This is a genomic window from Streptomyces sp. NPDC005898, from assembly GCF_040629635.1.
Taxonomy (GTDB): Bacteria; Actinomycetota; Actinomycetes; order Streptomycetales; family Streptomycetaceae; genus Streptomyces.
This window is the reverse complement of sequence record NZ_JBEXWC010000015.1, coordinates 41382-155566: the sequence shown is the minus strand read 5'-3', so window position 1 is coordinate 155566 and position 114185 is coordinate 41382. Positions and strand designations below refer to the sequence as shown.

The 114185-nt window shown below is 72.2% G+C and carries 104 protein-coding genes and 7 tRNA genes (1 of these 111 only partly in view); 23 read left to right on the top strand and 88 right to left on the bottom strand.

What is annotated here, in order from left to right; all coding sequences use genetic code 11:
• Both ABZ385_RS21360 and ABZ385_RS21355 read left to right on the top strand, forming a co-directional pair.
• Positions 1–530, top strand: partial view of a Cmx/CmrA family chloramphenicol efflux MFS transporter gene (locus tag ABZ385_RS21360; protein ID WP_358912609.1) — the end only. It extends 655 nt beyond the left edge of the window; only the last 530 of its 1185 coding nucleotides appear in the window; its start codon lies off the left edge, out of view; the stop codon is at positions 528–530.
• Positions 531–669: 139 nt separating this feature from the next.
• Positions 670–1377, top strand: coding sequence for a DUF5995 family protein (locus tag ABZ385_RS21355; RefSeq protein ID WP_358582312.1), 708 nt, complete (start codon positions 670–672; stop codon positions 1375–1377).
• Positions 1378–1434: 57 nt separating this feature from the next.
• On the opposite strand, the gene ABZ385_RS21350 is transcribed toward ABZ385_RS21355, so the two are convergent.
• The 11 genes from ABZ385_RS21350 to fmt all read right to left on the bottom strand — a co-directional run bounded on the left by ABZ385_RS21350 (position 1435) and on the right by fmt (position 13414).
• Positions 1435–3129 (bottom strand): NAD(P)/FAD-dependent oxidoreductase, encoded by a 1695-nt coding sequence (locus ABZ385_RS21350; protein WP_358582253.1) that lies wholly within the window; start codon positions 3127–3129, stop codon positions 1435–1437.
• Between the two features lie 49 nt (positions 3130–3178).
• Complete coding sequence (locus tag ABZ385_RS21345) at positions 3179–3976, bottom strand: carbon-nitrogen hydrolase family protein (protein ID WP_358582251.1); 798 nt, start codon at positions 3974–3976, stop codon at positions 3179–3181.
• Positions 3977–4164: 188 nt separating this feature from the next.
• A complete protein-coding gene (locus ABZ385_RS21340; RefSeq protein WP_358582249.1) occupies positions 4165–4620 on the bottom strand; it encodes an Lrp/AsnC family transcriptional regulator in 456 nt (151 codons plus the stop codon).
• A 10-nt stretch (positions 4621–4630) separates the two neighbouring features.
• Positions 4631–6100, bottom strand: coding sequence for an amino acid permease (locus tag ABZ385_RS21335; protein WP_358582247.1), 1470 nt, complete (start codon positions 6098–6100; stop codon positions 4631–4633).
• Between the two features lie 303 nt (positions 6101–6403).
• On the bottom strand, positions 6404–7846 hold the full coding sequence (locus ABZ385_RS21330) for a GuaB1 family IMP dehydrogenase-related protein (protein WP_358582245.1): 1443 nt from the start codon (positions 7844–7846) through the stop codon (positions 6404–6406).
• A 173-nt stretch (positions 7847–8019) separates the two neighbouring features.
• Positions 8020–8427, bottom strand: coding sequence for a barstar family protein (locus ABZ385_RS21325; protein WP_358582243.1), 408 nt, complete (start codon positions 8425–8427; stop codon positions 8020–8022).
• Complete coding sequence (locus tag ABZ385_RS21320; RefSeq protein ID WP_358698108.1) at positions 8424–8813, bottom strand: ribonuclease domain-containing protein; 390 nt, start codon at positions 8811–8813, stop codon at positions 8424–8426. Before ABZ385_RS21320 ends, ABZ385_RS21325 begins: the two co-directional genes overlap by 4 nt.
• A 76-nt stretch (positions 8814–8889) precedes the next feature.
• Positions 8890–9942: a sugar-binding domain-containing protein gene (locus ABZ385_RS21315; RefSeq protein ID WP_358582239.1), complete on the bottom strand. Its 1053-nt coding sequence runs from the start codon at positions 9940–9942 to the stop codon at positions 8890–8892.
• 78 nt (positions 9943–10020) lie between these two features.
• Positions 10021–10707, bottom strand: a complete 687-nt coding sequence (gene rpe / locus ABZ385_RS21310) for a ribulose-phosphate 3-epimerase (protein ID WP_358582236.1) — start codon at positions 10705–10707, stop codon at positions 10021–10023.
• A gap of 269 nt (positions 10708–10976) precedes the next feature.
• Positions 10977–12437 (bottom strand): transcription antitermination factor NusB, encoded by a 1461-nt coding sequence (locus ABZ385_RS21305; RefSeq protein WP_358582234.1) that lies wholly within the window; start codon positions 12435–12437, stop codon positions 10977–10979.
• A gap of 32 nt (positions 12438–12469) precedes the next feature.
• Complete coding sequence (fmt, locus tag ABZ385_RS21300) at positions 12470–13414, bottom strand: methionyl-tRNA formyltransferase (protein ID WP_358912607.1); 945 nt, start codon at positions 13412–13414, stop codon at positions 12470–12472.
• A 265-nt stretch (positions 13415–13679) separates the two neighbouring features.
• Here fmt and ABZ385_RS21295 point away from each other — a divergent pair, with 265 nt between their 5' ends.
• The gene (locus ABZ385_RS21295) at positions 13680–14237 is read left to right on the top strand and encodes a hypothetical protein (protein WP_358582230.1); all 558 of its coding nucleotides are present in this window, start codon (positions 13680–13682) and stop codon (positions 14235–14237) included.
• 269 nt (positions 14238–14506) lie between these two features.
• Here ABZ385_RS21295 and ABZ385_RS21290 read toward each other — a convergent pair whose 3' ends face one another.
• The 14 genes from ABZ385_RS21290 to pyrR all read right to left on the bottom strand — a co-directional run bounded on the left by ABZ385_RS21290 (position 14507) and on the right by pyrR (position 31250).
• Positions 14507–16687 (bottom strand): primosomal protein N', encoded by a 2181-nt coding sequence (locus ABZ385_RS21290; RefSeq protein ID WP_358912605.1) that lies wholly within the window; start codon positions 16685–16687, stop codon positions 14507–14509.
• Positions 16688–16793: 106 nt separating this feature from the next.
• Positions 16794–18002 carry a methionine adenosyltransferase gene (gene metK, locus ABZ385_RS21285; RefSeq protein ID WP_358583997.1) on the bottom strand — a complete coding sequence of 403 codons (1209 nt, stop codon included), beginning with the start codon at positions 18000–18002 and terminating at the stop codon, positions 16794–16796.
• A gap of 396 nt (positions 18003–18398) precedes the next feature.
• Positions 18399–19601, bottom strand: a complete 1203-nt coding sequence (gene coaBC, locus ABZ385_RS21280) for a bifunctional phosphopantothenoylcysteine decarboxylase/phosphopantothenate--cysteine ligase CoaBC (RefSeq protein WP_358583996.1) — start codon at positions 19599–19601, stop codon at positions 18399–18401.
• A 109-nt stretch (positions 19602–19710) separates the two neighbouring features.
• The gene (gene rpoZ, locus ABZ385_RS21275; RefSeq protein ID WP_005319902.1) at positions 19711–19983 is read right to left on the bottom strand and encodes a DNA-directed RNA polymerase subunit omega; all 273 of its coding nucleotides are present in this window, start codon (positions 19981–19983) and stop codon (positions 19711–19713) included.
• 52 nt (positions 19984–20035) lie between these two features.
• On the bottom strand, positions 20036–20629 hold the full coding sequence (gmk, locus tag ABZ385_RS21270; protein WP_358583994.1) for a guanylate kinase: 594 nt from the start codon (positions 20627–20629) through the stop codon (positions 20036–20038).
• Positions 20630–20667: 38 nt separating this feature from the next.
• Positions 20668–20991, bottom strand: a complete 324-nt coding sequence (locus ABZ385_RS21265) for an integration host factor (protein ID WP_005319887.1) — start codon at positions 20989–20991, stop codon at positions 20668–20670.
• 255 nt (positions 20992–21246) lie between these two features.
• Entirely contained in the window at positions 21247–22113 is an 867-nt protein-coding gene (gene pyrF / locus ABZ385_RS21260) for an orotidine-5'-phosphate decarboxylase (protein WP_358912603.1), read from the bottom strand.
• The gene (locus ABZ385_RS21255; protein WP_358912602.1) at positions 22110–23216 is read right to left on the bottom strand and encodes a quinone-dependent dihydroorotate dehydrogenase; all 1107 of its coding nucleotides are present in this window, start codon (positions 23214–23216) and stop codon (positions 22110–22112) included. Before ABZ385_RS21255 ends, pyrF begins: the two co-directional genes overlap by 4 nt.
• Before the next feature lie 90 nt (positions 23217–23306).
• Positions 23307–26615, bottom strand: coding sequence for a carbamoyl-phosphate synthase large subunit (gene carB, locus ABZ385_RS21250; protein ID WP_358697244.1), 3309 nt, complete (start codon positions 26613–26615; stop codon positions 23307–23309).
• Positions 26608–27750, bottom strand: a complete 1143-nt coding sequence (gene carA, locus ABZ385_RS21245; RefSeq protein ID WP_358583986.1) for a glutamine-hydrolyzing carbamoyl-phosphate synthase small subunit — start codon at positions 27748–27750, stop codon at positions 26608–26610. The genes carB and carA overlap by 8 nt, the downstream gene beginning before the upstream one ends.
• Positions 27747–28316: a hypothetical protein gene (locus tag ABZ385_RS21240; RefSeq protein ID WP_358583984.1), complete on the bottom strand. Its 570-nt coding sequence runs from the start codon at positions 28314–28316 to the stop codon at positions 27747–27749. Before ABZ385_RS21240 ends, carA begins: the two co-directional genes overlap by 4 nt.
• A complete protein-coding gene (locus ABZ385_RS21235) occupies positions 28313–29599 on the bottom strand; it encodes a dihydroorotase (RefSeq protein ID WP_358583982.1) in 1287 nt (428 codons plus the stop codon). Before ABZ385_RS21235 ends, ABZ385_RS21240 begins: the two co-directional genes overlap by 4 nt.
• A gap of 2 nt (positions 29600–29601) precedes the next feature.
• Positions 29602–30588, bottom strand: a complete 987-nt coding sequence (locus ABZ385_RS21230; RefSeq protein ID WP_358583999.1) for an aspartate carbamoyltransferase catalytic subunit — start codon at positions 30586–30588, stop codon at positions 29602–29604.
• An 89-nt stretch (positions 30589–30677) separates the two neighbouring features.
• Complete coding sequence (gene pyrR, locus ABZ385_RS21225; RefSeq protein ID WP_358583980.1) at positions 30678–31250, bottom strand: bifunctional pyr operon transcriptional regulator/uracil phosphoribosyltransferase PyrR; 573 nt, start codon at positions 31248–31250, stop codon at positions 30678–30680.
• 224 nt (positions 31251–31474) lie between these two features.
• On the opposite strand from pyrR, the gene bldD reads away from it, so the two are divergent.
• Positions 31475–31975: a transcriptional regulator BldD gene (bldD, locus tag ABZ385_RS21220; RefSeq protein ID WP_055698930.1), complete on the top strand. Its 501-nt coding sequence runs from the start codon at positions 31475–31477 to the stop codon at positions 31973–31975.
• 200 nt (positions 31976–32175) lie between these two features.
• Here bldD and nusB read toward each other — a convergent pair whose 3' ends face one another.
• The 13 genes from nusB to ABZ385_RS21155 form a co-directional block, all read right to left on the bottom strand.
• Positions 32176–32610, bottom strand: a complete 435-nt coding sequence (nusB, locus tag ABZ385_RS21215; RefSeq protein WP_358583978.1) for a transcription antitermination factor NusB — start codon at positions 32608–32610, stop codon at positions 32176–32178.
• Between the two features lie 2 nt (positions 32611–32612).
• Positions 32613–33179, bottom strand: a complete 567-nt coding sequence (gene efp / locus ABZ385_RS21210; RefSeq protein WP_358583976.1) for an elongation factor P — start codon at positions 33177–33179, stop codon at positions 32613–32615.
• A gap of 58 nt (positions 33180–33237) precedes the next feature.
• Positions 33238–34344 (bottom strand): aminopeptidase P family protein, encoded by a 1107-nt coding sequence (locus tag ABZ385_RS21205; RefSeq protein ID WP_358583974.1) that lies wholly within the window; start codon positions 34342–34344, stop codon positions 33238–33240.
• A 93-nt stretch (positions 34345–34437) separates the two neighbouring features.
• On the bottom strand, positions 34438–35373 hold the full coding sequence (locus ABZ385_RS21200) for a Pro-rich N-terminal domain-containing protein (protein WP_358912600.1): 936 nt from the start codon (positions 35371–35373) through the stop codon (positions 34438–34440).
• Positions 35374–35523: 150 nt separating this feature from the next.
• Entirely contained in the window at positions 35524–36621 is a 1098-nt protein-coding gene (gene aroB, locus ABZ385_RS21195) for a 3-dehydroquinate synthase (RefSeq protein WP_358697645.1), read from the bottom strand.
• A complete protein-coding gene (locus ABZ385_RS21190; RefSeq protein WP_358583969.1) occupies positions 36618–37133 on the bottom strand; it encodes a shikimate kinase in 516 nt (171 codons plus the stop codon). The genes aroB and ABZ385_RS21190 overlap by 4 nt, the downstream gene beginning before the upstream one ends.
• Positions 37130–38314, bottom strand: coding sequence for a chorismate synthase (aroC, locus tag ABZ385_RS21185; protein ID WP_358912599.1), 1185 nt, complete (start codon positions 38312–38314; stop codon positions 37130–37132). Before aroC ends, ABZ385_RS21190 begins: the two co-directional genes overlap by 4 nt.
• 170 nt (positions 38315–38484) lie before the next feature.
• Positions 38485–39315, bottom strand: a complete 831-nt coding sequence (locus ABZ385_RS21180; RefSeq protein WP_358912597.1) for a shikimate dehydrogenase — start codon at positions 39313–39315, stop codon at positions 38485–38487.
• Entirely contained in the window at positions 39312–41012 is a 1701-nt protein-coding gene (mltG, locus tag ABZ385_RS21175; protein ID WP_358697647.1) for an endolytic transglycosylase MltG, read from the bottom strand. The genes ABZ385_RS21180 and mltG overlap by 4 nt, the downstream gene beginning before the upstream one ends.
• A gap of 124 nt (positions 41013–41136) precedes the next feature.
• Complete coding sequence (gene ruvX / locus ABZ385_RS21170; protein WP_358583998.1) at positions 41137–41601, bottom strand: Holliday junction resolvase RuvX; 465 nt, start codon at positions 41599–41601, stop codon at positions 41137–41139.
• A 20-nt stretch (positions 41602–41621) separates the two neighbouring features.
• Positions 41622–44291, bottom strand: a complete 2670-nt coding sequence (alaS, locus tag ABZ385_RS21165; protein WP_358583961.1) for an alanine--tRNA ligase — start codon at positions 44289–44291, stop codon at positions 41622–41624.
• Complete coding sequence (locus ABZ385_RS21160) at positions 44291–44656, bottom strand: DUF6167 family protein (RefSeq protein WP_358912595.1); 366 nt, start codon at positions 44654–44656, stop codon at positions 44291–44293. Before ABZ385_RS21160 ends, alaS begins: the two co-directional genes overlap by 1 nt.
• A 7-nt stretch (positions 44657–44663) precedes the next feature.
• Positions 44664–45122, bottom strand: coding sequence for a DUF948 domain-containing protein (locus ABZ385_RS21155; protein WP_358583958.1), 459 nt, complete (start codon positions 45120–45122; stop codon positions 44664–44666).
• Positions 45123–45293: 171 nt separating this feature from the next.
• Between ABZ385_RS21155 and ABZ385_RS21150 the strand changes: the two genes are divergently transcribed.
• A complete protein-coding gene (locus ABZ385_RS21150; RefSeq protein ID WP_358912593.1) occupies positions 45294–47426 on the top strand; it encodes an AAA family ATPase in 2133 nt (710 codons plus the stop codon).
• On the opposite strand, the gene rpsD is transcribed toward ABZ385_RS21150, so the two are convergent.
• From rpsD to ABZ385_RS21125, 5 genes are all read right to left on the bottom strand, one after another.
• A complete protein-coding gene (rpsD, locus tag ABZ385_RS21145; protein ID WP_358583954.1) occupies positions 47414–48028 on the bottom strand; it encodes a 30S ribosomal protein S4 in 615 nt (204 codons plus the stop codon). The genes ABZ385_RS21150 and rpsD overlap by 13 nt on opposite strands.
• Before the next feature lie 348 nt (positions 48029–48376).
• On the bottom strand, positions 48377–49750 hold the full coding sequence (locus ABZ385_RS21140) for a replication-associated recombination protein A (protein ID WP_358912591.1): 1374 nt from the start codon (positions 49748–49750) through the stop codon (positions 48377–48379).
• A gap of 71 nt (positions 49751–49821) precedes the next feature.
• Positions 49822–50463 (bottom strand): vitamin K epoxide reductase family protein, encoded by a 642-nt coding sequence (locus ABZ385_RS21135; RefSeq protein WP_358583950.1) that lies wholly within the window; start codon positions 50461–50463, stop codon positions 49822–49824.
• 92 nt (positions 50464–50555) lie between these two features.
• On the bottom strand, positions 50556–51818 hold the full coding sequence (hisS, locus tag ABZ385_RS21130) for a histidine--tRNA ligase (protein ID WP_358697978.1): 1263 nt from the start codon (positions 51816–51818) through the stop codon (positions 50556–50558).
• A gap of 13 nt (positions 51819–51831) precedes the next feature.
• Positions 51832–52554 (bottom strand): MBL fold metallo-hydrolase, encoded by a 723-nt coding sequence (locus ABZ385_RS21125; protein ID WP_358912589.1) that lies wholly within the window; start codon positions 52552–52554, stop codon positions 51832–51834.
• 175 nt (positions 52555–52729) lie between these two features.
• Between ABZ385_RS21125 and ABZ385_RS21120 the strand changes: the two genes are divergently transcribed.
• Together ABZ385_RS21120 and ABZ385_RS21115 are read left to right on the top strand one after the other, a co-directional pair.
• A complete protein-coding gene (locus ABZ385_RS21120) occupies positions 52730–53554 on the top strand; it encodes a peptidylprolyl isomerase (RefSeq protein ID WP_358697975.1) in 825 nt (274 codons plus the stop codon).
• A gap of 133 nt (positions 53555–53687) precedes the next feature.
• Positions 53688–54920, top strand: a complete 1233-nt coding sequence (locus ABZ385_RS21115; protein WP_358583942.1) for a DUF349 domain-containing protein — start codon at positions 53688–53690, stop codon at positions 54918–54920.
• Between the two features lie 69 nt (positions 54921–54989).
• Here ABZ385_RS21115 and ABZ385_RS21110 read toward each other — a convergent pair whose 3' ends face one another.
• From ABZ385_RS21110 to pgsA, 15 genes are all read right to left on the bottom strand, one after another.
• Entirely contained in the window at positions 54990–57530 is a 2541-nt protein-coding gene (locus tag ABZ385_RS21110) for a bifunctional (p)ppGpp synthetase/guanosine-3',5'-bis(diphosphate) 3'-pyrophosphohydrolase (protein WP_358912587.1), read from the bottom strand.
• Between the two features lie 239 nt (positions 57531–57769).
• Entirely contained in the window at positions 57770–58318 is a 549-nt protein-coding gene (locus ABZ385_RS21105) for an adenine phosphoribosyltransferase (RefSeq protein ID WP_358699427.1), read from the bottom strand.
• On the bottom strand, positions 58315–59436 hold the full coding sequence (gene secF / locus ABZ385_RS21100; protein WP_358912585.1) for a protein translocase subunit SecF: 1122 nt from the start codon (positions 59434–59436) through the stop codon (positions 58315–58317). Before secF ends, ABZ385_RS21105 begins: the two co-directional genes overlap by 4 nt.
• A 1-nt stretch (position 59437) precedes the next feature.
• A complete protein-coding gene (gene secD / locus ABZ385_RS21095; RefSeq protein ID WP_358912583.1) occupies positions 59438–61240 on the bottom strand; it encodes a protein translocase subunit SecD in 1803 nt (600 codons plus the stop codon).
• 165 nt (positions 61241–61405) lie between these two features.
• Entirely contained in the window at positions 61406–61876 is a 471-nt protein-coding gene (gene yajC / locus ABZ385_RS21090; RefSeq protein ID WP_358699430.1) for a preprotein translocase subunit YajC, read from the bottom strand.
• A 198-nt stretch (positions 61877–62074) separates the two neighbouring features.
• Positions 62075–63148: a Holliday junction branch migration DNA helicase RuvB gene (gene ruvB / locus ABZ385_RS21085; protein ID WP_358585763.1), complete on the bottom strand. Its 1074-nt coding sequence runs from the start codon at positions 63146–63148 to the stop codon at positions 62075–62077.
• Between the two features lie 64 nt (positions 63149–63212).
• Entirely contained in the window at positions 63213–63824 is a 612-nt protein-coding gene (ruvA, locus tag ABZ385_RS21080; protein WP_358699384.1) for a Holliday junction branch migration protein RuvA, read from the bottom strand.
• Positions 63821–64396, bottom strand: a complete 576-nt coding sequence (gene ruvC / locus ABZ385_RS21075; protein ID WP_358585759.1) for a crossover junction endodeoxyribonuclease RuvC — start codon at positions 64394–64396, stop codon at positions 63821–63823. Before ruvC ends, ruvA begins: the two co-directional genes overlap by 4 nt.
• A 169-nt stretch (positions 64397–64565) precedes the next feature.
• Positions 64566–65324: a YebC/PmpR family DNA-binding transcriptional regulator gene (locus ABZ385_RS21070; protein WP_358585757.1), complete on the bottom strand. Its 759-nt coding sequence runs from the start codon at positions 65322–65324 to the stop codon at positions 64566–64568.
• A gap of 77 nt (positions 65325–65401) precedes the next feature.
• The gene (pdxT, locus tag ABZ385_RS21065) at positions 65402–66007 is read right to left on the bottom strand and encodes a pyridoxal 5'-phosphate synthase glutaminase subunit PdxT (protein ID WP_358912581.1); all 606 of its coding nucleotides are present in this window, start codon (positions 66005–66007) and stop codon (positions 65402–65404) included.
• The gene (pdxS, locus tag ABZ385_RS21060; protein ID WP_358585753.1) at positions 66007–66921 is read right to left on the bottom strand and encodes a pyridoxal 5'-phosphate synthase lyase subunit PdxS; all 915 of its coding nucleotides are present in this window, start codon (positions 66919–66921) and stop codon (positions 66007–66009) included. Before pdxS ends, pdxT begins: the two co-directional genes overlap by 1 nt.
• 141 nt (positions 66922–67062) lie before the next feature.
• Entirely contained in the window at positions 67063–67608 is a 546-nt protein-coding gene (locus ABZ385_RS21055) for a hypothetical protein (protein WP_358585751.1), read from the bottom strand.
• An 80-nt stretch (positions 67609–67688) separates the two neighbouring features.
• Positions 67689–68849 carry a glycosyltransferase family 4 protein gene (locus ABZ385_RS21050; protein WP_358585749.1) on the bottom strand — a complete coding sequence of 387 codons (1161 nt, stop codon included), beginning with the start codon at positions 68847–68849 and terminating at the stop codon, positions 67689–67691.
• Entirely contained in the window at positions 68846–69763 is a 918-nt protein-coding gene (locus tag ABZ385_RS21045; RefSeq protein ID WP_358585747.1) for a phosphatidylinositol mannoside acyltransferase, read from the bottom strand. The genes ABZ385_RS21050 and ABZ385_RS21045 overlap by 4 nt, the downstream gene beginning before the upstream one ends.
• A complete protein-coding gene (gene pgsA / locus ABZ385_RS21040) occupies positions 69760–70431 on the bottom strand; it encodes a phosphatidylinositol phosphate synthase (protein ID WP_358912579.1) in 672 nt (223 codons plus the stop codon). Before pgsA ends, ABZ385_RS21045 begins: the two co-directional genes overlap by 4 nt.
• A 258-nt stretch (positions 70432–70689) precedes the next feature.
• On the opposite strand from pgsA, the gene ABZ385_RS21035 reads away from it, so the two are divergent.
• Together ABZ385_RS21035 and ABZ385_RS21030 are read left to right on the top strand one after the other, a co-directional pair.
• Positions 70690–72906 (top strand): elongation factor G-like protein EF-G2, encoded by a 2217-nt coding sequence (locus ABZ385_RS21035; protein ID WP_358912577.1) that lies wholly within the window; start codon positions 70690–70692, stop codon positions 72904–72906.
• Positions 72907–73070: 164 nt separating this feature from the next.
• Positions 73071–74726, top strand: a complete 1656-nt coding sequence (locus tag ABZ385_RS21030; protein WP_358585741.1) for a hypothetical protein — start codon at positions 73071–73073, stop codon at positions 74724–74726.
• Between the two features lie 6 nt (positions 74727–74732).
• Here ABZ385_RS21030 and ABZ385_RS21025 read toward each other — a convergent pair whose 3' ends face one another.
• The 4 genes from ABZ385_RS21025 to ABZ385_RS21010 all read right to left on the bottom strand — a co-directional run bounded on the left by ABZ385_RS21025 (position 74733) and on the right by ABZ385_RS21010 (position 79287).
• Entirely contained in the window at positions 74733–75299 is a 567-nt protein-coding gene (locus ABZ385_RS21025; RefSeq protein WP_358585739.1) for an HIT domain-containing protein, read from the bottom strand.
• Between the two features lie 77 nt (positions 75300–75376).
• A complete protein-coding gene (gene thrS, locus ABZ385_RS21020; protein ID WP_358912575.1) occupies positions 75377–77356 on the bottom strand; it encodes a threonine--tRNA ligase in 1980 nt (659 codons plus the stop codon).
• Between the two features lie 135 nt (positions 77357–77491).
• Positions 77492–78721, bottom strand: coding sequence for a hypothetical protein (locus ABZ385_RS21015; RefSeq protein ID WP_358912573.1), 1230 nt, complete (start codon positions 78719–78721; stop codon positions 77492–77494).
• Positions 78721–79287 (bottom strand): DUF4365 domain-containing protein, encoded by a 567-nt coding sequence (locus tag ABZ385_RS21010; protein ID WP_358912571.1) that lies wholly within the window; start codon positions 79285–79287, stop codon positions 78721–78723. The genes ABZ385_RS21015 and ABZ385_RS21010 overlap by 1 nt, the downstream gene beginning before the upstream one ends.
• Positions 79288–79454: 167 nt before the next feature.
• Here ABZ385_RS21010 and ABZ385_RS21005 point away from each other — a divergent pair, with 167 nt between their 5' ends.
• Entirely contained in the window at positions 79455–80180 is a 726-nt protein-coding gene (locus ABZ385_RS21005; protein WP_358585731.1) for a 3'-5' exonuclease, read from the top strand.
• A 173-nt stretch (positions 80181–80353) separates the two neighbouring features.
• On the opposite strand, the gene ABZ385_RS21000 is transcribed toward ABZ385_RS21005, so the two are convergent.
• Positions 80354–80428, bottom strand: a tRNA-Val gene (locus ABZ385_RS21000).
• A gap of 39 nt (positions 80429–80467) precedes the next feature.
• Complete coding sequence (locus ABZ385_RS20995) at positions 80468–80914, bottom strand: SRPBCC family protein (protein WP_358912569.1); 447 nt, start codon at positions 80912–80914, stop codon at positions 80468–80470.
• 93 nt (positions 80915–81007) lie between these two features.
• Here ABZ385_RS20995 and ABZ385_RS20990 point away from each other — a divergent pair, with 93 nt between their 5' ends.
• Complete coding sequence (locus tag ABZ385_RS20990) at positions 81008–83539, top strand: hypothetical protein (protein WP_358912567.1); 2532 nt, start codon at positions 81008–81010, stop codon at positions 83537–83539.
• Between the two features lie 136 nt (positions 83540–83675).
• Here ABZ385_RS20990 and ABZ385_RS20985 read toward each other — a convergent pair.
• A tRNA-Val gene (locus ABZ385_RS20985) sits at positions 83676–83747 on the bottom strand.
• 64 nt (positions 83748–83811) lie between these two features.
• Entirely contained in the window at positions 83812–84246 is a 435-nt protein-coding gene (locus ABZ385_RS20980; RefSeq protein WP_358701132.1) for a TIGR02611 family protein, read from the bottom strand.
• A 191-nt stretch (positions 84247–84437) separates the two neighbouring features.
• Between ABZ385_RS20980 and ABZ385_RS20975 the strand changes: the two genes are divergently transcribed.
• Positions 84438–84851, top strand: coding sequence for an SsgA family sporulation/cell division regulator (locus ABZ385_RS20975; RefSeq protein ID WP_003959770.1), 414 nt, complete (start codon positions 84438–84440; stop codon positions 84849–84851).
• A gap of 244 nt (positions 84852–85095) precedes the next feature.
• Complete coding sequence (locus tag ABZ385_RS20970) at positions 85096–85653, top strand: CGNR zinc finger domain-containing protein (protein ID WP_358590648.1); 558 nt, start codon at positions 85096–85098, stop codon at positions 85651–85653.
• 64 nt (positions 85654–85717) lie between these two features.
• Here ABZ385_RS20970 and ABZ385_RS20965 read toward each other — a convergent pair whose 3' ends face one another.
• Together ABZ385_RS20965 and ABZ385_RS20960 are read right to left on the bottom strand one after the other, a co-directional pair.
• Entirely contained in the window at positions 85718–85939 is a 222-nt protein-coding gene (locus tag ABZ385_RS20965) for a hypothetical protein (RefSeq protein WP_358912565.1), read from the bottom strand.
• A gap of 290 nt (positions 85940–86229) precedes the next feature.
• Complete coding sequence (locus ABZ385_RS20960) at positions 86230–86679, bottom strand: hypothetical protein (RefSeq protein ID WP_358590644.1); 450 nt, start codon at positions 86677–86679, stop codon at positions 86230–86232.
• Positions 86680–86893: 214 nt separating this feature from the next.
• On the opposite strand from ABZ385_RS20960, the gene ABZ385_RS20955 reads away from it, so the two are divergent.
• The gene (locus ABZ385_RS20955) at positions 86894–87424 is read left to right on the top strand and encodes a DsbA family protein (RefSeq protein ID WP_358912563.1); all 531 of its coding nucleotides are present in this window, start codon (positions 86894–86896) and stop codon (positions 87422–87424) included.
• 59 nt (positions 87425–87483) lie between these two features.
• On the opposite strand, the gene ABZ385_RS20950 is transcribed toward ABZ385_RS20955, so the two are convergent.
• Genes ABZ385_RS20950 through ABZ385_RS20940 form a run of 3 tightly spaced genes read right to left on the bottom strand, consistent with a single transcriptional unit; the run spans position 87484 to position 90178 of the window.
• Positions 87484–88308, bottom strand: coding sequence for a GNAT family N-acetyltransferase (locus tag ABZ385_RS20950; RefSeq protein WP_358912561.1), 825 nt, complete (start codon positions 88306–88308; stop codon positions 87484–87486).
• A 26-nt stretch (positions 88309–88334) separates the two neighbouring features.
• Complete coding sequence (locus ABZ385_RS20945; RefSeq protein ID WP_358912560.1) at positions 88335–89156, bottom strand: aminodeoxychorismate lyase; 822 nt, start codon at positions 89154–89156, stop codon at positions 88335–88337.
• A gap of 2 nt (positions 89157–89158) precedes the next feature.
• The gene (locus ABZ385_RS20940) at positions 89159–90178 is read right to left on the bottom strand and encodes a chorismate-binding protein (protein ID WP_358577973.1); all 1020 of its coding nucleotides are present in this window, start codon (positions 90176–90178) and stop codon (positions 89159–89161) included.
• 187 nt (positions 90179–90365) lie between these two features.
• Here ABZ385_RS20940 and ABZ385_RS20935 point away from each other — a divergent pair.
• The 5 genes from ABZ385_RS20935 to ABZ385_RS20915 all read left to right on the top strand — a co-directional run bounded on the left by ABZ385_RS20935 (position 90366) and on the right by ABZ385_RS20915 (position 90852).
• A tRNA-Gly gene (locus ABZ385_RS20935) sits at positions 90366–90438 on the top strand.
• A gap of 40 nt (positions 90439–90478) precedes the next feature.
• Positions 90479–90552: transfer RNA gene (locus tag ABZ385_RS20930), tRNA-Cys, on the top strand.
• A 1-nt stretch (position 90553) separates the two neighbouring features.
• Positions 90554–90625 (top strand) — tRNA-Val (locus tag ABZ385_RS20925).
• Between the two features lie 50 nt (positions 90626–90675).
• Positions 90676–90747, top strand: a tRNA-Val gene (locus ABZ385_RS20920).
• Between the two features lie 30 nt (positions 90748–90777).
• Positions 90778–90852 (top strand) — tRNA-Val (locus ABZ385_RS20915).
• Positions 90853–90907: 55 nt separating this feature from the next.
• Here ABZ385_RS20915 and ABZ385_RS20910 read toward each other — a convergent pair.
• The 4 genes from ABZ385_RS20910 to ABZ385_RS20895 all read right to left on the bottom strand — a co-directional run bounded on the left by ABZ385_RS20910 (position 90908) and on the right by ABZ385_RS20895 (position 93427).
• On the bottom strand, positions 90908–91198 hold the full coding sequence (locus tag ABZ385_RS20910) for a zf-TFIIB domain-containing protein (RefSeq protein WP_358577952.1): 291 nt from the start codon (positions 91196–91198) through the stop codon (positions 90908–90910).
• A gap of 119 nt (positions 91199–91317) precedes the next feature.
• Positions 91318–92238, bottom strand: a complete 921-nt coding sequence (locus ABZ385_RS20905) for an aminoglycoside phosphotransferase family protein (protein ID WP_358912558.1) — start codon at positions 92236–92238, stop codon at positions 91318–91320.
• A 519-nt stretch (positions 92239–92757) separates the two neighbouring features.
• Positions 92758–92961 (bottom strand): hypothetical protein, encoded by a 204-nt coding sequence (locus ABZ385_RS20900; protein ID WP_358912556.1) that lies wholly within the window; start codon positions 92959–92961, stop codon positions 92758–92760.
• Between the two features lie 199 nt (positions 92962–93160).
• Positions 93161–93427 (bottom strand): hypothetical protein, encoded by a 267-nt coding sequence (locus ABZ385_RS20895; protein ID WP_358912554.1) that lies wholly within the window; start codon positions 93425–93427, stop codon positions 93161–93163.
• A 196-nt stretch (positions 93428–93623) separates the two neighbouring features.
• Between ABZ385_RS20895 and ABZ385_RS20890 the strand changes: the two genes are divergently transcribed.
• Positions 93624–94994 carry a serine/threonine-protein kinase gene (locus tag ABZ385_RS20890; RefSeq protein ID WP_358912633.1) on the top strand — a complete coding sequence of 457 codons (1371 nt, stop codon included), beginning with the start codon at positions 93624–93626 and terminating at the stop codon, positions 94992–94994.
• A 269-nt stretch (positions 94995–95263) separates the two neighbouring features.
• Here the strand turns inward: ABZ385_RS20890 and ABZ385_RS20885 are convergent, their stop codons facing one another.
• The 10 genes from ABZ385_RS20885 to ABZ385_RS20840 form a co-directional block, all read right to left on the bottom strand.
• Positions 95264–96082, bottom strand: a complete 819-nt coding sequence (locus tag ABZ385_RS20885) for an RNA methyltransferase (RefSeq protein WP_358912552.1) — start codon at positions 96080–96082, stop codon at positions 95264–95266.
• Between the two features lie 97 nt (positions 96083–96179).
• Positions 96180–97412 carry a uroporphyrinogen-III C-methyltransferase gene (gene cobA / locus ABZ385_RS20880; protein ID WP_358577941.1) on the bottom strand — a complete coding sequence of 411 codons (1233 nt, stop codon included), beginning with the start codon at positions 97410–97412 and terminating at the stop codon, positions 96180–96182.
• A gap of 184 nt (positions 97413–97596) precedes the next feature.
• Complete coding sequence (gene cobT, locus ABZ385_RS20875; protein WP_358912550.1) at positions 97597–102249, bottom strand: nicotinate-nucleotide--dimethylbenzimidazole phosphoribosyltransferase; 4653 nt, start codon at positions 102247–102249, stop codon at positions 97597–97599.
• A gap of 357 nt (positions 102250–102606) precedes the next feature.
• Positions 102607–103827 (bottom strand): precorrin-6y C5,15-methyltransferase (decarboxylating) subunit CbiE, encoded by a 1221-nt coding sequence (gene cbiE, locus ABZ385_RS20870; protein WP_358912548.1) that lies wholly within the window; start codon positions 103825–103827, stop codon positions 102607–102609.
• Between the two features lie 152 nt (positions 103828–103979).
• Positions 103980–104621, bottom strand: a complete 642-nt coding sequence (locus ABZ385_RS20865; RefSeq protein ID WP_358912546.1) for a GNAT family N-acetyltransferase — start codon at positions 104619–104621, stop codon at positions 103980–103982.
• Positions 104622–104754: 133 nt separating this feature from the next.
• On the bottom strand, positions 104755–105591 hold the full coding sequence (locus ABZ385_RS20860; protein WP_358912544.1) for a MetQ/NlpA family ABC transporter substrate-binding protein: 837 nt from the start codon (positions 105589–105591) through the stop codon (positions 104755–104757).
• A 2-nt stretch (positions 105592–105593) separates the two neighbouring features.
• Entirely contained in the window at positions 105594–106427 is an 834-nt protein-coding gene (locus tag ABZ385_RS20855; RefSeq protein ID WP_358577931.1) for a MetQ/NlpA family ABC transporter substrate-binding protein, read from the bottom strand.
• Positions 106428–106499: 72 nt separating this feature from the next.
• On the bottom strand, positions 106500–107354 hold the full coding sequence (locus tag ABZ385_RS20850) for a methionine ABC transporter permease (protein ID WP_358577929.1): 855 nt from the start codon (positions 107352–107354) through the stop codon (positions 106500–106502).
• A complete protein-coding gene (locus ABZ385_RS20845) occupies positions 107351–108409 on the bottom strand; it encodes an ATP-binding cassette domain-containing protein (RefSeq protein ID WP_358577927.1) in 1059 nt (352 codons plus the stop codon). The genes ABZ385_RS20850 and ABZ385_RS20845 overlap by 4 nt, the downstream gene beginning before the upstream one ends.
• Positions 108410–108815: 406 nt before the next feature.
• Positions 108816–109463, bottom strand: coding sequence for an HAD-IA family hydrolase (locus ABZ385_RS20840; protein ID WP_358912543.1), 648 nt, complete (start codon positions 109461–109463; stop codon positions 108816–108818).
• Positions 109464–109534: 71 nt separating this feature from the next.
• Here ABZ385_RS20840 and ABZ385_RS20835 point away from each other — a divergent pair, with 71 nt between their 5' ends.
• Both ABZ385_RS20835 and ABZ385_RS20830 read left to right on the top strand, forming a co-directional pair.
• Positions 109535–109894 (top strand): hypothetical protein, encoded by a 360-nt coding sequence (locus tag ABZ385_RS20835; protein WP_358698360.1) that lies wholly within the window; start codon positions 109535–109537, stop codon positions 109892–109894.
• A 1-nt stretch (position 109895) separates the two neighbouring features.
• The gene (locus ABZ385_RS20830) at positions 109896–110327 is read left to right on the top strand and encodes a hypothetical protein (RefSeq protein WP_358577919.1); all 432 of its coding nucleotides are present in this window, start codon (positions 109896–109898) and stop codon (positions 110325–110327) included.
• Between the two features lie 45 nt (positions 110328–110372).
• Here the strand turns inward: ABZ385_RS20830 and ABZ385_RS20825 are convergent, their stop codons facing one another.
• From ABZ385_RS20825 to ABZ385_RS20815, 3 genes are all read right to left on the bottom strand, one after another.
• Entirely contained in the window at positions 110373–110876 is a 504-nt protein-coding gene (locus tag ABZ385_RS20825) for a GNAT family N-acetyltransferase (protein WP_358577917.1), read from the bottom strand.
• Positions 110877–110913: 37 nt separating this feature from the next.
• Positions 110914–111441, bottom strand: coding sequence for a sigma-70 family RNA polymerase sigma factor (locus ABZ385_RS20820; protein ID WP_358577914.1), 528 nt, complete (start codon positions 111439–111441; stop codon positions 110914–110916).
• Positions 111442–111553: 112 nt separating this feature from the next.
• Positions 111554–112732, bottom strand: a complete 1179-nt coding sequence (locus ABZ385_RS20815) for a glycerophosphodiester phosphodiesterase (RefSeq protein WP_358912541.1) — start codon at positions 112730–112732, stop codon at positions 111554–111556.
• A 389-nt stretch (positions 112733–113121) separates the two neighbouring features.
• Between ABZ385_RS20815 and ABZ385_RS20810 the strand changes: the two genes are divergently transcribed.
• Positions 113122–113811, top strand: a complete 690-nt coding sequence (locus tag ABZ385_RS20810; RefSeq protein WP_358577910.1) for a lysophospholipid acyltransferase family protein — start codon at positions 113122–113124, stop codon at positions 113809–113811.
• Positions 113812–114185 lie beyond the last annotated feature (374 nt).

The window sequence follows — 114185 nt, the reverse complement described above, 5'->3', positions numbered from 1 at the left end:
CGTTCACCTATCTCGCGCCCCTGGTCACCGAGGTCACCGGGCTCGGCTCGGCCTGGGTGCCGATGGTGCTCGCGCTCTTCGGCATCGGTTCGTTCGCCGGCGTCACGCTGGCGGGCCGCGCCGCCGACGTACGGCCGGTACCGCTCCTGGTGTCGGGCATGCTCGCCCTGCTGGCGGGCTGGGTCCTGTTCGCGGTGACCGCCGCGCACCCGGTGGCCGTGGTCGTGCTGGTCCTCGTCCAGGGCGCGCTGTCCTTCGGCGTGGGCTCGACGCTGATCTCGCAGGCCCTCTACGCGGCGAGCGACGCGCCCCGGCTGTCGGGCGGCTTCGCCACCGCCGCCTTCAACGTGGGCGGCGCGTTCGGTCCGTGGGCCGGCGGTCTCGCGATCTCGGCGGGGCTCGGCCACCGCTCGCCCCTGTGCGTAAGCGCGCTGCTCGTGGCGCTGGCGCTGGCCACCGCGGGCGTTGCGCTCGTCCTGCGGCGGCGGGTCCCGGCGGGCGCCGAGGCCCCTTCCGGCGTCCGCTCGTAACCGGGGCGGCGGGGTCCCTCGTTTCGGGGAAGCGACCGGTGCGCCGAGGGCCCGGTCGGGCCGGGCCTGGGACCCTGCCCCCATGGCGCAGGTGGAGCGGTTCGCACAGACACGGGCCCCGGAGCGCGGGGGCGACGGCATGGTGGCGCAGCGGTCCGGGCCGGCCGGGCCGCCTGCGCGCACACCGGAGGTCGACAGCGTCCTGGCGCGGATGCGCGCGCTCGGCGACGACTGGCCGCCGCACGACGGGGTGGCCGTCTTCAACCGCGTCTACCTCTCGGTGACCGAGGAGATCGGCCGGAGCATCGGTCGGGGCGCCTTCCCCGACACCCGGGCCGCGGCCACGCTGGGGGGCCGGTTCGCACAGCGGTATCTGGCCGCCGTCGACGCCGCGTCCGACGGCCGCACACCGCCCGCCTGCTGGCGTCCGCTGTTCCAGTACCGGCGCCATCCCGGCGTACGCCCGCTGCAGTTCGCCCTCGCGGGCATCAACGCGCACATCGGCCACGATCTGGCGCTCGCGCTGCTGGACACCTGCCGTGCGCTGGGCTGCGAACCGGCCGATCTGGAGGACGAGTTCGACCGCGTGGGCGACATCCTCGTGGCCCTGGAGGAACACATCCGCGAGGAGCTGATGCCCGGCCCCGACCTCCTCCAGATCAGCGATCCGCTGACCCATCTGGCGGGCTCCTGGAGCCTGGAGCGGGCCCGCGACGGCGCGTGGGCGGCGGCCCGCGCCCTGTGGGCGCTGCGGGAGCTGCCCGGCGTCGCCGAGGAGTTCACGCAGCGCCTGGACGGGGCGGTGGGCCTGGTGGGGCGCATCCTGCTCACCCCGCTGCCGGACTGAGCGCGGCCGCCGCCACCGCGCCCCTCGCCACTGCTCCGGCAGCCAGGCCTTCGGCGGTCAGTCCTCCGGCAGCTCGACCGGCGCGATCTCGTCGTACACGTCGCCCGGACCGGGGTTCGTGGCGTCCGTGGCCCCGCCGAAGTGGTGCATCACGCCCCACACCGCGTTCAGCGCGGTCTGGATCGCGCCCTCGGCCCAGCCGGCCGTCCAGGAGATGTCGTCGCCCGCGAGGAAGATGCCGCGCTTGTCCTCGGGCAGGCGGTCCTGCATGAAGTGGGTGAACAGGCGCCGCTGGTAGCGGTAGTGGCCGGGCAGGTTCGCCTTGAAGGCGCCCATGAAGTAGGGCTCGTTCTCCCAGGAGACCGTCACCGGGTTGCCGATGATGTGGCTGCGGATGTCGACCTTCGGGTAGATCTCGCCGAGCGACTTGAGCATGACCTCCATGCGCTCGTTCGCCGACAGGGGCAGCCACTTCAGGCTGTCGTCGCACCAGGTGTAGGAGAGGCAGATGACGGCGGGCTTGTCCGGACCGTCGTCCAGGAGGTAGGTGCCGCGCGTCATGCGGTCGGTGAGCGTCATCGACATGACGTCCCGGCCGGTCTCCTCGTCCTTGTCCAGCCAGAACGGCCGGTCGACCGGCACGAACAGCTTGGAGGACTCCATGTAGTGGGTGCGCTCCATCGCCGTCCAGTGGTCGATGGGGAAGAGCGAGTCGTCGCACTCGATCTTGGAGAGCAGCATCCACGACTGGGCGGTGAAGATCGCCGCCCGGTAGGTGCGGATGTCGCCGGAGGCGTCGGTGACGGTGACGCGGTTCCCGGCGGTGCGGGTCAGGCGCGTCACGGCCGGCTTGGGCTCGCCGCCCTCGTGGAGCGTCTTCAGGGACGTGCCGGGCTCCCAGTGCACGATCTTCTGCGGCTCCCGCTCCCACAGGCGCAGGGGCAGCTGCTGGCTGCCGCCGACGATGCCGCGGTGGTGGTCGTCGGCCTCGGTGTAGACGACGCGCAGGATCTCCAGGATGGAGTTCGGGAAGTCGGTGTCCCAGCCGCCCGTGCCGAAGCCGACCTGGCCGAAGATCTCGCGGTGCCGGAAGGACTTGAAGGCCTCGGAGTCGCAGAGGAAGCCGTAGAAGGTCTGGTTGTCGAGCTTCTCGACCAGCTTCGACCAGATCTCGCGGATCTTGGGCACGTCGCGCTCGCGCAGGGCGCGGTTCATGTCGGAGAAGTCGGCGCCCTCTTCCAGGCAGTCCGCCCACGCCTTCGCCACGTCGCGGTAGACCTGCGGCAGGTCCGCCACCGTCTCGGCGTAGTGCGACTCGCCCTTGAGGTCCACGACCGTGGAGGGGGTCGACTCGGCGAGCGGGTTCGGGAACGCGCGGGTCTTCAGACCCACCAGGTCGATGTAGTGCTGGAGCGCCGTCGAGGACGGCGGGAAGCGCATGGCGCCCATCTCGGCCGTCAGGTCGGCGTCGCACCCCTCGAAGCCGACGGTGCGCAGCCGGCCGCCGATCTGGTCGGCCTCGTAGACGACGGGCTTGAGGCCCATCTTCATCAGCTCGTACGCGGCGACGATGCCGGACAAGCCACCGCCGATGACGGCGACCTCGGTGCCGTGCTCGGTCGCGGGTATCTGGCCGAGGCCCGCGGGGTGCGCGAGGAAGTCGTCGTACGCGTAGGGGAAGTCCGGGCCGAACATGGTGATCGGCGGCTGGGCGTCGGTGTGCTGGATGGCGGTGGGCACCGTGGACGTCATGGGGTACGGACTCCTTGCACGAACTGAAAAGTCAGGTGAGGGGGTGGGCTCAGACGAGGGACGCGTACAGGCCGGGGCGGCGGTCGCGCAGGTAGGGGTTGGTCTCGCGGGACGCGCGCAGGAAGTCCGGGTCGACGTCGCCGACGACCAGCTCGGTGCCGCGGCCGGCGCGGGCCCGTGCCACCCCGTCGGGGCCGGCCAGCGTGGACAGGCCGACGAACTCGAACTCGCCCTCGGGGCCGACGCGGTTGACGTACGCGACGTACATCTGGTTCTCGAAGGCGCGCACCGGGATGACCGACTCGGCGACGAACTGGAAGGGGTGCATCTGCGCGGTGGGGACGAGAAGCAGGTCGGTGCCCGCGAGGCCGTGCGCGCGGACGTTCTCCGGGAACTCCACGTCGTAGCAGATCATGAGGCCGACGCGGACGCCGCCCAGCTCGGCCTGGACGACGGGCTGCTCCCCCGGGGTGAAGGCGTCGCGCTCGAAGCAGCCGAAGAGGTGGGTCTTGCGGTAGTTCGCGAGGCGGGTCCCGTCCGGGCCGATGAGCTGCGCGGAGTTGAAGACGACGTCGCCCTCGCGCTCCGGGTAGCCGTAGACGACGCCGACCCGGTGGCGGACCGCGATCTCGGCGATCGCCGTCGCGGAAGGGCCGTCGGCGGCCTCGGCGAGGCGGGCGATGTCGTCGCCGATCGCGTACCCGGTGAGGAACAGCTCGGGCGCCACGAGCAGCCCGGCCCCCTGGGCGGCGGCGCGCGCGGCCGCATCGTCGAGCGCCGTGAGGTTCTCGGAGACGGATCCGAGCTGCCCGGAACTCTGGAGCAGGGCGGTGCGCAGCGCAGGCATGGCTGATCCTCATGGCGTACGAAGGGGCAGGTGGGGTCCGTTAGACGGTACGGGCGCCGACCTCGCCGGTACAAGACGCGACCGTTGCGGGCAGCCGCGCGATCTGTTGCGCGTACGGACGCCGGAACGACGATTCATTGCGCCCGCCCCTGGAAGCCGGCCCGAGGAGCGGCCCCGTCAGCGAACGACTACGCGGGTGACCCCGAGGAGAACCGCCGCATCAGCGGCGAAAGCACCAGCACGGACTTGGTCCGCTCCACGAACGGCTCCCCCGCGATCCGCTCCAGGACCCGCTCGAAATGCCGCATGTCCGCGGCGAAGACCTGAACGATCGCGTCCGCGTCCCCCGTGACGGTGGACGCGGACGCGATCTCGGTGTAGCGCTCGAGTCCTCGCTGGATCGCCTCCGGCGAGGTGTTGCGGCGACAGTAGATCTCGATGAACCCCTCGGTCTCCCAGCCGAGCGCCGCGGGGTCCACCCGCACCGTGAAGCCCGTGATGGCTCCGGTGGCCCGCAGCCGGTCCACGCGCCGCTTGACGGCGGGCGCGGAGAGTCCGACCAGCTGGCCGATGTCGGCGTAGGAACGGCGGGCGTCCTCGGCGAGGGCGTGCACGATGCGTTCGTCGAGATCGTTCAGTCGCACGGGGGGTGGATCACTTCTCTGCTGTGGCCAATCGGGAGCGGCTCATGCCGTACAGGAAGTAGAACACGAGGCCGACGGCCATCCAGACACCGAAGACGATCCAGGTGATGGAGTCGAGGCTGAACATGTTGTAGGCGCAGAATCCGAAGCCGAGCACCGGGAAGAGCCAGCCGAGCGGCACCCGGAAGGTGCGCGGCATGTCCGGGCGGGTGCGGCGCAGCACGATCACGGCGATGTTGACCAGGCCGAAGGCGAAGAGCGTGCCGATGCTGGTGGCGTCGACGAGCTTGCCGAGCGGGACGACCGAGGCGAGCGCGCCGCAGAACAGCGACACGATGACGGTGTTCACGCGGGGCGTGCCGGTCTTCTCGCTGACCCTGCCGAACGCCTTGGGGACCAGGCCGTCGCGGGACATGGCGAACAGGACGCGGGTCTGGCCGTAGAGGACGGTCAGGACGACGGACGCGATGGAGATGACCGCGCCGGCGGCGAGGATCGTGCCCCACATGTGCTGGCCGCTGACGTCGTTCATGATCGCGGCGAGCGTGGCCTCGGAGCCCTCGAAGTCCTTCCAGTTCCAGGCGCCGACGGCGACGGCCGCGACCAGGACGTACAGCGCGGTGACGATGACCAGCGACAGCATGATGGCGCGGGGCAGGTCACGCTGGGGGTTCTTGGCCTCCTCGCCGGCGGTGGAGGCGGCGTCGAAGCCGATGTACGAGAAGAACAGGCTCGCGGCGGCGGCGCTGACACCGGCCGTGCCGAGCGGCATGAAGTCGGAGTAGTTGCCGGACTTGAAGCCCATGAAGCCGATGGTGCAGAAGAGCACCAGCGCGGCGATCTTCACCATGACCATGATCGTGTTGGCGGTCGCCGACTCCTTGGCGCCGCCGAGCAGGAAGACCATGGCGAGGAGCACGACGATGAGGCCGGGCAGGTTGATGATCGCGCCGTCGACCTCGCCGGGCGCCGCGGAGAGCGCGTCGGGGATGGTGACGCCGATGGTGCCGTCGAGCAGTTCGTTGAGGTACTCGCCCCAGCCGACCGCGACCGCGGCGACCGAGACGCCGTACTCCAGGACCAGGCACCAGCCGCAGACCCAGGCGATGAGTTCACCCATCGTTGCGTACGCGTACGAGTACGAGGAGCCGGCGACCGGGATGGAGCCGGCCAGTTCCGCGTAGGAGAGGGCGGAGAAGAGGGCGGTGAGGCCGGCGATCACGAAGGAGATGGTGACGGCGGGGCCGGCCTTGGGGACGCTCTCGCCGAGGACGACGAAGATGCCGGTGCCGAGGGTGGCACCGATGCTGATCATGGTCAGCTGCCACATGCCGAGGGAGCGCCGGAGCGAGCCTCCCTCGCCCTGGCCACCCTCCGCGACCAGGGCTTCGACCGGCTTGCGGCGCATCAGACGGCGGCCGAGGCCAGGGGTGCCCGGGGGGCTGGGGCGGTTCTGCGGGGGTGCGCCTTGGTCGAGCACGCGCTGGCTCCTTCGTCGCTGCCGGTCAGGGCGGCGGGGACCCGTGGCATCCGCGTCCAGGGACGGGAGCCACCGAGCAGGCAGTCCCCGCCACACCACGTACAGCGCCTGACTCTAAGGTCCATGCCTTCCCGGCCGTAATGCAGCAACCTTGCGCACCGGCGGACGATCATTGCGCACTTGCGCCCTGGGCGTCGGATCGTTGCGCGGTCCGTTTCGTCCGTTGCGTTCCGGGGGTCGCGGGGCACGCCGAAGGCCCCCGCGGAGATCACCGCGGGGGCCTTCGTGGGGGTGCGACTGGGGCTAGCTCCAGCTGGCGTGCAGGGGCTTGCCCTCCGCGTAGCCGGCGGCGCTCTGGACGCCGACCGTGGCCTTCTCGGCGAACTCCGCGAGGGAGGCCGCGCCCGCGTACGTGCAGGAGGAGCGGACGCCCGCGATGATCGAGTCGATCAGGTCCTCGACGCCCGGACGGGTCGGGTCCAGGAACATGCGGGAGGTCGAGATGCCCTCCTCGAAGAGCGCCTTGCGGGCGCGGTCGTACGCCGACTCCTCGCTCGTGCGGTTGCGCACGGCGCGGGCCGAGGCCATGCCGAAGGACTCCTTGTAGGCGCGGCCCTGGGCGTCGTGCTGGAGGTCGCCCGGGGACTCGTACGTCCCGGCGAACCAGGAGCCGATCATGACGTTCGAGGCGCCGGCGGCCAGCGCCATGGCGACGTCGCGCGGGTGGCGGACACCGCCGTCGGCCCAGACGTGCTTGCCGAACTTCTTGGCCTCGGCGGCGCATTCGAGCACCGCGGAGAACTGCGGGCGGCCGACGCCGGTCATCATGCGCGTGGTGCACATGGCGCCGGGGCCCACGCCGACCTTGATGATGTCGGCGCCGGCCTCGATGAGGTCGCGCACGCCCTCGGCGGCGACGATGTTGCCGGCGACGATCGGGACCTGCGGGTCGAGCGAGCGCACGGCCTTCACGGCGGCGATCATCGACTCCTGGTGGCCGTGCGCGGTGTCCACGACGAGCGTGTCGACGCCCGCGTCGAGCAGCTGCTTGGCCTTGCCCGCCACGTCGCCGTTGATGCCGACGGCGGCGGCGACGCGCAGGCGGCCCTTGGCGTCGACGGCCGGGGTGTAGAGGGTGGCGCGCAGGGCGCCCGTGCGGGTCAGGATGCCCGCGAGGCGGCCGTCCTTGTCCACGGCGGGGGCGTACCTGCGGTTGGCGTGGTCCAGCTTGTTGAACGCGTCGCGCGGGTCGATGTCGGCGTCCAGGAGCACCAGGTCCTTGGACATGACCTCGGAGAGCTGCGTGAAGCGGTCCACGCCGGTCAGGTCGGTGTCGGTGACGACGCCGACGGGCTTCTGGTCGCCGTCGACCACGACGCCCGCGTTGTGCGCGCGCTTGGGCAGCAGGGCGAGCGCGTCGGCGACCGTCTGCGTGGGGGCCAGGACGATCGGGGTGTCCAGGACGTGGTGGCGCGTCTTGACCCAGGTGACGACCTCGGTGACGACCTCGATCGGAATGTCCTGGGGGATGACGACGAGGCCGCCGCGGCGGGCGACAGTCTCGGCCATGCGGCGGCCGGCGATCGCGGTCATGTTGGCGACGACCAGCGGGATCGTGGTGCCCGTGCCGTCGGGCGAGGTGAGGTCGACGCCCTGGCGGGAGCCGACGGCGGAGCGCCTCGGGACCATGAAGACGTCGTCGTACGTCAGGTCGTACGCAGGCTGGATGTCATTGAGGAAGCGCACGTGCTGCTCATCCCAGTCGATCAGAGGTGGCCCCCGGACAGTTAGGCCGAGGGAAAAGCACGTACTTCATTGTCCCATGCCATCGGGCCCGTGCCGCCTGGGACGATCACCCAGGCCGGTCGCGGGGGCGCTGGTCGGATCCTCCAAGGGCGCCGCGGGCCGGGACGTTCGGTTCAGCCCTCGCCACGCTCCGTGCGGGCCGGTCCCAGGGCGAGGACGATCTCCAGCCCGGTCTCCGCGCCCCGCCAGTGCTCGACCGCCGAGGAGAAGACCTCCTGCGCCGTCTCCCACTCCCCCGGCTCGGCCCGGGCGTACTCCTGCCAGCCGGAGACGACGAGCAGCCGCCCCCGGGCGCGGGGCGCCCAGGACAGGTCGGTGAGGCAGTCGGCGAGGGCGTCCCAGTTGTGCCCGAACCACTCGGGCAGGCCAAGGCCCCGGGCGCAGCGCTCCATGAAGGCCGCCTTGTCGCTCACCCCGGCCAGGGAGAGCGCCGCGGTGGTCCACCCGGCGCCGCGCGCGGCATCGAGCACGGGCGCGAGGGGGTCGGGTGCGGGGGTGCGGGGTTCGGGTACGTCGGTCATCGCCTCAGCACCGCCTTGAAGGACGCGTAGTGGTCATCGGTGTAGTAGATCTCGCCGCCGCTCCCGGTGACGATGCGCCGGGCACCGCGGTCGCGCTCACCGGGCGTGCGGACGGTGTACTCGTGGTAGTAGCCGCGTTTCTCGCGGGGCAGTCTCCGCTCGAAGTTGCCGAAGACGGCGCCGTCCCTCTCGTACGGGAAGGGGCCGCCGTCGTCGATGCGCCGCAGGGTCAGCCGGGCCTCGGCGGGCAGCCGGTCGGCCCGGACGGTGTCCATGCCGCGGGCCCAGTCCGGCGCGGTGGAGGCGTCCGGCCCACACCCGCTCGCCAGCACGGCGAGACACATCAGCACGATCCCCAGCACGCGGGGGACAAACCGGCTCAGCATGCGAGAGACCCTGCCACAGCGCCCCGCGCGGGGCGCGGGGAACCGTCCGACCGGTCGCCGCGGAAGCCGCGGCCGGTCAACTGCCGTCGGGGTCCGCCCGGTCCAGCGCGGGCCGCGGGGCGGGCCCGGCGACCAGCAGCTGATCGGCGGCGGCGGTGTCCGTGACCAGGCTGGTGACCAGCCCGGACCGCAGCACCGCGTCGATGGCCGCGGCCTTGCGCTGCCCGCCGGCGATGGCGACGACCTCGGGAATGCGCCGCAGCCGGTCCGCCTCGACGGTGATGCACCGCTCCCCGAGATCCCGCCCGACGCGACGCCCCTCGGCGTCGAACAGGTGCGCCGACATCTCCGCCGCCACTCCGAGGGAGGCGTAGTGCGCCCGCTCCTCGTCGCTGAGCATGTCGTGCACGGTGGAGATGCCCCGCTCCCAGGAGCCGATGGAGACCGCGGCGACCGTCACCTTGTCGAAGTACTCGAAGGCGCGGGCGATGCCGGTCTGGTTGCGCAGCGCCGCCGCGGTGGCGGGGTCGGGCAGCAGCATCGGCGCGTAGATGGGGTGGGCCTCGCCGCCGGAGACCTGGGCGGCGCGCCGTACGGCCTCCACGGAGCCGCGCTCGGCGGTCCCCGCGTCGTAGACACCGGTCAGCTGCACGACCGTGCACGGCGGCAGCTGGTCGAGCGCCGCCGCCATGTGGATCGTGGAGCGGCCCCAGGCGAGGCCGAGCACGTCGCCCTCGTTGACCAGTTCGCCGAGCAGGTCCGCCGCGACCTCGCCGAGGTTCTCGGGGTCGGGGGAGTCCTCGATCTCGTCGGTGGGCGCCGGGGACTCCACCACGACGGCGTGCCGCAGGCCGTAGCGGGCGCGCAGCGCGTCCGAGCGCTCGGCGTCCAACTCCGCCGGGACCCGGATCTCGATGCGCACGAGATCCCGCTCCAGGGCCGTCTCCAGGACCCGGGCCACCTTGAAGCGGCTGACGCCGAACTCCTCGGCGATCTGGATCTTGGACTTGCCCTCGAGGTAGAAGCGGCGGGCCATGGCCGCCGCCTGCACCAGCTCCGCGGGGCCCATCCGCATGGCTGACCGACCCGCCGACATGGCCGACACGGCGCTCTCCTCACTGCTGTTCACAAACTGGGTTCGCCGCTCATCCTTGCAGATCCGGCCTGGTCGATCAGCCCTGAGGGACTGCGTTCACGTTCCCGTGGCTCAGTGGCCGCATGCCCAGGCGCTTGACGCGGTCTTTGCCGTCGCTTGGGCACGCAGTGAACGTACCGCTTCCGCCGGGTCCGTGGCGCCGTAGACCGCGGAGCCCGCGACGAAGACGTCGGCTCCGGCCTCCGCGCAGCGCTCGATGGTGTCGGCGGAGACCCCGCCGTCGACCTGGAGCCACAGCTCCAGGCCGTGCTTGCCGATCAGTTCACGGGTGCGGCGGATCTTGGGCAGCATGATGTCGAGGAACGCCTGTCCCCCGAAGCCCGGCTCGACCGTCATGATCAGCAGCATGTCGAGCTCGCGCAGCAGGTCCTCGTACGGCTCGATGGGCGTCGCCGGCTTCAGTGCCATGGAGGCGCGGGCGCCCTTCGCGCGGATCTCGCGGGCCAGCCGCACGGGAGCGGCGGCGGCCTCCGCGTGGAAGGTGACCGATCCGGCGCCCGCCTCGACGTACTGCGGGGCCCAGCGGTCGGGGTCCTCGATCATCAGGTGGCAGTCGAGGGGCGTGTCCGTCGCGCGGGCCAGCGCCTCCACGACCGGCACGCCGAGGGTGAGGTTGGGGACGAAGTGGTTGTCCATCACGTCGACATGGAGCCAGTCGGCGCCCTCGACGGCCTTCGCCTCCTCGGCGAGGCGGGCGAAGTCCGCGGACAGGATGCTGGGGTTGATCTGCACGGCCATGCCCCAAGCCTCCCATGCCCGGCCCCCACCGCGGACCGCGGTCCGAGCCGTGGGCACGGCGCCCCGCGCGGCCGGGTGCCGCGCGCCCCACCGCGCCGTGTACGCCTGCGAAGCCGGCTCGCGCGGCGGGGGCGCCTCTCGCCGTCCGCCACGGCGGGACCGGACGCGGGATCGCTCGCTGTCGCGAAGCCTGCGCCGCCCTGCACCGCCTGCGATTCACGCGGCTCAGGCGGCGCAGGCAGCTCGGGCGGAGAGGGCGGATCTCCGGATCAGGCGGTCCGTCGGATCAGCGCCAGATACATCGCGTCCGTGCCGTGCAGATGCGGCCACAGCTGTACGTCGGGGCCCTCGCCCAGCGCCGGGACGCCGGGGAGCAGCGGGCGCGCGTCGAGCAGTTCGGCGCCGTCGCTGTGCTTGACGACGTCGTCGACGACCGCCCGGGTCTCGGCCAGGTGCGGCGAGCAGGTGGCGTACCCGACGACGCCTCCGACGCGTACGGACTCCAACGCCGTGCGCAGCAGGGAGCGTTGCAGCGGGGCGAAGCCGTCCAGGTCCTGCGGGCGGCGCCGCCAGCGGGCCTCCGGGCGCCTGCGCAGCGCGCCGAGGCCGGTGCAGGGCACGTCCATCAGGACCCGGTCGAAGGTGCCGGGCCGCCACGGCGGGCGGGTGCCGTCGGCGGCGATCACCTGGTAGGGGCCGGGGTTGCCGCGCAGGGACTGGGCGACCAGGCCGGCCCGGTGCGGCAGCTTCTCGGAGGCGAGCAGCACGGCGCCGCGTTCGGCGGCGAGCCCGGCGAGCAGGGCCGCCTTGCCGCCGGGGCCCGCGCAGCCGTCGAGCCACTTGGTGTCGGGGCCCTCCAGCGGGGCGTTCGCCAGGGCGAGCGCGACGAGCTGGCTGCCCTCGTCCTGCACACCGGCGCGGCCCTCGCGCACCGCCTCGACCAGACCGGGCTCACCGCCCTCGCTGAGCCGCACGGCATACGGCGACCAGCGGCCCGGCAGGGCCGAGTCCTCTCCGACGGAGTGCAGCAGTTCCTGCGCGGTGGCCCGGCCGGGGCGGGCGACAAGGGTGACCTCGGGGCGTTCGTTGTCGGCTTCGAGCAGGTCCTCGATGCCGGCGCGGCCGCCGCCGAGCGAGTCCCACAGCGCCGAGACGACCCAGCGGGGGTGCGAGTGCACGACGGCCAGATGGTCCTCGGGGTCCTCGTCGTAGGGCGGCGCGACCTTCTCCACCCAGCCGTCGAGGTCGTTCTGGGCTACCTTGCGCAGCACGGCGTTGACGAACTTGGCCCGCCCGTCGCCGAGCACCACGCGCGCCAGCTCCACCGAGGCGGAGACGGCGGCGTGCGTCGGGATGCGCGTACCGAGCAGCTGGTGCACGCCGAGGTTGAGCACGTCGAGGACCGGCGGGTCGACCTCGCGCAGCGGCCGGTCGACGCAGGCCGCCACGATCGCGTCGTACGTCCCCTGGCGGCGCAGTGTCCCGTAGACGAGCTCGGTGGCGAGCGCCGCGTCCCGTGCGTCGAACTTCTCCGGCCCCTCCTTCTCCCTGGCCTTGCGCAGCAGGGGCGGCAGGACGAGGTTCGCGTACGCGTCCCGCTCGTCCACAGCGCGCAGCGCCTCGAAGGCGAGGAAGCGGACGGGGTCCTTCTGGGGCCGGCGGTAGGGCTTGCCGGACTTGCCCGGCTGACCGGAGGGCTTGCGGGGGCGCCGGTTCGGCTGGTCGTTCAAAGGTGCTCCGCTGCTGGATGGGGCGAACCCACTCAGCCTACGTCGCCACCGCCGAGGCGCTCATCGGGGGCGATCCGCACCCCGCGCGCCCAGTCGGCGCCGCGCATCGGCTTCTTGCCCTGCGGCTGGACCCAGAGCAGCTCGACGGCGTGCGAGCCGGTACCGACGTACACGTTGTTCTTGGCGGCGGACAGCTCGCCGGGCGCGAGGTCCGTGCGGTCGGGCACCTGAGCGGCCTGGATGATCTTCAGACGCTCGCCGCGGAAGACGGTCCAGGCGCCGGGCGCGGGCGTGCAGCTGCGCACCACGCGGTCCACGCGCAGGGCGGGCGCGGCCCAGTCCACCTGGGCGTCCTCGACGGTGATCTTCGGGGCGAGGGTGACGCCGTCGGCCGGCTGCGGCACCGCCTTCAGGCTGCCGTCCTCGATGCCGTCCATGGTCGCGAGCAGCAGCCCCGAGCCCGCGAAGGCCAGGCGGGTGAGCAGGTCGCCGCTGGTGTCGGTGGGCCGCACCTCCTCCGTGACCGTGCCGTACACCGGCCCGGAGTCGAGTCCCTGCTCGATCAGGAACGTCGACGCGCCGGTGATCTCGTCGCCCGCCATCACGGCGTGCTGCACCGGCGCGGCGCCGCGCCAGGCGGGCAGCAGCGAGAAGTGCAGGTTGACCCAGCCGTGCGCCGGCACGTCGAGCGCGACCTTGGGCAGCAGGGCGCCATAGGCGACGACGGGGCAGCAGTCCGGGCCGATCTCCCGCAGCCGCGCCAGGAAGTCCTCGTCACGCGGCTTCGCGGGCTTCAGCACCTCGATGCCGGCTTCCAGCGCGCGCTCCGCGACCGGGCTGGCGACGAGCCTGCGCCCACGGCCCGCGGGCGCGTCGGGGCGGGTCACGACGGCGGCGACCTCGTGCCGGCCGGAGGCGATCAGGGCGTCCAGCGCGGGGACGGCGACCTCGGGAGTGCCTGCGAAGACGAGCTTCACTGGGTGGTACCTCGGATCTCTGGTGGGAGCGACGGCAGCGCACCAGTCTATGGGCCGCCCGCGGGCCCCGCCCAGGACGGCCCCGCCGGTGCCCGGCGTTGACGCTCCCGGGGGCGTACGAAGCCTCGCGCGCCCCGTGCATATGCGCATACGCCCCTGCACCGTGACCCCTCACGACCTGGCGCGTTGGTCAAGAGAGAGTTGACCACCCTGGGCCGCGGATGCGACCCGATCCTCATTCCACGCCGGTTCGAGAGGCTTGTTCATGGCCGACCACGCAACCCACGACGCCCAGGCCCGGGCCAGCCTGCACCTCCTGGTGCGGGACATCGAGCGGGTCCGCCGGCAGGTGGACGCACTGCGGACCCTCACCGCCCAGCTCGGCAACGTCTACCGCCCGCGCCGCTCCAGCCCCTCCGCGGGGTTCGTCGTCTACGGGCGGGCCCCCGCCCCGACCGTCCGACTCGCCCAGGAACTGCGGGACAGCGTCGAGACGCTGGTCACCGCCGCGGTGGACTTCGACCGCTCGCTCGGGTTCTCGTGGGACGCGGTGGGCTCGGCCCTCGGCGTCACCAAGCAGGCCGTCCACCGTCGGTACGGGGCCCGGCGGGCCACCGCGCAGGCGGCGGCCGAGGCGGAGCGTGCGACGGAGGCTCCGGCCGCGTCCACCACGACCGCCACGGTCAGCCGCCCGGTGCCGGTCGGCGCTCCTCTGCCGTCCGTCCCCGCGGCGCGTGCGATGCCGACTCAGCCGACCGCCGGCAGTCCCGCCCTCCGGGACGAGACCAGGCCGAGCGCCTTCCCCGCCCCTCGCAGCGGCTGACCCGCCCTTCCCTCGACCTCTTCCTGCCTCCTCGCCCCGTCCGGCGAGGGGGCAGTCGCCTGCGTACGGCTCCGCCGGGGGGCGGGGGGTTGCCGCGTGGCCGCCCGCTCCCCGCGCCCCTGAGGGAGTCTCGGCCGCCCCCCATCAACAGGAGCCGCGCCCCCGTCGCCCCGCCCGGCCAGCCCCTGCGGGCATGTCGTGGGTGAGCGCGCAGTTGCCCGTGTCCCTGAAAGGGCGCACCGCCCGGGGGCCGGAAGCAGTGGTCGTTCTCAGCCGATGTCCGGGGGGTCCACGCGGATGCGGATCGGCTCTGTGCCGGGCTGTTTGGTGCCCTTCGCTCCTCGGGCCATCCGCGCGGCCTGCGCCGACTTCAGTGCGGAGGCGAGCGCGGCGCCGCTCCCCGGTGGTACCCGGATCAGCACCCGCTCCCACCGCTCGCCGACCGGCGCCGCTCCCGGCCGCCGGGCGGGGCCGGGCGTCGCCTCCTGGACCGGTACCGGGCCCAACACCACGGCGTCCGGCGGCAGTTCGGCCCCCGCGAGGAAGCCCCTGAGCGCCTCCGGCGGCCCGGAGACCGCCGCCATCCGCGAGACCGGCGGGAAGTTCAGCTCGGCCCGCTCCTCCAGCTCCCGCACCGCGTGCCCGACCGGGTCCCACCGTACGAGTGCCTGCACGGGCCGCAGCGTCGGCTCGGCGACGATCACCACCGTGCCGCCCTCCCCCTGGGGACGCACGAGCGCGGCCGCCCCGATCCACCGCCGCAGCGCGTCCTCCCCCGCCCGCAGGTCGGGCCGCCCGAGCATGGCCCAGCCGTCGAGCAGCAGGGCGGCGGCATAACCGCCCTCGGCGACAGGCTCCGCCCCCGGCGTACTGACCACCAGCGCGGGCGCCCCCGGCACCGTGTCCAGCACTTGCTCCCGCCCGGAGGTCCGCACCGGCACCGCCGGGAACGCCCGGCCCAGCTCCTCGGCGGTCCGCCGCGCCCCGACGACCTGCGCCCGCAACCGGAACCCGCCGCACGAACCGCAGTGCCAGGCGGCCTCCGGCACCCCGCACCAGCCGCACCGCAGGGCCGACCCGCTCTCCTGCGCCTCCAGCGGCCCCGCGCACCGCCGGCACCGCGCGGGCTCCCGGCACCGCTCGCACGCCAGCCGCGGCACATACCCGCGGCGCGGCACCTGGACCAGGACGGGCCCGTGCTTGAGGCCATCCCGGACGGCCCGCCAGGCCAGCGTCGGCAGCCGTGCGGCCCGCGCCGCCTCGTCCCGCGCGAGGTCGCCGTCGCCCACCGTGCGCACCAGCGGCACGGCGCCGCGCACCTGCTCGCGGTCGGCGACGAGCGGCGCCGCCCAGCCGGACTCGACGAGCTGGGCGGCCTCGACCGTGCAACTCCATCCCCCCAGCAGGAAACCGCACTTGTCCCGCGCTGCCCGCAGCTCCAAAACCTCCCGCACATGCGGGAAGGGCGCGTGGTCGTCGCTGTGGCTGGAGTCGCCGTCGTCCCAGATCACCACCAGCCCCAGGTCCCGCACGGGCGCGAACATGGCGGCCCGGGTCCCGACGACGGCCCGCACCTCGCCGCGCCGCACGGACAGCCACTCCCGATAGCGGCGCTCCTGCCCGGCGTCGGCGGTCAGCAGCGCGTGCCGCCCCTCGCCGAGGAGCGCCGTGAGCGCGGCGTCCACGCGCGCGGCGGGCCGCCCGGTCGGCACGACGACCAGCGCGCCGCGCCCCGAGGCGAGGGTGGCCTGCACGGCGCGTGCGATCTCCTCGGCCCACTGCGGCCCCGGCAGCGCCGTCCACACCGCGCGGGGCGAGCCGCCCGAGGCGAGGACCCCGAGGAACTCGGCCCCATGCGCATAGCGCCGCCAGGTCCCGGCGTCGGGCGGCGGCGGGGGCGCGGCGGGGGCGGAGGCGGCCTTGGCCTCGGCCCGCGCGTGCCGGGGCGGGACGGCCAGCTGCAGCACGTCGGCGAGGCTGCCGGCGTACCGGTCGGCGACGGCGCGGGCCAGCTCCAGGAGGCCCTGGTCGAGCACCGGCTCCGGCGAGACGACCTGCGCCAGCGCGGCCAGCGGGCCGGTGTACTCGCTCTCGGCCCGCCGCTCGACGATGAACCCGTCGATCAGTCCGCCACCCTCGCGCCGCCCCTCGCGCACGTTGCGCGCCCCGGCGCCGAACCGGACCCGCACCCTGACCCCGGGCTGCGCCACGGCGTCCAGCTCCTCGGGCACGGCGTAGTCGAAGTACCGGTCGAGGTGCAACACGCCCTTGTCGACCAGGACGCGGGCCACCGGCAGCTGTTTGGCCAGCGCCGCGCCCCGCCATGTCCGCGGCTTGGCCCGCGGCACCTTGGCGCCCCGCACGCTCTCCCGGATCAACGCGAGCTGCTCGCCCTCGGGCACCCCGCCCCCGGCGCCCTCACCCACACCTGGCCCGTTCTCCCTGCTCACAGCAGCATTCCTACCAGACCGCACCGACAGCGCCGGAAAACCGCCGAGGCCCGGCATCCCACCAGGGGATACCGGGCCTCGACTAAGCGGAACCGAACGGTCGGGACTAGAGCCCCGCCGCCTTGCGCAGCGCGTCCACGCGGTCCGTGCGCTCCCACGTGAAGTCGGGGATCGCCCGGCCGAAGTGGCCGTACGCGGCGGTCTGCGAGTAGATCGGACGCAGCAGGTCGAGGTCGCGGATGATCGCGGCCGGGCGGAGGTCGAAGACCTCGCTGATGGCCGTCTCGATCTTGTCCGTGTCGATCGTGGCCGTGCCGAAGGTCTCGACGAACAGACCGACCGGCTCGGCCTTGCCGATGGCGTACGCGACCTGGACCTCGCAGCGGGCCGCGAGACCGGCCGCCACGACGTTCTTGGCGACCCAGCGCATCGCGTAGGCGGCCGAGCGGTCGACCTTGGACGGGTCCTTGCCGGAGAACGCGCCACCGCCGTGCCGGGCCATGCCGCCGTACGTGTCGATGATGATCTTGCGGCCGGTGAGGCCGGCGTCGCCCATCGGGCCGCCGATCTCGAAGCGGCCGGTGGGGTTGACCAGCAGGCGGTAGCCCTCGGTGTCCAGCTTGATGCCGTCGTCGAGGAGCGCCTTCAGCTCGGCCTCGACCACGAACTCGCGGATGTCGGGGGCGAGCAGCGAGTCCAGGTCGATGTCGCTGGCGTGCTGCGAGGAGACCACGACCGTGTCGAGACGGACGGCCTTGTCGCCGTCGTACTCGATGGTGACCTGGGTCTTGCCGTCGGGGCGCAGGTAGGGGATGGTCCCGTTCTTGCGCACCTCGGACAGGCGCCGCGAGAGGCGGTGCGCGAGGTGGATCGGGAGCGGCATCAGCTCGGGCGTCTCGTCGCAGGCGTAGCCGAACATCAGGCCCTGGTCGCCCGCGCCCTGCTTGTCCAGCTCGTCCTCGTCGCCCTCGACACGCTGCTCGTACGCCGTGTCGACGCCCTGCGCGATGTCGGGGGACTGCGAGCCGATGGACACCGAGACGCCGCAGGAGGCGCCGTCGAAGCCCTTCTTCGAGGAGTCGTAACCGATCTCGAGGATCTTGTCGCGCACGAGCTGCGCGATCGGCGCGTACGCCTTGGTCGTGACCTCGCCGGCCACGTGGACGAGGCCGGTGGTGATCAGCGTCTCCACGGCGACCCGGGACTTCGGGTCCTCCCGCAAAAGCGCGTCGAGAATGGTGTCGCTGATCTGGTCAGCGATCTTGTCGGGGTGACCTTCGGTCACAGACTCCGAGGTAAAGAGGCGCCGGGACACATCGCTCCCTGTGGTTGCAGCGGCTGCTGGCTGATCATTGATGGACGGCCGGGAGCTGCGCCCGGCGTCGTCCGAGACCAGTTTATCGGTCACACCTGTCCGCGGGACCACGTGTCTCGCCACTTGGGAGGCTGTGACCTGCGGCACTGCATTGTGCGGTACGGCGATCGATCTCCGCCAGAGGACCTCTCGCCCCATTTCCCCGGGTTTGAGGCCGCTGGTGGTACGAAGATGACATTGAGCCCCGATGAAGGAGACCCGGTCAAGTAACGCACCGCATTGTGGCCGAGTTCCGCCACAAGAGGAAAGGGAGCGAAGGAAAAGAGGCGAGGAACGCGGGGAGACGGAAGCCGCCCCAGGAGAGCCGCCCCAGGAGAGCCGCCGCGCGAGGCCGCCTCAGGAGAGGCGTTCCGCGACCAGGTCCCAGACCGTGTCGGCCAGCGCCTCCTTCGGCCCGTGGGGCACCGGCGTCTCGGAGCCGTCCGCGCCGAGCACGAGTGCCTCGTTCTCCTCGGAGCCGAAGGTCTTGCGCTCGCCGACCTCGTTGACGACGAGGAGGTCACAGCCCTTGCGGGCCAGCTTGGCCCGGCCGTTGGCGAGGACGTCGTCCGTCTCGGCGGCGAAACCGACGACCACCTGGCCGGGACGGGCCCTGTCCCCGGCGACCTCGGCGAGGACGTCGGGGTTGCGGACCAGGGCGATGGGCGCCGGCTCCTGGCCGTCCTTCTTCTTGATCTTCCCGGACGCGTAGGTCGCGGGGCGGAAGTCGGCCACGGCGGCGGCCATCACGACGGCGTCGGCGTCGGCCGCGGCCTTCAGGACGGCCTCGCGGAGCTGCACGGCGGTGCCGACCGGCACGACGTCGACGCCGGCCGGGTCCGGCAGCGCGGCGTTCGCCGCCACCAGCGTGACCCGGGCGCCCCGCGCGGCCGCGCTGCGGGCGAGCGCGTAGCCCTGCTTGCCGGAGGAGCGGTTGCCGAGGAAGCGGACGGGGTCGAGGGGCTCGCGGGTGCCGCCGGCGCTGACCACCACGTGGCGCCCGGCGAGGTCCCGTGCCCGGTCGCCGCGCGCCAGGACCCGGCGTACGACCTCGAAGAGCTCGACGGGGTCCGGGAAGCGGCCCTTGCCGGTGTCGACGCCGGTGAGCCGGCCGACCGCGGGCTCGATGACCAGGGCGCCGCGCCGCCGCAGCGTGGCGACGTTCTCCTGGGTGGCCGGGTGCTCCCACATCTCCGTGTGCATGGCCGGGGCGAAGACCACCGGACAGCGGGCGGTGAGCAGGGTGTTGGTGAGCAGGTCGTCGGCGAGGCCGTGCGCCGCCTTGGCGAGCATGTCGGCGGTGGCGGGGGCGACGATCACGAGGTCGGCGTGCTGCCCGATGCGCACGTGCGGCACCTCGTGGACGTCCGACCAGACCTCCGTCGAGACGGGGTTGCCGGACAGGGCGGACCAGGTCGCGGCGCCGACGAAGTGCAGCGCCGACGCGGTCGGCACGACGCGCACGTCATGGCCCGACTCGGTCAGCCGCCGCAGCAGCTCGCACGCCTTGTAGGCGGCGATGCCACCGCTGACCCCCAGAACGACCTTGGGCTTGCTCACCCGTGCCTCCCCGCACTTGGATCTCCGCAGTCGGAGACGTACGACTCCATGACACACCACAGGCCCGGCAGTCGCGCTGCCGGGCCTGTGGTGAGAGAACGAACAGCGCCTACTGGGCGGGGCCCTCGATGGCCTCGGAGGTCAGCAGGCCCGCGTTGATCTCGCGGAGCGCGATGGAGAGCGGCTTCTCGTGGACGTGCGTGTCCACCAGGGGGCCGACGTACTCCAGGAGGCCCTCACCGAGCTGCGAGTAGTACGCGTTGATCTGGCGCGCGCGCTTGGCGGCGTAGATCACGAGGCTGTACTTCGAGTCGGTGGCTTCGAGCAGCTCATCAATCGGCGGGTTGATGATGCCCTCGGGCGCGGTGATGGAAGAGGACACTCTTCGCCTTCCGATGGGGTCAAGACCAGAAGGGTCAAGACAGGGGTAAAGATCAGAGAACTCTCATCAAGGCTAGCAGCTCGCGGGCCACGTCCTCGACGGAGGTGTTGACGAGGGTCGTGTCGAACTCGGCCTCGGCGGCCAGCTCGATCCTGGCGGCGGCCAGCCTGCGCTCGATCACCTCGGGCGCCTCGGTCCCGCGGCCGGTGAGCCGGCGGACCAGCTCGTCCCAGCTCGGCGGGGCGAGGAAGACGAGCTGCGCCTCGGGCATCGACTCGCGCACCAGGCGCGCGCCCTGGAGATCGATCTCCAGGAGGACGGGCTCACCCGCCTCCAGGCGATCCATCACGGCGCGCCGCGGCGTGCCGTAGCGGTTGCCGGCGAACTCGGCCCACTCCAGCAGCTCGCCGTTGGCGATCAGCTTGTCCATCTCCTCGTCGGAGACGAAGAAGTACTGGACTCCGTGCTTCTCCCCGGGCCGCGGCTTCCGTGTGGTGGCGGAGACCGAGAGCCAGACCTCGGGGTGTTCTTTGCGCATATGGGCGACGACCGTGCTCTTGCCGACCCCGGAGGGGCCGGAGAGCACGGTCAGCCGCGGACGTACGTCCGGGGGTACGGGGGGTGTCCCCCGGGATGTTGCAGCCATGCAGCGATTATCCAGGTTCTCAGGAGTGCCTGAGAACGTCAGGCAGCGCCACCGCCGAACTCGCGCTCAAGAGACGCGATCTGGTTGGAGCCGAGACCGCGCACACGGCGGCTCTCGGAGATGCCAAGACGCTCCATGATCTGCTTGGCGCGGACCTTGCCCACGCCAGGCAGGGACTCCAGGAGGGCGGAGACCTTCATCTTGCCGATGACATCGTTCTCCTGGCCCTGCTTGATGACCTCGTGAAGCGAGGCCCCGGAGTGCTTGAGTCGATTCTTGACCTCGGCCCGCTCCCGGCGAGCCGCGGCGGCCTTTTCGAGCGCGGCTGCGCGCTGTTCAGGGGTAAGGGGCGGAAGAGCCACGCCTACGTCACCTCGGATGTCGAACTGTCGGATACGGACCGGTGAGGAACCTAGTCGCCCCACACCTGGGGAGCAACGTGCAACGCGCTTGCCCGTTGACTCCCTCGGAGACTAGCGGCCATGGCCGCCGGAGTCAGCGAGAACAGACGAAAAGTCCTGGTCAGCCTCTGTCGAGCCGGACATTCCCGGCATATCTCACCGGCTTTCGGCCGGTGAGTCGTCGCCGGGAGCACGACGCGCGCTCCGCCGCTCCCGTCAGGCCGCCTCGACGGCCGTCCGGATCTCGTCCGCGAAACGCTCCGCGGCCCCGCGCAGGCCGGCGGCGTCCGGCCCGTACCGCAGCACTCCCCGGCTCACGCTCGGCACCACGTTGCGCACGGCGGCGCCGAAGACGCCCGGCAGATCGGCCGGGGTCGCGCCCTGCGCGCCGATGCCGGGCGCGAGCAGCGGGCCGTTGATCCCGAGGTCGTACGAGGAGAGGTCGCCCAGCGTCGCGCCGACGACCGCGCCGAAGGAGCCGAGGGGCGTCTGGCCGGCGTTGTCGGCGGCGAGGTGGCCGAGGACGGTGGCCGCGACCGTACGGCCGTCCTCGCGCTGCGCGTGCTGGACCTCGGCGCCCTCCGGGTTGGAGGTGAGGGCCAGCACGAACAGCCCCGCGCCGTTCTCCCGGGCGAGTTCGACGGCCGGCCTCAGCGAGCCGTACCCGAGGTAGGGCGAGACCGTGAGCGCGTCGCTGAACAGCGGGGAGTCCTTGTGCAGGAAGGTCTCGGCGTACGCGGCCATGGTCGAGCCGATGTCGCCGCGCTTGGCGTCCATCACGACCAGGGCACCGGCCTCGCGCAGCTCCGCGACGGCCTTCTCCAGGACGGCGATGCCCCGCGAGCCGAAGCGCTCGAAGAACGCGCTCTGCGGCTTGAAGACGGCGACGCTCCCGGCGAGCGCCTCGACGACGGTCCGCGTGAACCGTTCCAGGCCCGCGATGTCGTCGTTCAGCCCCCACGCGGACAGCAGTGAGGCGTGCGGGTCGATGCCGACGCACAGCGGGCCCCGCTCGTCCATGGCGTGACGCAGGCGGGCGCCGAAGGGTTCGGGGGCGCCCACGCGGATCTCCTCGGCACTCATGCGGACTTCCTTGCGTCGGCGCCGACGGCCTCGGCGAGCGTGGCGTACGGGGAGGCGTTGAGGCGCGCGGCGAGACCCTTGTGGATCGCGCGGGCCCAGAAGGGCCCTTCGTAGATGAAGGCGCTGTAGCCCTGGACCAGGGTGGCGCCCGCCAGGATGCGCTGCCAGGCGTCCTCGGCGTTCTCCACGCCTCCGACGCCGACGAGGGTGATGCGGTCGCCCACGCGCGCGTAGAGGCGGCGCAGGACCTCCAGGGAGCGCTCCTTGAGGGGCGCTCCGGAGAGCCCGCCGGTCTCCCGCACCAGGGAGGGGTCGGACCGCAGACCGAGGCTCTCGCGCGCGATGGTCGTGTTCGTGGCGATGATGCCGTCCAGGCTCAGCTCGACGGCGAGGTCCGCGACGGCGTCGACGTCCTCGTCCGCGAGGTCGGGGGCGATCTTGACCAGGAGCGGCACCCGGCGGCCCTCGACGCTGCGGTCGGCGGCCTCGCGCACGGCGGTCAGCAGGGGCCGCAGCGACTCGGTGGCCTGGAGGTTGCGCAGGCCCGGGGTGTTGGGGGACGAGACGTTGACGACCAGGTAGTCGGCGTGGCGGGCGAGCCGCTCGGTCGACTTCACGTAGTCGGCGGCGGCCTCCTCCTCCGGCACGACCTTGGTCTTGCCGATGTTGACGCCGACGACGGCCTTGAAGGCAGGCCTACGGGAGGCGAGGCGCTCGGCGACGGCCGCGGAGCCCTCGTTGTTGAAGCCCATGCGGTTGATCAGCGCGCGGTCCTGGACGAGGCGGAACAGCCGCTTCTTGGGGTTGCCGGGCTGGGGCTCGCCCGTGACCGTGCCGATCTCGATGTGGTCGAAGCCGAGCATCGCCATGCCGTCGATCGCGACGGCGTTCTTGTCGAAGCCCGCCGCGAGCCCGAACGGACCGTGCATCCGCAGCCCGAGGGCCTCGGTGCGCAGTTCCTCGTGACGGGGCGCGAGGGCGGCGGCGAGGAAGGTGCGCAGCACGGGGACGCGGGCCGCGAGACGGATCCAGCGGAAGGCGAGGTGATGGGCCCGCTCCGGGTCCATGCGCTTGAAGACGAGGTTGAAGAAGAGCTTGTACATGTTCGTTGTCCTCGGAGAGAGCCTCGGAGTGAGCCGCGAATGAGCCTCATGAAGAGGGGGACACCGTTTCCGGTGTCCCCCTCGGGGCTGCTAGTCGCGGGCCGCGGTCAGGCGTTCCGCGTGCTCCTGGAGGGACCGGACGCCCACGCCCCCGTGGTTGAGCGCGTCGATGCCCTGGACGGCGGCGGCGAGCGCCTGGACCGTCGTCAGGCATGGCACGGAGCGCGCCACGGCGGCCGTGCGGATCTCGTAGCCGTCGAGGCGGCCACCGGTGCCGTAGGGGGTGTTGACGATGAGGTCGACACCGCCGTCGTGGATGAGCTGGACGATCGTCTTCTCGCCGCCCGGACCCTCGCCCTCGGACTGCTTGCGCACGACCGTGGCGTTGATGCCGTTGCGCTTGAGCACCTCGGCCGTGCCGGACGTGGCGAGCAGCTCGAAGCCGTGGGCGACCAGTTCGCGCGCCGGGAAGATCATCGAGCGCTTGTCGCGGTTGGCGACGGAGATGAAGGCGCGGCCCTTGGTGGGCAGCGGCCCGTAGGCCCCGGCCTGCGACTTGGCGTAGGCGGTGCCGAAGACCGTGTCGATGCCCATGACCTCGCCGGTGGAGCGCATCTCCGGGCCGAGGACGGTGTCGACGCCGCGTCCGTGGATGTCGCGGAAGCGCGACCACGGCATGACGGCCTCCTTGACGGAGATCGGCGCGTCCATGGGCAGCGTGCCCCCGTCGCCCTGCTTGGGCAGCATGCCCTCGGCGCGCAGCTCGGCGATGGTGGCGCCGAGCGAGATCCGGGCGGCGGCCTTGGCCAGCGGCACCGCGGTCGCCTTCGAGGTGAAGGGGACGGTGCGCGAGGCGCGCGGGTTGGCCTCCAGGACGTAGAGGATGTCGCCCGCCATGGCGAACTGGATGTTGATCAGCCCGCGGACGCCGACGCCCTTGGCGATGCCCTCCGTGGAGGCGCGCAGGCGCTTGATGTCGAAGCCGCCGAGGGTGATCGGGGGCAGCGCGCACGCCGAGTCGCCGGAGTGGATGCCGGCCTCCTCGATGTGCTCCATGACGCCGCCGAGGTACAGCTCGCTGCCGTCGTAGAGCGCGTCGACGTCGATCTCGATGGCGTCGTCCAGGAAGCGGTCGACGAGGACCGGCCGCGAGGGGCTGATCTCGGTCGACTCCTCGATGTACGAGGCGAGGCGGACCTCGTCGTACACGATCTCCATGCCGCGGCCGCCGAGCACGTACGAGGGGCGGACGAGGACGGGGTAGCCGATCTCGTCGGCGATGGCCTTGGCCTCGCTGAAGGTGGTGGCGGTGCCGTGCTTCGGCGCGGGCAGGCCGGCCTCGGCGAGGACGCGGCCGAAGGCGCCGCGGTCCTCGGCGGCGTGGATGGCCTCGGGCGAGGTGCCGACGACCGGGACGCCGTTGTCCTTCAGGGCCTGCGAGAGGCCGAGCGGGGTCTGGCCGCCGAGCTGGACGATGACGCCCGCGATCGGGCCGGCCTGCGCCTCGGCGTGGACGATCTCCAGGACGTCCTCCAGGGTGAGCGGCTCGAAGTAGAGCCGGTCGGAGGTGTCGTAGTCCGTGGAGACGGTCTCCGGGTTGCAGTTGACCATCACGGTCTCGTAGCCCGCGTCGCTCAGCGCGAAGGAGGCGTGGACGCAGGAGTAGTCGAACTCGATGCCCTGGCCGATGCGGTTCGGGCCCGAGCCCAGGATGATCACCGCGGGCTTCTCGCGCGGGGCGACCTCGCTCTCCTCGTCGTAGGAGGAGTAGAAGTACGGCGTCTTCGCGGCGAACTCGGCGGCGCAGGTGTCGACCGTCTTGTAGACCGGGCGCACGCCGAGCGCGTGCCGCACCTCGCGCACGACGTCCTCGCGCAGGCCGCGGATCTCGGCGATCTGGGCGTCGGAGAAGCCGTGCCGCTTGGCCTCGGCGAGCAGGCCGGAGTCGAGGCGCTCGGCGGCGGCCAGCTCGTCCGCGATCTCCTTGATGAGGAAGAGCTGGTCGACGAACCACGGGTCGATCTTCGTGTGGTCGAAGACCTCCTCGGGGGTGGCGCCGGCGCGGATGGCCTGCATGACGGTGTTGATGCGCCCGTCGGTCGGCCGGGCGGCCTCCTCCAGGAGGAGGGTCTTGTCGCCGGGCTCGCCCACGAAGGTGAACTGCGAGCCCTTCTTCTCCAGCGACCGCAGCGCCTTTTGGAGCGCCTCGGTGAAGTTGCGGCCGATGGCCATGGCCTCGCCGACCGACTTCATGGTGGTCGTCAGGGTCGAGTCCGCCGAGGGGAACTTCTCGAAGGCGAACCGCGGGGCCTTGACGACGACGTAGTCGAGGGTCGGCTCGAAGGAGGCCGGCGTCTTCTCCGTGATGTCGTTGGGGATCTCGTCCAGCGTGTAGCCGACGGCCAGCTTCGCGGCGATCTTCGCGATCGGGAAGCCGGTGGCCTTGGAGGCGAGCGCGGAGGACCGGGAGACGCGCGGGTTCATCTCGATGACGATGACCCGGCCGTCCTCGGGGTTGACCGCGAACTGGATGTTGCAGCCGCCGGTGTCGACGCCGACCTCGCGGATGATCGCGATGCCGACGTCGCGCAGGATCTGGTACTCGCGGTCGGTCAGCGTCATCGACGGGGCGACGGTGATCGAGTCGCCGGTGTGCACGCCCATGGGGTCGAAGTTCTCGATGGAGCAGACGACCACGACGTTGTCGTTCTTGTCGCGCATCAGCTCCAGCTCGTACTCCTTCCAGCCGAGGATGGACTCCTCCAGGAGCACCTCGGTGGTCGGCGAGAGCGTCAGGCCCTGACCCGCGATGCGGCGCAGCTCCTCCTCGTCGTGGGCGAAGCCGGAGCCGGCGCCGCCCATGGTGAAGGAGGGGCGCACGACGACGGGGTAGCCGCCGAGCTCCTCGACGCCCCTGAGGACGTCGTCCATGGAGTGGCAGATGTAGGAGCGGGCGGACTCGCCGTGCCCGATCTTCTTGCGGACCTCTTCGACGACGCCCTTGAAGAGGTCGCGGTCCTCGCCCTTGTTGATCGCCTCGACGTTGGCGCCGATGAGCTCGACGCCGTACTGCTCCAGGACGCCCTGCTCGTGCATGGAGATGGCCGTGTTGAGGGCCGTCTGGCCGCCCAGCGTCGGCAGCAGCGCGTCGGGGCGCTCCTTGGCGATGATCTTCTCGACGAACTCCGGGGTGATCGGCTCGACGTACGTGGCGTCGGCGATCTCCGGGTCGGTCATGATCGTCGCCGGGTTGGAGTTGACGAGGATGACCCGCAGGCCCTCGGCCTTCAGGACCCGGCACGCCTGGGTGCCGGAGTAGTCGAACTCGGCGGCCTGCCCGATGACGATCGGGCCGGAGCCGATGACCAGGACGGACTGGATATCGGTGCGCTTAGGCACGCTGGCCCTCCATCAGGGATACGAAGCGGTCGAAGAGGTACGCGGCGTCGTGCGGACCCGCGGCTGCTTCGGGGTGGTACTGGACGCTGAACGCCGGCTGGTCGAGGAGCTGGAGCCCCTCCACCACCTGGTCGTTCAGGCATACGTGGGAGACCTCGGCGCGGCCGTAGGGGGTGTCGGAGACCTTGTCGAGGGGGGCGTCGACGGCGAAGCCGTGGTTGTGCGCGGTGACCTCGACCTTGCCGGTCGTGCGGTCCTGCACGGGCTGGTTGATGCCGCGGTGGCCGTACTTCAGCTTGTAGGTGCCGAAGCCGAGCGCCCGGCCGAGGATCTGGTTGCCGAAGCAGATGCCGAAGAGCGGCGTCCTGCGCTTGAGGACGGCGGCCATCAGCGCGACCGGTCCCTCGGCGGTGGCCGGGTCGCCGGGGCCGTTGGAGAAGAAGACCCCGTCGGGAGCGAGCGCGTACACGTCCTCCTCGGTGGCGGTCGCGGGCAGCACGTGCACCTCGATGCCGCGCTCGGCCATGCGGTGCGGGGTCATGCCCTTGATGCCGAGGTCGATGGCGGCGACGGTGAACTTCTTCTCGCCGACGGCCGGGACCACGTAGGCCTCCTTGGTGGCGACCTCCTCGTACAGGCTGGCGCCCTTCATGGGGGGCTGCGCCTGGACGCGGGCGACCAGCTCGGCGTCGGCGGCCAGCGCCTCGCCGGAGAAGATGCCGGAGCGCATGGAGCCGCTCTCGCGCAGGTGGCGGGTGAGGGCGCGGGTGTCGATGCCGGAGATGCCGACGACGCCCTGCGCGAGGAGCGCCTCGTCGAGGGAGCGCCGGGCGCGCCAGTTGGAGGGGACGCGCGCGGGGTCGCGCACCACGTAGCCGGAGACCCAGATGCGGCCCGACTCGTCGTCCTCGTCGTTCCAGCCGGTGTTGCCGATCTGGGGGGCGGTGGCGACCACGATCTGGCGGTCGTAGGAGGGGTCGGTCAGGGTCTCCTGGTAGCCGGTCATGCCGGTGGAGAACACCGCTTCGCCGAAGGTCTCCCCCACGGCCCCGTAGGCACGGCCGCGGAAGATGCGGCCGTCCTCCAGGACGAGTACGGCGGGAGCCTTGGCGGCTCCCCGGGTGGAGGTCGTCATCGTGCGGTGCCTTCCGTCGTAGCGGTATTGATCATGGTGTTGATGGACTCGACCCATGCGGCCTGCTCGGCCGCGTGGTCCGAGCGGAAGCCCGAGTCGATGAGCTTGCCGCCGTGCTCCCAGGTGACGATCAGCAGACCGCCCTCGGCGAGCACCTTGCCCGCGATGCCCTTGTCGAGACGGGCCCCGCGCAGCTGACCGACCGGGACGAAGAAGTCGCTCGCGCCGGGGCGCGTGACGTCCAGTCCCTCGTCGGTGAGCGTCAGCTCGACGCGGCTGCGGCTGCCCAGGCCGTGCGCCACGATCCGGTCGAGCCACTGCCCCGCCGTGGTGGAGCCGTGGTAGCGGCCGCTCAGCTCCAGTCTCGCCGGGCCCGTCTCGGACGGCGCGCCGGGCAGCTCGGGCAGGTCGCCCTGGAGCGTGCCGCGCCACTTCCAGCCCTCGCGCATCAGCCAGTACACGAGCGCGATGAAGAGCAGCAGTCCGACGACCCAGCCGAGCCGTGCGGCCCAGTCGGTGACGTCCGCCGATTCCTTCTCGGCGGCCAGTTCCACAAGTGATGTCACGCGAGTTTCCCGTCGACGAGCGTGGCCCGACCCCTCAGCCACGTGTGCGTGACGCGGCCCGGCAGCTCGCGGCCCTCATAGGGAGTGTTGCGGCTGCGCGAGGCGAAGCCCGCGGGGTCCACTTCCCCACGGTAATCGGCATCGACCAGGACGAGGTTGGCGGGCTCACCTGCCGAGACGGGGCGGCCGTGGCCGGTGGCCCCGCCGATCAGGGCGGGCTTGAAGGACATCCGGTCGGCGACCGCCTCCCAGGTCAGCAGGCCCGTCTCGACCATCGTCCGCTGGACGACGGACAGCGCGGTCTCCAGGCCGACCATGCCCATGGCGGCCGCGGCCCACTCGCAGTCCTTGTCCTCGTGCGGGTGCGGGGCGTGGTCGGTGGCGACGATGTCGATGGTGCCGTCGGCGAGGGCCTCGCGCAGCGCCATGACGTCCCGCTCGGTGCGCAGCGGCGGGTTGACCTTGTAGACGGGGTTGTAGGAGCGCACCAGCTCGTCCGTGAGGAGCAGGTGGTGCGGGGTGACCTCGGCGGTGACGTCGATGCCGCGCGACTTGGCCCAGCGCACGATCTCCACGGAGCCGGCGGTCGACAGGTGGCAGATGTGCACCCGCGAGCCGACGTGCTCGGCGAGCAGCACGTCCCGGGCGATGATCGACTCCTCGGCGACGGCGGGCCAGCCGCCGAGGCCCAGCTCCGCGGAGACGACGCCCTCGTTCATCTGGGCGCCCTCGGTGAGGCGGGGCTCCTGCGCGTGCTGCGCGATGACGCCGTTGAAGGCCTTCACGTACTCCAGGGCGCGGCGCATCATGACGGCGTCGTCGACGCACTTGCCGTCGTCGGAGAAGACGGTGACCCCGGCGGCGGACTCGTGCATGGCGCCCAGCTCGGCGAGCTTCTTGCCCTCCAGGCCGACGGTGACGGCGCCGATGGGCTGCACGTCGCAGTAGCCGGACTCCTTGCCGAGGCGGTAGACCTGCTCGACCACGCCGGCGGTGTCGGCGACGGGGAAGGTGTTGGCCATGGCGAACACGGCGGTGTAGCCACCGGAGGCGGCGGCGCGGGTGCCGGTCAGGACGGTCTCGGAGTCCTCGCGGCCCGGCTCGCGCAGATGGGTGTGCAGGTCCACGAGGCCCGGCAGGAGGACCTTGCCGTCGGCCTCGACGACGTCGGCGCCCTCGGCGCTCAGAGCGGCGCCCACGGCCTCGATGGTCTCGCCGTCGATCAGGACGTCCCGCGCCTCGCCGCCCAGCACCTTCGCACCGCGGATCAGGATCTTGCTCATGGTTACTTGTTCTCCGAATCGACGGGCCGGGTGTGGGTGACGGCGGGCTCGTTGCCGCCCAGGAGCAGGTAGAGGACGGCCATGCGGATGGAGACGCCGTTGGCGACCTGTTCGACGACCGTGCAGCGCGGGGAGTCGGCGACCTCGGCGGTGATCTCCATGCCGCGGACCATCGGCCCGGGGTGCATGACGATGGCGTGCTCGGGCATCTTCGCCATGCGCTCGCCGTCCAGGCCGTAGCGCCGGGAGTACTCGCGCTCGGTGGGGAAGAACGCGGCGTTCATGCGCTCGCGCTGCACGCGCAGCATCATCACGGCGTCGGACTTCGGCAGCACGCCGTCCAGGTCGTACGAGACCTCGCAGGGCCACTGCTCGACGCCGACCGGCACCAGCGTGGGCGGGGCGACGAGGGTGACCTCGGCGCCGAGGGTGTGCAGCAGGTCGACGTTGGAGCGGGCGACGCGGCTGTGCAGCACGTCACCGACGATGGTGATGTGCTTGCCGGCCAGGTCCTGGCCGAGCCCGGCGTCGTGCCCGACGAGCCGGCGCCGCATGGTGAAGGCGTCGAGCAGCGCCTGGGTGGGGTGCTGGTGGGTGCCGTCGCCGGCGTTGATGACGGCGGCGTCGATCCAGCCGGAGGTGGCCAGGCGGTAGGGGGCGCCGGAGGCACCGTGCCGGATGACGACGGCGTCGACGCCCATCGCCTCCAGGGTCTGGGCGGTGTCCTTGAGGGATTCGCCCTTGGAGACGGAGGAGCCCTTGGCGGCGAAGTTGATGACGTCGGCGGAGAGGCGCTTCTCGGCGGCCTCGAAGGAGATCCTGGTGCGGGTGGAGTCCTCGAAGAAGAGGTTGACCACGGTGCGCCCGCGCAGGGCGGGCAGCTTCTTGATCGGCCGGTCGGCGACGCGTGCCATCTCCTCGGCCGTGTCGAGGATGAGGACGGCGTCGTCGCGGGAGAGGTCGGCGGCCGAGATGAGGTGTCGCATCATCGGGGTGTACTCCGGTGTGTGGAGGTCTGCGGGCACGCGGGCGCACAGGGGTGTGCCCCAGAAGCCCGCGAGGGAGGAAGCCGGTCTCTTCAGGCGGCGGCGGGCTTGGCGCCGAGCAGCACGGCGTCGCGGCCGTCCTCCTCGGTGAGCTGGACCTTGACCGTCTCCCGCAGCGACGTGGGGAGGTTCTTGCCCACGTAGTCGGCGCGGATGGGCAGTTCGCGGTGGCCGCGGTCGACGAGCACGGCGAGCTGCACCGCGCGCGGACGCCCGATGTCGTTCAGCGCGTCGAGGGCGGCCCGGATGGTGCGGCCGGAGAAGAGCACGTCGTCGACGAGGACGACCAGGCGGCCGTCGATGCCGTCACCGGGGATGTCGGTGCGGGCCAGCGCACGCGGCGGGTGCATGCGCAGGTCGTCGCGGTACATGGTGATGTCGAGGGAGCCGACCGGGATCTTGCGGCCGGTGATCTCCTCGAGCTTCTCGGCGAGCCGGCGGCCGAGGAAGACGCCGCGGGTGGGAATGCCGAGGAGGACCACGTCGTCGGCGCCCTTGGCGCGCTCGACGATCTCGTGGGCGATACGGGTCAACACCCGTGCGATGTCGGGCCCTTCGAGAACGGGGCGCGCGACGGTCGGGTCTTTGGAGCCTTGCGTGTCCATATGAAACGGACCTCCTTCTCCGCCTCACGGGACGGACGTTAAAGGACGTCGAAATTGCGCCATCCACAGTACCAGTACTGATGAGCGACCACGTCATCGGCCTCCACCGAAGGGGCGGTACGGACCATTCGGCTTGACGCAGCCAAGTAACGCTGCGTAACCTCACAGTGAGTTACCAGCCACGCGGCGGAGCCGCATGATTGTCGCAGCGTCCGGGGAGCTATATGTCCAGCGAATACGCCAAGCAGCTCGGGGCCAAGCTCCGCGCGATCCGTACCCAGCAGGGCCTTTCCCTCCACGGTGTCGAGGAGAAGTCCCAGGGACGCTGGAAGGCGGTCGTCGTGGGGTCGTACGAGCGCGGTGACCGTGCCGTGACCGTGCAGCGCCTCGCCGAGCTGGCGGACTTCTACGGCGTCCCCGTGCAGGAGCTCCTTCCCGGCACGGCGCCCGGTGGCGCCGCCGAGCCGCCGCCGAAGCTGGTCCTCGACCTGGAGCGCCTCGCCCACGTGCCGGCCGAGAAGGCGGGCCCCCTCCAGCGGTACGCCGCCACGATCCAGTCGCAGCGCGGTGACTACAACGGCAAGGTGCTCTCGATCCGCCAGGACGACCTGCGCACCCTCGCCGTCATCTACGACCAGTCCCCCTCGGTCCTGACCGAGCAGCTCATCAGCTGGGGCGTGCTGGACGCGGACGCGCGCCGCGCCGTCGCCCACGAAGAGGTCTGATCCCCGGGCGGGACACCTCAGCAGAAACGTGCCGCCGGGATGGCCGCAGCCGAAAGGCCGCGGCCATCCCGGCGGTTTTCGTATTTCCGGCGCGATGAGCCGGGAAATGCGGACGCCGGTGAAAGGCGCCGCCTGGTCCGGGTATACCGAAGGGCCCGCAGCATTGCGCTGTGGGCCCTTCGTGTGACGTACGGGGGCTCTTACGCCTCGTCGCGGCGCAGGGACGGCTTCAGGTCCTTGAAGCGTCCGAGCAGGCCGTTGACGAAGGCCGGCGACTCGTCGGTGGAGAACTCCTTGGCGAGCTGGACCGCCTCGTCGATGACCACCGCGTCGGGCGTCGCGTCGACCCAGACCAGTTCGTGGGCGCCGAGCCGGATGATGTTCCGGTCGACGACCGGCATGCGGTCCAGGGTCCATCCGACGGCGTACTGCGAGATGAGCTCGTCGATGCGGCGCTCGTGCTCCGCGTACCCCTCGACGAGTTCCATCGTGTACTCGCTCACCGGCGGCTGCCGGGTGTCGGACCGCGAGTGGCGCACCCAGTCGGCGAGGACCGTCAGGACGTCCGTTCCGCGCTGGTCCGCCTCGAAGAGGATCTGGAAGGCGCGCTTGCGGGCCGTGTTACGAGCAGCCACGGTTAGCTGTTCACCCGGCCGAGGTAGCTGCTGTCACGGGTGTCGACCTTGATCTTCTCGCCGGTGGTGATGAAGAGCGGCACGTTGATCTGGTGGCCGGTCTCCAGGATGGCGGGCTTGGTGCCGCCCGTGGAGCGGTCGCCCTGGACGCCCGGCTCGGTCTCCTGGATGGTCAGCTCGACGGCGGCGGGCAGCTCGACGAAGAGCACCGAGCCCTCGTGCTGCGCGACCGTGGCGGTGAAGCCCTCGATCAGGAAGTTGGCGGCGTCGCCGACGGCCTTCTTGTCGATGTGCAGCTGGTCGTAGGTCTCCATGTCCATGAAGACGAAGTACTCGCCGTCCATGTAGGAGAACTGCATGTCACGCTTGTCGATCGTGGCCGTTTCGACCTTGACGCCGGCGTTGAACGTCTTGTCGACGACCTTGCCGGAGAGCACGTTCTTGAGCTTGGTGCGCACGAAGGCCGGGCCCTTGCCGGGCTTGACGTGCTGGAACTCGACGACGGACCAGAGCTGGCCGCCTTCGAGCTTGAGCACCAGGCCGTTCTTGAGGTCGTTCGTGGAAGCCACGGTTGCTTCAATCTCCTGCACTGACTGACTGGTGGACGACCCCGGTCGGGCACGCGCGCTAGAGCGCGAGCAGTTCCTTGGTCGTGATGGTGAGTAGCTCGGGTCCGCCGTCCGCCTCGGGGCGCACGACGAGCGTGTCATCGATCCGGACACCACCCCGGCCAGGGAGGTGAACCCCCGGTTCGACGGTGACCGGCACGCAAGCGTCCAGTTTACCCATGGCCGAGGGCGCCAGCTGCGGGTCCTCGTCGATTTCGAGCCCCACACCGTGTCCGGTCAGTGGAGGAAGGCCGTCCGCGTGCCCCGCGGCGGTCAGCACCTGACGTGCCGCCCGGTCCACGTCACGGCAGGCCGCACCGGGTACGAGGGCCTCCCTGCCCGCCCGTTGAGCGGCGAAGACGAGGTCGTACAGCTCGATCTGCCAGTCCGCGGGCGAGGTTCCGATGACGAACGTGCGCCCGATCTCGGACCGGTATCCGCGGTAGCTCGCCCCCAGGCAGACGGAGAGGAAGTCGCCCTCCTCCACCCGCCGGTCCGAGGGCCGGTGGCCGCCCCGGCCGGAGTGAGGTCCCGTGCCGACCGAGGTGGGGAAGGCCGGGCCGTCCGCGCCGTGGTCCACCAGCCGCCGCTCAAGCTCCAGCGCCAGATGCCGCTCCGTGCGGCCGACGAGGATCGACTCCAGCAGCTCGCCCAGCGCCTGGTCGGCGATCTCCGCGGCGATCCGCAGGCAGGAGATCTCCTCCTCGTCCTTGACGTACCGCAGCTGTTCCACCGCCCCGCCGAGGTCCACCAGCCGGAGCCGGGGCGCGACCGAGCCGAGCGCCCGGTGCCGGGCGACGGTCAGGTGGTGCTCCTCCACGGCCAGCGACTCCGCTCCCCCGGCGGCGGCCAGCTTCGCCCCCGCCACGGCCGGATCGGCGCCCGGCACGGGCAGCAGCCGGGTGCGCAGCGCCTCGTCGGGCCGCCCCTCGCCCGGCTGCTCGCCGGGGGGACGCCCGCACAGCAGGACGTCCTCGTCCTCGCCGATGAGCAGCACGGCGCCCTCGGGGGCCGTCCCGGCGAGGTAGCGGACGTTCGCGGGCCGGGAGACCAGCGCCGCGGCGCCCCCGCCGGCGGCGCACCGCTCCCTCACCCGCTCTCTGCGGATCGCGTAGACCTCAGACATGGGGCGAGCCTATGAGCGCGGGCGCACCCCGGCCCGGCCAGCGCGTCCGACCGGGCGGTGGCCCTCAGTGCGCGGCAGCGGCGGGCCCGCGCGCTACCACTGCGGCGGGCTCGTGATGGCCCGGGCGAGGACCTCGTCCAGGACGCGGGCCGTGGCGGGGACGTCCAGCTGGGAGTTGTCGATGATGGGCAGGCCGGAGCCGTACCAGCCGGCCATGCGGCCGTGGATGCGGGCCACTTCCTCGTCCGTGAGGCGGCGGTTGCCGCTGCGCTCGGCGTTGCGCTCCAGGACGATCTCCAGGCCGGGCAGGAGGACCACGGGCAGCAGTCCGGGGCCCACGTGCCGCTTCCAGCCGCCGAGGCCGACGACCGGGCGGTCGGGGAAGACCGCGTCGTCGAGGACGCACGATATGCCGTTCGCCAGGAAGTTCCGCGCGGCGAAGCCGCAGGTGCGGCGGGCCAGGCGGTACTGGGCCTCCGAGTGGTCGTTCCACCCCGACTGGGGGTCGGCGAACCCGGAGCGCACCCATTCGCGCACGTCGTCGAGGCTGATGTGGGCCGTCGGCACGCGGCGGTGCTCGGCCCAGAACTTGGCGACGCTCGTCTTGCCCGCGCCCGCGGGGCCGATGAGCAGCACGGCGAGCGTGGTCGCGCCGGTGTCGGCCTGCGCCATGTCCGGCGGCGGGCTCGGCATCGCGACGGGGCCGCCGGGCGGCAGCTGGACGTGACCGGTGGTGTCCGGGTTCGGCGGCACGGGGCCGTGGCCCGGCTGGAGGGTCGCCGGTGTCCCGCCCGGTGCCTGGGGCGGGCTCTGGCCCGGTGCCCGGGGCGCGGGACCGCCCGCGACGAAGCCCGGGGCGGGCGGGTGCGGTGCCCCCGGCGGCGGGGCGGCGCCCGGGTGCGGGGCGCCCTGGGGGGCGGTGCCCGGCGGCGGAGCGCCCGGGTGATGTGCGGCCGGCGACCAGCCGGTGGCCGGTCCGTGCCCCGGCTGATGGGGCGGCGGCAGCGGAGTCCCCACTGCGTGCTGCATCCGGTGCCACTCCGTCTCGTGCGACTGACGCTGGTCGGGCGGCGGCCGGGCCGCCCGTTACCGAACGGTACCGTCCCCGGCCGCCGTTGTGTGAACGGCCGGGGAGGCCGTGAAGTGCCCGTGGCCGGATACCGGGGCCACGGCGGCGGGCTACTGGCCCACTTCGCCGTACGCGGCGAGCAGCACCGCCGGGTCCGGGCCCTCCAGGACGGTCGGCTTGCCTAGGCCGTCCAGGACGATGAAGCGCAGCAGGTCACCGCGGGACTTCTTGTCGACCTTCATGGTCTCCAGAAGCTTGGGCCACTGGTCGTAGCGGTAGGTCAGGGGGAGCCCGACCGACTCCAGGACGGTGCGGTGCCGGTCGGCCGTCGCGTCGTCCAGGCGTCCGGCCAGTCGGCCGAGTTCGGCGGCGAAGAGCATGCCCACGGAGACCGCGGCGCCGTGGCGCCACTTGTAGCGCTCGTTCTTCTCGATGGCGTGCGCGAGGGTGTGTCCGTAGTTCAGGATCTCGCGCAGGCCCGCCTCCTTGAGGTCTCCGGAGACGACCTCGGCCTTGACCCTGATGGAGCGCTCGATCAGCTCGGCGGTGTGCGGGCCCGCGGGCGTGCGGGCCGCCTGCGGGTCGGCCTCGATGAGTTCGAGGATCACCGGGTCGGCGATGAAGCCGGCCTTGATGATCTCCGCGAGCCCGGAGACGTAGTCGTTCACCGGGAGCGAGTCGAGCGCCGCGAGGTCGCACAGGACCCCGGCGGGCGGGTGGAAGGAGCCCACGAGGTTCTTGCCCTCGGCGGTGTTGATGCCGGTCTTGCCGCCGACGGCCGCGTCCACCATGCCGAGCACCGTGGTCGGGACGGCGATCCAGCGCACCCCGCGCAGCCAGGTCGCCGCCACGAACCCGGCGAGGTCGGTCGTGGCGCCGCCGCCGACGCCGACGATGAGGTCGCTGCGCGTGAAGCCGGACTGGCCGAGGGCCTTCCAGCAGTACGCGGCGACCTCGGCCGTCTTGGCCTCCTCGGCGTTGGGCACCTGGATGGCGACGGCCTCGTACCCCTGGTCGGCGAGGTCCTGGCGCAGCGCGTCGCCGGTCTCGGCGAGCGCCTCGGGGTGGATCACGGCGACCCGCTTGACCTGGCCGCCGATGAGTGCGGGCAGCTCGCCGAGGAGCTGCCGACCGACCAGGACCTCGTACGCATCCGTTCCGGCGGTGGCGCCGACGTGGATTCGGGTGGGGGTCTGCTCCGTCGTCATGCTTCCTTCAACTCCAGTGCGTCGAGGACCGCCTGGGCGACCTCTTCGGGGGTGCGGCCGTCGGTGGCGACGACCGCGCGGGCGACTTCGGTGTACAGCCGGCGGCGGGCGTCCATCAGCTCGCGCCACTGCTTGCGCGGGTTGACCGCCAGCAGCGGGCGCGCCTGGTTGAGGCCGGTCCGCCTGACGGCCTCCTCGACGTCCATCGAGAGGTAGACGACGGGGTGCGGGGCGAGCAGCGCGCGCGTCGACGCGTCGAGGATCGCGCCCCCGCCGAGTGCGAGGACGCCGCTGTGCTCCTCTACGGCGGCGCGCACGGCCCGCCGCTCCAGGTCGCGGAAGTACGGCTCGCCCTCGTCGACGAAGATGTCCGCGATCTCGCGGCCCTGGGCGGCGACGATGTCGGCGTCGGTGTCCCGGAAGGCGACGGCGAGCCGGTCGGCGAGCAGCTCGCCGACCGTGGTCTTGCCCACGCCCATGGGGCCGACGAGAACGATCTGCGGGCCGGTCACCGGATCTGGAGGTTGTCGAGGTAGGAGCGCACGTTCCGCCGGGTCTCGGGGACGCTGTCGCCGCCGAACTTCTCGGCGACGGCGTCGGCGAGGACGAGCGCGACCATGGCCTCGGCGACGATGCCTGCGGCGGGGACGGCGCACACGTCGGAGCGCTGGTGGTGCGCCTTGGCGGCCTCGCCGGTGGCCACGTCGATGGTGGCGAGGGCGCGCGGCACGGTCGCGATGGGCTTCATCGCGGCGCGGACGCGCAGCAGCTCCCCGGTGGTCAGGCCGCCCTCGGTGCCGCCGGAGCGGCCCGAGGTGCGCTTGATGCCGTCCTCGGTGGTGACGATCTCGTCGTGCGCCTTTGAGCCGGGCACGCGCGCGAGGTCGAAGCCGTCGCCGACCTCGACGCCCTTGATGGCCTGGATGCCCATGAGGGCGGCGGCGAGCCGCGCGTCGAGCCGCCGGTCCCAGTGCACGTGCGAGCCGAGGCCGACGGGCACGCCGTAGGCGAGCACTTCGACGACGCCGCCGAGGGTGTCGCCGTCCTTGTGGGCCTGGTCGATCTCGGCGACCATCGCCTTCGACGCGTCGGCGTCCAGGCAGCGCACCGGGTCGGCGTCGAGCCTCTCGACGTCCGCGGGGGTCGGGTAGAGGCCGTAGGGCGCCTTGGCGGCCGCCAGTTCGGTGACGTGGCTGACGATCTCGATGCCGGCCGTCTCCTTGAGGTAGGAGCGGGCGACGGCGCCGAGTGCGACGCGGGCTGCGGTCTCGCGGGCGGAGGCGCGCTCCAGGATCGGCCGGGCCTCGTCGAAGCCGTACTTCTGCATGCCGGCGAGGTCGGCGTGGCCGGGGCGGGGGCGGGTCAGAGGGGCGTTGCGGGCCAGGTCGGCCAGGATCTCGGGGTCGACCGGGTCGGCCGCCATGACCTGCTCCCACTTGGGCCACTCGGTGTTGCCGACCATGATCGCCACCGGCGAGCCCATGGTCAGGCCGTGCCGCACGCCGCCGAGGAAGGTGACCTCGTCACGCTCGAACTTCATGCGGGCGCCGCGTCCATAGCCGAGCCGCCGCCGGGCCAGGTGGTCCGCCACCATGTCCGTGGTGATCGCCACGCCGGCGGGAAGTCCCTCCAGCGTGGCGACAAGTGCGGGTCCGTGGGACTCCCCAGCGGTCAGCCAGCGCAACCTGCTCAACGGTGCTCCTCATGCTCGCGCCTGGAACTGCGGTCTTCGACGGCGCGGCCGGGTGCGCGGCCCTGGCCCGCCGCCCCCGATCCTCCCACGTCCGCGGGGCGCTCCCGGCCTCCGGTCCACCAGGCGGACGCCGCGCCCACCTCGCGGACACGGCGTCATCCCCCCGAGGGCTACCGCTCGGCGAGCGCGTGTTCCCCCGCCCTGCGCATGGCGTCCAGCGGCGCGGGGGTGCGGCCGGTCATCTGCTCGACCTGGAGCACCGCCTGGTGCACGAGCAGGTCGAGTCCGCCGACGACCGCTCCGCCGTACGCCGACCAGCGGGCCGCGAGCGTGGTGGGCCACGGCTCGTACAGCACGTCGAAGAGGGTCGCCGGGCGCTCGGGCACCAGGGCGGCCAGCGCGTCCGTGGCGCCCGCCGGGGTCGTGGCGATCACCAGCGGTGCGCTCAGCGCCTCTCTGGCGTCCTCCCAGTCCTCGGTCCTGACCTCCACGTCGAGCCGCTCGCCCCACTGCCGCATCTCGGCGGCGCGCGTGTCACTGCGTACGTACGCGACCACCTCGCCCGTGCAGATCCGCGCGAGGGCGGCGAGCGCGGAGGAGGCGGTGGCGCCGGCGCCGAGGATCGCGGCGGAGTCCACCTGCTCGATGCCGTGTTCGCGCAGCGCGGCGACCATGCCGGGGACGTCGGTGTTGTCCCCGACCTTGCGGCCGTCCCCGGTGAACACCACGGTGTTCACGGCTTCCACCGAGGCGGCGGTGTCGCTGATCTCGTCGAGCAGCGGAATGATCGCCCGCTTCAACGGCATCGTCAGGGAGAGCCCCGCCCATTCCGGGCCGATTTCCCCGAGGAATTCGGGCAGCGCCGCCTCGTCGATCTCGAAACGGTCGTACGTCCAGTCGGTCAGCCCCAGCTCCGCATAAGCGGCGCCGTGCAGTACCGGCGAGAGGGAGTGGCCGATCGGGGAGCCGAGCACGGCGGCTCGACGCTGGTGCGCGCTCATTGCCCCTTCAGGTATTTCTCGCGGTTGCGGTTCTGCTCTTCGTTCGTCTCGGCGAAGAGCGTCTTGTCCTCGCTGACCGAGACGAAGTAGTACCAGTCCCCCTTGGCCGGGTGGAGTGCGGAGAGCAGCGCCACCTCACCGGGGTTGCTGATCGGTCCGGGCGGCAGACCCTTGATCTTGTAGGTGTTGTACGGGTCCTTGATCTTGCGCAGCTCGTCGACCGAACCGGTGGCGAGCTTGGACTCGCCCTTGAGGTAGTTCACCGTGGAGTCGAAGTCCAACAGGCCGTAGGTCTCGGTGTTGTCGGGCTTCAGGCGGTTGTAGACGACCGTCGCGACCTTCTCGAAGTCGTGCTTGTGCTTGCCCTCCGCCTGGACCAGGCTCGCCACCGTCAGGACCTGTAGCGGGTCCTTCAGATTCAGCTCGCCGGCCTTCGAGGCCAGGTCCAGTTCCTCGTACTTCTCATTGGCCTGGGCGACCATCTTGCGCAGGACGTCCGCGGGCTTCTGGCCCTTGGCGACGGGATAGCTGGCGGGGAAGAGGAATCCTTCCAGCGGGTCCTTGATGTCCTTGTTGGTATTGGCCCACTTGGGAAGTCCGAGGGTCTTCCATTCGGTCTTGGCGACCTTTTCCGTGGTGCCCTTCGCCAATTCCAGGCGCCGGTCGATCTCGCCGTAGACCCACTGGTTCCTGCGGCCCTCGGGAATGATGAGGTTGCTGCGGCTCTTGGGGCTGAGCATCAGCTTGACCGCGCTCGCGGCGGACATCTCCTTCTTGAGCGTGTAGACGCCCGCCTGGATGGTCTGCCCCTGCGGGTGCTTGCCCTGGGCGGAGACGAAGGCGTCGACGCTCTTGACGACGCCGGCCGCCTTCAGCTTGGCGCCGATCTCGTAACCGCCGGCGTCCTTGGGGATGTCGACGGTGACCTTGCCCGAGCCGTCACCCGCGTAGTCCGGGGCCGTGCCGAAGCGGTCCTGGTAGAACTGGTATCCGAAGTAGCCGACGCCGCCGAGGCCGCCCGCGAAGACAAGCGTCACGACCAGGCAGGCGCAGCCGTTGCGGCGCTTCTTCTGCTTCTTGCCGCCGCGTCCCCCGCGCCGGTCACCGCGGCCGCCGCGGCGGCCGGGCTCCTCGTCGTCCTCGTCGTCGCCGCCCGCGAAGAAGGCGTGCTCGCCCTGGTCGGGCCCCGGGTCCCAGTCGCCCTCGGGGTCCGGCTCCGGAGCCCGCCGGCGGCCGGGCGGCTCCGGCGGCGCGTAGGCCTCGGACGTGGCGTAGTAGTCGGGGCTCTCCTGGCCGTAGCCGGGCTGCCGGCCGCCGTAGGGGTCCATCGGGTCGCCGGCGTAGGGGACCTGCTCCTGCTGCCCGGCGTCCCAGCCAGCGCTGTGGGAGTCGTGCCCGCCGTTGTACTGCTGCGCCGGGTCGCCCTCGTACCGCTGCTGACCGCCGTCGTGGGCCGACTGGTCGTAGCCGGCCTGCTGACCGGTGTTCCAGTCGCCGCCGTGCTGCGACTGCTGGGACTGCCCGTGCTGCTGGGGCTGCTGCGGCTGCTGATGCTGGTGCGGCTGCTGGTACTGCTCCTGGCCGCCGTAGCCGGACTGCCCGCCCGCGGGCTGCTGTCCCGCCCATCCGCCGTCCCCGTACAACGGGTCCTCCGGATGCCACGGTTGGGAGCCTGGGCCCCGGCCATACTCAGTCATCGATCCCCTACATGCCGCGAGGCAGGGCCGCCGTTGGGATGGCCGGGCAACCGTTCCGCCTCTTGATGCTGTGCGGCAGCTGTTCGAACACCGCCGCATCGCGCGGAACGTTACCGTATCGCGATCAGATGACCACTTCGACGCCCTCGCCGGGTGCCTTCCCTGACGCCCGTTCGGACTCCAGGGCCTGCTGAAGGATGATCACCGCGGCCGCCTGGTCGATGACGGACCTGCCCTTCTTGGACTTCACGCCCGAGGCGCGCAGGCCCTGACTGGCCGTCACCGTGGTCATCCGCTCGTCCACCAGCCGCACCGGGACGGGGGCGACCATGCGGGCGAGGTCCCGGGTGAACGCGCGGATCTTCGCGGCCGCCGGCCCCTCGCGCCCGTTCAGGGAGCGAGGGAGGCCGACGACGATCTCGATCGGCTCGTACTCCTCGACCAGCTGCCGCAACCGGCGCTGGGCGGCCGGGACATCGCGTCCCGGCACCGTCTCGACCGGTGTGGCGAGGATCCCGTCGGGGTCGCACGAGGCGACCCCGATCCGGGCGTCACCGACGTCGACGGCGAGACGTCGGCCCCTGCGCATGCCCCGGGCGGGCTCGGTCATCAGGCCGTCTCGGTGACGAGGCGCTCGACGGCGGCGATGGCGTCGCCGATGGCGGCCGGGTTCTGGCCGCCGCCCTGGGCGACGTCCGGCTTGCCGCCGCCACCGCCGCCGAGGGTCTTGGCGGCGGTGCGGACCAGGTCGCCGGCCTTGAGGCCGCGCTCACGGGCGGCCTCGTTGGTGGCGATGACCGTGAGCGGCTTGCCGTTGGCCGTGGTGAAGAGGGCCACGACCGCCGGACGGTCGCCGGGGATGCGGCCGCGCACGTCGAGGACGAGCCTGCGCAGGTCGTCGGCGCCCGTGCCGTCCGGCACCTGGCCGGTGACGACGGCGACACCGCGGACGTCCTTGGCGCCCTGGACGAGACCGGCGGCAGCCTGGAGGACCTTCTCCGCGCGGAACTTCTCGATCTCCTTCTCGGCGTCCTTCAGCTTGGCGAGCATGCCGGAGATCTTCTCGGGCAGCTCCTCGGAGCGGCCCTTGACCAGCTCCTGGAGCTGGGCGACGACCGTGTGCTCCTTGGCGAGGAAGTTGTAGGCGTCGACGCCGACCAGGGCCTCGATGCGGCGCACACCGGAGCCGATGGAGGACTCGCCGAGCAGCTTCACCAGGCCGAGCTGGGCGGTGTTGTGCACGTGCGTACCGCCGCACAGCTCCTTGGAGAAGTCGCCGATGGTCACCACGCGCACGCGCTCGCCGTACTTCTCGCCGAACTCGGCGATGGCGCCCTGCTTCTTGGCCTCGTCGATCGACATGACCTCGGCCTGGACGTCCAGCTCGTGGGCGAGGACCTCGTTGATCTTCTGCTCGACGTCCGTCATCACGGCCGTGGGCACGGCGGAGGGCGAACCGAAGTCGAAGCGGAAGCGGCCGGGCTGGTTCTCCGAACCGGCCTGGGCGGCCGTGGGGCCGAGCGCGTCGCGCAGCGCCTGGTGGGTGAGGTGCGTGGCGGAGTGGGCGCGGGCGATGGCACGACGGCGGTGCGCGTCGATCGAGGCCCACACCGGGGCGCCGACGGTGATCTCGCCGACCTGCACGACTCCCTTGTGGACGTGCACCCCGGGGACCGGCTTCTGCACGTCGCGGATCTCCACGAGGGCGCCGCTGTCCAGGCGGATCCGGCCGGTGTCACCGATCTGGCCGCCGCCCTCGGCGTAGAAGGGGGTGCGGTCCAGGACGATCTCGACCTCGTCGCCCTCGGTGGCGGCGGGCGAGGAGACGCCGTTGACCAGCAGGCCGACGATCACGGCCTCGTTCTCGGTGAGGGAGTAGCCGGTGAAGTCGGTGGCGCCCGCGGTGTCGGCGATCTCGCGGTAGGCGTGCAGATCGGCGTGGCCGGTCTTCTTGGCCTTGGCGTCGGCCTTGGCGCGGTCCCGCTGCTCCTTCATCAGGCGGCGGAAGCCGTCCTCGTCCACGGACAGGCCCTGTTCGGCGGCCATCTCCAGGGTGAGGTCGATCGGGAAGCCCCACGTGTCGTGCAGCAGGAACGCCTTGTCGCCGGAGAGGACCTTGCCGCCGGCGGCCTTGGTCTCGGTGACGGCCGTGTCGAGGATGTTCGTGCCGCCCTTGAGGGCCTTGAGGAACGCGCCCTCCTCGGCGAGGGCGACGGTCTCGATGCGCTTGCGGTCGGTGAGCAGCTCGGGGTACTGCTGCCCCATCGTGTTGATCACGACGTCGATGAGCTCCTGGACCACCGGGCCGGTGGCGCCGAGCAGGCGCATGTTGCGGATGGCGCGGCGCATGATGCGGCGCAGGACGTATCCGCGGCCCTCGTTGCCGGGGGTGACGCCGTCGCCGATGAGCATGGCGGACGTACGGATGTGGTCGGCGACCACGCGCAGGGAGACGTCCGAGCCGTGCTCGGCGCCGTAGCGCACGCCGGTCAGCTCGGTGGCCTTCTCCATCACGACGCGCAGGGTGTCGGTCTCGTACATGTTCTGTACGCCCTGCAGGATCATGGCGAGGCGCTCCAGGCCGAGGCCCGTGTCGATGTTCTTCGACGGGAGCTCGCCGAGGATCGGGAAGTCCTCCTTGCCGTCACCGGCGCCGCGCTCGTACTGCATGAAGACCAGGTTCCAGATCTCCACGTACCGCTCGTCGTTGACGGCCGGGCCGCCCTCGACGCCGAACTCGGGGCCGCGGTCGTAGTTGATCTCGGAGCAGGGGCCGCAGGGGCCGGGGACGCCCATGGACCAGAAGTTGTCCTTCTTGCCCAGGCGCTGGATGCGCTCGGCGGGGACGCCGATCTTGTCGCGCCAGATCCGCTCGGCCTCGTCGTCGTCGAGGTAGACCGTGATCCACAGGCGCTCGGGGTCGAGGCCGAAGCCGCCGTCGGCCACGGAGCCGGTGAGCAGCTCCCAGGCCAGCTCGATGGCGCCTTCCTTGAAGTAGTCGCCGAAGGAGAAGTTGCCGCACATCTGGAAGAACGTGCCGTGCCGGGTGGTCTTGCCGACCTCTTCGATGTCGGGGGTGCGCACGCACTTCTGCACGCTGGTGACGCGCGGGCCGGGCGGCTTGACCTCGCCCAGGAAGTAGGGCTTGAAGGGCACCATGCCGGCGGGGACCAGCAGCAGAGTCGGGTCGTCCGCGATGAGCGACGCCGAAGGGACGACGGTGTGCCCGCGCTCCTCGAAGAAGCTCAGCCAGCGGCGGCGGATTTCAGCCGACTCCATCAGTGGTCCTCATTCCGGTTGTACGAGTACGTCGTGTTCGGAGACTTCTCGACGTACAGCGTCTTCTTGTCGGTGTTCTTGTTGCTGTGGTTCTCGATGACCGCGAAGCGGCGCTCGGGCGGCAGTTCGGCGTCGGGGTGGCGGTTGAGGCCGAGCGCCTCGCCCAGCTCGGCCTCGCGTTCGAGCATGCCGTCGCGGACGTCGAGCGCGAAGTCCTTCAGCTTGTGGCCCGCCTCGATCGCCTTGTTCGCCGCCTGCGCGGCCAGGCTCTCGGGCGTGAGCTTCTTGAGCTTGCGGTTGACCTTGGTGGTGGCCCATACGCCGGCGGCTGCGCCCGCGGTGAACCAGAACGTGCGGCGGAACATCGCTGCGTCAGTCCCTCTTATTCCGGTTGTCCCGCTTCCTCCGCCGTGCGGAGGGGACGGTACGGCCCACGATCACCGTACGACGGGACGGCTTGGCGGGCATGTCGTTCATTTCGGGGTCGGCCTTGCGGCTGATGGCCCGGCGGACGCCGTATCCGAACGCAGCCACCTTGACGAGCGGGCCGCCGAAGGTGGAGGCGACCGTCGTGGACAGCGCCGAGGCGTTCGACGTGACCTCCTGGACGTCGGAGGCGATGGCGTCGACGCGGTCGATCTGCGTCTGCGCGGAGCGCACCGCGGTGGAGGCGTCGGCCAGCAGCGGGACCGCCTGCTCGGTCACGTCCGCGACGAGCTTGGTGGTCGCCCTGAGCGTCTGGGCCAGCCTCGCGAGCGCCACCGCGAGGAAGGAGACCAGGATCGCCCAGAAGACGGCCACCAGGATCCCGGCAACCTCTCCACCGGACACTTGGCACCGCTCCCTGAGACATCGTCCCTGAACATCGAAAAGTCGTCCCCCGAGCCTATCGCGCCGGGGCCTCGCGTCTGTACCGCATTCCGCGCGCTGTCACCGGGACTGTCATGGGAACGGGCCCGGTGATTGTACGGACCGCACGCGGATGAGTACGCTCCGTACCCCATGCGACGCTCTCAACCCGGCAATCTCCCGCTGGAGCTCAACGCCTTCATCGGGCGCACCACCGAACTGACCGAGCTGGCCGCGGCGTTGGAAGCCGGCCGGCTGGTCACCGTGACCGGCGTCGGCGGGGTCGGGAAGTCGCGGCTTGCCGTGCGGGCGGCCGCGGGGGTCCGGCCGCGCGACGGCGCCTGGCTGGTGGACCTGACGCCGCTGCGGGACGCGGAGCTGGTGGAGCACGCCGTCGCCGAGGCGCTGGGGCTGACCGACCACACGAGCCGGCCGCCGCGTCAGGTGCTGCGCGAGCACCTCGCGGAGCGGGACGTGCTCCTCGTCGTGGACGGCTTCGAGCACCTCGTGGACGCCTGCGCCTCGCTGGTGCGGGACCTGCTCGTGCACTCCCCCGGGCTGCGGGTGCTCGCGGTGGGGCGCAGACCGCTGGAGACCGGCGGCGAGCGGCTCATCGCCCTCGCGCCGCTGCCGGAACAGGACGCGGCGGCGCTGTTCGCCGACCGGGCGGCGGCCGGCCTGCCCCGCTTCGCCGTGGACGACGGCAACCGCGCGGACGTGCTGGAGCTGTGCCGGCGCCTGGACGGCATCCCGCTCGCGGTCGAACTGGCGGCGGGCCGGCTGCGGGCGCTCTCCCCCGCGCAGTTGCTCGCCCGGCTCGACGACCGCTTCCGGCTGCTGACCGGCGCCCGGCGCGATGTGCCGCTCCGCCACCAGACGCTGCGGACGGCCATCGGCTGGAGCCACGAGCTGTGCGCGCCCAGGGAGCGGCTCCTGTGGTCGCGGCTCTCGGTGTTCGCGGGGCAGTTCGACCTGGAGGCCGTCGAGTACATCTGCGCCGGGGACGGACTGCGGGCCGACGAGGTCCTCGGCGTACTGGACGAACTGCTCGCGCAGTCCGTGGTGAACCGCGAGGAGGGCCCGGCGGGCGTGCGCTACCGCATGCTCGACACGGTGCGGGCGTACGGCGCCGACTGGCTGGCGGCCGCGGGCGAGGCCACCCGGCTGCGGCGCAGGCACCGCGACTGGTACATGGGGCTCGCCACCTGGTGCGAGCTGGAGTGGTTCTCCCCGCGCCAGGAGGAGGTCGCCGCCCTCGTCGACGTCGAGCTGCCCAATGTGCGGGCGGCGCTGGAGTTCTGCCTGACCGAGCCGGGCGAGGCCCACCTGGGGCAGTACCTCGCGGGCACGCTGTGGTTCTGCTGGGTGGGCTGCGGGCGCCTGGCGGAGGGCAGGCACTGGCTCGACCGGGCACTGGAGCTGGACGGCGGCCACGAGGACTCGCGGCTCAAGGCGCTGTGGGTGCTCGGCTATGTGGCGGTGCTCCAGGGGGACACGGTCGCCGCCCTGGGAGCGCTGCACGCCTGCCGCGACGGCGCCGAGCGTTCCGGCAGCGCGATCGCGGCGGCCTACGCCGAGCACCGCATCGGCTGCCTGGCCCTGGTCACGGACGACATCCCGCGTGCGGAGCGGCTGCTGCGCTCGGCACTGGAGCGCTACCGCGAGATCGGTGAGCTGAACAGCAATGTCCTGATGGGCCAGGTCGAGCTGGCCATGGCCCTGGCGTTCCGCGGCGAGCTGGCCGGCGCGGTGGAGCTGTGCGAGGAGGTGCGCCGCGTCTGTGCGGACCACGGCGAGCGCTGGGCCCTCGCCTACGCCCTCTACGTCCTCGGGTACGCGGCCTGGACCCGCGGCGAGAGCGGGCGGGCGCGTGAGCTGCTCACCGAGTCCCTCGATCTCGACCACCGCTTCCACGATCTGCTGGGCACGGTGCTGTCCATGGAGCTGCTCGCGCTGTTCACGGCGGCGGAGGGCGATCCGGCGGAGGCGGCGGTGCTGCAGGGCGCGGCGTCGCGCGTCTGGCCCTCGGTGGGGCTGCCGCTGTTCGGTTCGGACCACTTCGGGGCGCCGCACGTGCTGTGCGAGGAGAAGGCCCGCGCGGCGCTCGGCGACGAGCGGTACGAGGAGTGCGTGCGCACGGGCGCGGGGCTCGGTCTGCGGGCGGCGGTGGCCAGGGCCCTGCGCACCGAGCCCGGGAACGAGCGAACCCGCCGCCTGCCCCGCCCGGAAGGGCGGAGCGGCGACGGGCTGAAGCAGGGTGAGCTACGTCCGGGTCAGCGGGCGTAGTACTCGACGACGAGCTGCTCGTCGCAGATCACGGGGATCTCCTTGCGGTTCGGGTCGCGGTCCAGGCGGAAGGCCAGGGCCTTCAGGTTCACCTGGAGGTAGCGCGGGGTCTCGCCGTCGGGGGCGAAGCCACCCTCGCGCGCGACCTGGAACAGCGGCTTCTCGCGGCTGCGCTCGCGGACCATGACGACGTCGTCCGGCCGGACGCGGAAGGACGGCTTGTCGACCTTGCCGCCGTTGACCTCGATGTGGCCGTGCACGACCATCTGGCGGGCCTGGTAGATCGTGCGGGCGATGCCCGAACGCAGAACCAGGGCGTCGAGACGACGCTCCAGCTCGATGACCAGGGCCTCACCGGTCTTGCCCTGCGTCTTGGCGGCACGCTCGTAGGCGCGGACGAGCTGGCGCTCGGACACGTCGTACTGCGCGCGCAGACGCTGCTTCTCCAGCAGACGGACCTTGTAGTCCGAGTTCTGCTTGCGCCCACGGCCGTGCTCGCCCGGCGGGTAGGGGCGGGCCTCGAAGTACTTGACGGCCTTCGGGGTCAGCGCGATGCCAAGAGCACGCGACTTCTTGACCTTGGGGCGGGACTGGTTCGGCATGAACCAACCTCTCTGTTCAATGGAATTCGGCTTCACCAGTGGTTAGGGGAGGTCGCATCCGCAGCCTGGGAAACCCCGTGGGCCTGGGCCGGTGGGCCCTGGGCCGTGAGGCAGCCGCTCCCTGGTCTGGGCACTATGTGCAGCACGCGAGTGGCCACCGACCGATTCCCGGGCTCCGGGGTGGTGGTGGGCTGCCCGCGACACCTTCGACGGTGCGCGACGCTCCTGGATCCCCTGTGCCTCGCGGCGCGGGGGTTCCGGCTGGATGTCCCGTTCTGGTGGTGCCGGTACGAGACCGGACACGGGACGCAGCACTTCGGGCAAGTGTACCGGGTGCGGCGGGGTGCCTCAGCCGGGGCCCTGGCTCTCGGGCTGCTCGCCCTTGAGCCGGGCGCGGACCCGCTCGACCACGTCGGCGTACCGCGCCTCGGCGCCGTACCTCGTGGGCCGGTAGTAGCGCTTGCCCTCGATGGTGTCCGGGCCGTACTGCTGGGCCGCGATGCCGCCGGGGACGTCGTGCGGGTACACGTACCCCTGGGCGTGGCCGAGCTTGGCGGCGCCCTTGTAGTGGCCGTCGCGCAGGTGGGGCGGGACGGGGCCGGCCAGGCCGGCGCGGACGTCGGCCTGGGCCTGCTGGATGGCGATCGTCGCCGCGTTCGACTTCGGGGCCAGGGCGAGGGCGATCGTGGCGTGGCTCAGGGTGAGCGCGGCCTCCGGGAAGCCGATCATGGCGACGGCCTGGGCGGCGGCGACCGCGGTGGGCAGGGCGGTCGGGTCGGCGAGGCCGATGTCCTCGCTGGCGGAGATCATCAGGCGGCGCGCGATGAAGCGGGGGTCCTCGCCGGCCTCGATCATGCGGGCCAGGTAGTGCAGGGCCGCGTCCACGTCGGAGCCGCGGATGGACTTGATGAGGGCGCTCGCGACGTCGTAGTGCTGGTCGCCGTCGCGGTCGTACTTCACCGCGGCGCGGTCGACGGACTCCTCCAGCGTCTGGAGGCTGATCGTCTCCTCACCCTTGGCGAGGGCCGAGCCGGCGCCCGCCTCCAGGGCGGTGAGCGCGCGCCGGGCGTCGCCGCCCGCGATGCGCAGCAGGTGCTCCTCGGCCTCCCGCGGCAGCTCGACGGCACCGCCGAGGCCCCGCTCGTCGGTGACCGCCCGGCGCAGCAGGTCGCGCAGGTCGTCGTCCGTGAGCGGTTCGAGGGTGAGCAGCAGGGAGCGGGACAGGAGCGGGGAGATGATCGAGAAGTACGGGTTCTCGGTGGTCGCCGCGATCAGCGTCACCCAGCGGTTCTCGACGGCCGGCAGGAGGGAGTCCTGCTGGGCCTTGCTGAAGCGGTGGATCTCGTCGAGGAAGAGGACGGTCTCCTTGCCGTGGCCGCCCATGGCCCGGCGGGCGCCGTCGATGACCGCGCGCACTTCCTTGACGCCCGCGGTGATCGCGGAGAGCTCGACGAAGCGCTTGTTCGTGGCCTTGGAGACGACGTACGCGAGAGTCGTCTTGCCGATGCCGGGCGGGCCCCACAGGAGGACGGAGGACGGTCCGGCCGGGCCTCCCCCGCTCTCGCCGACGAGGCGGCGCAGGGGGGAACCCGGCTTCAGCAGATGCTGCTGGCCGACGACCTCGTCGAGGGTGCGCGGGCGCATCCGGACGGCCAGGGGGCTGCTGGAGGGGTCCTTCTCCTGGCGGTCTTCGGCTGCGGCGGTGAACAGGTCGGGTTCCACGTCGAAAACCCTATGTCACGCCACTGACAATTCGTCCTGGACCGGGGCGGGCGGCAGCGGCCCGGGCCGGGTCAGGCCCAGAGGTCGGCGCCCCAGCGCGTGAGGATCAGCATCGCGATGACGCCGATGTGCATCACGGGCAGGGCCCAGGTGAAGTCCTCAAGGAAGCTCTTGGCCCAGCGCGGCGCGGGCAGGAAGCCGGCGCGGACGTTGAACGACGTGACGTACCAGAACATCAGCAGGGTGGCGGCCCAGGCCAGGCAGCACCACAGGCAGAGCGCGTTGATGTGGTACAGCGACTGGATCATCAGCCAGGTGCAGAAGCCGACGCCGAAGAGCGTGCCCGCGTTGAACGTCAGCCAGTACCAGCGCGGGAAGCGGGCCCCGGCGAGCAGGCTCATGGCGACGCAGACCACGATGCCGTAGGTGACCAGGCCGAGCATCGGGTTCGGGAACCCGAAGACCTCCGCCTGCTCGCTCTTCATGATGCTGCCGCACGAGACGATGGGGTTGATGCTGCAGCCCGGCTGGAAGTTCGGGTCCTTCAGCAGCTCCAGCTTGTCCAGCGTGATGACCCAGGCGGCGAGCAGTCCGGCCGCGCCCGTGATCAGCAGGAGCAGTGCCAGCCCACGGCTCCCGCCGACGGCGCCTGGAGCGGCCGCCCGCTCGCCGTGGTCCGCGTCCTGGTCCTGCGCCGAGATCGTTTTGGTCATCACGCCGTTCCGTCACTTGTGGAGGCCTGTGGGCACGCACATTGTGCCGCATGTACCTGTGTGTCCACCGGCCGTTGGACATCCCCGTCCGGTCAGGCCAGCTTGCCCTTCAGGACGGCGACGATCTCGTCCACCGCGACGGCTTCCTGCTCGCCGGACTCCATGTCCTTGAGCTGTACGACGCCCTCGGCGAGGTCACGCTCACCGGCGACGACGGTGAAGCGGGCGCCGCTGCGGTTGGCGTTCTTCATCGCGCCCTTGAGGCCCTTGCCGCCGTAGCTGAAGTCCGCCGCGACGCCGGCCTTGCGCAGTTCGGTCACCTTGGCGAAGAGCACGCGGCGCGCCTCGTCGCCGAGCGGCACCGCGAAGACGCTGGTGGGCGAGGGCAGTTCGAGCTCGACGCCCTCCGCCTCCAGGGCGAGCACCGTGCGGTCCACGCCGAGGGCCCAGCCCACCGAGGGCAGCGAGGGGCCGCCGATCATCTCGGACAGGCCGTCGTAGCGCCCGCCGCCGCCGACCGCCGACTGCGAGCCGAGGCCGTCGTGGACGAACTCGAAGGTCGTACGGGTGTAGTAGTCCAGGCCGCGGACGAGCTTCTCGTCGTCCTCGAAGGCGACGCCCGCCGCCGTGATCAGCTCACGGACCTGCTCGTGGTACGCCTTGCAGGCGTCGCACAGGTGGTCGCGCAGCGAGGGGGCGCCCACGAGCTGCTTCTGGACGTCGGCGCGCTTGTCGTCCAGGACGCGGAGCGGGTTGATGTCGACACGTCGACGTGTCTCCTCGTCCAGGTCGAGGCCGCGCAGGAAGTCCTGGAGCGCCGCCCGGTAGACGGGGCGGCACTCCTTGTCGCCCAGGGAGTTGAGCAGGATGCGGAAGTTCCGCAGGCCCAGCGTGCGGTACGCCTGGTCGGCGAGGATGATCAGCTCGGCGTCGAGCGCCGGGTCCTCGGCGCCGATCGCCTCGGCGCCGACCTGGGAGAAGTGGCGGTAGCGGCCCTTCTGGGGGCGCTCGTAGCGGTAGTACGAGCCGGAGTACCAGAGCTTGACGGGGAGGTTGCCGGCCTTGTGCAGGCTGCCCTCCAGCGCGGCGCGCAGCACGGAGGCGGTGCCTTCGGGGCGCAGGGCGAGCCTGTCGCCACCCTTGGTCTCGAAGGCGTACATCTCCTTGGTGACGATGTCGGTGGACTCGCCCACGCCGCGCGCGAACAGCTCGACGTTCTCAAAGCCGGGCGTCTCGATGTAGCCGTAGCCGGAGTTGCGCAGCGGCGCGGCGATCGCCTCGCGGACCGCGAGGTACTTGGCCGAGTCGGGCGGCAGCAGGTCGTAGGTGCCCTTGGGGGCCTTGAAGGTGCTCACGGGTGTTCTCTCGTCACATTCCTCGTCGCGGGGCGGACGCGGGGTCCGCCCTGTGGCCTTGACGGGCCGCGGCCACCTGCCGCAGATACGGGTTGGTGGCGCGCTCCTGGCCGATGGATGTCTGGGGGCCGTGGCCGGACAGCACCACGGTCGAGTCGTCGAGCGGCAGGCACACGCGGGCCAGCGAACGAAGGATCTCGGGGTGGCTGCCGCCGGGCAGGTCGGTGCGTCCGATGGAGCCGGCGAAGAGCAGGTCGCCCGAGAAGAAGACCGAGGGGATCTCGGCCGTCTCGGGCATCCGGAAGGTCACCGACCCCTTCGTATGGCCCGGCGCGTGCGCGACGGAGAAGTCGAGGCCGGCCAGCCTCAGTTCGGCGCCGTCGGTCAGCTCCCGCAGGTCGTCGGGCTCCCCGACCGTCAGCTCGCCCATGAGCGGCATCCCGATGGAGCGGCCGAGAGCCTTCTCAGGGTCGCTCATCATGTACCGGTCCGAGGGGTGGATCCAGGCGGGCACGTCGTGCGCCCCGCACACCGGGACGACCGAGGCGACATGGTCGATGTGGCCGTGGGTGAGGATGACCGCGACGGGCTTGAGCCGATGCTTCTGGAGTGCGTCCTCGACTCCCTGGGCGGCCTGGTGGCCCGGGTCGATGATCACGCACTCCTCGCCTGCGGCGGGGGCGACCACGTAGCAGTTGGTGCCCCAGGCCCCGGCGGGGAACCCGGCAATGAGCACGATCGTCCTTCGTTCGTCGTCCGGTGGGAGGGACCGCGGATCCCCGTCGGGAGATCGCGGTGGGTCAGAGCCTACCGGCGCTGCCGATTCCACAGCGAACCCATATACGGTACGGGGCACATTCAGGCGGTCCCGCGAAAGGACCGGGGCAGCAGCGGAAAGAGGAGATCACCCGGTGGTCAGCAGCGATCAGCGGCGGCGGCAGCTCGCCCGGGAGAAGTTCGAGCGTCAGCAGCGGCGGCGCGAGGCCGCGCGGCGCAGGGCGCGCCTGCGCAACGGCGTGCTCGCGGGGGCGCTCGCGGTGGTGGTGGCGGCCGGCGCGGTGTCGTACGCGGCGGGCGCCTTCGACGGTGACGACTCGACGAAGGACGACGCGGCGGCGTCGCCCAGCCGCACGCCGAAGGACCCCTGCGGGAAGGCGGCGCCCGGCAAGGTGAAGCCGCTGAGCTTCCCGAAGGAGCCGGCGCTCAAGATCGACCGGTCCGCCGACTACACGATGCGGCTGGAGACGACCTGCGGCGACATCGCGCTCGACCTGGACGCCGCGAAGGCCCCGCACACCGTCAACTCCTTCGACTTCCTGGTGAACAAGGGCTACCTGGACCACACCGCGTGCCACCGCCTCACCACCGGCGGTGTCGCCGTCCTGCAGTGCGGCGACCCGAAGGGCACCGGGGAGGGCGGCCCCGGCTACTCGCTCCCCGACGAGAACCTCAAGGACAAGCGACTGAAGGGGAACGTCTATCCGGCGGGCACGGTCGCCATGGCGAACCAGTACAACGCCCGGACGAAGAAGGGCCGCGACACCGGCGGCAGCCAGTTCTTCCTCGTCTACCGGGACAGTCAGCTCCCGCCCGACTACACACCGTTCGGGACCATTTCCGATTCCGGGATGAAGGTGCTCAAGAAGATCGCCGCCGCCGGGGAGAGCTCCGGGCAGGGCGACGGCGCCCCGAACGCGACGGTCGTCATCGACAGGGCCACCGTCACGAAATCCTGAGCCCGCCGGGCAAACTTCGCTCGTGCGGGATGCGGACAGCCGCCCCGCCGGTCGCCTATGTTGGCGGTGACGAAACTGTGGACGATGCCGGGGGCCCGACGGCCCTGTGCAGGCATCATGTGGAGGAGGCGCTGTGAGCAGCGACCCGTGGGGCCGCGTCGACGAGACGGGGACCGTGTACGTGCGTACGGCCGACGGCGGCGAGCGAGTGGTCGGTTCGTGGCAGGCAGGATCTCCTGACGAGGCCCTCGCCTACTTCGAGCGCAAGTACGAGGGCCTGGTCGTCGAGATCGGACTCCTCGAGCGCCGGGTGAAGACGACCGACCTGTCCGCCAAGGACGCGATGACCGCCGTCGACCACCTGCGCCAGCAGGTCGACGAGGCGCACGCGGTCGGCGATCTGGACGCGCTGGGCAAGCGGCTCGACAAGCTGGTGGAGACCATCGAGGCCCGCCGCGAGGAGCGCAAGGCGCAGAAGGCCAAGCAGTCCGACGAGGCGCGGCACGCCAAGGAGGCCCTGGTCGTCGAGGCCGAGGAGCTGGCCCAGAGCGACCAGTGGCGGTCGGCGGGCGAGCGGCTGCGGGCCCTGGTGGACACCTGGAAGGGTCTGCCGCGCCTGGACCGCAAGTCGGACGACGAGCTGTGGCACCGCTTCTCGCACGCCCGCTCGGCGTTCTCCAAGCGCCGCAAGGCGCACTTCGCCTCGCTGGACGCGCAGCGCGAGGAGGCCCGCAAGGCCAAGGAGAAGCTGGTCGGCGAGGCGGAGGCACTGTCGAGTTCGACGGACTGGGGCCCGACGGCCGCGCGCTACCGCGAGCTGATGACCGACTGGAAGGCCGCGGGCCGCGCCCAGCGTGAGCACGAGGACGATCTGTGGAACCGCTTCCGCGGCGCCCAGGACGTCTTCTTCGCGGCGCGCAGCGCGGTCTTCGCGGAGCGCGACGCCGAGCAGGGCGAGAACCTCAAGCTCAAGGAGGAGCTGGCCGACGAGGCCGAGAAGCTCGTCCCGGTGACGGATCTGAAGGCGGCCCGTGCCGCGTTCCGCTCCATCAACGAGCGCTGGGAGGCCATCGGTCACGTCCCGCGGGACGCGCGTCCGAAGGTCGAGGGCCGCATGCAGGCCGTGGAGCGGGCGCTGCAGGAGTGCGAGGAAGCCGAGTGGCGTCGCACGAACCCGGAGGCACGGGCTCGGGCCGAGGGCCTGACGGGGCAGCTGCAGGCGGCGGTGGACAAGCTGACGGAGCAGATCGAGAAGGCGCGCACGGCCGGCAACAACGCCAGGGCCGACAAGCTCCAGAAGGAACTCGAGGGCCGCCAGGCGCTTCTCGACCAGGCCCTCAAGGGTCTGCACGAGTTCGGCGGCTGACAGCCCGCACGACACATGGGCCCGCCCCCGGCGCTGCTGCGCCGGGGGCGGGCCCATGTGCAACGGGAGTCAGGGCCGGCGCGCCGACGTGACCCGGTAGACGTCGTACACGCCTTCCACTCCCCTGACGGCCTTGAGCACGTGCCCCAGGTGCTTGGGGTCGCCCATCTCGAAGGTGAAGCGGGAGGTGGCGACGCGGTCGCGCGAGGTCTGCACCGCCGCCGAGAGGATGTTCACGTGCTGGTCCGAGAGGATGCGCGTGACGTCCGACAGGAGGCGTGAGCGGTCCAGCGCCTCGACCTGGATGGCGACCAGGAAGACGGAGGACTGGGTGGGCGCCCACTCGACCTCCAGGATCCGCTCGGGCTCGCGGGAGAGCGAGTCCACGTTCACGCAGTCGCTGCGGTGCACCGAGACGCCGCTGCCGCGCGTGACGAAGCCGATGATGGGGTCGCCGGGGACGGGCGTGCAGCAGCGGGCCAGCTTGACCCACACGTCCTCGACGCCCTTGACGACGACGCCCGGGTCGGCGTTGGAGCGGCGCTTGCTGCGGCCGCGTGAGGGCGGCGCGCTCTCGGCGATGTCCTCGTTGGCGGCTTCCTCGCCGCCGAGGGCCTGGACGAGCTTCTGCACGACGGACTGCGCGGTGACATGGCCCTCGCCGATCGCCGCGTACAGGGACGAGATGTCGGGGTAGCGCATCTCGTGGGCGAGCGTGACCAGGGAGTCGCCGGTCAGGATCCGCTGGATGGGCAGGTTCTGCTTGCGCATGGCGCGCGCGATGGCGTCCTTGCCCTGCTCGATGGCCTCGTCGCGGCGCTCCTTGGAGAACCACGCGCGGATCTTGTTGCGCGCCCGCGGCGACTTGACGAAGCCGAGCCAGTCGCGGGAGGGGCCCGCGCCCGCGGCCTTGGAGGTGAAGACCTCCACCAGGTCGCCGTTGTCCAGGGTCGATTCGAGCGGTACGAGGCGGCCGTTGACCCGCGCCCCTATGGTGCGGTGGCCGACCTCGGTGTGCACCGCGTAGGAGAAGTCGACGGGGGTGGCGCCGGCGGGAAGCGCTATGACATCACCCTTGGGCGTGAAGACGAAGACCTCGTTGCGCGAGAGGTCGAAGCGCAGCGATTCGAGGAACTCGCTGGGGTCCTCGGTCTCCTTCTGCCAGTCCAGGAGCTGGCGCAGCCACGCCATGTCGTTGAGGTGGTCGTCCTTGCCGCCGGCCTTCCTCGGCACGTCCGTGCGCACCTTCGAGGCGCCGGCGACGGCCTCCTGCTTGTACTTCCAGTGCGCGGCGATGCCGTACTCGGCGCGGCGGTGCATGTCGAACGTGCGGATCTGCAGCTCGACGGGCTTGCCGTTGGGGCCGATGACCGTCGTGTGCAGCGACTGGTACATGTTGAACTTCGGCATCGCGATGTAGTCCTTGAACCGGCCGGGGACCGGGTTCCATCGCGCGTGGACGGTGCCGAGCGCCGCGTAGCAGTCGCGGACCGTGTCGACGAGGACGCGGATACCCACCAGGTCGTAGATCTCCGCGAAGTCACGGCCGCGGACGATCATCTTCTGGTAGACGCTGTAGTAGTGCTTCGGGCGGCCGGTGACGGTGGCCTTGATGCGGGCGGAGCGGAGGTCGGCCTGGACCTCGTCGGTCACTATGGCGAGGTACTCGTCGCGCTTGGGGGCGCGCTCGGCGACCAGGCGCACGATCTCGTCGTACATCTTGGGGTAGAGGATCGCGAAGGCGAGGTCCTCCAGCTCCCACTTGATGGTGTTCATGCCCAGGCGGTGGGCGAGCGGCGCGTAGATCTCCAGGGTCTCGCGCGCCTTCTTCTCCTGCTTCTCGCGCTTGAGGTAGCGCATGGTGCGCATGTTGTGCAGGCGGTCGGCGAGCTTGATGACCAGGACGCGGGGGTCCTTGGCCATGGCGACGACCATCTTGCGGACCGTCTCGGCCTGCGCGGCCTCGCCGAACTTGACCTTGTCGAGCTTGGTGACGCCGTCGACGAGCAGGGCGACCTGGTCGCCGAAGTCGCGCCGCAGGGTGTCCAGGCCGTACTCGGTGTCCTCGACCGTGTCGTGCAGCAGACCGGCCATCAGCGTGGCGGGGTCCATGCCCAGCTCGGCGAGGATGGTCGTCACGGCGAGCGGGTGGGTGATGTACGGGTCGCCGCTCTTGCGCTTCTGCCCGCGGTGCCAGCGCTCGGCGACCTGGTAGGCCCGCTCGATCTGGCGGAGCGTGGACGTCTCGATCTTGGGGTCGTTGCTGCGCACGATCCGCAGCAGGGGCTCCAGGACCGGGTTGTACGGGTTCGAACGCTGGACGCCGAGCCGGGCGAGGCGGGCCCGCACCCGGTTGGAGGAGCCGGAGCGCGCGGGCTGGCCGGCGGCCGGACGGACCGCCGGGGCCGTCGGGTGGTGGTCGGCGGGCGGCTGCGGGCGAGGCTGCTCGGCCGGTTTGTCGCCCCGGGAGACCTCTTGCCGGGCGCGCTGCGCGGACGTGTCGCCCTGGGCGCCCTCTGCCTTCTTCGCGGGCGCGACGGAGCCCGCCGAGGCCTGCTGGGCCCGCTGGGCGGCCTTGGCGGCGGTGAGTGGCTGGGACTCGTCTGGCAAGAGCGCTCCCTGTGCGCGATCGGGTCCCCCGGACAGGCCCCGAAGTACCCATGGTATCGATCCTGGGGCTCGGCTCGCCTGCGGCGGGTGGGACGCCTCCGTACTGGAGGGAACGCCCGGGGCCGGGCGGCGATTCCCCGCCAGGCGCCCTGTTCGGCCGCGCGAGCCTCCGGGAGCTTACAGCGCGACGGACGCCCCGGCCGGTGCGGGACGTCCGTCGCGTCGTCGTGCGTGTCGCCTCAGACGGTGATGAGGGCCTCCAGGGGCGCCCCGGCCAGCGCCTCGACCAGCTTGTGCCGGCCCTGGAGGAAGCCGAGCTCCATGAGGACCGCGACTCCGGCCACCTCGGCGCCCGAGCGCCGGATCAGGTCCAGCGAGGCGCCCGCGGTGCCGCCGGTGGCGAGGACATCGTCGATGACCATGACGCGGTCGCCCGCGGCCAGGTCCTCGGCGTGCACCTCGATCTCGGCGCTGCCGTACTCCAGGTCGTAGCGCTGGCGCAGCGTCGCGCCGGGGAGCTTGCCCGCCTTGCGTACGGGGATGAAGCCGAGCCCGGCGCGGAGCGCGACCGGGGCGCCGAGGATGAAGCCCCGGGCCTCCAGGCCGACGATCTTCGTGGCGCCGTGGCGCACGCAGAGGTCGGCCAGCGTCTCCGTGAGCGCCGCGAAGGCCGCCGGGTCGGCGAGCAGCGGGGTGATGTCCTTGAACGTCACGCCCGGGATCGGGTAGTCCGGGACGTCGCGGATGCGGCTCAGCAGCAGCTCCGTGACGTCCGTCGACGCGGTCATCGGCGCTTCCCCGAGGGACGGCCCTTGCCGCGGCCGCGGGAGGCGGGCTGGGCCCGCGGACCCACGACGGCCGGTGCGGCGTCGTCGGAGACGCCGTCCCGCGGCTCGGCGTCCGCGTACTCGGGCTCCTCCGCCGAGTCCCCCTTGGCCGCGGCCGACGCGCGCTTGGCGAGCACCCGCTTCTTGAGGGCCTTCAGCTGCGGCTCGCGCTCCTTGAGGTCGGCGACGAGCGGCGTCGCGATGAAGATCGAGGAGTACGCGCCGGCCGCGAGGCCGACGAACAGCGACAGCGAGATGTCGTTGAGCATGCCGGCGCCGAGCGCGCCGCCACCGATGAACAGCAGGCCCGCCACCGGGAGCAGCGCGACGACCGTGGTGTTGATGGAGCGCACCAGGGTGCCGTTGATGCTGCGGTTGGCGATCTCGCTGTAGGTGAAGCGCGTCTGCTTGGTGATGTCCTTCGACTGCTCCTTCAAGCTGTCGAAGACCACGACCGTGTCGTAGAGCGAGTAACCGAGGATGGTCAGCAGACCGATCACCGTGCCGGGGGTGACCTCGAAGCCGACCAGCGCGTAGACACCGACGGTGATCGTGATGTCGTGGATCAGCGCGATCAGGGCCGCGAGGGCCATGCGCCACTCGAAGGCGATGGCCAGATAGATCACCACGAGGACCATGAAGATCGCCAGGCCCTGCCAGGCCTTGTTGGCGACCTGCTCGCCCCAGCTGGGGCCGACCAGGTCGGCGTTGATCTCCTCGGCCTTGACGTCGAGGTCGCTGGCCAGGGCCTTCTTGATCTGGTCGGACTTGTCGATGTCCACGCCCGCGATCTGGATGCGCATGGCGTCGTCGCCCAGCTTCTGGACGATCGCGTCATGGCCCGAGGCCTTCTCCGCGGACTCCTCGGCCCGCGCGACGGAGACGGTGGTCTTCGGGGTGTTGAAGACCGCACCGCCCTCGAACTCGATGCCCATGTTCAGGCCGCGCACCGCCAGGCCGACGATGGCCGTGATGGTGATCAGGATCGAGACGGCGTACCAGATCTTGCGCTTGCCGATGAAGTCGTAGCCGACCTCGCCGTGGTAGAGCCTGGCGCCGAGATTGCCGAGCTTCGACATCTCACGCCTCCTTCGGGTCGACAGGGCCAACGGATGAGCCGGTGGCGCGGCGGGACCGGCGGATCGGGGGCTTGATGCCGAGCCGCTTGGGGTCGAAGCCGGACCACTTGTGGCCGTTCGCGAAGAACTTCTTGCGTGCCATGAGCGTCATCAGCGGCTTGGTGAAGAAGAAGACCACGACGACGTCCAGCAGCGTGGTCAGACCGAGCGTGAACGCGAAGCCCTGCACCTTGCCGACCGTCACGATGAACAGGACGGCGGCGGCGAGGAACGACACGAAGTCGGAGACCAGGATGGTGCGCCGGGCGCGCGGCCAGGCCCGCTCGACGGCGGGGCGCAGCGTGCGTCCCTCACGGACCTCGTCACGGACGCGTTCGAAGAAGACGATGAACGAGTCCGCCGTGATGCCGATGGCGACGATGGCGCCGCAGACCGCGGGCAGGTTCAGCGCGAACTTGATGGTCGGTCCGAGCAGCGTCATGATCGTGTACGTCAGGGCCGCGGAGACCAGGAGGCTCGCGATGGCGATGAGCGACAGGCCGCGGTAGTACACCACGAGGTAGATCACGACGAGCGCGAGGCCGATGGCGCCCGCGATCAGGCCCGCCTTGAGCTGCTCGCCGCCGAGGGCCGGGCTGACCGTGGTGACGCTCTGCTCGTGGAAGGTGAGCGGCAGGGCACCGTACGACAGGATGTTCGCCAGCTCCTTGGCGGACTCCTGGTTGAAACTGCCGGAGATCTCGGCGTTGGCGGTCAGGGTGGTCCGGACGCTGGGGGCCGAGACGACCTCGCGGTCCATGACGATGGCGAACTGGTTCTGCGGGGGCTGCTGCGTCGAGAGCTTGCTCGTGACCTTCGCGAACTTCTTCGAGCCGTCCTTGGTGAAGTCCATGTTGACGACCCAGGCACCGCTCTGCGGGTTGATCGTCGCCTGCGCCTCGTCGACGTCCTTGCCGTTGACCTCGGCCGGGGCGAGGATGAACTTGTCCCACGTCTTGCCGTCGGGGCTCTTGCCGCAGGCGACGGTCGGCTCGGACGGCTTGACGCCCTCGCCTGCCGCGCCCCGGGCCTTCTTGTCCGTGCAGTCCAGCTTGGCGAACTGCGCCTGGAGCTTGGCCGTGGCGGGATCGGCGGACGGCGTGGGCGCCGGGTCCTTCTTGCCGTCCTTCTTCTTGCCGTCCTCGGCCTTGTCCTTGTCCTTGTCCGACGGGGGCGTGGTCGGGTCGGCCTTCAGGGCCTCGCTGACGGCACGGCCCTGGGGGGACGCGGTGGCGGTCGGGGAGGTCGCCTGGTCCGTGGCCTTGTCGGCCGCCTTGTCCTTGTCGGTGGCCTTGTCCTTGTCCTTCTCCTTGTCCGTCTTGGACGAGGAGCTGGGGGACGGCTCGGGGGCCGGGCCGCTGGGGGCCTGGGTGATCACCGGGCGGAAATAGAGCTGCGCGGTCGTGCCGACCTGGTCGCGGGCCTGCTTCTCGTCCGTCCCCTTGGGGATGTTGACGATGATGTTCTTCTCGCCCTGGGTCTGGACCTCGGCCTCGGAGACACCCAGACCATTGACGCGGTTGTTGATGATGTCAACAGCCGTGTTCATGTTGGTCGGGTTGATCGCGTTCTCCTGGCCCGGCTCGTTCCTCGCCTCGAGCGTGATGCTCGTACCACCCGCGAGGTCGATGCCCAGGCGCGGTGTGGTGTGCCCGGAAAGGAACATTCCCCCGGTCAGCGCCACGAGGGCGATCAGGATGAAGGCCAGTGCGCGACCCGGTTTGCCCGGTGCGCTCTGCCTTCGGCCCTTCTTCGGTGCTGCCACCTTCTCGTTCTCCCTGTCCAACCGCCCGGCATACGGTCCGGCCCCGAGCGGTGCGGGGCGGGCCCGGGCGGGCGGCCATGAAGTGGTGTCGAGACTCGGCGCGAAATGCACGTGGTCCGGGACCCGTGGTGCGCGAGCGGCGCGCCCCTCGGGTCCCGGTCGTGACTACTTCGCGTCGGACTCGCCGTCGGTCTTCTTCGGCTTCGCGTCGCCGGCGGTGCCGGCCTCGTCGGCCGCGTCCTTCTTGCCGAGGTCGATGCGCGAGTCGTCGGAGGCGTCGGCGGGCTCGGCGGGCGCGGTCAGGGAGGAGGCGTCGTCCGGAACGACGGGGGCGTCCTCGTTCAGGTCGTCCTCGGTGCCGTGCACGATGCGGTTGTACTCGTCGTCGGCCAGTACGGCGCCGATCGCGTTCTTCGCGTAAACCGCGTGGACACCGGGGGCCACCTCAAGGAGGACGGCGTCGTCGTGGACCTCCTTGACGGTGGCGTACATGCCGCCGATCGTGCGGATGCCGGTGCCGGGCTGCATGTCGTTACGCATCTGCGCGGCGGCCTGCTGCTTCTTCTTCGCCGACCGGGTCATCAGGAACATGGCCCCGATGAGCACGATGAACGGGAGGAGGGTCACGATATTCACGGGACGGAATTTCCTTCGCACGACCGCGCGAGTGAAGCGGCCTACTGGATGGGGGTGGGCACGCCGCCCGCAAAGGCGGCATCGGCGGAGTCTAAGCGAGTCCGCGCCTAACGAACAACGCTCAGCATGGCACCGCAGTTCCTCGCCGCACGACTCTCCGTGCCGTTGTGGCGCGGTTGCGCCGTCGTCCCGCCGCCGTCACGACCCGAACAGGTCCTGCTGTCCCTTTCCGCCCGTCTGCCGCGGGGGCACGAGCCCCAGGTGCGCCCAGGCCGCCGGGGTGGCCACGCGCCCGCGCGGGGTGCGGGCCAGCAGCCCTTCGCGCACCAGGAAGGGCTCGGCCACCTCCTCGACGGTCTCGCGCTCCTCCCCCACGGCGACCGCGAGGGTCGACAGGCCGACGGGCCCGCCGCCGAACAGCTTGAGCAGGGCCTGCAGGACGGCGCGGTCCAGACGGTCGAGGCCCCGCCCGTCGACCTCGTAGACCGCGAGGGCCGCGCCCGCGATGTCACGGTCGATCACCCCGTCGGCCTTGACCTGGGCGTAGTCCCGCACGCGGCGCAGGAGGCGGTTGGCGATGCGGGGGGTGCCGCGCGAGCGGCCCGCGATCTCGGCGGCGCCGGCCACGTCGATCTCCACGTCGAGCAGCTGGGCGGAGCGGTGGACGACCCGCTCCAGCTCGGCGGGTTCGTAGAACTCCATGTGGGCGGTGAAGCCGAACCGGTCGCGCAGCGGCGGCGGCAGCAGGCCCGCGCGCGTGGTGGCGCCGACCAGGGTGAAGGGCGGCAGTTCCAGCGGGATGGCGGTGGCGCCGGGGCCCTTGCCGACGATGACGTCGACCCGGAAGTCCTCCATCGCCATGTACAGCATCTCCTCGGCGGGCCGCGACATGCGGTGGATCTCGTCGAGGAAGAGGACCTCGCCCTCCTGGAGGGAGGAGAGGATCGCCGCGAGGTCGCCCGCGTGCTGGATGGCCGGGCCGCTGGTGATGCGGATCGGGGCGCCCATCTCGGCGGCGATGATCATCGAGAGGGTCGTCTTGCCGAGGCCGGGGGCTCCGGAGAGCAGGACGTGGTCGGCGGTGGCGCCCCGCGCGCGGGCGGCCCGCAGGACGAGGTCGAGCTGCTCGCGGACCTTCTCCTGGCCGATGAACTCGCCCAGGTCCTTGGGGCGCAGGGCGGCCTCGACGGCCTGGTCCTCGCCGTCGGCGGACGCACCGACGAGCCGCTCGGCCGCTGCGGCAGCTTCGTCGGTCGTGTCGTCCCAGTTCATGCGGTGTGCCTCGCGATGCGGTTCAGGGGGTGGCGGCTGGTGCGTACGGGATGGCGGACGGGCGCTAGCGGGTGCGGTTCAGGGTCTGGAGCGCGGCCTTGAGGAGCCGGCCGACCTGCGGGGTGCCCTCGGCGGCCTCGGCCTGCGGGGTGACGGCGGCGACGGCCTCGTCGGCCTCGCGCGTGGCGTACCCGAGGCCGATGAGCGCGGCGTGCAGCTGGTCGCGCCAGCCGGAGGTGACGGGGGTGCCGACGGCGGGGCCGCCGGTGCCGAGGGGCTCGCCGAGGCGGTCCTTGTACTCCAGGAGGAGCTTCTGGGCGCCCTTCTTGCCGATGCCGGGCACGGCGGTCAGCGCCTTCTCGTCGCCGGTGGAGACGGCGCGGCGCAGGGCGTCGGGGCTGTGCACGGCGAGCATGGCCAGGGCCAGGCGGGGGCCGACGCCGCTCGCGGTCTGGAGCAGCTCGAAGGTCTGGCGCTCGTCGTCGTCCGCGAAGCCGTACAGGGTCAGGGAGTCCTCCCGTACGACCAGCGAGGTGGCGAGCTTGGCGGGCCGGCCCACCCGGAGCGTGGAGAGGGTGTCCGGCGTGCACTGCACGGCCATGCCGATGCCGCCGACCTCGACCACCGCGGCATCGGGGGCGAGGGCGGCGACGGGGCCGCTGACGAAGGCGATCATGCGGTACGGCCTTTCTGGGCTGTGGGGGTCTTGGCCGCGTGCTGGGCGACGGCCTGCTGGAGCCTGTTGCGGGCGACGGCCTGCTGGAGGCGGTTTTGTGCCGGGGCGCGCCAGATGTGGCAGATGGCGAGGGCGAGGGCGTCCGCGGCGTCGGCGGGCTTGGGAGGTGCGTCGAGCCGCAGGAGGCGGGTGACCATCGCGCCGACCTGGGCCTTGTCGGCGCGGCCGCTGCCGGTGACGGCCGCCTTGACCTCACTGGGGGTGTGCAGGACCACGGGGAGGCCGCGGCGGGCGGCGCACAGCATGGCGACGGCACTGGCCTGGGCGGTGCCCATGACCGTGCGGACGTTGTGCTGGCTGAACACGCGCTCCACGGCGAGGACTTCGGGGCGGTGCTCGTCGAGCCACTGCTCGATGCCCTGCTCGATGGCGACCAGCCGCAGCCCCAGCTCGGCGTCGGCCGGAGTCCGCACGACTCCGACGCCGCGCATGGTCAACGGCCGTCCGGCGACGCCCTCGACGACACCGACACCGCACCGGGTCAGCCCCGGGTCGACCCCCAACACGCGCACGTAAGCCCCTCCCCTCGCCTGTCCGTGCAGGTTATCGGGTCCCTCTGACAACGCGACGGGCCGACGGGGTGTGTCCCGTCGGCCCTTGCGCGCCCTGCGGGGGCGCGGAGCACTGCGGATGCGACCACGAACGAGCCGCGGCCGCATCGCCGGTGACCCGGCGGAGCGCTTACGCGTCGACCTTCGCCATGACCTCGTCGGAGACGTCGAAGTTGGCGAAGACGTTCTGCACGTCGTCGCTGTCCTCCAGGGCGTCGATCAGCTTGAAGATCTTGCGGGCGCCTTCCTCGTCCAGCTCCACCTGCATGGTGGGGACGAAGTTGGCGTCGGCCGAGTCGTAGTCGATGCCGGCCTCCTGGAGCGCGGTGCGCACCGCGACCAGGTCGGTGGCCTCGCTGAGCACCTCGAAGCTCTCGCCGAGGTCGTTGACCTCTTCGGCGCCGGCGTCCAGGACCGCGCCGAGCACGTCGTCCTCGCTCAGGTCGCCCTCGCCCTTGGGGACGATGACGACGCCCTTGCGGTGGAAGAGGTACGAGACGGAGCCGGGGTCGGCCATCGAGCCGCCGTTGCGCGTCATGGCGACGCGGACGTCGGACGCGGCGCGGTTGCGGTTGTCGGTGAGGCACTCGATGAGCACCGCGACGCCGTTCGGACCGTAGCCCTCGTACATGATCGTCTCGTAGTCGGCGCCGCCGGCCTCGAGACCGGCGCCGCGCTTGACGGCGGAGTCGATGTTCTTGTTCGGGACCGAGCTCTTCTTGGCCTTCTGGATGGCGTCGAACAGGGTCGGGTTACCGGCGGGGTCGGCACCGCCGGTACGCGCCGCGACCTCGATGTTCTTGATCATCTTCGCGAAGAGCTTGCCGCGCTTGGCGTCGATCACGGCCTTCTTGTGCTTCGTCGTAGCCCATTTAGAGTGGCCGGACATCTGCCTGTCTCCTTCGCGTTACCCAACAACCAGTAGGAACTCTCCCGGACCGTAAGGCTCCGGGGTCCCCGGAGATCCTACAAGGATCCCGCGCGCCCGTTCCCCCGCACCATCTCCACGAACAGCGCGTGCAGACGGTGGTCGCCCGTGAGTTCGGGGTGGAAGGACGTGGCGAGCGCGTTGCCCTGGCGTACGGCGACGATGTGGCCCTCGTGCTCGGCGAGCACCTCCACCTGGGCGCCGACCGACTCCACCCAGGGCGCGCGGATGAAGACACCCTCGACGGGGGCGCCCTCGACGCCCTTGACGCCGACCGCGGCCTCGAAGGACTCGTTCTGCCGCCCGAAGGCGTTGCGCCGCACGATCATGTCGATGCCGCCCACCGTCTCCTGGCCCGAGCGCGGGTCGAGGATCTTGTCGGCGAGCATGATCATGCCCGCGCAGGTGCCGTAGACCGGCATGCCCGCGCGCACCCGCGCGCGCAGCGGCTCCATGACGCCGAAGAGGGCCGCCAGCTTGGAGATGGTGGTGGACTCGCCGCCGGGGATGACCAGGCCGTCGACCTCGGCCAGCTCTGCGGGGCGCCGCACCGGCCTGGCCAGGGCGTCCGCCGAGGCCAGGGCGATCAGGTGCTCCCGTACGTCCCCCTGAAGGGCGAGGACGCCCACTACGGGAGTGGTCATCACCAGCCTCGGTTCGCGTAGCGCTCGGTCTCGGGCAGGGTGTCGCAGTTGATGCCGACCATGGCCTCGCCGAGGTTGCGGGAGGCGTCCGCGATGATCTTCGGGTCGTCGTAGAAGGTGGTGGCCTTCACGATGGCGGCGGCGCGCTTGGCCGGGTCGCCGGACTTGAAGATGCCGGAGCCGACGAAGACGCCCTCGGCGCCGAGCTGGCGCATCAGGGCGGCGTCGGCCGGGGTGGCGACGCCACCGGCGGAGAAGAGCACGACCGGCAGCTTGCCCAGCTCGGCGGTCTCCTTGACCAGCTCGTAGGGGGCGCGCAGCTCCTTGGCGGCGGCGTACAGCTCGTTGTTGTCGTAGCCGCGCAGGCGGGCGATCTCGTTCTTGATCTGGCGCAGGTGGCGGACGGCCTCGACGACGTTGCCGGTGCCGGCCTCGCCCTTGGAGCGGATCATGGCCGCGCCCTCGGCGATGCGGCGCAGGGCCTCGCCCAGGTTGGTGGCGCCGCACACGAACGGCGTGGTGAAGGCGAACTTGTCGCTGTGGTTGACCTCGTCGGCCGGGGTGAGGACCTCGGACTCGTCGATGTAGTCGACGCCGAGGGACTGCAGGACCTGGGCCTCGACGAAGTGTCCGATGCGGGACTTGGCCATGACCGGGATCGAGACGGCCTCGATGATCTCCTCGATCATGTTCGGGTCCGACATCCGGGCCACGCCGCCGTCCTTGCGGATGTCGGCGGGCACCCGCTCCAGCGCCATGACGGCCACGGCGCCGGCGTCCTCGGCGATCTTCGCCTGCTCGGCGTTGACGACGTCCATGATCACGCCGCCCTTGAGCTGCTCGGCCATGCCGCGCTTCACGCGCGCGGTGCCGGTCTCGGGCGTCGGGTTGCTGGTGGAGGGGGTGCTGGGCACGGGGTTGACCTCACTCGCTGAAGAGAAGTTTCTGCACTTCCGAGGAAACGCCCGTCCACCAGGCCACAGCAAGGGCCAATGGTTGACCGGTGGCTCATTTTTCCAGGACGCCGCTGGTCAGTACCGCGCCCGGACGACGCCTCACCCGGCGGGGCGGTCGGCCAGCGCCGTCGGCGGCTCGTCGTCCATCTCGAACGCCAGCGGGAAGGGCGCGTGCCCCGCGAGGCGGAACCAGCGGACCTTGCGGTGCCTGCGCAGGGCGCGGGCGGCGCGTACGGAGTCGTTGTGGAAGCGCCGGGCCATCGGCACCCGGCGCACGGCCGCGGCCAGTTCGGTGGCCGCCTCGTCCCCGCCGGGGGCCTCGCGTACCGCCTCGACCTGCTGGACCTCGCCGAAGATGGCCCGCAGCGCCTGGCTCAGCTCGCTCTCGGCGACCTCGCGCTGCTCCTCCTCCGCCTGCCGCGCCGCGTGCGCCGCCTCGTAGAGCACGATCGAGGCGGCCGGGTCGAGCACTCCGGAGGTGGCCAGTTCCTGGGCGACCGAGGCGCGGCGCAGCAGCTGGGCGTCGAGGGCCGCGCGGGAGGCGTCGATGCGGGCGTGCAGCCGGTCGAGCCGGCCCGCCGTCCAGCTCAGGTAGAGGCCTACCGCGAAGAGGACTACCGCGATCCAGATCAAAGTGGAGGTCACGGGCCTACACGCTAGGGCATGTCTCGAAAGTCGCGTCGGGGGGCCGGGCCCGCCGCCGGGGACCGGCGGGGCTCAGGACGTCAGTCCCTGGCCAGTCCGAACCGGGCCCGCAGCCCCGAGCGTTCGTCCTCCGCGACCGAGGCCGCGCCGTCCGTCACCGTCTCGTACACCGCGAGGATGTCCGCGGCGACGGTCGACCAGTCGAAGCGCCGCACACGCGCGCTGCCGCGCTCCCGCAGGCCCTCGCGGCGCGCGGGGTCGGCGAGGAGGCGCACCGCCGCCTCGGCGAGCGAGTCGGCGTCCTCGTTGCCGAACAGGTCGCCGGCCGCGCCCTGGTCGAGGACCTGGGCGAAGGCGTCCAGGTCGCTGGCGAGTACCGGCGCGCCCGCGGACATCGCCTCGACCAGGATGATCCCGAAGCTCTCGCCGCCGGTGTTCGGCGCCACGTACAGGTCGACGCTGCGCAGCAGCCGCGCCTTGTCCTCGTCGCTGACCATGCCGAGGAACTCCACCCGGGAGCGCAGGTCGGCGGGGAGCGTGGTCACCGCCTCGTCCTCGTCGCCGCGCCCGGCGACCAGCAGGCGCGCCTCCGGCCGCTCGGCGAAGATCTGCGGCAGCGCCTTCATGAGGACGGGCAGCCCCTTGCGGGGCTCGTCGATGCGGCCGATGAAGCCGATGGTCCCGCCCTGCCACTCCGGCTTGGGCTCGGCCTTGGCGAAGAAGTCGACGTCGACGCCGTTGGGGATGACGACCGCGTCCCCGCCCAGGTGTTCGACGAGGGTGCGGCGCGCGTACTCGCTCACGGCGATGCGGGCGCTGATCTTCTCCAGGGCGGGCTGGAGGATCGGATACGCGGCGAGCATGGCGCGGGAGCGCGGGTTGGACGTGTGGAACGTCGCGACGATGGGGCCCTGCGCCGCCCAGCACGCGAGCAGCCCGAGCGAGGGCGAGGTCGGCTCGTGGATGTGGATGACGTCGAAGGTGCCGTCGTGCAGCCAGCGGCGTACGCGGGCGGCCGACAGGAAGCCGAAGTTGAGCCGGGCGACCGAGCCGTTGTAGGGCACGGGGACGGCGCGGCCCGCCGAGACGACGTACGGCGGCAGCGGGGTCTCGTCGTCGGCCGGGGCGAGGACGGACACCTCGTGCCCCAGGCCGATGAGGTGCTCCGCCAGATCGCGGATGTGGAACTGGACGCCGCCCGGCACGTCCCACGAGTAGGGGCAGACGATGCCGATCCTCACGAGGCCTCCCCCGCCGCGGGGCCGCCGGGGCGGGGCTCCAGGTCGGCGAGCCACAGCCGCTGCAGCATGTGCCAGTCCTCCGGGTGCTCGGCGATGCCGGTGGCGAAGGCGTCTGCCAGCGCCTGCGTCATGGCAGACGTCTTCTCGGCGCGGGTGCCTGTCTCGGGGACGTCGACGGGCGGGTGGATCCGGCCGCGCATGACGGGCCCGTCGTACCAGAGGGTCACCGGGAGCAGCGCCGCGCCGGTGTGCTGGGCCAGCATCGCGGGTCCGGCGGGCATCCGGGCGGTGTCCCCGAAGAACTTCACCTCGACCCCGGAGGCCGACAGATCGCGGTCCGCGACGAGGCAGACCAGGCCGCCCGCGCGCAGCCGGCGGGCCAGCGTGCCGAAGGCGGCGCCGCCGGTGTGCGGCAGGACCTCCATGCCGAGGCTCTCGCGGTAGGCGACGAAGCGGTCGTAGAGCGACTCGGGCTTCAGGCGCTCGGCGACGGTGGTGAAAGGGGTGTCCAGTTTCCCCGCGACCCAGGCGCCCGCGAGGTCCCAGTTGCCGAGGTGCGGCAGGGCGACGACGACGCCCTTGCCCGCTTCGAGCCCGGCGGTCAGGTGGTGCACGCCCGTGACGTCGACGCCGTCCCTGACGCGCTCCCTGCTCCAGGACGGCAGCCGGAAGGACTCCATCCAGTAGCGCAGGTACGACCGCATGCCCGCCCTGGACAGCTCCGCGAGCCGCTCGGGGGTGGCGTCGGGCACCACGCGCGCGAGGTTGGACTCCAGGCGCAGCACGCCCTTGCCGCGGCGCTTCCAGACGGTGTCGGCGATGGTCCTGCCGAGCCGCTCGGCGACCGGCTCGGGGAGCTTCTTGACGGTGCTCCAGCCGAGCCCGTACAGCCCGTCGGTGAGACGGTCCTTCACTGCGCGGCCTCGTTCCCCTGGCCCGGGGCGGCCGTGGCGGCGTCCGCCTCCGCCGACTCGCGGCGCACGGTGACGACCCGCTGGACGAGCGTGACCAGGCTGCCCACGGCGACGATCCACAGGGCGATGGGCAGCAGCACCTGGATGCCGGGGACCCCGAACGCGTGGAGCCCGGAGAGGCCAGCGGCCACCAGCGAGATGACCAACCGCTCGGCGCGCTCGACCAGGCCGTTGACGGCGACGGGCAGCCCGATCGCCTCACCGCGCGCCTTGGTGTACGACACGACCTGACCGCTCGCCAGACAGAAGATGGACACGGCGCACAGGATGTTGTCGTCGCCGCGCCCGGCGTACCACAGGGCGAGACCACCGAAGATCGCGCTGTCGGCCACCCGGTCGAGGGTGGAGTCCAGGAAGGCGCCCCAGCGGCTCGAGCGGCCGAGCTGGCGGGCCATGTTGCCGTCGACGAGGTCCGAGAAGACGAACAGCGTGATGACGATGGTGCCCCAGAAGAACTCGCCACGGGGGAAGAAGACCAGCGCTCCCGCCACCACACCGGCCGTGCCGATGAAGGTCACCACGTCGGGGCTGACCCCGCGGCGGATGAGAAACGCGGCGAACGGTGTGAGGACACGCGTGAAGAATGCACGCGCGTACTTGTTCAGCATGGCCTTCCCGAGGGGTCGGTGCGCCGCGTGGCCCCGTTGGCCACCGGCCGACCCATCGTAGTCACGCCCCTGACGGACCGGCTCGCCCCCTCACGATCACGTACGACGTATGGACGCACCGGGACCCGGGTGGAAAGCTCGAAAGCACCACGGGCGCCACCCCAGCGGCCCCGCACCGGGCCCCGCGCGTCCGCGAGCAGCCGGCATCCCCGAGGGGGCTGAGCCTCCTCGACCGCGCACGTGACCGGGAGGCAAGGCATGGGCGACAAGGCGCACGCACACCCCGGAGCCGCCGGCAGGGCGGTGACGGCCGACCACCCCTCCTGTGTACGGAACGTGGTGCTGGTCGGCCACAGCGGATCGGGCAAGACCACCTTGGTGGAGGCCCTCGCGCTGACCGCGGGGGCGGTGAACCGGGCGGGCCGCGTCGAGGACGGCACCACCGTCTCCGACCACGACGAGACGGAGCACCGCCGCCAGCGCTCGGTGCAGCTGTCCCTGGTGCCCCTCGCCTGGGACGGCATCAAGGTCAATCTGCTGGACACCCCCGGATACGCCGACTTCGTCGGGGAGCTGAGGGCCGGTCTGCGCGCCGCGGACGCGGCCCTCTTCGTCGTCTCGGCGGCGGAGGGCACCGAGGGCATCACGGGCGCGACCCGCATGGTCTGGGAGGAGTGCGCGGCGGTCGGCATGCCGCGCGCCATCGTGGTCACGCACCTGGACTCGGCCCGCGCCGACTTCGCGGACATCACGCGCCGCTGCGCCGAGGCGTTCGGCGCCGACGACCCGGACGCCGTGCTGCCGCTGTATCTGCCGCTCCACGGCGAGCAGGGCCCCGACGGCCACGCGCCGGTGACCGGTCTGATCGGACTGCTCTCGCAGCGCGTGTACGACTACGCCTCCGGGGAGCGCAAGGAGTCCGAGCCGGGCGCCGACCAGCTGCCGCCGCTGCGGGAGGCACGCGAGAAGCTGATCGAGGGGATCATCGCCGAGAGCGAGGACGAGTCGCTCATGGACCGCTATCTCGGCGGCGAGGACATCGACTTCACGACACTCGTGGACGACTTGGAGCGTGCCGTGGCGCGCGGCGTCTTCCACCCCGTGCTCGCCGCCGCCCCGGCCGCCGAGGGCGCCCGGCAGGGCATCGGCACCGTCGAGCTCCTGGAGCTGGTCACGGGCGGCTTCCCGACCCCGCTGGAACACCCCGTGCCGGCCGTGACCGCACCGGACGGCACGGCGCGCGCCCGGCTCACCTGCGACCCGCGGGGCCCTTTGGCGGCCGAGGTCGTCAAGACCGCCTCCGACCCGTATGTCGGCCGGATCTCACTCGTACGTGTCTTCTCCGGCACCCTGCGCCCCGACGAGACGGTGCATGTGTGCGGGCACGGGCAGGTCGGGCGGGGCCACGAGGGCCGCTCCCTCCTCGAAGCCGACGAGCGGGTCGGCGCGCTCTCCGCCCCCTTCGGCAAGCAGCAGCGCCCGCTCACCCGGTGCGTGGCGGGCGACATGGCGTGCGTGGCCAAGCTGCACCGGGCGGAGACGGGCGACACGCTGTCGGGCAAGGACGGCCCGCTCCTCATGGAGCCCTGGGACATGCCCGATCCGCTGCTGCCGCTCGCCGTCCGGGCGCACGGCAAAGCGGACGAGGACAAGCTCTCGCAGGGGCTCTCGCGCCTGGTGGCCGAGGACCCGACGATGCGGCTGGAACAGAATCCGGACACCCACCAGCTGGTCCTGTGGTGCCTGGGCGAGGCCCACGCCGACGTGGCCCTGGAGCGGCTGCGCGGCCGGTACGGCGTGCAGGTCGACGTGGTGGCGCACAAGGTCGCCCTCCGGGAGACGTTCGCGGACAGGGCGGTGGGGCGCGGCCGCCACGTCAAGCAGTCCGGCGGGCACGGCCAGTACGCGATCTGCGAGATCGAGGTGGAGCCGCTGCCGGGCGGCAGCGGCATCGAGTTCGTCGACAAGGTCGTCGGCGGCGCGGTCCCGCGGCAGTTCATCCCGTCCGTCGAGAAGGGGGTGCGGGCGCAGGCGGCGAAGGGCGTGGCCTGCGGGTACGCGCTGGTCGATGTGCGGGTCACGCTGCTGGACGGCAAGGCGCACTCGGTGGACTCCTCCGACGCCGCGTTCCAGACGGCGGGCGCGCTCGCGCTGCGGGAGGCGGCGGCCGGCGCCGGGATCCATCTGCTCGAACCGGTCGCCGAGGTGCGGGTGCTGGTCGGCGACGACCACGTCGGCGCGGTCATGAGCGATCTGTCGGGCCGCCGCGGCCGGGTGGTCGGGACCGAGCAGGCACCCGGTGGCCGTACGCTCGTCCGGGCCGAGGTCCCCGAGATCGAGATCGGCCGGTACGCCGTGGATCTGCGCTCCCTCTCCCAGGGCACCGGACGCTTCAGCCGGGCGTACGCCCGCCACGAGCCGATGCCGGCGCAGTTGTCGGAGCGGTTCCGCGAACAGGCGCGGACCGCCCCGTAGTTGTACCGGCGCGCGCGGAGCGGCCCCCCGGCGCCCCCTGACGGATGTCGGTGCTCCCCGATACGCTGATGACCTGATCAACGGATGCGCGGGACGGCAACAGGTGTGCCGGACAAGGAAGTCGGGAAGAGCCGGGGCGAAGGCGTCGCGGCGAGGGGGCGGCAGTGGCGGACGACGGATTCGACTTCAGGCCCGGGGCCCAGGTCCCGCTCTCGGGGGCCGCGGGGCAGACGGCGGCGACGCACGCCCTCGCCTCGGCCGCGTATCGGGACGGGGACGTCGAGGAGATCCTCAAGGCCAACGGCGAGTGGCACAAGTCCGTGGTGAAGCCCGGCATGTTCTCGCTGTTCAAGCCGAGCCTCGGCGAGGCGTTCGCACGGACCGTGCAGGTGCGGATGCTCGGCGGCGGCCGCAAGCCGCTCATCCAGTCCTTCGGGATAGAGCCCCAGTCGGTGGTGGAGCACTGCCTCGCGGCCAACCGCATCCGCAAGGAGCGCGACAGCTGGCTCACGGCCGTGATGGTCCTGTGCGGGGTGCTCTTCCTGCCCGGCCTGTTCGTGTGGCTGCTCGTCTTCACCATCCGGCGCCAGGTCGCCAAGAACGACAACAAGCGCGCGGGCGCGCTGGCCACGACCGTCCTGGTCGCCATGGGCGTGCTGGCCGTCCTCGCCCTGCTCAAGCTGCCGTTCCACGGCTTCTGGGCGTGGTATCTGCGGGCGTCGATCGTCCTGCCGGTGGTGGGCTGGTTCTGGGCCAAGCAGATCGCCGAGCGCACCGCCAGGGACATGCGCGACCGGTGGGCGAGCCTGCTCTCGGGCGGCGGCATCGGCGCCAAGATCCCCGAGGCGGTGCCCGGCAGCCCCGGGGAGACGGCCGCCGAGCGGCTCCGCCAGGGCCTGGCCAGGCTCTCCGCCGAGCAGCAGAGCAACTCCGTGTTCTACGCCGGGCCCAAGGGCATACTGGGCATGGGGACACGCTGGGGCAGCTGGCAGCTGGCCGAGGAGCTGGTGCCCGCCGAGGACGGCAAGGAGATCCACCCCTTCCGCAGCTGGGACGTCATAAGGGCGGTGCACGACCAGCTCCGCATGCTGGAGCGCGGCCCGCTGCACACCGGGGGCTTTCCCACCCCGTCGATCAACCACTGGATCGTCTCCCCCATCGGGGAGAACGCCGGAGCGGTGGCCCGCCCCACCGGCACGGACGTCGAGGCCTTCCAGATCCGCGGCCACGAGATACAGCGCATCTGCAACGAACAGCAGTTCGGCAGCGGTGACCGGCACTACCTGGGCGTCCAGTTCACGCTCTGGGACGGCCAGTTGGTCATCACGATGCTGATCACGGTCACCGTGCTGCACGAGACGCTGCGCATCGAGGTCACCGGACACGCTCTCGGCCCGGTGCACTCCCTGTTCACCACCAAGCCCGAGCCCAAGACGAAGACGGTCTCCAAGGCCATCAAGTTCTGGGAGACCGTCGACCGCAACCTGCCCCTGGTCGACGCCGACGAGGTGGTGCGCCTGGCCGTGCGCGCCCCGTTCACGTGGTATCCGCCGCTCCTGGACCACCTCGGCGGCAAGCTCGTCCTGCCCGAGCCCTTCGGTCTGCGGCACGCCTGGGCCGACAAGCCGTGGCGGCACCGCTTCATGGCCGACGACGCGCTGCGCGCCGCCACCCCGGTGCTGCGCGTCGTCCACTCGGCGGCGATCAGGGTCCTCGCGGAGAACGGCGTGAACACCGAGAAGTTCGGCACCCGCTCCGGCTTCCTCAGCGGCGCGATCCAGGACCCGATGCCGAGGAAGGCGGACGTGTACGACGCGTGAGGGCGCCTAGGGCGTGTTGGCGGGCCAGGCGCTCGCGAGCATCGTGCGGGTGTCGGCGAGCAGCTGCGGCAGCACCTTCGTGTGGCCCACGACGGGCATGAAGTTGGTGTCGCCGCCCCAGCGGGGTACGACGTGCTGGTGCAGGTGGGCGGCGATGCCGGCGCCCGCCACCGCTCCCTGGTTCATGCCGATGTTGAAGCCGTGCGCCCCGGACGCGCTGCGCAGGGCCGTCATCGCCTGCTTGGTCAGCTCGCCCAGTTCGGCCGTCTCGGGGCCGGTCAGGTCGGTGTAGTCGGCGACGTGCCGGTAGGGCACGACCATCAGGTGGCCGCCGTTGTACGGGTAGAGGTTCAGCACCGCGTACACCTGCTCGCCGCGCGCGATCACCAGCCCGTCCTCGTCGGACTTGGCCGGGATGGAGCAGAAGGGGCAGCCGTCGTCGGCCCCTGGGCCCGTGGGCTTGTTCTCGCCCTGGATGTACGCCATCCGGTGGGGCGTCCACAGGCGCTGGAACGCGTCCTGCGTACCCACTCCGATCTGCTGCTCCGGCTCACTCGTCATGGTGGTCAGCATATTCCCCGGCGAGCACGTGCCGAGGGGCGGCCCCGTACGGGACCGCCCCTCATGTCCCCGCCGGCGCGGGGAGCAGGTCACACCTGTACGCGGCGCTCCACCACGTCGACGAGCTTGGCGATGGCCTCGTCACGGGCGATGCCGTTCTCCTGCGATCCGTCCCGGTAGCGGAAGGACACCGCACCCGCGTTCATGTCGTCGTCGCCGACGATGACCATGAACGGCACCTTGCTGCGCTGAGCGTTGCGGATCTTCTTCTGCATGCGGTCCGAGGAGGCGTCCACCTCGACCCGCAGCCCGCGCTTCCTGGCCTCCTCGGCGAACTCCTGGAGGTAGGGCACGTGCGCGTCGCCGACCGGGATGCCGATGGCCTGCACGGAGGCGAGCCACGCCGGGAACGCGCCCGCGTAGTGCTCCAGGAGCACACCGAAGAACCGCTCGATCGAACCGAACAGCGCCCGGTGCAGCATGACGGGCTGCTGCTTGGAACCGTCCGCCGAGGTGTACTCGAGGCCGAACCGCTTGGGCTGGTTGAAGTCGACCTGCAGGGTCGACATCTGCCAGGACCGCCCGATCGCGTCCCGCGCCTGCACCGAGATCTTCGGGCCGTAATAGGCGGCGCCGCCCGGGTCCGGCACCAGCGGAAGGCCCTGCTTCTCGGCCGCCTGCCGCAGCGCCTCGGTGGCCTCCGCCCAGTCCTCCTCGGAGCCGATGAACTTGTCGGAGTCGTCGCGGGTGGACAGCTCCAGCTCGAACTCGTTCAGGCCGTAGTCGCGCAGCAGGTCCAGGACGAAGGTGAGGAGCTTGTCGAGCTCCTCACCCATCTGCTCCTTGGTGCAGTAGATGTGCGAGTCGTCCTGCGTGAAGCCGCGCGAGCGGGTCAGGCCGTGTACGACGCCCGACTTCTCGTAGCGGTAGACCGTGCCGAACTCGAAGAGCCGCAGGGGCAGTTCGCGGTAGGAGCGGCCGCGCGACTTGAAGATGAGGTTGTGCATGGGGCAGTTCATCGCCTTCAGGCGGTAGTTCTGCCCGTCGAACTCGATCGGCGGGAACATGCCCTCCGCGTAGTGCGGCAGGTGCCCGGACGTCTCGAAGAGGTGCTCCTTCGAGATGTGCGGGGTGTTCACGAACTCGTAGCCCGAGTCCTCGTGCCGCTTGCGGGAGTAGTCCTCCATCACCTTGCGGATCACGCCGCCCTTGGGGTGGAAGACCGCGAGGCCCGGGCCCAGCTCCTCCGGGAAGGAGAAGAGGTCCAGCTCGGCGCCGAGCTTGCGGTGGTCGCGCTTCTCGGCCTCGGCGAGGAACTCCAGGTGCGCCTTCAGCTCGTCCTTCGAGGGCCAGGCGGTGCCGTAGATGCGCTGGAGCTGCGGGTTCTTCTCGCTGCCGCGCCAGTAGGCGGCGGCGGAGCGCATCAGCTTGAACGCGGGGATGTTCCGCGTGGTGGGCAGGTGCGGGCCTCGGCAGAGGTCCTTCCAGCACAGCTCGCCGGTCTTCGCGTCGATGTTGTCGTAGATGGTCAGCTCGCCGGCGCCGACCTCGGCGTCCGCGCCGTCGGCGGCGTTCGCCGCGTTGCCCTTGAGGCCGATCAGCTCCAGCTTGTACGGCTCGTCGGCCAGCTCCACGCGCGCGTCGTCGTCGCTGGTGACGCGGCGCGAGAAGCGCTGGCCCCGCTTCTGGATCTCCTGCATCTTCTTCTCGATGCGCTTGAGGTCCTCGGGGGTGAAGGGCTCCTTGACGTCGAAGTCGTAGTAGAAGCCGTCCCGGATGGGCGGGCCGATGCCCAGCTTGGCCTCGGGGAACAGCTCCTGCACGGCCTGCGCCATGACGTGCGCGGTCGAGTGGCGCAGGATGTTCAGGCCGTCCTCGGAGGAGATCTCGACGGGCTCGATCTCGTCGCCGTCGGCGACGGCGTACGCCAGGTCCTTCAGCTCGCCGGCCACGCGGGCGGCGACGACGGTGCGCTCACCGGGGAAGAGGTCGGCGGCCGTAGTGCCCGTCGTCACCACGCGCTCTTCCCGCTCGGAATCGCGTTGGATGATCACACGGACGTCTGACACCGGTCTCTCCTTGCAGAAGGGGGGTGCGGCGCTCTCTGATGCGCGCGCACTAGGGATCGTACCGAGCCAGGGGCTCCCGCCGCGAAACGGATCTTCCCGGCCGCCCGGAAGCGGCCCCTCCGCCTCGGCTCCCGGTCAGTCGGAGCGGTACGTGTCGCCGGTGCCGTACGCCTCTTCGGCGCCGCACGCCCCTTTCCCGTACGTCCCGTCCCGCTCCTGCCCGTACGTGCCGTCGAAGAAGTCGAGGTTCTCCTGGAGCGACTTCTCGAGGTGGTCCCGGTCGGCCTCGTGCACCTGGACGGGGGCCACCCCGGTCGCCCCGGTGAGCCTGCGGAAACCGCCCCGGCTCTCCAGCCGCCCGTGCACCCTGATCGGCAGCCCGACCAGATGCGCGTGGCCCGCGACGCGGTACGCCTCCTCGTCCAGGGTCATCCGTACGTGGGGGATCTCCGCCCCCGCGATCACCCGCAGCCGCACCGCGCCCGCCCCGCCCGTCGAGGAGCGGCGCATGCGGACGACGGTCCCGGTGATCCGCACCGGCACCGACGGCTCGGTGCGCAGGTAGCGGGCGCCCGCCTCGCGCAGCACGGTCAGGTCACCGGGCGAGAACTCGACGGGCCCGGCGTGCGCCGCGCAGCCCTCCGGCACGCCCGCGCCGGGCGCCCACTCCACGCCGACGCGCGCCCCCTCGGTGCCGCGCACCAACGCGACGACGGCCTCGGTCAGCTCGTGGCTGACGCCCGCCGCCACGGCGCCGTCGAAGGCGTCCATGCCGCCGGTGGCGCGCCGGTAGTCGACGGCTTCCCTGGTGGCGTACAGCGCCTGGTGCAGCCGGACCGCGAGCGGCCGCCCGCTCGCGACGGGCACGAACGCGGTCAGCCGCTGCCCGCCCGGATCGGAGGCCACCAGGATGTCTTCCAGGGCCGCGGTGGCGGGCCTGCGGTGCCGCGCCCCGTGATACCCGGCGCGCGCCCGCGCGGCGAGCGCGCCGGCCAGCAGCATCCGGCGGGCCGCGGCGTGCAGCCGCTCCGCCACCGGCCAGGTCACCGCCCCCGCGGGTCCCGTCGGCACATCGCGTGACCAGCGGACCTCGTCGCTGGGCACGGCGAGCCCCACCAGCACGTCACGGGCGGCCGGGGAGCCGCTGCGGGAGAGCGCGAGGAGGGCCTCGCCGAGGAGATCGTCGCAGTCGGGATAGGCCCGGCTCTCCGGGACGAGGAGGCTGGTGCCGCTGCCGCCGGGCCCGGGCGGTGTCCACCGGGCGTAGCGGCCGGGGGACCGACCGCGCCGCTGCCAGCCGTGCCGGGCGAGCAGCGCGCCGAGCACCGCCGGATCGATCGTGCCCGGGTCGTGGGGGCGGTGCATCAGGGTCTCCCTCCCGTCCCGACGCGCGTCATGATCTCGCAGAGCGCGCGGTCGTCGAAGATCCGCGAGGTCGGGATGCGCACGGTGGTCCTGCGCCGGCCGGTCACGGGGTGGCCGGCCAGATTGGTCCAGTAGCAGCAGTGGCGCAGATCGAGCCGGTCGTGACCGGCGCGCAGCCACTCCTCCCGCGATCTGGGCACGAGCATGACGACCAGGATCTTGTGGACCGAGACCGGCGAGCGGGCGAACTTCTCCAGGTGCGGGTTGTCGAGCGTGAAGGAGAAGGCGGGCCGCGCCGGGTCGGGCCGTATCTGGTACGTGCACTTGAGCTGGACCTTGATGGTGACCTCGTCGTCGACCGTGTGCCCGGGGGCGCTGTGGCTGACGTGCCAGTCGATGCCGTTGTCCGGGAAGGGCTGGGAGAGCGAGCATCCGGCGGCCGCCGCGACGGCGTGCAGATAGGCCACCTGGAGGGTCTCCATGCAGGCGGTGGTGGCGAGGGTGCCGCGCGGCGGTGCGATCCGCTCGGGCAGCAGCCCAGGCTGTTCGGGCCGCGCGAGCGCCATGTCCAACACGCCTTCCGAAAGCGGCTGTTCCTTGCCCGGACCATCAACGTCAAGGCTCTGTACCTCTGTTGTCTCCGGGCCGCGTACAGCGCAAACGGCCCGGGTATCACCAGCGTGGGCAGGGGATGGACGTCATCTGCCGGACCGGATCGAGGAGTTGCGTCACCATGACGTGCTGGTACGAGGGGCCCTTGGCCGCATTCGACACGGAGACCACGGGCGTCGACGTCGAGACCGACCGGATCGTGTCGGCCGCCGTCGTCGTCCAGCAGGGCGCGGGTACGCGTCCGCGCATCAGCCGCTGGCTGGTGAACCCGGGCGTTCCGGTGCCCGAGCAGGCCACCGCGGTACACGGACTGACCGAGGATCACCTTCAGCGCAACGGCCGCTGGCCCGCGCCGGTGATGGAGGAGATAGCGCGCGATCTGGCCGAACAGGGCGCGGCGGGGCGGCCGATCGTGGTGATGAACGCGCCGTTCGACCTGACGATCCTGGACCGGGAGCTGCGCAGGCACCGCGCCTCGTCGCTCGCCCGCTACACGGAGGGCTCGTCCCTGTGCGTGATCGATCCGCGGGTCCTGGACAAGCAACTGGACCGCTACCGCAAGGGGCGGCGCACGCTCAGCGACCTGTGCGCGCACTACGAGGTGGAGCTGGCCGAGGCCCATGACGCGGCGGCGGACGCGCAGGCCGCCCTCGATGTCGTACGAGCGGTGGGGCGCCGTTTCGCGGCTCGCCTGGAGCGGCTCTCACCGGCCGAGCTGCACACGCTGCAGGCGGTGTGGCACGCGGCACAGGCGCGTGGTCTCCAGGCGTGGTTCGCCAAGAGCGGCTCTCCGGAGGCGGTGGACCCGGCGTGGCCGATACGTCCCGAACTCCCGGCGGCCGCCTGAGCGTCGCCCGTCACACGGGTGGCCGACGTCGATCGCCCGGAGCGTGCGTCACCCCGGGCGGGAGAGGAGTGGATGACGGTCATCGCGTCTTCCCTGCCGGACGCCGACACGGTCCGGGAACCAGCAAGGGCCACCCTGACGGGTGGCCCTTGGAAGGTACCGGGAACTTCTTGTGGTGGGCGATACTGGGTTCGAACCAGTGACCTCTTCGGTGTGAACGAAGCGCTCTCCCACTGAGCTAATCGCCCGGGAACGCACTGAACAATACAGGTCCAGGCGCCTTTCCTTCAAACCGCTGCCAGATGAGCCGCGAGACCCCTGCGCCCCGCCCTCATCATCACCGCGTGGTTGAGCAGGAACACGGGCCTGCCGGGCACGGCGAAGCGCCGCATCAGCGGTCGCCGCACCTCGACCTCCTGGTCGTAGCGGGCCCGGGTCCCCAGCGGGCCCGGCGTGACCGTCCAGCGCGCCCAGCCGTCCAGGTCGCCGCTCATGACGACCTCCAGGACGCCCGCGTCCGGGTCGCGGTGCCGTTCCTGCGCGGCCACATGAAGGTCGTAGGGGAGGAAGGAGCGGAAGCGGGCGACGCCGCTGCGGCCGTCGGGGGACGTCACCTCGCGCACCTGCGGCCACCACAGCGGATACTCCTCGACCCGTTCCAGGACGGCGTAGACGTCGGCGGGCGCTCCGGGCAGGTCCCAGAGGCTGCGGAATCGGTAGTGGCACCAGTTCATGGGGGAAGTCTGCCCCGCCTGGGGCCGGATCTGAGTACGTCCTGAGTATCCGCGCCGATACCGCGCGGCGTGGCGCGGACCACACTCATCGGCATGACGAACATTCCGCCACCGGCCGAGGAGCTGCGCGTCCTCGACTGGGAGCTGGGCCGACTGGAGGCGCGCAGAGCGCAGTTGCTGCGGCGCCGGGCCTGGCTCCTCGACGTCCTGCGCGCGGCGGACCCCGCCCGGCCGCCCACCGCCCCACCTCCGACTCCGGCCGGGCCGCCCGTCCCCGGGGGCAGCGGGCCGAGTGTCCAGAACGTTCTGCTGGCGCTGGGCGGCGTGCTGCTGACCATCGCGGCGATCGCTTTCACGGTGGTGAGCTGGGGGCACCTGGGTATCGGCGGGCGCGGCGCGGTCCTCGGGGCGGTGACACTGGCGGCGCTGTGCGCTCCCGTGGCGCTGCTGCGGCGTTCGCTGCGCTCGACGGCGGAGGCGGTGGCGGGCCTGGGGCTCGCGCTGACCGTCCTCGACACGTACGCGGTGCGGCATCTGGCCCTCTCCGCAGTGGACACGCTGTCCTACGCGGCGGGCGCCTCCGCGGTGCTCGCCACGCTGTGGGCGGTGTACGGCCGCCTGCTCGGCGAGCTGCGCCTGCCGGTGCCGATCGCGGTGGTCACGGCCCAACTCCCGCTGATCCTCTGGGCGGGGGCCGCGCAGGCCGGTGAGCACACGATGACGGCGGCGCTGCTCGTGACGGCGGCGTTCGACGCGGTGCTCGCGCTGACGGCGGCCGTGACCTCGGTGCGCGTGACCGCTGCCGTCGCCGGGTGCGCGCTCGGGCTCTGGGGCGCGGCGAGCGCCGGTCGGCTGTCCGTCCGCGTGGTGGATCCGACGGCGGCGGCCCAGGCGGGCGTCCTGCTGCTGTTCGCCGCGCTGATCGCGCTGGTGGTGGCGTGGCGGGCAAAGGGCGCGGAGATCTCCGTCGGCGCGGCGGGCGCGGGCGGTCTGCTCGTGGTGGCCGCTTCCGGCGGAGTGCTGCGGACCGTGCTGCCGGCGGCGTGGACCGTCCCGGCCCATCTGGCTTGCGGTGTCGCGCTGTTGGCGGCCGTCCGCGCCGTGCCGTCGGCGGCCGTGCGCCGGGGGCTCGCCGGGGCGTCGGCCGTGGTCCAGGGCCTCGCGGTGCTGTGGGCGCTGCCCGTCGCGGCGGTGGCGCTGCTCGCTCCGCTCGGCCGGGCCACCCGCGCCTGGTCGGCCACCCCCGCGGACGCCCGCGACGCCCTGCTCACCCCGCTCCCGCTGCCCCACGCCGCCCTGGCCCCCTTGGTGCTCGCGGCAGTCGCCGCGGCACTGCTCACGACAGCGGGCCTCCTCGTCACGCCGTCGGCCGGGCCCGCCGCCACGACGCCGGACGGACCGGTGCCGCCCGCGACCGGCGGGCCCAGCACCCCGTCCGTCGGTGGCGACCGCCCGGCCGCCGGTGCTCGGCGTGCCGCCTGGTTCGGGGCGGGGGTTCTGGGGTGGGCCGCTGCCCTCGCCCTGCCGGCCGCGCTGCGGTTGCCGTACGCCGTGGGGGTGTCGGCGCATGTCCTGGTGGTCGCCGTCCTGCTGGGCGTCGCCGTCCGGGCCGCGTCCCGTGCGGTGGCCCTGACCGCGTCGATCCTGGCGCTCGCGACCTCTTTGAGCGTCGCGTTCCTCGCGCTGGCCACCGAGGCGGCCACCCTCGCCGTCCTCGGCGTACTCACCGCTCTGTTCCTGGCCGCCGCCGGCCGGGAGGCCGTGCGGGGCGGTGCGCCGGTCGGCGCCGGCGCCGTGGCGGCAGCTCGACCCGGCACGGCCACGCCGCCGGCCTGCGCGGCCGTCGCGTACGCCACCGCGTTCGTCTGCGCGGCCGGTGCCGCGCTGGGGCTGCGCGTGGAGCACATCGGGCTGGCCGCCCTGACCGTGCCGGCCCTCGCCGCGCTCACCGCCGCCCGCCTGGGCCGGCATCCGCTGGCGGCGCCGGTCGAGATCGCGGCGGCCGCGTCCGGGGCCGTCGCCGTCGCCCTCACCTCGGGCCACGCCCCCACGCTCGCGCTCGCCCTGGGTCTGGCCGGGCTCATCGCGGCGGGCACCGCGCTCCGCCCCGACCGCCGCCCCGTGGCGTACGCGGCCGGGGCGCTGTTCGTCCTGGCGAGCTGGGTCCGCCTCGCCTCGTGGGAAGTGGTGACCCCGGAGGCGTACACGCTCCCGGTGACGGTCCCCGCGCTGCTCCTCGGACTGCTGCACCGGCGCCGCGTCCCGGACACGTCGTCCTGGACGGCCTACGGGCCCGGCCTCGCCACGACGCTGCTGCCGAGCCTCGCCGCCGCCTGGGGGGACCCGTACTGGCAGCGCCCGCTGCTCCTCGGCGGCGCGGCGCTCGCCCTGACCCTGGCCGGCGCCCGGCACCGGCTGCGGGCCCCGCTGGTCCTCGGCGGCGTCGTGCTCGCCCTGGACGCCCTGCACGAACTGGCCCCGTACATCGTGCAGGTGGCGGGCGCGCTGCCCCGCTGGCTGCCGCCGGCGCTCGCGGGGCTGCTGCTCCTGGCCGTCGGCGCGACATATGAACAACGCCTGCGCGACGCGCGGCGGTTCCGGAATGCGCTCCACCGAATGAACTGAAATACCGTCACCCCCGACCGGGGCGGGCGGCGGCCATGTCGGGCGGGGCGGGTATGCGGATCCGTCAATTCCCTTGCAAGACACGGGAATACGACAACGGCCCGGAGGCTGAAAGCCTCCGGGCCGCAATCCGGGGTGGGCGATACTGGGTTCGAACCAGTGACCTCTTCGGTGTGAACGAAGCGCTCTCCCACTGAGCTAATCGCCCGGGCGCACAGAGAACATTACCGCATGTCAGCGGGTGCTTCCGACCGCCTCGGAGCCACCACCGGTCACTCCTTGATCTTCCACGGCATCGTGATGCCGAACTTCCAGACGTAGATGGCGACCAGCACCGCGACGATGACCAGGCCGACGGTCGTCAAGATGATGTTCCGGCGGCGCACCGCGGGGTCGAGCGCACGCTGCGCGGCCTCCGTGACCTTGCGCTTCGTCCAGCGCAGCACCAGCTGGGCCCAGACGAACTCGGTCGCCCAGATCGCCATGCCGCCGAAGATCACCAGCCATCCCGGGCCGGGCAGCGGCAGCATGATGATGCCCGCGACGACGACCGCGAGCCCCACGACGAAGACGCCCACCTGCCAGCTCAGGTGCAGCATCCGGCGGGCCTGGACGTACTGCGGCGCCCGCGATCCGAGTGGCTGCTCGGTCTCTGCCCCGGTGGCCGGTTCGGCGACCTCCGCGGGTTCGTTACTCCCCGTATTCATACGGCCAAACCCTACCGGACGGAAACCCGTCACCGGAATGGACGCATGGGCGGGAGAGAGAACCCGCCAAACGAGCTACCTAAAGACACCCAAAACCCTCAGAGGGGTTTACAACGCCACCGTAGGTGGCATGTCGATTTCGCCGACGTGCGAATCCCCGAGCGCACACTGAGCGAAAGGCCCTGGCGCTTATGAACACCACGGTCAGCTGCGAGCTGCACCTGCGCCTCGTTGTGTCGAGCGAGTCCTCACTGCCTGTACCCGCAGGACTGCGGTATGACACGGCCGATCCCTACGCCGTGCACGCCACCTTCCACACCGGAGCCGAGGAGACGGTCGAGTGGGTTTTCGCCCGCGACCTCCTCGCCGAGGGCCTGCACCGGCCCACCGGTACCGGCGACGTCCGAGTCTGGCCGTCCCGGAGCCACGGTCAGGGCGTCGTCTGCATCGCCCTGAGCTCCCCGGAGGGCGAGGCCCTGCTCGAGGCCCCGGCGCGGGCCCTGGAATCCTTCCTGAAGCGAACCGACGCGGCCGTGCCCCCCGGCACGGAGCACCGCCACTTCGATCTCGACACGGAGCTGTCCCACATCCTGGCCGAAAGTTAGCGGCGCGCAGGCGTCGAGATCTCCTCGCGCCGTCCGACTCGGGGCGACGGCGCACACAGCCACGACACGACGACACAAGGCGAACAGGAAGCAGGCACCGGCGCCGTCGCCGCGGAACCCCCGCGGCGACGGCGCCGGTGCGTGCCGGGGGGAAGCCGCTAGCATCGGCCAGCATCCGCGGGCACCGTTCCCCGGCTCTCCATGAGCGGGGGACCCCCGCCATCCCCAGGCCAGGGAGCGAATCGTGCTGATCACCCACGACACCCGGTGTTCCCTCGACGCCGTGGTCGATCTGGTGAACACCGCACCGGAGGAGGCCGGCGCCGACGCACTCGCGGACGTGGCGGCGCTCGGCGACTTCGCACGGAGCCACAAGGTGAGCGACGTGGGGACGCTCGCGGAGCGTGACCTCCAAGGGGTGCGCCGGGTCCGCGCCCGCTTCGCGGAGGTCTTCGCGAACCCCGAGCCGCGGACCGCGTCGACGATCATCAACGAACTCGTCGCGGCGGCGGGCACCACGCCCCGGCTCACCGACCACGACGGTCACGACTGGCACATCCACTACTTCGCGCCGGGGGCGTCCATCGCGGACCACCTGGCCGCCGACGGCGGGATGGCCCTGGCCTTCTTCGTGGTCGCCGGGGAACAGGAGCGGCTGCGGCGCTGCGAGGCGCCGGACTGCCGGCGCGCGTTCGTCGACCTCTCCCGCAATCGCTCGCGCCGCTACTGCGACAGCCGCACCTGCGGCAACCGGCTGCACGTGGCGGCCTACCGCGCCCGCCGCAAGGAAGCGGCGGGCTAGCGCGCGGCCGACGCGACAGCGACCGGCGGAGCGGCCGGCGGGGTGGTCGGCGGGGCGACCGCGGCTAGAGCAGCAGCAGGTCGTGCAGCGACGCCAGCAGGATCAGCATGCCGACCACCGTCAGGAAGATCATCAGTGGCGGCTGGGAGAGGGCGAAGAGGCAGCCTCGCGATTCTTCGTCGGTGGCGTGCCGCTCTGCGTCGGCGGGTCGTCGCGTCGGGTCCGGGGCCGCTCGCCGTCCGTCGTCCGGCGGTGCGGCATCGCCCTGTGTAGGGGTGTCAAGCATCTCGTCGTGATGATGACGCAGGCGGCCGGTGCCCGCCGACCAACACGCCCGGGCGGGAGGGGAGTTCGCCGGAACCCGTGAACAGGCCAAAGTCCCGTGCCCGGTGCGTTCCGCCCATGGCCCACGGCCGTTCACCCGCGCGCCGCCCGGCGGGTCGGGCCGCACTCGAACGAGGGAGCGGCCGTGCCCGGCGGGGAGCGCGCGGCCCGGCGTGCGCGGCAAGGACTACGCGGTGGGCCCACGCCCCCGAGCGCCGCGCCGGCCCCCGATGAGCCGGTAACCGAAAGCCCTCATATGCCGTGCTTCTTGAGGATCGCCTCGATGTCGCTGAAGTCCTCCGCGGGCGCGGCGGCCTTCGGCCTGGCGGCGGGCTTCGCGGCGGCCGGGCGGGCGCCGCCCTGGCCGAGCGAGGGCGCCGACGCGGCGGGGGCCACCGCCTCGCGCCGGGCGGCCTTCGCGGCCTTGCGCTCCTCGCGGGTGCCGCCCCTGCGGCGCTCCACCGCGCGCGTCCCCAGGAACATCAGCCAGGCCGCGCCGAGCACCCCGAAGCCGACCCACGCCTTGAGGCTGAACGCGGTGTCCGCCGCCCACCCGACGACGCCGGTCAGCACGAGTCCTATGGGCACCAGGGAGTACGCGGCGAGACGGGCGGCGGCGAGGAAGCGCCTGCGGTAGGCCGTGACCGCGGCGATGCCGAGCCCGGCCGCGGAGACGGCGGAACAGACGGTCTCGGCAATCATCCGGTCCTCCAGGAATACGGGCGTCGGCCGCAATGGCCCTGTCCTCCCCTCCATCCTGCACCGAGCGGGGGCCGCGGAGCCACGCCCGGCGGCGGACCTCAGGGACATATCCGGGTCATCCCGGGGTCCCGGCTCCTCCCCAGGTGCCGGTCGGCGTCCTGGTCGCCTCCGGTCCCGGTCGGGAGGCCGCCCCGGGGGCTGGAAGACTGTGCCCATGAGCGACTCCCCTGCCCACCACCCCCTCCGCCCCGTCGTCGTCGACGTCTGGTGCGAGCTCCAGTGCCCCGACTGCCGTACCGCCCTGGACGACGTGCGCGCCCTGCGCGCCCGCTACGGCGACCGCGTCGAGCTGCGCCTGCGCCACTTCCCCCTGGAGAAGCACAAGCACTCCTTCGCCGCCGCCCAGGCCGCGGAGGAGGCCTTCGAGCAGGGCAAGGGCTGGCCGTACGTCGAGGCGGTGCTCGCCGGGGTCGAGGATCTCGACCGCAGGGGCGAGCCCTTCCTCGTGGACACCGCCCGGGAACTGGGCCTGGACGCGGAGGAGTTCGACACCGCCCTGGTCGACGGCCGGCACATCCTGATCGTCGACGCCGACCAGGCCGAGGGCAAGGCCATCGGCGTCACCGGCACGCCGACGTACGTCATCGGCGGCGAGCGCCTGGACGGCGGCAAGAGCCAAGAGGGCCTGCGGCAGCGCGTCGAGGAGATCGCCGACCGCCTCCTGGCGGCTGCCGAAGGCGCCTGACCACGAGGCGGCTCGCCACGAGACGGCCCGGCCGTGAGGCGGTCCGGCCGTGAGGCGGTCTAGAGCAGCGGCTTGTAGAGGCAGTACGTGATCGGCTCGTAGCCGAGGGAGTCGTACAGGCGCAGGGCCGGGGTGTTGCCCGCGAAGACGTTGAGGGCGATGCGGTCGCGGCCCGCCGCTCGGGTCTGCGCCTCGGCGAGGAGCATCAGGGAACGGCCGTGCCCGCGCCCCCGGTGGGGCTCGTCCACCTCGACGTCGAAGACGAACGCGTCGTCGTCGCCGATCCTGAGCCACAGGTGACCGACCGTGGCGGCATCCCGCGTGAGCACGCTCAGCAGGACGCCGGGGGTGGCGAGCCCTTGGGGCAGGCCCTTGGCGTGGTCGGCCTCGGACTTGGCGTGGGCCTGGGCCTCGGGCACACCGCGCTTGATCCAGGACTGCGCGTACTGCCGCTTGGCCCGCGCCAGCCACACCTCGTACTCGTCCCGGGTCATCGGCCGCCCCGTGACGCCCGGCGGCAGCGCGGCGGGCTCGGCCGGCACCGGCTTGGCCATGCGGCGGTTGCGCTCCACGTAGCCGAGCGCCCGCACGAGGCGCAGCGCCTCGGCCGCCTCCGCGGGCACGTCGACCTCGACGCGCTCGCAGCCCCAGCCCCGCGCGACCTCCTCCGCGGCGAGCGCGGCCACGGTGCCGCGCCCGCGGCGGCGGTCCGGCCCGGCGATCCGCAGGTCGCGCACGCGGCACACGGCCGGGCCGAAGACCTCGTCGGTGGCGAGCGCGACGGAGCCGACGGGGCGGCTGTTCACGCAGACGTCGTACGTGCGCGCCCTGCCGCCCTCGGCGCTGCGCTGAAGCGGCCCGCTGGGCCGCAGAGTGGTGGTCATCCCACAGGTTCTACCCGCCCCGCGGCTCAGGGATCCAGATCAGCGGCGGCCCGCTCGTCGAACGTCCGCATCGCCTTGGTGGTCACCGGGCCCGGGGCGGCGGTCAGCTGGCGCCCGTCGATGCGGTGGACACCCTGGACGTCGCGCAGGGTCGAGGTCAGGAAGACCTCGTCGGCGCGCTCCAGGACGTCCATCGGCAGGTCGCTCTCGCGGGCGCCCGTCCATTCGACGGCCAGGGCGCGGGTGATGCCCGCGAGGCAGCCGGAGGCGAGCGGCGGGGTGAGGATCTCGCCGTCGAGCACGACGAAGACGTTGGAGCCGGTGCCTTCGCAGAGCTGCCCGACGGTGTTCGGGAACAGCGCCTCCGAGGCGCCCTTCTCGTGGGCGCGGGCGAGGGCGACGACGTTCTCCGCGTACGAGGTGGTCTTCAGGCCGGTCAGGGCGCCGCGTTCGTTGCGGGTCCAGGGGACCGTGATCACGGCGGTGGCGTCGGGGCGGCGCACGGCCTCGCCGAGGGCCACGATCAGGGTGGTGCCCTGGTCGCCGCGGTCCGAGCCGAGCGGCGACAGGCCTCCGGTGTAGGTGATCCGCAGGCGTCCCAGGGGCAGCGGGTTGGCCTCCAGGACGGCGACGCAGGCGCGGCGCGCCTCGTCGAGGTCGGGTTCCGGCAGCCCGAGGCCCCGCGCGGAGCCGGCGAGCCGGTCCAGGTGGCGGGTGAGGGCGAAGGGCCTGCCCTCGACGGACTTCACCGTCTCGAAGACGCCGTCGCCCACCGTGAGGCCGTGATCGAGCACGGAGACCCGCGCGGAGTCGATGTCCCGCAGCCCGCCGTTGAGCCATATCTTCACGTTCAGGTTCCTCCGCTCGCTTCGTACGCCCCCGACGCTACCGCCAGCAGCCGCGCGGCCTTCAGCTCGGTCTCCCGCCACTCCCCCTCGGGGTCCGAGCCCCAGGTGATGCCCGCTCCCGTGCCGAAGCGCAGCATTCCCTCGGCCCGGTCGATCCAGAAGGTCCGGATGCCGACGGCCAGCTCTCCGGTGCCCCGGTCGGCGTCCACCCACCCGATGCCACCGCAGTACGGGCCCCGGGGGGCCGTCTCCAGTTCCTCGATGATCCGCAGGGCGCTGGACTTGGGGGCGCCGGTGACGGAGCCGGGCGGGAAGGTCGCCGCGAACAGTTCCGGCCAGCCGGCGTCCGGGCACAGCTCGCCGTGGACGGTGGAGACGAGGTGGACGAGGCCGGGGTGCTTCTCCACCGCGCAGAGGTCTGGGACCGTCACCGAGCCGGTCGCGCAGACGCGCCCCAGGTCGTTGCGGACGAGGTCCACGATCATCACGTTCTCGGCGTAGTCCTTGTCCAGGAGGTCCGCCTCCGTGCGCCCGGTGCCCTTGATGGGGCCGGACTCCACGACGCGGCCCCGGCGGCGCAGGTAGAGCTCCGGGGAGGCGGTGGCCGTCTCCACGCCGTGCGCGGGCAGGCGAATCGTTCCTGCGTACGGGGCGGGGTTCCCGCGCGCGAGGAGGGCCGTCAGGGCGTCCACGTCGGCGTCGGGCGGGACGGGCGCGGACAGAATTCGGCAGAGGTTCGCCTGATAGACCTCGCCCTTCGCGATGTACGCGCGCACCCTTCGTACGCCCTCCGTGTACGCGGCGCGGTCGAGGGAGGACGTCCAGTCGCCGCTCGCGGGCCCCTGCCACCTCCCCGGCACGGGAGCGGGCACGGCCTCTTCGCGTACGTCGTCGAAGCGGGCGCAGACCAGACCTCCCTCGAAATCCGCGGACACCGCCCAGAAGCCGGCGGAGTCCAGGGCCGAAGGGTCGCTGGTCACGTCGCGCAGGCCGGTGGCCACGAGGCCGCCGAACCGCGCCATGGGAGGGAGCGCCGGTGAGGACGCCGGAGGGGGGTTGTGCACGGCTGCGAGTCTATGACCGGCGTCCTGGCGGCGCCCCGGACCGGCGACAGCGCAGCACGCTGCGCAAACGCGTTTTTGTACTGGCCCAGGAATCCGCTAGAGTTCAACACGTCGCCGGGACGCGCAAGCGGGCCGGGAAAGACAAGCGGACGTAGCTCAGTTGGTAGAGCGCAACCTTGCCAAGGTTGAGGTCGCCAGTTCGAACCTGGTCGTCCGCTCGCAGGAACGTGGGGGATCTTCCCGAGACCCCGCACTCCTGGTGGAGTGGCCGAGAGGCGAGGCAACGGCCTGCAAAGCCGTCTACACGGGTTCAAATCCCGTCTCCACCTCCAAGGACGATTAGCTCAGCGGGAGAGCGCTTCCCTGACACGGAAGAGGTCACTGGTTCAATCCCAGTATCGTCCACTGATCTTTACGGAGACCGTCTCGACGGTGTGCTCCCGAAGGTCGAACCCGCGCGATTAGCTCAGCGGGAGAGCGCTTCCCTGACACGGAAGAGGTCACTGGTTCAATCCCAGTATCGCGCACGCAGTACGCAGCACACGCAGGACAAGCCCGCGCGATTAGCTCAGCGGGAGAGCGCTTCCCTGACACGGAAGAGGTCACTGGTTCAATCCCAGTATCGCGCACCACCCCCGAAGCCCCCGGCCGTCTCCACGGCCGGGGGCTTCGTCGTTCCGGGGCTTCTCAGGAGGAGAAGAGCATGTGCCCGAAGCTCTGGTGGCGCTTGCCGTGCCCGTAGTGACCGCCGTGGCCGCCGTGCGGGGCACCCCAGGCGGGGGCCGGCGCGGCCGGGTAGGCCTGCGGGGGCGCGGGCGGCGGCGGGGCCTGCTGGCCGCCCCACTGGGCCTCCAGGCGGGTCAGGGACTCCAGCTCGCCGTAGTCCAGGAAGATGCCGCGACAGCCGCTGCACTGCTCGATCTGGACGCCATTGCGGTTGTACGTGTGCATCGGTGCGTGACACTTGGGGCACTGCATGGACGGCTCAACTCCTCGCCGGTGGTGACTGCTTCGCCGGATCTCTGCCCGGCTTCGGTGCGTCGCACCCTACTTCGTCGCCTCCCGGGCCAACTCGGGCGGGCGGGCGGACCCTCGGCTCAGGCCGGGGCCATCCGGCCGCAGGCGTCGATCACGGCCTGCTCGACCTCGTCCAGGGGGCGGTCGGCGGCGACGGCCTTGGCGATCGCGAGGGCGGCCGTCTGCACGGTCAGCGCGCGGGCCGGGACGTCGAGGGCCGGCCAGGGGTCGGCGCCGCCGGCCGGCACGGCCGGGCCGCCGGCCGCGCGGTAGGCGTCCAGGAAGCGGGTCCACTCCTGCGGGGCGAGCAGTCCGCACGCGTACCAGGCGGCGGGGCGGGCCAGGTCCCAGGCGGGGTCGCCCGCGCCGAGATCGTCCACGTCGATCAGCAGCCAGGTGCCGTCCGGGGTGCGCACGAGCTGGCCGAGGTGGAGGTCGCCGTGGCACAGGCGCGGCGGGCCGGGGGCGGGGCCCTCGTCGCGCGCCCAGGCAGGCAGGGCCCGCCAGGCCCGCAGGACCGTGGGCGCGGCGCGATGCGGACCGGCCGCGCGGAGACGCCCGACGGCGCGGGCCGCCTTGGCCGGGCCCCGCATGGCGGGCAGCGGGCTCGGGAGGGCCGCCGGGTCGGTGCGGTGCAACCTCGCCAGGAGAGTGGCGGCGGCCTCCCAAGGGGCCGCGTCCGGGTCGTCGCGGTCCACGGGGGTGCCGTGGGGCCAGCAGGTGACCAGGCGGCCGTGCAGCGCGGTGGGGACGGCGGACAGGGGCGGCAGCAGGACGTCCGGGAGTCGCTCGGCCACGGCGAGGCGTACCGCCAGGTCTGCCGGTTCCGTCTCCTCGGCGTGGGCCTTCGCGACGATGTCGCCGTGGCGCACGACGGTGGCGTCAGGACGGTCCGCGAGAACGGCACCGACGCCTTCGCCCGCACCGCAGCGGCAGTGGCCCGCACGCGGGTGAGCGGCGCGACGGGCCGTGGCGGCCAGCGCGGGGAGGAGGGTGGTCACGGGTCCCCTGGGGTACGTGGGCGGACTTACCGGCCGAAGCGTACGCAGTCCGGGGCGGGGGCCTCCTGCGGGGGCAGGCGGGGGCGAGCGCATCCGGCGCTCCGTTGATGTGGTCAGGCCTACGCCCGAACGGGCGGGAGGACGAGCGGGCCGCCGGACTCGCTGGACGGACGGGCCCCGGTGACTGTCGGGGCTGGCGTGGGGGCGGGCAGGGCGGACACGCTCCGGCACTCCGCTGGTGTGATCAGGGGTCGCGCCCGAACGGGCGGGAGAACGAGCGGGCCGCCGGACTCGCTGGACTGACGGGCCCCGGTGACTGGCGGGGACGGTGTGGGGGTGGGTCGGGCGCCCCCGGGCGGTTACTCGGAGCGGCTCGTCCGAGGGGCTCGTGGGCGTGGTGATGCCCGCGCAGCTCCCCAGCTGCGCGGGCATCTGTGCCGTCCGCCGCACCCCCGTCCCCACGGGGTTTCCTGGCCGGATGTCCCCGCCCGGACCGCTCTTCCGGGCCCGGGGCGCCGCTCAGCGCCCCAGCATCACGCCTACGGACGACGCTTGTGTGACCACTGCTTCCCAGCCGCCGAAGACGACCACGAGCAGGGCTGCCAGCGGGAGGACCATGGCCGTCGCCACCAGCGGGTGGCGCGTGCCGGACGGGCGGGCGCCGAACGCGGAGAACCTGCGCCCCTGCGTGCGGAGCATGGTCCGCGGTGCCGTGTCCGCCATGGTTCCTCTCCTGACCGTTTCCGATGTGGATCTGGCAGCGGCGAGTGGCTGACCTCGGGGGACGAGTGCTGCACTCGCCGCTTGACCTCAAATTTAGGTGGGTGGACACCCCCTGGCGTCATGCCCTCGTACCGATTGGTCGGCCTCCCGGAGGATGAGCGGCCCCCGCGCATGTACTCCCCTGGGTGGAGACGGAGACCTAGGTCTCAGGGTCTTCCCGGAGGGGGCGGGCCGAGGTCTCGGAGTCGTCCGCCCTGGGGACGGGCTGCTCGACCAGGGCCAGGACCCGGGTCGCCATGAACCTGGCCGTACGCACCACCGAGCCGGTACGGGTGACTTCGCTCACTTCCACCACTCCTCTGCGCACCGCCGTCTCCACCCGTCGGCCCGCCCGGCTCGCCACCACCTCGTACGTCTTCGTCGTGTCCCCCGCGTCCACGACTATCTCCACGCGGTCACCCTTCACGGGATCAATCCCCCTTCGGCGCTGGATGGTTGGAGTCGGGGCCGGCGCCAACGGCCGCGTGTCCCCCGCTCCCTGACCACTCTTCGATTTTCCCACCCGGCACTGACAATCGATCGCCTCGCGAGGGCGCGGCCTCTGCACGTGCCCGCCCGTGGAAACGTAAGCTGTGGCTCGTCAGACGGACCGGGTAGCGGGGATGGACATGGCGATGATGCGGCTCCGGCGCGAGGACCCGCGTGTCGTCGGCTCGTTCAGGCTGCACAGGCGCCTGGGCGCCGGCGGCATGGGTGTCGTCTATCTGGGCTCCGACCGGCGGGGCCAGCGCGTCGCGTTGAAGGTGATCCGGCCGGACCTGGCGGAGGATCAGGAGTTCCGGTCGCGGTTCGCCCGCGAGGTCTCTGCCGCCCGGCGCATTCGCGGCGGCTGCACGGCGCGGCTCGTCGCCGCCGACCTCGACGCGGACCGGCCGTGGTTCGCCACGCAGTACGTCCCCGGTCCCTCGCTGCACGACAAGGTCGCCGCCGAGGGGCCGCTCGCCGCGGCCGACGTGGCCGTGGTCGGCTCGGCCCTCGCCGAGGGGCTCGTCGCCGTGCACGAGGCGGGTGTCGTCCACCGCGACCTGAAGCCGTCGAACATCCTGCTGTCCCCCAAGGGGCCCCGGATCATCGACTTCGGCATCGCGTGGGCCACCGGCGCCTCGACGCTCACGCACGTGGGGACGGCCGTGGGCTCGCCCGGTTTCCTCGCCCCCGAGCAGGTGCGGGGCGCCGCCGTCACACCCGCCACCGACGTCTTCGCGCTCGGCGCGACCCTCGCGTACGCGGGCATGGCCGACTCACCCTTCGGGCAGGGCAGTTCCGAGGTCATGCTGTACCGGGTGGTGCACGAGGAGGCGCAGCTGCACGGCGTGCCGGATTCCCTGGCGCCGCTGATCCGCGCCTGCCTCGCCAAGGACCCCGAGGAGCGGCCGAGCACGCTGCAACTGTCGCTGCGCCTCAAGGAGATCGCCGCCCGGGAGGCGCAGGGCCTCGGCGACGTACGGCCCCCGGCGCCGCGTCAGGACCACGACCGGCCGACGGGACGGCTCGCCGAGAGCTACGCCGAACAGCGCACCCAGCGGCGGCCCGCCCCCGGCGGCACTCCCCCGCCGCGCCCCGCCGCGCCCCGGCCGGGCACCTCGCGGACCGGTTCCTCACGTACTGGTTCCTCACGGACTGGTTCCTCACGGACCGGTGCGTCCAGGCCCGGCGTCTCGCGGACCGGGTCCCGGCCGTCGGCCGCGCGGAACGCGCCGCGTTCCGGCGCCAGGCCCGCCCCGCGCAGCGGCACCGGCAGGCAGGGGCCGCGCACCAGCGGGTCGGGGCGCAGGATGATGCCCGCCAATCCGCGGCTGCTGCGCCAGCGGCTGTTCGTGTTCGTGGTCGTCACCCTGCTGGTGGCGCTGGGCATCGCGGCGGCGCAGGGCTGCCAGGGTCCCGCGCGGAGCCTCGGCGACGTGGACGTGCCGCAGCGGGGGACGACGTCCCAGAGCGGCCCGGCCGAGCCGGGGCAGACGCCCGGCACCTGACGGGGGCCGCAGGAGTTACGGGCGTCCGGTAAGGGATGCGGACGCCCCGTCAGGGATATGGGCGCCCCGTCAGAGGTGCGAGCGTCCCGTCAGGGATGCGGACACCCCGTCAGGGGCACGGGCGTCCCGTCAGAGGTGCGGGCGTCCGGTCAGGGATGCGGGCGCCCCGTCAGGGCTGCGGACACCCCGTCAGAGGCACGGATGCCCGATCGGGGGCACGGATGCCCGGTCGGAGGCACGGGCGCCCCGTCAGAGGTGCGGGCGTCCCGTCAGAGGTGCGGGCGTCCCGTCGCCACCGCGTAGAAGGCGACCGCCGCCGCCGCGCCCACGTTCAGCGAGTCCACGCCGTGGGTCATCGGGATGCGGACCCACTCGTCGGCCGCGACCAGGGCCTGGGTGGAGAGGCCGTCGCCCTCCGCGCCGAGCATCAGCGCGACGCGGTCCATGCGGTGCGGGGCCACCTCGTCCAGGGACTTCGCCTTCTCGTCCGGGGTCAGGGCGAGCAGGCTGAAACCGGCCTCGCGCACGCCCTCCAGGCCCTTGGGCCAGGACTCCAGACGGGCGTACGGCACCGAGAAGACCGCGCCCATCGACACCTTCACCGAGCGCCGGTAGAGGGGGTCCGCGCAGTCCGGCGAGAGCAGCACCGCGTCCATGCCGAGGGCGGCCGCCGACCGGAAGATCGCACCGATGTTCGTGTGATCGTTCACCGCCTCCATGACGACCACCCGGCGGTGGGTCGCGAGGAGTTCGTCGGCCGTGGGCAGCGGCTTGCGCTGCATCGAGGCCAGGGCGCCGCGGTGCACGTGGTAGCCGGTGACCCGTTCGGCGAGGTCCGGGCTGACCGCGTACACGGGTGCGGGGAGTTCGTCGATGACGTCCCGCATGACGTCGACCCACTTGGCCGACAGCAGCATCGAGCGCATCTCGTAGCCGGCGTCCTTGGCCCGTCTGATGACCTTCTCGCCCTCCGCGATGAACAGGCCCTCGGCCGGTTCGCGCCTGCGGCGCAGCTCGACGTCGGTCAGGCCCGTGTAGTCGCGCAGGCGGGGGTCGTCGGGGTCGTCGACGGTGATGAGATCAGCCACAGGGTGATACTGCCTTGTCGTGGGTGGGGTGCCAACGGCCGGGAGCGTGTTCCGTTACCGCTGGTTACTCGGATGGCGGGCCAGGGCCCCCGCCTGTCTAGGCCAGGGCCTGCGGGCCGACCCGGACGACGTCCCCGATGACGATGACCGCGGGGGGCCGGACCTCGTGGGTGCGGACCGCCTCGGCGACCGTGCCGAGCGTGGCGTCCACGCGGCGCTGGGCGGCCGTGGTGCCCTCCTGGATCAGCGCCAGCGGGGTGTCCGCCGTACGGCCGTGGGCGATGAGGGCCTCGGCGATCTTGCCGATCTTGTCGACGCCCATCAGGATCACGAGCGTGCCGCGCAGCCTGGCCAGGGCGGGCCAGTCGACCAGGGAGCGCTCGTCGTCGGGCGCCACGTGGCCGCTGACCACCGTGAACTCGTGGGCGACGCCCCGGTGGGTGACCGGGATGCCCGCGGCGGAGGGGACCGAGATCGAGCTGGAGATGCCCGGCACGACCGTGCAGGCGATGCCCGCCTCGGCGAGGGCCTGCGCCTCCTCCATGCCCCGCCCGAACACGTAGGGGTCGCCGCCCTTGAGCCGGACGACGGCCTTGCCCTGCTTGGCGTGCTCGATCAGGGCGTTGTTGATGGCCTCCTGGGCCATGAAGCGCCCGTAGGGGATCTTCGCGGCGTCGATGACCTCGACGTGCGGCGGCAGTTCGTCCAGGAGGTCGCGCGGGCCGAGCCGGTCGGCGATGACGACGTCCGCCGCCGCGAGCAGCCGGCGGCCGCGCACGGTGATCAGGTCGGGGTCGCCGGGGCCGCCGCCGACCAGGGCGACGCCCGGGGTCCGGGTGCGCAGGTGCGGGGCGACGAGGCTGCCGTCGCGCAGGCCCTCCACGACCGCGTCGCGGATGGCGGCGGTGCGGCGCGGGTCGCGGTCCTGCACGTCGCTGCTGAGCACGGCGACGGTGACGCCCTCGGAGCGGCCGGTGGCCGGGGTCCAGGCGGTGGCCGCCTCGGCGTCGTCGGACCGTACGCACCAGACGCGGTGCGCCTCCGCCTCCGCCGACGCGCGGGTGTTGGCGTCGGCGTCGCTGGTGGCGATCAGGGCGTACCAGGCGCCTTGGAGGTCGCCGTCCTCGTAGCGCCGCCGGGTCCAGGTGATCTCGCCCGCGTCGGCCATCGCCTCCACCGAGGGGGTCGCCGAGGGGGATACGAGGAGGACGTCGGCGCCTGCCTTGATCAGGGCGGGCAGCCGGCGCTGGGCGACCTGGCCGCCGCCGAGGACGACGACGCGGCGGCCTTCGAGGCGGAGGCCTACGGGGTAGGCGGGGTGTTCGGCCATGGCTGTGCGGCTCCTCGTACGGGCGGAGTCTTGAGGGGTGCGGGCCGCTGCGGCGGTGGAGCGGCTGCGTTGACGTGCGGGTTCAGTATGGCGGGGGCGGGGTCGGGGTTTTCCCCCGAGCCCCGCCCCGCCGCGGCTGCGACACCGTGCGGCTCCGCCGCGTGGGGTGCTCGCCCCGGCTCGGCTACTTCTCGGTGACGCCCGCCGAGTCGAACGTGGCCACCTCGTGCATCGCGCGGGCGGCGCTCTGGACGATCGGCAGGGCGAGCAGCGCGCCCGTGCCCTCGCCGAGACGCAGGTCCAGGTCGACCAGCGGGCGCAGGCCCAGCTTGTTGAGGGCCGCGACATGGCCGGGCTCGGCGCTGCGGTGGCCCGCGATGCAGGCCGCGAGGACCTCGGGGGCGATGGCGCGGGCGACCAGGGCGGCCGCGCCGGCGCTCACGCCGTCCAGGATCACCGGCGTGCGCAGGGACGCGCCGCCCAGGAGGAGGCCCACCATGGCGGCGTGCTCCAGGCCGCCGACCGCCGCGAGGACGCCGATCGGGTCGGCCGGGTCGGGCTGGTGCAGCTCCAGGGCGCGCCGGACCACCTCGACCTTGCGGGCGTGCATCTCGTCGTTGATGCCGGTGCCCCGGCCGGTGACCTCGGCGGGGTCCACCTCGGTGTAGACGGAGATCAGCGCCGCGGACGCGGTGGTGTTCGCGATGCCCATCTCGCCGGTGAGGAGCGCCTTGTTGCCCGCGGCCACGAGGTCGCGGGCCGTCTCGACGCCGACCTCGATGGCCGCCTTGACCTCTTCGCGGGTCAGGGCGGGCCCGGTCGTCATGTCGGCGGTGCCCGCGCGGACCTTGCGGGGCAGCAGGCCCGGCGTGGCCGGCAGTTCGCTCGCCACGCCCACGTCGATGACGCAGACCTCGGCGCCCACCTGGTTGGCGAAGGCGTTGCAGACCGCGCCGCCGCCGAGGAAGTTGGCGACCATCTGCGCGGTCACCTCCTGCGGCCAGGCGGTGACGCCCTGGGCGTGCACGCCATGGTCGCCCGCGAAGATCGCGACGGCCGCGGGCTCCGGGATCGGCGGCGGGCACATCCGGGACAGCCCGGAGAGCTGGGCGGAGATGATCTCCAGCATGCCGAGGGCGCCCGGCGGCTTGGTCATCCGCTTCTGGCGTTCCCACGCCTCGCCGAGCGCCTTGGCGTCCAGCGGGCGGATGTTGGTGACGGTCTCCGCGAGCAGGTCGTGCGGGTCCTCGCCGGGCAGCGCGCGGCGGCCGTACGTCTCCTCGTGGACGACCCAGGACAGCGGGCGCCGCTTGGACCAGCCGGCCTGCATCAGCTCGGGCTCGTCCGGGAACTCGTCGACGTATCCCACGCAGAGGTAGGCGACGACTTCGAGGTGCTCGGGCAGGCCGAGGGCGCGGACCATCTCGCGCTCGTCGAAGAAGCTGACCCAGCCGACGCCGAGGCCCTCGGCGCGGGCGGCGAGCCAGAGGTTCTCGACGGCGAGCGCCGAGGAGTAGGGGGCCATCTGCGGCTGGGTGTGCCGGCCGAGGGTGTGGCGGCCGCCGCGGGTGGGGTCGGCGGTGACGACGATGTTCACCGGGGTGTCGAGGATGGCCTCGATCTTCAGTTCCTTGAACTGCTTCGCGCGGCCCTTGGGCAGGGACTTGGCGTACGCGTCGCGCTGGCGCTGGGCCAGTTCGTGCATGGTGCGCCGGGTCTCGGCGGACTTGATGACCACGAAGTCCCAGGGCTGGGAGTGGCCGACGGACGGTGCCGTGTGGGCCGCTTCCAGGACGCGCAGCAGCACCTCGTGCGGGATGGGGTCGCGGCGGAAGCCGTTGCGGATGTCGCGGCGCTCGCGCATGACGCGCAGCACGGCCTCGCGCTCGGCGTCGGCGTAGCCGGGCGCCGCGGTGCCCGGGGAGGTCAGGGGCGCGGCCGCCTCCGCGGGGTCCTCTTCGATGATGAGGAGGCCCGGGGCTTCGGCGGCGGCCGGTACCGGTGCCTGTGCCTGGGCCGCTTCCGGGGCGTCGCCGGCCGCGAGGAGCTCGGGGCCTTCCGCCGTCTCGGGCGCTTGCGGCGCTTGCGGTGCTTCGGTCGCGGGTGCTTCGGTCATCGCGGGTGCTTCGGCCACTTCGGCCATCTCAGGTGCTTCGGCCACTTCGGTCACTTCGTTCGCTTCGATCGGTTCGAACGAGATGACTTCGTCGGCCTCGTCCAACTCGTCGGCCGGGTCGGCCGTTCCGGGGGCGGCCGGGAACTCGGCCGGGGCCACCACCGGAGGTACAGGGGAATCCACGGACGGCGCGGCCTCGGCGGCCTGCCCGGCGTCCACCGCCATGGGCTCGGCGCCGTCGCGCGGGGCGGGCATGGGGACGGCGGGGACGGCGCCTTCGGGCTCCGTGGGCTCGGCCGGGGCGCCGATGGGCCGCTGGACGGCGAACTGCTCGGCCTCCAGGTCGTCCTGCGGGATGACCAGGGGGCGCGGCGGCGTCGGCGCGAGGTGCGGGGTGGTCGGGACGGAGCCCTCGACCGGCACGAACCGGCCGATGGGCAGGGGCTCGGGGACCTCGCCCTGCTCGTCGGTGAGCGGCGCGTACTCCGGCGCGTCGGCGCCCTGCGGGCTCTGCTGTTCGGGGTGGGGCCGGCCGGGTGCGGCGTGTCGGGCCTCGGCCGGGAGCACGCCGTTCGGCGCGTGGCCCTGGGCGGCGACGGCCGCGGCGTACGCGCCCTGGGCGGTGCCGGGGGCGAAATCGGCCTGCCCCGCCTGCGCGCTGCCCCAGGGCTGGGCGGAGGCGACGGCGAACGCGGGCTGGTTCCCGGCGGCGGGCATCGCCTCGGCGAACACCGGCTGCTCTTGGTCCACCGCAGGTGCCTGCGCGGGGAAAGCGCCGGGTACGGCGTCGGGCCCGGCAGCGAGGTCGGCGCTGAAATCGGCGCCGGTATGCGCGTCGGGACCGGGCTGGTTCGCGGCGGTGGACACCGCCTCGGCGAACACCGGCTGGCCCTGGTCCACCCCGGCGGCCTGCTCGGGGAAAGCGCCGGGCACGACGTCGGGCCCGGCAGCGAGGTCGGCGCTGAAATCGGCGCCGGTATGCGCGTCGGGACCGGGCTGGTTCACGGCGGTGGACACCGCCTCAGCGAACACCGGCTGGCCCTGGTCCACCCCGGCGGCCTGCTCGGGGAAAGCGCCGGGCACGACGTCGGGCCCGGCAGTGACGTCGGCGCTGAAATCGGCGCCGGTCTGCGCGTCGGGTCCGGCCTGGGCAGCGACGGCGTCAGCCGCGTCCGGGAACGGGACGGCTTCCGGGGCGGGGGGAGCCACGGGTGCGGGGACGGTCGGATCGGCGCTCGCGGTGATGGCCGGGTCCACGGTCGCGGCGGCAGCCGGGTCCACGGTCGCGGCGGCGGCCTCAGCGGCCTCGGCCACTTGTGCCGCTTCGACGGCCGCTTGTGCCGCTTCGACGGCCGCTTGTGCCGCCTCGACCGGCTGTGCCACCTCGGTCGCCTGGGCCGTCTCGACCGCCTGAGCCGCCTCGGTCGCTGAGGTCGTCTCGAACGCCTGCGCAGTTTCGGCCGTCCCGACCGGCTGGTCGATCTCGGCCGCCTGCGCCGCCTCGGTCGTCTCGACCGGCTGAACCGGCGCCTGCACCGTCTCCGCTGCCTGGGCCGTCTCGGCAGTGTGCGCCGTCTGGTCCGCGTACGCCTCGGCTGCGGGCGGCGCGATGGGCGCGGCGGGAGCGTCTTCCGGCACCTCCTGGACCGGAGGGGCGGCTTCCGCGACCTGCGGCGCCTGGGGGGCCTGCGGCGCTTCCGGAGCCTGCAAGGGCGCGACGGCCTCAGGCATGTCGTGGGCTACGGGCATCTGGGCAGCCTGCGGCGCCTCGGAGCCCTGCGGTGCCTCTGGAGCCTGGGCGGTCACCACAGGCTGGGGCATGTCCATAGTCACGGACGCCTGGGGGGCCTGCGGTGCGTCCGGAGTCTGCGGGGCTTGGGCCATCTCCTGGGCCGGCAGGGCCTCGTGGGCTTGCGGCGCCTCAACCGCCTCAACCGCCCCGGCGATCTCGGTCACCCCGGCCGCCACCGGCTGCGGTGCGGCCGTGACGTCAGTGGCCTCGGTGGCCTCAGTGGCCCCTGACACCGCTGGGACGACCGTTTCTGCTGAGGCGGCGTACGGCTCGTGCTGGGCCTCGGGCAGCTGCTCCGGCTCCGGCGCGGGCGCCTGCTCGGCGGTCTGCGGGGCGCCGCCCTGCGAGGGGATCTCGCCGAGCCGCGGTCCGGACGTGGCCGCGTCGTCGCGCGGGGCGTCCAGGTACTCGGGCCCGGCGGCCGGCGGCGCCGCGTGCCGCGCCGGCACGGCCTGCTGCGCGGTGGTCGCCCCGGCGGGGCCCCGGTCGGCGAGCGTCCGCACCGGGCTGCCCGAGCTGTCGGGCACCGCGGGGCCCGAGGGACCGTGGTGCAGCGGACGTCGCGAAGAGCCGGCGTGGGACGCGGCGGACACGGCGCCGGGCATGCGGACGCCGTTCAGGTCGACCGAGCCGCTGTCCCGGCCCGCGGTCTCGTGCGGGCCCGGCTGATGAGCGGCCTGCGCGGCCTGGGCCTGGGCGGCGGCCTGCGCCTGCGCCTCGCTCCACGCCCCCTGGGCACCCGGCATCAGCAGCAGATCGTCGTCGTCGGCGGGGTTCTCGGAGGGGTCGGCGGGGTCCACGAAGGTATACGCACCCGGAGCGGGAACGCCCGGCTGCCGCGCCCCCATGCCCTGCACGGGGCCGGAAGGGACACCGTTGCCTGCGCCCTCCGGCAGCCCCTCACCCGGGATCTGGCCGGTGTCGGTCATGCGTAACCCCTCGCCCATCGGTTAGTGCTTCTTCGACCGCCCCGCGGCCTTCGGCCGGGGAGGCCCCATCGACCGGAGCGGCGCACCAACCGCCCGTCTTCCTCAACGAGCGTGCGCGCCGGGCGGCACGAACCGCGTACCGGACAACCAGCATTGTCCCGGTCGGCCCGCCCCCATGGCAGCTTGATCGGCCACGGTCCGCTGTGGACTGCGCCACGTTGCGCGTCCTCCGGTCCCGCCGTACCACACCGGCCCCCCGGAACGGGTGGACTTTCCGGACCTTGACCAATGAATTGCCGGGCACCCGGGTGCGGTACAACGATCGGCCAGCCTACCCCGCACCCCGCCGCGGCAGGGTCACGGGGAACGGTCCGGCAACCTCCCGGACAGCAGGAATGCCACTGTCCGCTTCTCTTCCCGCCAGCCGCGGGTGTCCATCTCGACGGACTGGAGGAGGGCGCATTCGACGACGTACCCGTGCTCGGACAGGTCCCGGCCGACGAGCTCCGCCGCGTCGCGGGTCGCCGCGTGCGTCACGATGCGCTCGGGACGGCGGTCGGCCACCGCGGAGACCACCGCCGCTCCCCCGCCCCCCACGCGTACGACATCGGGTTCGGGCAGGTCTTCGAGGATGTGCGGCGCGACGCCGTGGACGGTCTGCGCCTGGACCCCGAAGCGGCGTACCGCGGCGGTGGTGCGGCCCAGGGCGTCGGCGTCGCGGTCGACGGCGATCACGGCGGCGCCGAAGCGGGCCGCCTCCGCGGTGAAGGCGCCGCTGCCGCAGCCGATGTCCCAGACGAGGTCGCCGGCACGCGGTCCGAGGCGGGCGAGCTGGGCGGCCCGCAGCCGGTCGTTCTCCCCCTCGCCGAGCCAGATGTCGCCGCCGTACTCCGCGGCGGGCAGTGCCCAGCCGCGCGGCGAGAGCGACGGTTCGCGCCCGGCGATCCAGCCGGTGTCGGAGGAGGGGACGGTGCCGGAGCCGCCGACGACGATGACGACGTTCGGGTCGCGCCAGGTGTGGTCGGCCGCCTTGTCGGAGGTGACGACGGTGACCCGCTCGCGGTCGGTGCCCAGCTCCTCGCAGATGACGAAGGTGCGGTGGACGCCCTGGAGCAGCAGGCTCAGTTCGGCGGGGCCCGCGCCGGGCGAGGTGAGGACGGCGACCTTGGTGTGGGCGCGGCAGACGTTCACGGCGCGGCGCAGGGAGCGGCGGTGGGCGACCACGACCTCGGCGTCGTCCCAGGGCATGCCCGCGCGGGCGAAGGCCTGGGCGACCGAGGAGACGGCGGGCACCACTTCGACCTCCAGGCCGAATTCGGGGGCGCGCAGGGTGCGTACGACGCCGAAGAAGCCGGGGTCGCCGTCGGCGAGGACCACGGCGGTGCCGCGGTGGGCGGCGATGCGGCGGGCGGCGAGGCTCACGCTGCCGAGGCGGATCCGTTCGGCCCGGGCGGGGATCTCGTCCAGTGCCAGGTGGTGGCCGGCGCCGGCGACGAGTGTGGCGGCGCGGAGCGCGGAGTGTGCCGCGTCGGTCAGTGGCGTTCCGTCCCAGCCGATCACCGTGACCCGGTCGGCCATCTTGGTCTGTCTCCTGGGTTCTCGCGGGTCTGCAGTGCGGGGCGGCGGTTGCGGGGGGGCGACCGCGCACGCGGCCACGGGCGAGCGTACCTGGTGGGACTCGGGGATGCCGGGGAGCCGGGCGGGCGTGCCGGGCGAGGGGCGAGTCGGGTTCAGTTCCAGTCGGAGAAGGCGGAGAAGCCGCTCTCGGCGAAGCTGTCGGAGACGCCTTCGAGGTCTTCGGGCAGCAGGCTCCACACGATGAGGTCGGTGCGCAGCTCGATCCAGCCGCCGAAGGGGTCGCCGCCGTTCCTCGTCCGCGCTATCCAGGCGCCGCGCAGGACGCCCTCGCTGACGCAGCCGATCTTCTGGGCGACCTGCTGGGCGGCGGTGTTGTCGGCGGCGGTGCGCAGCTCGATGCGCTGGAAGGCCTGGTCGTCGAAGAGCCAGTGGGCGGTGGCGAGCGCCGCCTCGGAGGCGTAGCCCTCGCCGCGGGCCCAGGGGGCGATGACGTAGCTCAGCTCGCCGGCGCGCACCCGCCAGTCGGTGTTGCGCAGGTGGACGAGGCCGACCAGGCGCTGGGTGAGGAACTCCGTGACGGCGAGGGCGATGCCGCGGCCCTCGTCGCGCTCGGCCGGGGCGAGGCGGGTGATCCAGTCGCGGGCGTGGGCCTCGGTGTAGGGCTGGGGCACGGAGGTCCAGGCGGTGACCATCTCGTCGTTCATCATCTCCGCGTAGGCGGCGACGTCGGCGTCCTCGAACGGGCGCAGCACCAACCGCTCCGTGCTGAGGGAGATGTCGGGGAAGGTTGTCATGCGCCGCTCCGTAACCTGGAACCTCGGGCCTGCTGAAGTGCCCAGCATGCAGCATGCGGGCGCGCGGACGCACCACGGGGTCCGCTCCTTCCTGAGGAGGGGACCCCGGGTGCGGGCGGCAGCGGACTGTCCGTCAGTTCCCGTCGGCGGGCGTCCTGTCGACGGGCAGGACGGAGCCCTGGTACTTGTCCTCGATGAAGCGCCGCACCTCAGGTGAGGTGAGCAGTTTCGCCAGTTTGCGCACCCGCGGGTCGTCCTCGTCGCCCTTCTTGACGGCGAGGACGTTGTTGTACGGGTTGTGCTTCGGCGACTCCAGGAGGATGGCGTCCTTCTTGGGGCTGAGCCCGGCGTCGAGCGCGTAGTTGTTGTTGATGACGGCGGCGTCGACGTCGTCGAGGGAGCGGGGCAGCTGCGCCGGGTCGAGCGGCTTGACGGTGAGCTTCTTCGGGTTGGCGGTGATGTCCTCGGGCGTCGCGGTGGTGCCGACGCCCTTCTTGAGCCCGATGACGCCCTTGGTGGCGAGCAGTTGCAGCGCCCGGCCCTCGTTGGTCGTGTCGTTGGGGACGGCGACGGTCGCGCCCCGCCTCAGCTTCCCGATGTCCTCGGTCTTCTTGGCGTACACGCCCATGGGCGGCAGGTACACCTCGGTGACCGGCACCAGGTCCGTCTTCTTGGACGCGTTGAAGTCCTTCAGGTACGGGGTGTGCTGGTACAGGTTGGCGTCGAGCGAGCCTTCCTGGAGCGCGGTGTTCGGCGTGACGTAGTCCGTGAACTCCGTGATCTTCAGGTCGAGCCCCGCCTTCTTCGCGAGGTGCTCCTGGATGTACGTGAGGACTTCGCCGGCCGGGGTCGGGGTGGCCCCGACGACGAGCTGGTCGCCGCCGGACCCCTTGGCGCCCCCGCCGCACGCGGTGAGCCCGAGGCCGAGGGCCAGGGTGCCCGCCGCGGCGGCGATGACGGTCGTACGCATGATCAGAACGCCGCGACGACGGCGCCGTCGTACTTGTCGGCGATGAACTTCTTGACCTCGGGCGAGGTGAGGAGCTTGGCGAGCTTCTTGACGCGCGGGTCCTTCTCGTCGCCCTTCTTCACGGCGAGGAAGTTGCCGTACGGGTTGCCCTTGGCCTTCTCGGCGGCGAGGGCGTCCTTGGCGGGGCTGAGCTTGGCCTCCAGCGCGTAGTTGCCGTTGATCACCGCGGCGTCGACGTCGCTCAGGGAGCGGGGCAGCTGGGCGGCCTCCAGCTCCTTGAACTTGAGGTTCTTCGGGTTCTTCGCGACGTCCTTGGGGGTCGCGTCGTAGCCGACGCCCTTCTTCAGCTCGATGAGGCCGTTGTCCGCGAGCAGCTTGAGCGCGCGGGCCTCGTTGGTGGTGTCGTTCGGGACGGCGACGGTGGCGCCGTCCTTCAGGTCACCGAGCTTCTTGACGCCCTTGGAGTACACGCCGAGCGGCTCCAGGTGCACGGTGGCGCCCGGGACGGGCACGATGTCCGTGCCGTTCTTCTTGTTGAAGTCGTCCAGGTACGGCTTGTGCTGGAAGTAGTTCGCGAAGACCTCGCCCTGCTGGACGGCGGTGTTCGGCGTGACGTAGTCGGTGAACTCCTTCACCTCCAGGTCGAGGCCGGCCTTCTTGGCGAGGTTCTTCTGGACGTAGTCGAGGATCTGGCCCTGTGGCGTCGGGGTGGCGGCGACGACGAGCGCGCCGTCCTTGTCGCCCGCGGAGCCCTTCTCGGAGCCGCAGGCGCTCAGCCCGAGGGTGAGGGCTCCGGCGGCGAGGACAGCGGTGGTGATCTTGGCGGTGTTACGCACGAAAAGTGCCTTTCTCCAGGGGTGGTGCTGCCCCGCACGGGTGGGCGGGGCGGTCTGCGGGCCTGCGCCCGGTCAGCCGGTCTTGGTGACCTGGGTGGCCTGGGTGGCCTTGGTGGTCTCCGTGACCGGGGTGGCCTTGGTGACCTGTGCGGCCGGGGTGGTGCCGGGGGCCTGCGTGGCCTCGGCGGTCTCGATGGCCGACTCGGCGGCGGCGGTGGCGGGCAGCGCCCCGCGCAGCGGCCGGAACAGCAGCAGCGGACCGGAGCCACCGCCGCGCTTGTGCAGCCTGCGGGCCGCGTAGTCGCCCGCGAACTGGATGATCGAGATGACCACGGCGAGGATCGCCACGGTGATCCACATCAGCTCGGTCTCGAAGCGCTGGTAGCCGTAGCGCAGCGCGAGGTCGCCGAGGCCGCCGCCGCCGACCGTGCCGGCCATCGCGGAGTAGCCGATGAGCGCGACGATCGTGGTGGTGGCGCCGGAGATCAGCGAGGGCAGCGACTCCGGGACGAGGACCTTGCGTACGACGGTCCAGGTGGAGCCGCCCATCGACTGGACGGCCTCCACGAGCCCGCCGTCGACCTCGCGGATGGAGGTCTCCACCAGGCGCGCGAAGAACGGGATGGCGCCGACGGCGAGCGGTACGAGGGCCGCCTCACGGCCGATGGTGGTGCCGGTCACCCAGCGCGTGAAGCCCATCAGGGCGACCATCAGGATGATGAAGGGCATCGAGCGGGCGATGTTCACGACCTGCCCGATGACCTTGTTGAGCACGGCGTTCTGCAGAAGTGCCCCACGCTCGGTGAGGACGAGCAGGACACCGAGCGGCAGTCCGGCGACGACGGCTATCAGCGTCGACCAGCCCACCATGTAGAGCGTGTCCCAACACGCCTGCTCCAGCAGCGGCTGCATCTCCGACCAGGTCACTTGGCACCTTCCTTGACCAGCAGCTTCTCGTCCCGGGGCGCGGGTACGGGCCCCTCGCCCGCGATGTCGACCTGAAGGCCCTGCTCGCGCAGGAACCCGATCGGGACGACGTTCTCCTCGAAGCGGCCGGGCAGTTCGATGCGCATGCGGCCGACCTGGCGGCCCGCGACGGTGTCCATCGCGGCGCCCAGGATCGAGATGTCGATGTTGTACGTGCGTGACAGCTGGGAGATGACCGGCCGGGTCGCGGCGTCGCCGTGGAAGGTGACGTCGACGACAGTGCGGTCGTCGCCCGTGGCCTCGCCGCTGACGGGGAAGAGCGCGGCGGCCAGCTCGGAGCCGGGCGTCGCGAGCAGTTCGCTGACGGTGCCGGACTCGACGATCTGCCCGCGCTCCATGAGGGCGGCGGAGTCGCAGACGCTCTTGACGACGTCCATCTCGTGGGTGATGAGCAGGACGGTCAGACCGAGCTGCTGGTTGAGGTCGCGCAGCAGCTGGAGGATGGAGCGGGTGGTCTCCGGGTCGAGCGCGCTGGTCGCCTCGTCGGAGAGCAGCACCTTCGGGTCGCCGGCGAGGGCGCGCGCGATGCCGACGCGCTGCTTCTGGCCGCCGGAGAGCTGCGCCGGGTAGGACTTCGCCTTCTCGGCGAGGCCGACGAGGTCGAGCAGTGCGAGGGCCTTGCGGGAGCGCTCCTGGCCGGAGAGGCCGAGGATTTCCAGCGGCAGCTCGACGTTGTCCTGCACGGTCCGCGAGGAGAGCAGGTTGAAGTGCTGGAAGACCATGCCGATGCGGCTGCGGGCCCGGCGCAGTTCCCGGCCGGCGCGCGGGCCACGGCCGGCGAGGGCGGTGAGGTCCTGGCCGGCGACGGTCACGGTGCCGGAGGTGGGGCGTTCCAGGAGGTTGACGCAGCGGATCAGCGAGGATTTGCCGGCGCCGGACTGGCCGATGACGCCGTACACCTCACCCTCGCGGACGTGCAGGTCGACTCCGTCGAGGGCGGTTACTTCACGACCGCGTGAGCGGTAGACCTTGGTGAGGCCGGAAGTGGTGATCACAGGGGATTCCGTCACTGTCGAGTGCGCGGCGCGGGTGTGGCCGGGCACGGGGCATTCGTTCGGAACGCGGCACGGTTCTCGCGGTGGCGATCGGAACCGGAGGACGTGTGCGCGGGGCTAGCTCGCTTCCTGCGTCGGTACGGCTTTCGTCGCGTACGTCGGGCAGGGGCGCGGCACAGCGGCTTCGCTTCGGGGCGCGAGGCTCTTCGGTGGTGCGGGGGCCCTCAGAAGGCGCACATTCGACACATACAACGAGCACCGGGCGTCGTGATCGCCTCGGTCGCAAGGGTGCGGCTGCTCGTCGTGGTCATGGGCCCAAGTAAAACACGCGTGAGCCCACCGTCCACCCCCGCTGTCCGAATAGCGGACAGCGGTGGGACGGGGGCGGGCGGGACGGGCGGGACGGTCAGCCGGCGACGGTGATCTCCACGGTGCCCGCCGTGGCCTGCGCGGACACGGCGGAGAGGTCCTTGACCAGGAAGTCCGCGGACAGCTCGACGGCGTCGTGGGTTGTGGCCAACGCCACGGTCGTCATGCCGGCGGCGCGGCCCGCGGCCAGTCCCGCCGGGGCGTCCTCGAACACCACGCAGCGCGCCGGGTCGACGCCGAGCTTGTCGGCCGCGAGCAGGAAGGGCTCCGGGTCGGGCTTGCCGCGCGTGATGTCGTCGGCGGCGATCAGCAGCGCGGGGCGGATGCCGACCTCGGCGAGCCGGGCCTCGGCCAGGACGCGGGTGGCGGAGGTGACCACGGCCCACTGGTCCATGGGGAGCGAGTCGAGCAGGGCGCGGGTGCCGGGCAGCAGGTGGACGCCGCCGGCCACGTCGGACACCTCCAGCTCCTCGATGCGGGCGACGGCCCCGGGGAGCTTCTCCGGGGGCAGCAGGTCGGCGGCTATCTCGGCGGCGGGGCGGCCGTGCAGCTCGACCCGGGCGAACTCCTCGGGGGTGATCCCGTACTCGCCGGCCCACCGCGTCCAGCAGCGGTGGACCGACTCCAGGGAGGAGATGAGGGTGCCGTCGTTGTCGAACAGGAGCGCTTCGGCCTGGATCTTCATGGCGTCCCAGCGTACGTGGGGCGCCGGGGGCACCCGCATCGGGTCAAAGGGCACGTAATAAAGTCACGGGCATGCTTGTTGCCCTGACGATCGCGACCGCCGTGGCCGCGCTCGCCCTCGCCGCCTGGTGCGGTTTCGCCGCGTACCGCGACCAGCCGACCAAGGACTGGCACTTCATCGGCATGGGCGTGGTGACGCTGCTCGCCCTGGTCCAGCTGATCGTCGGTGTCGTGCAGCTGGCGCGCGGCGAGGACCCGGAACAGGGCACGACGATCTTCGTGGCGTATCTGCTCGGCTCCTTCGCGTGCGTCCCGGCGGCGGGCTTCATGTCCCTCGCGGAGCGCACCCGCTGGGGCTCCCTGACGGTCGCCGCGGGCGGCGTGGTCCTCGCCGTGCTCCAGGTACGGCTCTACGACATCTGGGGCGGCTGAGATGACGGACACCGAAGAGGGCGTCAAGGACGAGCCCCGCCGGAAGCTGATCACGGGGCCGGGCATCCTGCTGCTGTGGCTGTACGGCGTGATGGTCGTCGGCGCGGTGTCGCGCTCGGCGGTCCAGATCTCGACGGACTTCGACAAGGCCCCGCTCGCCTACTCGCTGTCGGCGCTCGCGGGCCTCGTCTACGGCTTCATCACGTACTCGCTGGTGCGCGGCGGCGAGACGGCCCGCCGGGCGGCGCTGGTGTGCTGCGCCGCCGAGCTGGCGGGCGTACTGGCCGTCGGGACGTGGACACTGGCGGACCCCTCCGCCTTCCCGGACGCCACGGTCTGGTCGGACTTCGGGATGGGCTACCTGTTCATCCCGGTGATCCTGCCGGTGACGGCGATCTTCTGGCTGGTGCGGGCGCGGCGGACGGGACGCTGAGCGCCGCGCCCGCCGCCCGCGCGCACGCTGCGGGCGCTGGCTCGGTCAGGCGCTCGTCGCGTACGCCCGGGTGTCGGAGTCCTTGGTGAGGGTCACGACCGTGAGGCGGTCGTTGACCCGCTCGGTCTTCACGGGGGCGTAACCGTGCTTGCGGTAGAGCTGGAGGTTCTGTTCGCTGCGGTGGCCGGTGAAGAGCTGGAAGCACTTGGTGGTGCTGTCCGCGCCGAGCCGGCGTTCGATCGCGAGCAGGAGGCGGCCGCCCAGGCCGTGCCGCTGCATCCTGGGGTGGACGATGAGCTTGCCGATCCGCGCCGTGCCGTCGGTGTCGGCCGTGCCGCGCACGGAGGCCACCACCTCGTCGCCGAGGCGGGCCACCAGGACGGTGCCCGTGGTCAGTTCGGCCTTGATGGAGTCGAGGGTCTGGGTCAGCGGCTCGATCGAGTAGTCGCCGTAGAGCTCGGCCTCGCTCTGGTAGCAGAGGTACTGCAGTTTGAGGATCTGCTCGGCGTCCGCTTCCGCCGCCTCCGAGATGGTCACGCTCATGCCCATGTGTGCATGCCTCCCGCTCACCTGCTCCACCGGTTGTCTAACGCTCCATTCCCCGCGGTTCAGGAGCTGCAACCTCCGCCGCCAGCATTCTGCGCAGGCATCCCAGGCATCGGGAACGTTCCGGCCCCAGACTGCCCTGTGACATTCCCAACTCCCCTGCGATTTCCCGGTAGGTGAGGTCCTTGGGGGACAGCAGCGCGGCCATGATGCGGGGGCAGCGGCCGGGCAGTCTGCGGACCGCCGCGTACAGGCTGCGGCGTCGGTCGGCGCTCAGGGCGCGCTGTTCGGGGCCGGGCTCGAAGTCGTCGGCGGGCTCCTGCGCGTACGCCCTCTCGCGCCGGGCGGCGCTTCTGGAGCGGCGCGCCTCCGACCGGACGGCGCCGCGCACCCACCGCGCCGGGTCGGCGGGCGGGCCCTTCGACTCCAGGCGCTCCAACAGCCGCAGCCAGACCGCCTGTTCGAGGTCGCCGGGATCGTCGCCGTGGCCGAGTGCCTCCGCGGACGCCTCGGCGGCGAGCAGCGGGCCGAGGGCGGGGATCAGCGCGGGAATGAGGTCGTACGTCATGTCCGGCGGGACGCGGCCGCTCCGGTGCGAGGTTTCCGGAGCGGCCGTCACTCACCCCAACCGGGTGTGTTCGATCCGCCGTTGACGCCGTCCGCCCTTGGCGAGGTTCCGCTCAGTCCTTGGCGAAGTCGGCGGCGGCCAGCAGCGCGGTGTCCGCGTTGTCGGAGAAGATGCCGTCGATGCCGGTCTCGAAGTAGGCCTTGAACGCGCCGAAGGCGTCTCCGTACGCGGTCGGGTCCGTGCCCTTGCGGAAGTTGGCGGGCAGGAAGGTGTTCTCGTTGCGCATCGTGTACGGGTGCAGGATCAGGTCGGCGTCGTGCGCGTCGTCGACGAGCGTGGTCGGCGTGCCGAGGCTGCCGTCCGCCTTCCTGGGGATGATCAGGTCGAGCGTGGGGCCGATGCCCTGCGCGAACCGTGCCATCCACCGCAGGCCCTCGGGCTTGATCAGGTCGGCGACGGTGCGCGGGTCGCCGGCCTCGACGAAGTCCCAGGGGCGGCTGGTGGCGCCCGACAGGAGCACGACGCGCGGCGCGGAGACCAGCTCGGCCAGGCGCTGGATGCTGCTGGGCTCGAAGGACTGGAGGAAGTTCGGCGAGTTCTTCTTGTGGCGGCCGTACCGGCGCAGCAGCTTGGCCAGGGGCTCTTCGAGGCCGAGGCCCAGCTTGCGGAAGTACGTGGGGTGCTTGGTCTCGATGTGCAGCCAGACGGGCCTGCCGCGCCTGCGGCCCTCCTTCTCGGCCCACTCGAGGACCTCTTCGAGGGTGGGCACGTCCCAGCGGCCGTCGTAGAGGGTGTTGCGCTGGCGGGTGCCCGGGATGCGCTCCTTGGCGCGCAGCGTCTTCAGCTCGGCGAGCGTGAAGTCCTCGGTGAACCAGCCGGTGAGCGGGGTGCCGTCGACGGACTTGGTGGTCTTGCGGGACGCGAACTCGGGGTGCGCCGCGACATCCGTCGTCGCGGTGATGTCGTTCTCGTGACGGCATACGAGATGACCGTCCTTGGTGGGCACGACGTCCTGCTCGATGACGTGGGCGCCCATGTCCAGGGCCAGCTGGTACGAGCCGAGCGTGTGCTCGGGCCGGTAGCCGCTGGTCCCCCGGTGCGCGACGACGGTCGGCTTGGGCAGGCTCTCGTACCCGCCGTGCCCGTGCCCGTGATCGTGCCGCTGGTCGGCTCTCGCCACGCCGGGCAGCCCCACCACGGCCGTGCCCGCGCCGGCGAGCGCCGCCCCCAGGACCGCTCGACGCCCCCGGCTCGTCCCCGGCTGCTGCTGACCCGACTCCTGCGTCGCCATTGGCGCTCCTCCCGATGTGCCTCCGCCTTGCACCTGACAAAGCGGGACTGATCGTAGGTGGCCGCGAGTGACGGGTGGGAGACCCTGGACGGAACGTGAGGGTGACGCGGCATGGCGAGTGTGCGTGGCGGCGGTGCGGGGCGGCCGCTGTGCGGTCGCTGGGCAGGTCACTGTGCCGGTCGCTACGTGGAGCGAAGTGGGGGCGTGACAAGGACCACTACTTCGGGCCACACCCTCCTCGCGGCGCTACCGTCGTCACAAGGGCGACGGACCAGGGCAGGACCGCACGGAACCATGTCAACAGCGCGTATCGAGTGCGTGAACCCGATGTGCAAACGGCGGCGGCCCGCGAGTATCGTCCTCACCTGCGTTTACTCGTCGTCTACCCGTTGACATCGGAGGGCCTGTTGTCCCGTCTAGCGCTCATCAAGGCAGTGCTCGGACCGATCTTGCGCCTGATGTTCCGCCCACGGGTAGAAGGCGCCGAGAACATTCCCGGGACCGGGCCCGTCATTCTGGCCGGAAACCACCTCACGTTCATCGACTCGATGATCCTGCCGCTGGTCACCAAGCGTCCGGTGTTCTTCATCGGCAAGGACGAGTACGTCACCGGCAAGGGCCTCAAGGGCCGCCTCATGGCGTGGTTCTTCACCGGCGTCGGCATGATCCCCGTGGACCGCGACGGCGGGCGTGGCGGTGTCGCCGCGCTGATGACCGGTCGGCGCGTTCTCGACGACGGCAAGGTCTTCGGCATCTACCCCGAGGGGACGCGGTCGCCCGACGGGCGGCTGTACCGGGGCCGTACGGGCATCGCCCGGCTGACCCTGATGACCGGCGCGCCCGTCGTGCCCTTCGCGATGATCGGCACGGACAAGCTCCAGCCGGGTGGCAAGGGGCTGCCGCGGCCCGGCAAGGTGACGGTGCGCTTCGGTGAGCCGATGGAGTTCTCCCGGTACGACGGGATGGACCGCGACCGGTATGTGCTGCGGGCGGTGACGGACTCGGTGATGACGGAGGTCATGCTGCTGTCCGGGCAGGAGTACGTGGACATGTACGCCACGAAGGCCAAAGCGGCGTAGCCCTGCGGGGCTTGGGCGGTTTGTGCTGGGCGCCTGTTCCCGCCGGGGGTTTTCCGGTGTCGGGGCGGGCGCCCTTTTCGTTGTTTCCCCGGGGCGGGGGCGAGGGTGGCTTCGCTTGTCTGGTCGGCTGCGGGTGGGTGGGGCCGGCCGTGGTTGCGCAGTTCCCCGCGCCCCTGAGGGGGTTTCCGTCGGCTCCCCGGTGCGGGTTTGGTGTGGCTTGGCGCGCCGTTCCCCGCGCCCCTGACCGGGTTTCCGTCGGCCCCCCGTACGGGTTTCGTGTGGCTTGGCGCGCCGTTCCCCGCGCCCCTGACCGGGTTTCCGTCGGCCCCCCGTACGGGTTTCGTGTGGCTTGGCGCGCCGTTCCCCGCGCCCCG

Coding starts and splice junctions, on each gene's coding strand:
- cobA (WP_358577941.1), bottom strand. CDS start 97,412: ATGGCCGAACACCCCGCCTACCCCGTAGGCCTCCGCCTCGAAGGCCGC.
- ABZ385_RS21070 (WP_358585757.1), bottom strand. CDS start 65,324: ATGTCCGGCCACTCTAAATGGGCTACGACGAAGCACAAGAAGGCCGTG.
- ABZ385_RS20890 (WP_358912633.1), top strand. CDS start 93,624: ATGGACATGGCGATGATGCGGCTCCGGCGCGAGGACCCGCGTGTCGTC.
- ABZ385_RS20950 (WP_358912561.1), bottom strand. CDS start 88,308: ATGACCACCACTCTGCGGCCCAGCGGGCCGCTTCAGCGCAGCGCCGAG.
- pdxT (WP_358912581.1), bottom strand. CDS start 66,007: ATGACCACTCCCGTAGTGGGCGTCCTCGCCCTTCAGGGGGACGTACGG.
- ABZ385_RS21015 (WP_358912573.1), bottom strand. CDS start 78,721: ATGCACCGCCCCCACGACCCGGGCACGATCGATCCGGCGGTGCTCGGC.
- ABZ385_RS21135 (WP_358583950.1), bottom strand. CDS start 50,463: ATGACCAAAACGATCTCGGCGCAGGACCAGGACGCGGACCACGGCGAG.
- ABZ385_RS21205 (WP_358583974.1), bottom strand. CDS start 34,344: ATGTCTGAGGTCTACGCGATCCGCAGAGAGCGGGTGAGGGAGCGGTGC.
- ABZ385_RS21235 (WP_358583982.1), bottom strand. CDS start 29,599: ATGAGCAAGATCCTGATCCGCGGTGCGAAGGTGCTGGGCGGCGAGGCG.
- ABZ385_RS21035 (WP_358912577.1), top strand. CDS start 70,690: ATGGGCGACAAGGCGCACGCACACCCCGGAGCCGCCGGCAGGGCGGTG.
- ABZ385_RS21325 (WP_358582243.1), bottom strand. CDS start 8,427: ATGACCGACGTACCCGAACCCCGCACCCCCGCACCCGACCCCCTCGCG.
- ABZ385_RS20820 (WP_358577914.1), bottom strand. CDS start 111,441: ATGACGTACGACCTCATTCCCGCGCTGATCCCCGCCCTCGGCCCGCTG.
- ABZ385_RS20900 (WP_358912556.1), bottom strand. CDS start 92,961: ATGGCGGACACGGCACCGCGGACCATGCTCCGCACGCAGGGGCGCAGG.
- alaS (WP_358583961.1), bottom strand. CDS start 44,291: ATGGAGTCGGCTGAAATCCGCCGCCGCTGGCTGAGCTTCTTCGAGGAG.
- ABZ385_RS21320 (WP_358698108.1), bottom strand. CDS start 8,813: ATGCTGAGCCGGTTTGTCCCCCGCGTGCTGGGGATCGTGCTGATGTGT.
- ABZ385_RS21295 (WP_358582230.1), top strand. CDS start 13,680: ATGGCCGACCACGCAACCCACGACGCCCAGGCCCGGGCCAGCCTGCAC.
- pyrF (WP_358912603.1), bottom strand. CDS start 22,113: ATGAGTGCCGAGGAGATCCGCGTGGGCGCCCCCGAACCCTTCGGCGCC.
- ABZ385_RS20825 (WP_358577917.1), bottom strand. CDS start 110,876: ATGGGCATGAGCGTGACCATCTCGGAGGCGGCGGAAGCGGACGCCGAG.
- ABZ385_RS21150 (WP_358912593.1), top strand. CDS start 45,294: ATGCGACGCTCTCAACCCGGCAATCTCCCGCTGGAGCTCAACGCCTTC.
- ABZ385_RS20815 (WP_358912541.1), bottom strand. CDS start 112,732: ATGGCGACGCAGGAGTCGGGTCAGCAGCAGCCGGGGACGAGCCGGGGG.
- ABZ385_RS21010 (WP_358912571.1), bottom strand. CDS start 79,287: ATGGCGCTCGCGCGGCCCGAACAGCCTGGGCTGCTGCCCGAGCGGATC.
- ABZ385_RS20860 (WP_358912544.1), bottom strand. CDS start 105,591: ATGCGTACGACCGTCATCGCCGCCGCGGCGGGCACCCTGGCCCTCGGC.
- ABZ385_RS20865 (WP_358912546.1), bottom strand. CDS start 104,621: ATGACAACCTTCCCCGACATCTCCCTCAGCACGGAGCGGTTGGTGCTG.
- carA (WP_358583986.1), bottom strand. CDS start 27,750: ATGACGACCTCCACCCGGGGAGCCGCCAAGGCTCCCGCCGTACTCGTC.
- ABZ385_RS21355 (WP_358582312.1), top strand. CDS start 670: ATGGTGGCGCAGCGGTCCGGGCCGGCCGGGCCGCCTGCGCGCACACCG.
- rpsD (WP_358583954.1), bottom strand. CDS start 48,028: ATGCCGAACCAGTCCCGCCCCAAGGTCAAGAAGTCGCGTGCTCTTGGC.
- cobT (WP_358912550.1), bottom strand. CDS start 102,249: ATGACCGACACCGGCCAGATCCCGGGTGAGGGGCTGCCGGAGGGCGCA.
- ABZ385_RS21105 (WP_358699427.1), bottom strand. CDS start 58,318: ATGACCGCGTCGACGGACGTCACGGAGCTGCTGCTGAGCCGCATCCGC.
- ABZ385_RS21255 (WP_358912602.1), bottom strand. CDS start 23,216: ATGTACAAGCTCTTCTTCAACCTCGTCTTCAAGCGCATGGACCCGGAG.
- ABZ385_RS21025 (WP_358585739.1), bottom strand. CDS start 75,299: ATGCTGACCACCATGACGAGTGAGCCGGAGCAGCAGATCGGAGTGGGT.
- ABZ385_RS21230 (WP_358583999.1), bottom strand. CDS start 30,588: ATGATGCGACACCTCATCTCGGCCGCCGACCTCTCCCGCGACGACGCC.
- ABZ385_RS20995 (WP_358912569.1), bottom strand. CDS start 80,914: ATGAACTGGTGCCACTACCGATTCCGCAGCCTCTGGGACCTGCCCGGA.
- pgsA (WP_358912579.1), bottom strand. CDS start 70,431: ATGCTGAACAAGTACGCGCGTGCATTCTTCACGCGTGTCCTCACACCG.
- ABZ385_RS20840 (WP_358912543.1), bottom strand. CDS start 109,463: ATGAAGATCCAGGCCGAAGCGCTCCTGTTCGACAACGACGGCACCCTC.
- pyrR (WP_358583980.1), bottom strand. CDS start 31,250: ATGGACACGCAAGGCTCCAAAGACCCGACCGTCGCGCGCCCCGTTCTC.
- ABZ385_RS20940 (WP_358577973.1), bottom strand. CDS start 90,178: ATGGCGCGGTTCGGCGGCCTCGTGGCCACCGGCCTGCGCGACGTGACC.
- ABZ385_RS20830 (WP_358577919.1), top strand. CDS start 109,896: ATGACGGACACCGAAGAGGGCGTCAAGGACGAGCCCCGCCGGAAGCTG.
- ABZ385_RS21350 (WP_358582253.1), bottom strand. CDS start 3,129: ATGACGTCCACGGTGCCCACCGCCATCCAGCACACCGACGCCCAGCCG.
- ruvB (WP_358585763.1), bottom strand. CDS start 63,148: ATGAACTGGGACGACACGACCGACGAAGCTGCCGCAGCGGCCGAGCGG.
- secF (WP_358912585.1), bottom strand. CDS start 59,436: ATGTCGAAGCTCGGCAATCTCGGCGCCAGGCTCTACCACGGCGAGGTC.
- ABZ385_RS21200 (WP_358912600.1), bottom strand. CDS start 35,373: ATGCAGCACGCAGTGGGGACTCCGCTGCCGCCGCCCCATCAGCCGGGG.
- ABZ385_RS20960 (WP_358590644.1), bottom strand. CDS start 86,679: ATGATTGCCGAGACCGTCTGTTCCGCCGTCTCCGCGGCCGGGCTCGGC.
- mltG (WP_358697647.1), bottom strand. CDS start 41,012: ATGACTGAGTATGGCCGGGGCCCAGGCTCCCAACCGTGGCATCCGGAG.
- ABZ385_RS21345 (WP_358582251.1), bottom strand. CDS start 3,976: ATGCCTGCGCTGCGCACCGCCCTGCTCCAGAGTTCCGGGCAGCTCGGA.
- aroB (WP_358697645.1), bottom strand. CDS start 36,621: ATGACGACGGAGCAGACCCCCACCCGAATCCACGTCGGCGCCACCGCC.
- ABZ385_RS20835 (WP_358698360.1), top strand. CDS start 109,535: ATGCTTGTTGCCCTGACGATCGCGACCGCCGTGGCCGCGCTCGCCCTC.
- ABZ385_RS20990 (WP_358912567.1), top strand. CDS start 81,008: ATGACGAACATTCCGCCACCGGCCGAGGAGCTGCGCGTCCTCGACTGG.
- ABZ385_RS20955 (WP_358912563.1), top strand. CDS start 86,894: ATGAGCGACTCCCCTGCCCACCACCCCCTCCGCCCCGTCGTCGTCGAC.
- rpe (WP_358582236.1), bottom strand. CDS start 10,707: ATGGCCGTGCAGATCAACCCCAGCATCCTGTCCGCGGACTTCGCCCGC.
- ABZ385_RS20980 (WP_358701132.1), bottom strand. CDS start 84,246: ATGAATACGGGGAGTAACGAACCCGCGGAGGTCGCCGAACCGGCCACC.
- ABZ385_RS20910 (WP_358577952.1), bottom strand. CDS start 91,198: ATGCAGTGCCCCAAGTGTCACGCACCGATGCACACGTACAACCGCAAT.
- ABZ385_RS20965 (WP_358912565.1), bottom strand. CDS start 85,939: ATGCTTGACACCCCTACACAGGGCGATGCCGCACCGCCGGACGACGGA.
- gmk (WP_358583994.1), bottom strand. CDS start 20,629: ATGGCTGCAACATCCCGGGGGACACCCCCCGTACCCCCGGACGTACGT.
- ABZ385_RS21180 (WP_358912597.1), bottom strand. CDS start 39,315: ATGAGCGCGCACCAGCGTCGAGCCGCCGTGCTCGGCTCCCCGATCGGC.
- ABZ385_RS21160 (WP_358912595.1), bottom strand. CDS start 44,656: ATGTTCCGCCGCACGTTCTGGTTCACCGCGGGCGCAGCCGCCGGCGTA.
- ruvX (WP_358583998.1), bottom strand. CDS start 41,601: ATGCGCAGGGGCCGACGTCTCGCCGTCGACGTCGGTGACGCCCGGATC.
- ruvA (WP_358699384.1), bottom strand. CDS start 63,824: ATGATCGCCTTCGTCAGCGGCCCCGTCGCCGCCCTCGCCCCCGATGCC.
- ABZ385_RS21005 (WP_358585731.1), top strand. CDS start 79,455: ATGACGTGCTGGTACGAGGGGCCCTTGGCCGCATTCGACACGGAGACC.
- ABZ385_RS20975 (WP_003959770.1), top strand. CDS start 84,438: ATGAACACCACGGTCAGCTGCGAGCTGCACCTGCGCCTCGTTGTGTCG.
- bldD (WP_055698930.1), top strand. CDS start 31,475: ATGTCCAGCGAATACGCCAAGCAGCTCGGGGCCAAGCTCCGCGCGATC.
- cbiE (WP_358912548.1), bottom strand. CDS start 103,827: ATGGCCGACCGGGTCACGGTGATCGGCTGGGACGGAACGCCACTGACC.